106 protein-coding genes, 11 tRNA genes, 2 pseudogenes, 1 riboswitch and 1 other annotated feature (2 of these 121 running past the window's edge) are annotated in these 115,343 nt (G+C 49.2%); of the genes and pseudogenes, 21 read left to right on the plus strand and 98 right to left on the minus strand.

Annotated elements, in window-relative coordinates:
• The 16 genes from GCU39_RS19320 to GCU39_RS19390 form a co-directional block, all read right to left on the minus strand.
• Positions 1 to 40, minus strand: partial view of an FUSC family protein gene (locus tag GCU39_RS19320; RefSeq protein WP_193726553.1) — the start only. 1,091 nt of this gene lie to the left of the window's left edge; the window shows 40 of its 1,131 coding nt (coding positions 1-40); it begins with the start codon at positions 38 to 40; the stop codon falls past the left edge of the window.
• A 226-nt stretch (positions 41 to 266) separates the two neighbouring features.
• A tRNA-Leu gene (locus tag GCU39_RS19325) sits at positions 267 to 349 on the minus strand.
• 69 nt (positions 350 to 418) lie between these two features.
• Positions 419 to 494, minus strand: a tRNA-Lys gene (locus GCU39_RS19330).
• A gap of 19 nt (positions 495 to 513) precedes the next feature.
• A tRNA-Asp gene (locus GCU39_RS19335) sits at positions 514 to 590 on the minus strand.
• Between the two features lie 18 nt (positions 591 to 608).
• Positions 609 to 682: transfer RNA gene (locus GCU39_RS19340), tRNA-Met, on the minus strand.
• Positions 683 to 701: 19 nt separating this feature from the next.
• Positions 702 to 777: transfer RNA gene (locus GCU39_RS19345), tRNA-Val, on the minus strand.
• Between the two features lie 5 nt (positions 778 to 782).
• Positions 783 to 858, minus strand: a tRNA-Asn gene (locus GCU39_RS19350).
• Between the two features lie 119 nt (positions 859 to 977).
• On the minus strand, positions 978 to 1,142 hold the full coding sequence (locus tag GCU39_RS31595; RefSeq protein ID WP_193726554.1) for a hypothetical protein: 165 nt from the start codon (positions 1,140 to 1,142) through the stop codon (positions 978 to 980).
• 210 nt (positions 1,143 to 1,352) lie between these two features.
• Positions 1,353 to 2,054, minus strand: a complete 702-nt coding sequence (locus GCU39_RS19355; RefSeq protein ID WP_152395014.1) for an AIM24 family protein — start codon at positions 2,052 to 2,054, stop codon at positions 1,353 to 1,355.
• A 30-nt stretch (positions 2,055 to 2,084) separates the two neighbouring features.
• On the minus strand, positions 2,085 to 2,510 hold the full coding sequence (locus GCU39_RS19360) for a tropomyosin (RefSeq protein ID WP_152395015.1): 426 nt from the start codon (positions 2,508 to 2,510) through the stop codon (positions 2,085 to 2,087).
• A 167-nt stretch (positions 2,511 to 2,677) separates the two neighbouring features.
• A complete protein-coding gene (locus GCU39_RS19365; RefSeq protein ID WP_152395016.1) occupies positions 2,678 to 3,937 on the minus strand; it encodes a Gfo/Idh/MocA family protein in 1,260 nt (419 codons plus the stop codon).
• A 28-nt stretch (positions 3,938 to 3,965) separates the two neighbouring features.
• On the minus strand, positions 3,966 to 4,853 hold the full coding sequence (locus GCU39_RS19370) for a carbohydrate ABC transporter permease (RefSeq protein WP_152397335.1): 888 nt from the start codon (positions 4,851 to 4,853) through the stop codon (positions 3,966 to 3,968).
• A 16-nt stretch (positions 4,854 to 4,869) separates the two neighbouring features.
• Positions 4,870 to 5,760 (minus strand): ABC transporter permease, encoded by an 891-nt coding sequence (locus GCU39_RS19375; RefSeq protein ID WP_152395017.1) that lies wholly within the window; start codon positions 5,758 to 5,760, stop codon positions 4,870 to 4,872.
• Positions 5,761 to 5,844: 84 nt separating this feature from the next.
• Positions 5,845 to 7,572 (minus strand): extracellular solute-binding protein, encoded by a 1,728-nt coding sequence (locus GCU39_RS19380; RefSeq protein WP_152395018.1) that lies wholly within the window; start codon positions 7,570 to 7,572, stop codon positions 5,845 to 5,847.
• A 140-nt stretch (positions 7,573 to 7,712) separates the two neighbouring features.
• Positions 7,713 to 9,053 (minus strand): response regulator transcription factor, encoded by a 1,341-nt coding sequence (locus GCU39_RS19385; RefSeq protein WP_152395019.1) that lies wholly within the window; start codon positions 9,051 to 9,053, stop codon positions 7,713 to 7,715.
• The gene (locus GCU39_RS19390; RefSeq protein ID WP_152397336.1) at positions 9,054 to 10,802 is read right to left on the minus strand and encodes a sensor histidine kinase; all 1,749 of its coding nucleotides are present in this window, start codon (positions 10,800 to 10,802) and stop codon (positions 9,054 to 9,056) included.
• A gap of 255 nt (positions 10,803 to 11,057) precedes the next feature.
• Here GCU39_RS19390 and GCU39_RS19395 point away from each other — a divergent pair, with 255 nt between their 5' ends.
• Complete coding sequence (locus GCU39_RS19395) at positions 11,058 to 11,903, plus strand: alkaline phosphatase family protein (protein WP_152395020.1); 846 nt, start codon at positions 11,058 to 11,060, stop codon at positions 11,901 to 11,903.
• Positions 11,904 to 11,971: 68 nt separating this feature from the next.
• Here the strand turns inward: GCU39_RS19395 and GCU39_RS19400 are convergent, their stop codons facing one another.
• The 23 genes from GCU39_RS19400 to GCU39_RS19510 form a co-directional block, all read right to left on the minus strand.
• Positions 11,972 to 14,845 (minus strand): cohesin domain-containing protein, encoded by a 2,874-nt coding sequence (locus GCU39_RS19400; protein WP_152395021.1) that lies wholly within the window; start codon positions 14,843 to 14,845, stop codon positions 11,972 to 11,974.
• 102 nt (positions 14,846 to 14,947) lie between these two features.
• Entirely contained in the window at positions 14,948 to 16,039 is a 1,092-nt protein-coding gene (locus tag GCU39_RS19405) for a peptidylprolyl isomerase (RefSeq protein ID WP_152395022.1), read from the minus strand.
• A gap of 177 nt (positions 16,040 to 16,216) precedes the next feature.
• Positions 16,217 to 18,526, minus strand: coding sequence for a glycoside hydrolase family 65 protein (locus GCU39_RS19410; RefSeq protein ID WP_152395023.1), 2,310 nt, complete (start codon positions 18,524 to 18,526; stop codon positions 16,217 to 16,219).
• Between the two features lie 93 nt (positions 18,527 to 18,619).
• Positions 18,620 to 19,285 carry a beta-phosphoglucomutase gene (pgmB, locus tag GCU39_RS19415; RefSeq protein WP_152395024.1) on the minus strand — a complete coding sequence of 222 codons (666 nt, stop codon included), beginning with the start codon at positions 19,283 to 19,285 and terminating at the stop codon, positions 18,620 to 18,622.
• A gap of 62 nt (positions 19,286 to 19,347) precedes the next feature.
• Entirely contained in the window at positions 19,348 to 20,190 is an 843-nt protein-coding gene (locus GCU39_RS19420; protein ID WP_152395025.1) for a carbohydrate ABC transporter permease, read from the minus strand.
• A 12-nt stretch (positions 20,191 to 20,202) separates the two neighbouring features.
• Positions 20,203 to 21,102: a carbohydrate ABC transporter permease gene (locus GCU39_RS19425; protein ID WP_152395026.1), complete on the minus strand. Its 900-nt coding sequence runs from the start codon at positions 21,100 to 21,102 to the stop codon at positions 20,203 to 20,205.
• A 64-nt stretch (positions 21,103 to 21,166) separates the two neighbouring features.
• Entirely contained in the window at positions 21,167 to 22,474 is a 1,308-nt protein-coding gene (locus GCU39_RS19430) for an ABC transporter substrate-binding protein (protein WP_152395027.1), read from the minus strand.
• A gap of 21 nt (positions 22,475 to 22,495) precedes the next feature.
• A complete protein-coding gene (locus GCU39_RS19435; RefSeq protein ID WP_152395028.1) occupies positions 22,496 to 24,826 on the minus strand; it encodes a glycoside hydrolase family 65 protein in 2,331 nt (776 codons plus the stop codon).
• Between the two features lie 368 nt (positions 24,827 to 25,194).
• Positions 25,195 to 27,420 (minus strand): amylo-alpha-1,6-glucosidase, encoded by a 2,226-nt coding sequence (locus GCU39_RS19440; RefSeq protein WP_152395029.1) that lies wholly within the window; start codon positions 27,418 to 27,420, stop codon positions 25,195 to 25,197.
• A 160-nt stretch (positions 27,421 to 27,580) separates the two neighbouring features.
• The gene (locus tag GCU39_RS19445) at positions 27,581 to 28,591 is read right to left on the minus strand and encodes a LacI family DNA-binding transcriptional regulator (protein WP_152395030.1); all 1,011 of its coding nucleotides are present in this window, start codon (positions 28,589 to 28,591) and stop codon (positions 27,581 to 27,583) included.
• 116 nt (positions 28,592 to 28,707) lie between these two features.
• A complete protein-coding gene (locus tag GCU39_RS19450; RefSeq protein WP_152395031.1) occupies positions 28,708 to 29,793 on the minus strand; it encodes an LLM class flavin-dependent oxidoreductase in 1,086 nt (361 codons plus the stop codon).
• A gap of 35 nt (positions 29,794 to 29,828) precedes the next feature.
• Positions 29,829 to 30,404: an NADPH-dependent FMN reductase gene (gene ssuE / locus GCU39_RS19455; protein ID WP_152395032.1), complete on the minus strand. Its 576-nt coding sequence runs from the start codon at positions 30,402 to 30,404 to the stop codon at positions 29,829 to 29,831.
• Positions 30,405 to 30,415: 11 nt separating this feature from the next.
• A complete protein-coding gene (locus GCU39_RS19460) occupies positions 30,416 to 31,609 on the minus strand; it encodes a M20 metallopeptidase family protein (RefSeq protein ID WP_227793270.1) in 1,194 nt (397 codons plus the stop codon).
• Positions 31,610 to 31,650: 41 nt separating this feature from the next.
• Positions 31,651 to 33,000: an LLM class flavin-dependent oxidoreductase gene (locus GCU39_RS19465; RefSeq protein ID WP_152395034.1), complete on the minus strand. Its 1,350-nt coding sequence runs from the start codon at positions 32,998 to 33,000 to the stop codon at positions 31,651 to 31,653.
• Positions 33,001 to 33,032: 32 nt separating this feature from the next.
• Complete coding sequence (locus tag GCU39_RS19470; RefSeq protein WP_152395035.1) at positions 33,033 to 33,500, minus strand: DinB family protein; 468 nt, start codon at positions 33,498 to 33,500, stop codon at positions 33,033 to 33,035.
• 13 nt (positions 33,501 to 33,513) lie between these two features.
• Entirely contained in the window at positions 33,514 to 34,632 is a 1,119-nt protein-coding gene (gene solA / locus GCU39_RS19475) for an N-methyl-L-tryptophan oxidase (protein ID WP_152395036.1), read from the minus strand.
• Positions 34,633 to 34,679: 47 nt separating this feature from the next.
• Positions 34,680 to 35,861 (minus strand): amidohydrolase, encoded by a 1,182-nt coding sequence (locus tag GCU39_RS19480; protein ID WP_152395037.1) that lies wholly within the window; start codon positions 35,859 to 35,861, stop codon positions 34,680 to 34,682.
• A 39-nt stretch (positions 35,862 to 35,900) separates the two neighbouring features.
• A complete protein-coding gene (locus GCU39_RS19485; RefSeq protein ID WP_152395038.1) occupies positions 35,901 to 36,917 on the minus strand; it encodes an LLM class flavin-dependent oxidoreductase in 1,017 nt (338 codons plus the stop codon).
• Between the two features lie 12 nt (positions 36,918 to 36,929).
• Positions 36,930 to 37,682: an amino acid ABC transporter ATP-binding protein gene (locus GCU39_RS19490; RefSeq protein ID WP_152395039.1), complete on the minus strand. Its 753-nt coding sequence runs from the start codon at positions 37,680 to 37,682 to the stop codon at positions 36,930 to 36,932.
• A complete protein-coding gene (locus tag GCU39_RS19495) occupies positions 37,679 to 38,389 on the minus strand; it encodes an amino acid ABC transporter permease (protein ID WP_152395040.1) in 711 nt (236 codons plus the stop codon). Before GCU39_RS19495 ends, GCU39_RS19490 begins: the two co-directional genes overlap by 4 nt.
• Complete coding sequence (locus tag GCU39_RS19500) at positions 38,386 to 39,174, minus strand: amino acid ABC transporter permease (RefSeq protein WP_152395041.1); 789 nt, start codon at positions 39,172 to 39,174, stop codon at positions 38,386 to 38,388. The genes GCU39_RS19495 and GCU39_RS19500 overlap by 4 nt, the downstream gene beginning before the upstream one ends.
• Positions 39,175 to 39,213: 39 nt before the next feature.
• Positions 39,214 to 40,047 (minus strand): transporter substrate-binding domain-containing protein, encoded by an 834-nt coding sequence (locus tag GCU39_RS19505; RefSeq protein ID WP_152395042.1) that lies wholly within the window; start codon positions 40,045 to 40,047, stop codon positions 39,214 to 39,216.
• 127 nt (positions 40,048 to 40,174) lie between these two features.
• Positions 40,175 to 41,053, minus strand: coding sequence for a LysR family transcriptional regulator (locus GCU39_RS19510; protein ID WP_152395043.1), 879 nt, complete (start codon positions 41,051 to 41,053; stop codon positions 40,175 to 40,177).
• A gap of 252 nt (positions 41,054 to 41,305) precedes the next feature.
• Here GCU39_RS19510 and GCU39_RS19515 point away from each other — a divergent pair, with 252 nt between their 5' ends.
• The gene (locus GCU39_RS19515; RefSeq protein WP_152395044.1) at positions 41,306 to 41,848 is read left to right on the plus strand and encodes a GNAT family N-acetyltransferase; all 543 of its coding nucleotides are present in this window, start codon (positions 41,306 to 41,308) and stop codon (positions 41,846 to 41,848) included.
• 342 nt (positions 41,849 to 42,190) lie between these two features.
• Here GCU39_RS19515 and GCU39_RS19520 read toward each other — a convergent pair whose 3' ends face one another.
• From GCU39_RS19520 to GCU39_RS19575, 12 genes are all read right to left on the minus strand, one after another.
• Positions 42,191 to 42,730 (minus strand): DUF1697 domain-containing protein, encoded by a 540-nt coding sequence (locus GCU39_RS19520; protein ID WP_152395045.1) that lies wholly within the window; start codon positions 42,728 to 42,730, stop codon positions 42,191 to 42,193.
• Positions 42,731 to 42,757: 27 nt separating this feature from the next.
• Positions 42,758 to 43,732, minus strand: a complete 975-nt coding sequence (locus GCU39_RS19525) for a cysteine peptidase family C39 domain-containing protein (protein ID WP_152395046.1) — start codon at positions 43,730 to 43,732, stop codon at positions 42,758 to 42,760.
• Between the two features lie 18 nt (positions 43,733 to 43,750).
• Positions 43,751 to 44,749: a hypothetical protein gene (locus tag GCU39_RS19530; protein WP_152395047.1), complete on the minus strand. Its 999-nt coding sequence runs from the start codon at positions 44,747 to 44,749 to the stop codon at positions 43,751 to 43,753.
• A 14-nt stretch (positions 44,750 to 44,763) separates the two neighbouring features.
• Positions 44,764 to 45,699 (minus strand): helix-turn-helix transcriptional regulator, encoded by a 936-nt coding sequence (locus tag GCU39_RS19535; protein WP_227793271.1) that lies wholly within the window; start codon positions 45,697 to 45,699, stop codon positions 44,764 to 44,766.
• Between the two features lie 104 nt (positions 45,700 to 45,803).
• On the minus strand, positions 45,804 to 45,989 hold the full coding sequence (locus GCU39_RS19540; RefSeq protein ID WP_152395048.1) for a hypothetical protein: 186 nt from the start codon (positions 45,987 to 45,989) through the stop codon (positions 45,804 to 45,806).
• 155 nt (positions 45,990 to 46,144) lie between these two features.
• Positions 46,145 to 46,966, minus strand: coding sequence for a sugar phosphate isomerase/epimerase family protein (locus GCU39_RS19545; RefSeq protein ID WP_152395049.1), 822 nt, complete (start codon positions 46,964 to 46,966; stop codon positions 46,145 to 46,147).
• A gap of 12 nt (positions 46,967 to 46,978) precedes the next feature.
• On the minus strand, positions 46,979 to 50,158 hold the full coding sequence (locus GCU39_RS19550; RefSeq protein WP_152395050.1) for a DUF8487 domain-containing protein: 3,180 nt from the start codon (positions 50,156 to 50,158) through the stop codon (positions 46,979 to 46,981).
• Positions 50,159 to 50,404: 246 nt separating this feature from the next.
• Entirely contained in the window at positions 50,405 to 51,811 is a 1,407-nt protein-coding gene (locus tag GCU39_RS19555) for an alpha-L-fucosidase (protein WP_152395051.1), read from the minus strand.
• Between the two features lie 212 nt (positions 51,812 to 52,023).
• On the minus strand, positions 52,024 to 52,929 hold the full coding sequence (locus GCU39_RS19560; protein ID WP_152395052.1) for a methyl-accepting chemotaxis protein: 906 nt from the start codon (positions 52,927 to 52,929) through the stop codon (positions 52,024 to 52,026).
• A 99-nt stretch (positions 52,930 to 53,028) separates the two neighbouring features.
• Positions 53,029 to 53,110, minus strand: a tRNA-Leu gene (locus GCU39_RS19565).
• A gap of 21 nt (positions 53,111 to 53,131) precedes the next feature.
• Positions 53,132 to 53,207 (minus strand) — tRNA-Lys (locus tag GCU39_RS19570).
• 35 nt (positions 53,208 to 53,242) lie between these two features.
• A tRNA-Glu gene (locus tag GCU39_RS19575) sits at positions 53,243 to 53,317 on the minus strand.
• Between the two features lie 183 nt (positions 53,318 to 53,500).
• On the opposite strand from GCU39_RS19575, the gene corA reads away from it, so the two are divergent.
• Complete coding sequence (gene corA, locus GCU39_RS19580) at positions 53,501 to 54,430, plus strand: magnesium/cobalt transporter CorA (protein WP_152395053.1); 930 nt, start codon at positions 53,501 to 53,503, stop codon at positions 54,428 to 54,430.
• Here corA and GCU39_RS19585 read toward each other — a convergent pair.
• Entirely contained in the window at positions 54,427 to 55,356 is a 930-nt protein-coding gene (locus tag GCU39_RS19585; RefSeq protein ID WP_152395054.1) for a DNA-3-methyladenine glycosylase family protein, read from the minus strand. The genes corA and GCU39_RS19585 overlap by 4 nt on opposite strands.
• A 111-nt stretch (positions 55,357 to 55,467) precedes the next feature.
• On the opposite strand from GCU39_RS19585, the gene tlp reads away from it, so the two are divergent.
• A complete protein-coding gene (gene tlp / locus GCU39_RS19590; RefSeq protein ID WP_152395055.1) occupies positions 55,468 to 55,677 on the plus strand; it encodes a small acid-soluble spore protein Tlp in 210 nt (69 codons plus the stop codon).
• 129 nt (positions 55,678 to 55,806) lie between these two features.
• On the opposite strand, the gene GCU39_RS19595 is transcribed toward tlp, so the two are convergent.
• The 3 genes from GCU39_RS19595 to GCU39_RS19605 form a co-directional block, all read right to left on the minus strand.
• Positions 55,807 to 55,898: transfer RNA gene (locus GCU39_RS19595), tRNA-Ser, on the minus strand.
• A gap of 9 nt (positions 55,899 to 55,907) precedes the next feature.
• A tRNA-Asn gene (locus GCU39_RS19600) sits at positions 55,908 to 55,983 on the minus strand.
• Between the two features lie 47 nt (positions 55,984 to 56,030).
• Entirely contained in the window at positions 56,031 to 56,507 is a 477-nt protein-coding gene (locus GCU39_RS19605) for a SprT family protein (protein WP_152395056.1), read from the minus strand.
• A 104-nt stretch (positions 56,508 to 56,611) separates the two neighbouring features.
• On the opposite strand from GCU39_RS19605, the gene GCU39_RS19610 reads away from it, so the two are divergent.
• A complete protein-coding gene (locus GCU39_RS19610; protein ID WP_152395057.1) occupies positions 56,612 to 56,959 on the plus strand; it encodes a hydrolase/acyltransferase in 348 nt (115 codons plus the stop codon).
• Between the two features lie 178 nt (positions 56,960 to 57,137).
• Positions 57,138 to 57,275: a cortex morphogenetic protein CmpA gene (gene cmpA, locus GCU39_RS19615; protein WP_152395058.1), complete on the plus strand. Its 138-nt coding sequence runs from the start codon at positions 57,138 to 57,140 to the stop codon at positions 57,273 to 57,275.
• Between the two features lie 80 nt (positions 57,276 to 57,355).
• Here the strand turns inward: cmpA and GCU39_RS19620 are convergent, their stop codons facing one another.
• From GCU39_RS19620 to GCU39_RS19640, 5 genes are all read right to left on the minus strand, one after another.
• Positions 57,356 to 59,560: a Tex family protein gene (locus tag GCU39_RS19620; protein ID WP_152395059.1), complete on the minus strand. Its 2,205-nt coding sequence runs from the start codon at positions 59,558 to 59,560 to the stop codon at positions 57,356 to 57,358.
• A gap of 94 nt (positions 59,561 to 59,654) precedes the next feature.
• A complete protein-coding gene (locus tag GCU39_RS19625) occupies positions 59,655 to 60,005 on the minus strand; it encodes a type II toxin-antitoxin system PemK/MazF family toxin (protein WP_026263981.1) in 351 nt (116 codons plus the stop codon).
• 3 nt (positions 60,006 to 60,008) lie between these two features.
• Positions 60,009 to 60,290, minus strand: a complete 282-nt coding sequence (locus tag GCU39_RS19630; protein ID WP_018757642.1) for a CopG family ribbon-helix-helix protein — start codon at positions 60,288 to 60,290, stop codon at positions 60,009 to 60,011.
• A gap of 239 nt (positions 60,291 to 60,529) precedes the next feature.
• Complete coding sequence (alr, locus tag GCU39_RS19635) at positions 60,530 to 61,711, minus strand: alanine racemase (protein ID WP_152395060.1); 1,182 nt, start codon at positions 61,709 to 61,711, stop codon at positions 60,530 to 60,532.
• Between the two features lie 203 nt (positions 61,712 to 61,914).
• Complete coding sequence (locus GCU39_RS19640; RefSeq protein ID WP_152395061.1) at positions 61,915 to 63,018, minus strand: LolA family protein; 1,104 nt, start codon at positions 63,016 to 63,018, stop codon at positions 61,915 to 61,917.
• Positions 63,019 to 63,236: 218 nt separating this feature from the next.
• Between GCU39_RS19640 and GCU39_RS19645 the strand changes: the two genes are divergently transcribed.
• On the plus strand, positions 63,237 to 63,485 hold the full coding sequence (locus GCU39_RS19645) for a hypothetical protein (RefSeq protein ID WP_152395062.1): 249 nt from the start codon (positions 63,237 to 63,239) through the stop codon (positions 63,483 to 63,485).
• A 78-nt stretch (positions 63,486 to 63,563) separates the two neighbouring features.
• Here the strand turns inward: GCU39_RS19645 and GCU39_RS19650 are convergent, their stop codons facing one another.
• The 3 genes from GCU39_RS19650 to GCU39_RS19660 form a co-directional block, all read right to left on the minus strand.
• On the minus strand, positions 63,564 to 64,241 hold the full coding sequence (locus GCU39_RS19650; protein WP_407671568.1) for a DUF559 domain-containing protein: 678 nt from the start codon (positions 64,239 to 64,241) through the stop codon (positions 63,564 to 63,566).
• A 400-nt stretch (positions 64,242 to 64,641) separates the two neighbouring features.
• Positions 64,642 to 64,995, minus strand: a complete 354-nt coding sequence (locus tag GCU39_RS19655) for a hypothetical protein (protein WP_152395063.1) — start codon at positions 64,993 to 64,995, stop codon at positions 64,642 to 64,644.
• A gap of 80 nt (positions 64,996 to 65,075) precedes the next feature.
• The gene (locus GCU39_RS19660; RefSeq protein ID WP_152395064.1) at positions 65,076 to 65,627 is read right to left on the minus strand and encodes a GbsR/MarR family transcriptional regulator; all 552 of its coding nucleotides are present in this window, start codon (positions 65,625 to 65,627) and stop codon (positions 65,076 to 65,078) included.
• Positions 65,628 to 65,990: 363 nt separating this feature from the next.
• Here GCU39_RS19660 and GCU39_RS19665 point away from each other — a divergent pair, with 363 nt between their 5' ends.
• From GCU39_RS19665 to mgtA, 4 genes and pseudogenes are all read left to right on the plus strand, one after another.
• A complete protein-coding gene (locus GCU39_RS19665; RefSeq protein ID WP_152395065.1) occupies positions 65,991 to 67,193 on the plus strand; it encodes a quaternary amine ABC transporter ATP-binding protein in 1,203 nt (400 codons plus the stop codon).
• Positions 67,186 to 68,008: pseudogene (locus GCU39_RS19670) on the plus strand (ABC transporter permease); the annotation flags it as partial. The gene GCU39_RS19665 and the pseudogene GCU39_RS19670, both read left to right, overlap by 8 nt.
• Before the next feature lie 37 nt (positions 68,009 to 68,045).
• Positions 68,046 to 68,978, plus strand: coding sequence for a glycine betaine ABC transporter substrate-binding protein (locus GCU39_RS19675; RefSeq protein ID WP_152395067.1), 933 nt, complete (start codon positions 68,046 to 68,048; stop codon positions 68,976 to 68,978).
• A 184-nt stretch (positions 68,979 to 69,162) separates the two neighbouring features.
• Positions 69,163 to 69,338, plus strand: a riboswitch (M-box (ykoK) riboswitch).
• Positions 69,339 to 69,692: 354 nt separating this feature from the next.
• The gene (mgtA, locus tag GCU39_RS19685) at positions 69,693 to 72,326 is read left to right on the plus strand and encodes a magnesium-translocating P-type ATPase (protein ID WP_152395069.1); all 2,634 of its coding nucleotides are present in this window, start codon (positions 69,693 to 69,695) and stop codon (positions 72,324 to 72,326) included.
• 155 nt (positions 72,327 to 72,481) lie between these two features.
• Here mgtA and GCU39_RS19690 read toward each other — a convergent pair whose 3' ends face one another.
• Entirely contained in the window at positions 72,482 to 72,913 is a 432-nt protein-coding gene (locus GCU39_RS19690) for a CBS domain-containing protein (protein ID WP_152395070.1), read from the minus strand.
• Positions 72,914 to 73,091: 178 nt separating this feature from the next.
• On the opposite strand from GCU39_RS19690, the gene GCU39_RS19695 reads away from it, so the two are divergent.
• A complete protein-coding gene (locus GCU39_RS19695) occupies positions 73,092 to 74,114 on the plus strand; it encodes a glycosyl hydrolase family 18 protein (protein ID WP_193726555.1) in 1,023 nt (340 codons plus the stop codon).
• A gap of 39 nt (positions 74,115 to 74,153) precedes the next feature.
• Here the strand turns inward: GCU39_RS19695 and GCU39_RS19700 are convergent, their stop codons facing one another.
• The 10 genes from GCU39_RS19700 to GCU39_RS19740 all read right to left on the minus strand — a co-directional run bounded on the left by GCU39_RS19700 (position 74,154) and on the right by GCU39_RS19740 (position 84,463).
• Positions 74,154 to 74,861 (minus strand): DUF421 domain-containing protein, encoded by a 708-nt coding sequence (locus tag GCU39_RS19700; protein WP_152395072.1) that lies wholly within the window; start codon positions 74,859 to 74,861, stop codon positions 74,154 to 74,156.
• 102 nt (positions 74,862 to 74,963) lie between these two features.
• Positions 74,964 to 75,482 (minus strand): hypothetical protein, encoded by a 519-nt coding sequence (locus GCU39_RS19705; protein ID WP_152395073.1) that lies wholly within the window; start codon positions 75,480 to 75,482, stop codon positions 74,964 to 74,966.
• Positions 75,483 to 75,507: 25 nt separating this feature from the next.
• Positions 75,508 to 76,839, minus strand: coding sequence for an alpha/beta hydrolase (locus GCU39_RS19710; protein ID WP_152395074.1), 1,332 nt, complete (start codon positions 76,837 to 76,839; stop codon positions 75,508 to 75,510).
• A 5-nt stretch (positions 76,840 to 76,844) separates the two neighbouring features.
• Entirely contained in the window at positions 76,845 to 78,185 is a 1,341-nt protein-coding gene (locus GCU39_RS19715) for an alpha/beta hydrolase (RefSeq protein ID WP_152395075.1), read from the minus strand.
• A gap of 26 nt (positions 78,186 to 78,211) precedes the next feature.
• Complete coding sequence (locus GCU39_RS19720) at positions 78,212 to 79,126, minus strand: LacI family DNA-binding transcriptional regulator (RefSeq protein ID WP_152395076.1); 915 nt, start codon at positions 79,124 to 79,126, stop codon at positions 78,212 to 78,214.
• 93 nt (positions 79,127 to 79,219) lie between these two features.
• Positions 79,220 to 80,053: a sugar ABC transporter permease gene (locus tag GCU39_RS19725; RefSeq protein ID WP_152395077.1), complete on the minus strand. Its 834-nt coding sequence runs from the start codon at positions 80,051 to 80,053 to the stop codon at positions 79,220 to 79,222.
• The gene (locus GCU39_RS19730; protein WP_152395078.1) at positions 80,053 to 81,369 is read right to left on the minus strand and encodes a sugar ABC transporter permease; all 1,317 of its coding nucleotides are present in this window, start codon (positions 81,367 to 81,369) and stop codon (positions 80,053 to 80,055) included. Before GCU39_RS19730 ends, GCU39_RS19725 begins: the two co-directional genes overlap by 1 nt.
• A gap of 36 nt (positions 81,370 to 81,405) precedes the next feature.
• On the minus strand, positions 81,406 to 81,996 hold the full coding sequence (locus GCU39_RS32325; protein ID WP_265333408.1) for an extracellular solute-binding protein: 591 nt from the start codon (positions 81,994 to 81,996) through the stop codon (positions 81,406 to 81,408).
• Positions 81,993 to 82,688 (minus strand): extracellular solute-binding protein, encoded by a 696-nt coding sequence (locus tag GCU39_RS32330; RefSeq protein ID WP_265333409.1) that lies wholly within the window; start codon positions 82,686 to 82,688, stop codon positions 81,993 to 81,995. Before GCU39_RS32330 ends, GCU39_RS32325 begins: the two co-directional genes overlap by 4 nt.
• 173 nt (positions 82,689 to 82,861) lie before the next feature.
• Positions 82,862 to 84,463, minus strand: a complete 1,602-nt coding sequence (locus tag GCU39_RS19740; protein ID WP_227793272.1) for an S-layer homology domain-containing protein — start codon at positions 84,461 to 84,463, stop codon at positions 82,862 to 82,864.
• Between the two features lie 307 nt (positions 84,464 to 84,770).
• Between GCU39_RS19740 and cysK the strand changes: the two genes are divergently transcribed.
• The 5 genes from cysK to qoxD all read left to right on the plus strand — a co-directional run bounded on the left by cysK (position 84,771) and on the right by qoxD (position 90,127).
• The gene (gene cysK, locus GCU39_RS19745) at positions 84,771 to 85,706 is read left to right on the plus strand and encodes a cysteine synthase A (RefSeq protein ID WP_152395079.1); all 936 of its coding nucleotides are present in this window, start codon (positions 84,771 to 84,773) and stop codon (positions 85,704 to 85,706) included.
• Positions 85,707 to 86,318: 612 nt separating this feature from the next.
• On the plus strand, positions 86,319 to 87,266 hold the full coding sequence (gene qoxA / locus GCU39_RS19750) for a cytochrome aa3 quinol oxidase subunit II (RefSeq protein ID WP_152395080.1): 948 nt from the start codon (positions 86,319 to 86,321) through the stop codon (positions 87,264 to 87,266).
• A gap of 29 nt (positions 87,267 to 87,295) precedes the next feature.
• A complete protein-coding gene (gene qoxB, locus GCU39_RS19755; protein WP_152395081.1) occupies positions 87,296 to 89,242 on the plus strand; it encodes a cytochrome aa3 quinol oxidase subunit I in 1,947 nt (648 codons plus the stop codon).
• On the plus strand, positions 89,239 to 89,835 hold the full coding sequence (qoxC, locus tag GCU39_RS19760; RefSeq protein ID WP_152395082.1) for a cytochrome aa3 quinol oxidase subunit III: 597 nt from the start codon (positions 89,239 to 89,241) through the stop codon (positions 89,833 to 89,835). Before qoxB ends, qoxC begins: the two co-directional genes overlap by 4 nt.
• Positions 89,836 to 89,839: 4 nt before the next feature.
• Positions 89,840 to 90,127, plus strand: a complete 288-nt coding sequence (qoxD, locus tag GCU39_RS19765; protein ID WP_152397340.1) for a cytochrome aa3 quinol oxidase subunit IV — start codon at positions 89,840 to 89,842, stop codon at positions 90,125 to 90,127.
• A 354-nt stretch (positions 90,128 to 90,481) separates the two neighbouring features.
• Here the strand turns inward: qoxD and GCU39_RS19770 are convergent, their stop codons facing one another.
• From GCU39_RS19770 to tyrS, 10 genes and pseudogenes are all read right to left on the minus strand, one after another.
• Positions 90,482 to 91,186 (minus strand): hypothetical protein, encoded by a 705-nt coding sequence (locus GCU39_RS19770; protein ID WP_152395083.1) that lies wholly within the window; start codon positions 91,184 to 91,186, stop codon positions 90,482 to 90,484.
• Complete coding sequence (locus GCU39_RS19775; protein ID WP_227793273.1) at positions 91,119 to 91,799, minus strand: HD-GYP domain-containing protein; 681 nt, start codon at positions 91,797 to 91,799, stop codon at positions 91,119 to 91,121. Before GCU39_RS19775 ends, GCU39_RS19770 begins: the two co-directional genes overlap by 68 nt.
• Positions 91,800 to 92,055: 256 nt before the next feature.
• The gene (locus GCU39_RS19780) at positions 92,056 to 93,006 is read right to left on the minus strand and encodes a tyrosine-type recombinase/integrase (RefSeq protein ID WP_152395084.1); all 951 of its coding nucleotides are present in this window, start codon (positions 93,004 to 93,006) and stop codon (positions 92,056 to 92,058) included.
• A gap of 236 nt (positions 93,007 to 93,242) precedes the next feature.
• Positions 93,243 to 94,166, minus strand: a complete 924-nt coding sequence (locus GCU39_RS19785; RefSeq protein ID WP_152395085.1) for an LCP family glycopolymer transferase — start codon at positions 94,164 to 94,166, stop codon at positions 93,243 to 93,245.
• On the minus strand, positions 94,163 to 94,555 hold the full coding sequence (locus GCU39_RS19790; protein ID WP_193726556.1) for a cupin domain-containing protein: 393 nt from the start codon (positions 94,553 to 94,555) through the stop codon (positions 94,163 to 94,165). Before GCU39_RS19790 ends, GCU39_RS19785 begins: the two co-directional genes overlap by 4 nt.
• A gap of 54 nt (positions 94,556 to 94,609) precedes the next feature.
• Positions 94,610 to 94,906, minus strand: a complete 297-nt coding sequence (locus GCU39_RS19795) for a hypothetical protein (RefSeq protein ID WP_152395087.1) — start codon at positions 94,904 to 94,906, stop codon at positions 94,610 to 94,612.
• A 243-nt stretch (positions 94,907 to 95,149) separates the two neighbouring features.
• Positions 95,150 to 96,139, minus strand: a pseudogene (locus GCU39_RS19800) (NAD-dependent epimerase/dehydratase family protein).
• Between the two features lie 111 nt (positions 96,140 to 96,250).
• Positions 96,251 to 98,101 carry a bifunctional diguanylate cyclase/phosphohydrolase gene (locus tag GCU39_RS19805; RefSeq protein ID WP_227793274.1) on the minus strand — a complete coding sequence of 617 codons (1,851 nt, stop codon included), beginning with the start codon at positions 98,099 to 98,101 and terminating at the stop codon, positions 96,251 to 96,253.
• A 204-nt stretch (positions 98,102 to 98,305) separates the two neighbouring features.
• Positions 98,306 to 98,887 carry a DUF5317 domain-containing protein gene (locus tag GCU39_RS19810; RefSeq protein WP_152395088.1) on the minus strand — a complete coding sequence of 194 codons (582 nt, stop codon included), beginning with the start codon at positions 98,885 to 98,887 and terminating at the stop codon, positions 98,306 to 98,308.
• Between the two features lie 257 nt (positions 98,888 to 99,144).
• Positions 99,145 to 100,404: a tyrosine--tRNA ligase gene (gene tyrS / locus GCU39_RS19815; protein WP_152397343.1), complete on the minus strand. Its 1,260-nt coding sequence runs from the start codon at positions 100,402 to 100,404 to the stop codon at positions 99,145 to 99,147.
• A 79-nt stretch (positions 100,405 to 100,483) separates the two neighbouring features.
• Positions 100,484 to 100,707 (minus strand) — a binding site (T-box leader).
• A gap of 161 nt (positions 100,708 to 100,868) precedes the next feature.
• Here tyrS and GCU39_RS19820 point away from each other — a divergent pair.
• The gene (locus tag GCU39_RS19820; RefSeq protein WP_152395089.1) at positions 100,869 to 101,231 is read left to right on the plus strand and encodes an HsmA family protein; all 363 of its coding nucleotides are present in this window, start codon (positions 100,869 to 100,871) and stop codon (positions 101,229 to 101,231) included.
• A 3-nt stretch (positions 101,232 to 101,234) separates the two neighbouring features.
• Here the strand turns inward: GCU39_RS19820 and GCU39_RS19825 are convergent, their stop codons facing one another.
• The 3 genes from GCU39_RS19825 to groES form a co-directional block, all read right to left on the minus strand.
• A complete protein-coding gene (locus GCU39_RS19825) occupies positions 101,235 to 101,711 on the minus strand; it encodes a DinB family protein (protein ID WP_152397344.1) in 477 nt (158 codons plus the stop codon).
• Positions 101,712 to 101,826: 115 nt separating this feature from the next.
• Positions 101,827 to 103,455 (minus strand): chaperonin GroEL, encoded by a 1,629-nt coding sequence (gene groL / locus GCU39_RS19830; protein ID WP_152395090.1) that lies wholly within the window; start codon positions 103,453 to 103,455, stop codon positions 101,827 to 101,829.
• Between the two features lie 58 nt (positions 103,456 to 103,513).
• The gene (gene groES, locus GCU39_RS19835; RefSeq protein WP_152395091.1) at positions 103,514 to 103,795 is read right to left on the minus strand and encodes a co-chaperone GroES; all 282 of its coding nucleotides are present in this window, start codon (positions 103,793 to 103,795) and stop codon (positions 103,514 to 103,516) included.
• Between the two features lie 350 nt (positions 103,796 to 104,145).
• Here groES and GCU39_RS19840 point away from each other — a divergent pair, with 350 nt between their 5' ends.
• Positions 104,146 to 104,541, plus strand: a complete 396-nt coding sequence (locus GCU39_RS19840; protein WP_152395092.1) for a transporter — start codon at positions 104,146 to 104,148, stop codon at positions 104,539 to 104,541.
• Between the two features lie 57 nt (positions 104,542 to 104,598).
• Here the strand turns inward: GCU39_RS19840 and tatC are convergent, their stop codons facing one another.
• The 5 genes from tatC to GCU39_RS19865 form a co-directional block, all read right to left on the minus strand.
• Complete coding sequence (tatC, locus tag GCU39_RS19845; protein WP_152395093.1) at positions 104,599 to 105,372, minus strand: twin-arginine translocase subunit TatC; 774 nt, start codon at positions 105,370 to 105,372, stop codon at positions 104,599 to 104,601.
• An 18-nt stretch (positions 105,373 to 105,390) separates the two neighbouring features.
• Positions 105,391 to 105,648: a twin-arginine translocase TatA/TatE family subunit gene (gene tatA / locus GCU39_RS19850; protein WP_152395094.1), complete on the minus strand. Its 258-nt coding sequence runs from the start codon at positions 105,646 to 105,648 to the stop codon at positions 105,391 to 105,393.
• 50 nt (positions 105,649 to 105,698) lie between these two features.
• Positions 105,699 to 106,661: a molybdopterin-binding protein gene (locus GCU39_RS19855; protein ID WP_227793275.1), complete on the minus strand. Its 963-nt coding sequence runs from the start codon at positions 106,659 to 106,661 to the stop codon at positions 105,699 to 105,701.
• 52 nt (positions 106,662 to 106,713) lie between these two features.
• Complete coding sequence (gene mog, locus GCU39_RS19860) at positions 106,714 to 107,211, minus strand: molybdopterin adenylyltransferase (RefSeq protein WP_152395096.1); 498 nt, start codon at positions 107,209 to 107,211, stop codon at positions 106,714 to 106,716.
• An 82-nt stretch (positions 107,212 to 107,293) separates the two neighbouring features.
• Positions 107,294 to 107,947, minus strand: a complete 654-nt coding sequence (locus GCU39_RS19865) for a 5-formyltetrahydrofolate cyclo-ligase (RefSeq protein WP_152395097.1) — start codon at positions 107,945 to 107,947, stop codon at positions 107,294 to 107,296.
• Between the two features lie 147 nt (positions 107,948 to 108,094).
• On the opposite strand from GCU39_RS19865, the gene abc-f reads away from it, so the two are divergent.
• Together abc-f and GCU39_RS19875 are read left to right on the plus strand one after the other, a co-directional pair.
• A complete protein-coding gene (gene abc-f, locus GCU39_RS19870; RefSeq protein WP_152395098.1) occupies positions 108,095 to 110,038 on the plus strand; it encodes a ribosomal protection-like ABC-F family protein in 1,944 nt (647 codons plus the stop codon).
• A 399-nt stretch (positions 110,039 to 110,437) separates the two neighbouring features.
• Positions 110,438 to 110,926, plus strand: a complete 489-nt coding sequence (locus GCU39_RS19875) for a CcdC family protein (RefSeq protein ID WP_152395099.1) — start codon at positions 110,438 to 110,440, stop codon at positions 110,924 to 110,926.
• A 74-nt stretch (positions 110,927 to 111,000) separates the two neighbouring features.
• On the opposite strand, the gene tsaD is transcribed toward GCU39_RS19875, so the two are convergent.
• The 6 genes from tsaD to cls all read right to left on the minus strand — a co-directional run.
• The gene (tsaD, locus tag GCU39_RS19880) at positions 111,001 to 112,047 is read right to left on the minus strand and encodes a tRNA (adenosine(37)-N6)-threonylcarbamoyltransferase complex transferase subunit TsaD (RefSeq protein ID WP_152395100.1); all 1,047 of its coding nucleotides are present in this window, start codon (positions 112,045 to 112,047) and stop codon (positions 111,001 to 111,003) included.
• Positions 112,040 to 112,534, minus strand: a complete 495-nt coding sequence (gene rimI / locus GCU39_RS19885) for a ribosomal protein S18-alanine N-acetyltransferase (RefSeq protein ID WP_227793276.1) — start codon at positions 112,532 to 112,534, stop codon at positions 112,040 to 112,042. Before rimI ends, tsaD begins: the two co-directional genes overlap by 8 nt.
• 64 nt (positions 112,535 to 112,598) lie before the next feature.
• Positions 112,599 to 113,447, minus strand: coding sequence for a tRNA (adenosine(37)-N6)-threonylcarbamoyltransferase complex dimerization subunit type 1 TsaB (tsaB, locus tag GCU39_RS19890; protein ID WP_152395101.1), 849 nt, complete (start codon positions 113,445 to 113,447; stop codon positions 112,599 to 112,601).
• Entirely contained in the window at positions 113,444 to 113,962 is a 519-nt protein-coding gene (tsaE, locus tag GCU39_RS19895; RefSeq protein WP_193726996.1) for a tRNA (adenosine(37)-N6)-threonylcarbamoyltransferase complex ATPase subunit type 1 TsaE, read from the minus strand. Before tsaE ends, tsaB begins: the two co-directional genes overlap by 4 nt.
• Before the next feature lie 179 nt (positions 113,963 to 114,141).
• Complete coding sequence (locus GCU39_RS19900) at positions 114,142 to 114,324, minus strand: H-type small acid-soluble spore protein (RefSeq protein WP_152395102.1); 183 nt, start codon at positions 114,322 to 114,324, stop codon at positions 114,142 to 114,144.
• An 84-nt stretch (positions 114,325 to 114,408) separates the two neighbouring features.
• A protein-coding gene (gene cls / locus GCU39_RS19905) for a cardiolipin synthase (protein WP_152395103.1) crosses the window boundary here: on the minus strand, positions 114,409 to 115,343 show its 3' portion. 496 nt of this gene lie beyond the right edge of the window; 935 of the gene's 1,431 nt are visible here — the last part of the coding sequence; its start codon lies beyond the right edge, outside the window — the gene reads right to left on this strand; it ends in the stop codon at positions 114,409 to 114,411.

The raw sequence follows: 115,343 nt of genomic DNA on the forward strand, positions 1-115,343 counted from the left end.
GACCCAGGCGAGCGCACCATTTCATCATACGCGTCAACATGGAGCACACACCTCCCATTTATTTTCATACATAATGAACTTCATCTGTACAATGTTATTATATCGATTTCCATCGTCCTTAATTGTGATTATAATCACAAAGAATGACTTAGTAAATGAAATTTTCTGTAAACCCTAACCACATCATGTAAGTACCAAAAAATCCATTGATGAAAAATAAAAATCCCGCACCTCTTCGCAGAAGTCACGGGAATCATTGTTAAGTATGGTGCGCGTAGAGGGACTTGAACCCCCACGGTCGCCCGCTAGATCCTAAGTCTAGTGCGTCTGCCAATTCCGCCATACGCGCGCATGTGGTACTCAATTACTATACCATGGTTGGGACTTGCTTGTCAACCATGTTTTTTTGAAGTAAAACTGGTGAGCCATGAAGGACTCGAACCTTCGACACCCTGATTAAAAGTCAGGTGCTCTACCAACTGAGCTAATGGCTCTCATTCGAGAGGGTAATACTGGCGGAGCTGACGGGATTCGAACCCGCGGTCTCCTGCGTGACAGGCAGGCATGTTAGGCCTCTACACCACAGCTCCACATTAAAACTCGAAATATTGCGGGGGCAGGATTTGAACCTGCGGCCTTCGGGTTATGAGCCCGACGAGCTACCGGGCTGCTCCACCCCGCGTCATCTAACAAAATATTTATGGTGGAGGCTAACGGGATCGAACCGCTGACCCTCTGCTTGTAAGGCAGATGCTCTCCCAGCTGAGCTAAGCCTCCATAAATGGCTCCCCGAACAGGACTCGAACCTGTGACAACTCGATTAACAGTCGAGTGCTCTACCAACTGAGCTATCAGGGAATATCATGTGTATCTCGTGAACAGAATCTTAATTTACCACACCATTCGACAGAATACAAATGTAATTTTTGACAATTAACTAAAAATGATCGCCTGGAGGCTGCGACCAAGCAGCTCCATTACTCACGCAACGCTTCTCTAAGCGGGGTTGACATGCGGCCTTCCCCTTTGGAACGTTGATTTTTAAGCTTGATGATTAACTGCTTCAACCTTGCATTTTCCGCTTCAAGCTCCATTACTCGTTCTTTAAGTTTCTCCACCTGTGCTTGTTCTTGATTATCCAATATTAGTTCCTTCTTTCTCCGTATCCCACAAACGGCGACAACGTGCAATGACTGCTAGGATTTGATCCTGTATTCTCTATCCTACCTTCTCCTGACTTTCGTAGCAACTGCTCTGCCCATGAATCCCCAGCGATACTCTTCAATACAATTAGCCAGACTATATGAAAGACAAAAAGCGCAGAGCCGAAGCTCTACACTTTCAGAATAAGTTTATTTGATCAGTATCCCGCCAAATGGAATGACTTCCCGCAGAACGCGCCGAATGAACCCGTCTCCTTCAATTTCTTGCTCCAGCTGATGATCTGATTTACCCGTCTGAATGAGTGCGTAACCATGACCTGTGATTTCAAAGTGATAATTCATGTGTTGGCTCGCAAGTGCATTCCCATAGACACGAGGCGTCAGCGTAGCATTCTCCGGGTAAGCGACAAGACAACCCACGTCAATATACGTCGGCTGAACCGGGTCCAGCTTCATCCGATGAAGTGGTCCATGCGTCAAGATCCCTAATACACCACCGTCGCCTGAAAATTTCATCTTAATGATCTCACGGGTAATCAACGCATTCTTCAAGGTCTGGATTTTGCGCTCCACACGCATGCCATCTGTATAGAACAGAACATGCTTCCATTCAAATAGCAGATCTGCGCCCTCTGTGAGTGGAATCGTCTGTACAGTGTACCCTGCAGGCAACCCGATCATAAACTGAGCAGGACCGCTAATCGTCGATTGAATCAATTTTCGCTTGCGGTACATGCCAGCAATGTCCATAAGCCGATCTTCGCGTTGATTCGAATTGCCCTGAAAGGCAATGATCTGACTCGGATGGAGAACGGATACTTTCTCTCCCTGATCTAACTGAAGCGTGACCGCTTGCGATAGGGTTGATCCCTCTTCACATCTGACTTCCATCTTCAATTCGCCTCCTCTATCCTTATCCCGCTACCTATGACGCCGCCAGAACAAGACCCGTGTCACTCTCGTCATGATGAACAATAATGCAATCGCACTAGCCGCAATGACGATCCCCCGAATAATCCACTTCATCCGTTCCTTTTGCCGTAACTCCTGTTCCTCGAGCAGCTGCAGACGTGATGTCAGCACCTCATTCTGAACCCGAAGTTGCTCGTTCTCCTGCATCAATTGGTTCGAGACCGTCTCATACTGTTCTCGGCTCTTCTGGAAGCTCTCTTCCATTTGGGTATATTTCGATTTCAGCTCGTCCACTTCGGAGGGAATTTCCTTCACGCCGTTGACCCAATCCCAGAATCCTGCGTGTGCAGCAGGCGCCGGTCCGAGCAGCAATCCTATGCTTAATACGATTACGCCTATATAGACAATTATTTTATGATTACTAGAAAATATCATATTCTGCCCTTCTCCTCTCTTAAGAGTCATCGAACAATCGAACATATATACGAAAATTGTCGAAAGAAGTTGCAAGATTCATAGATGTCGCACGATCATTTTTTTGGCACAAAACACCAAAAAGGCCCTGCCTCCCTTGATGGGATAAGACAGAGCCCTAATTTACATTAAGCCTGATTCTTCACAAAATCTTTCAGGTCAATCACCTGATGCGTCTGTCTCGACGCTTCAGCTGCAAAAGCCATCATGTGGCTCTGCACGGATTGATTGGCTGACGTGAGCCCTTGGCTCTTGCCGCCTTCTCGCACAAGCTTTAAGAAATCGCGTACGAGGCCAAAATCGCCGCCACCGTGGCCGATATGTCCGCCAGCATCTGCGAACTCGATTTGCTGTGCCTCTTGCTTGCCAAAATGCAAAATCTCAATCTCGTTCTTCTCCATCGCGCCTCGAATCTCGCCCTTCGTTCCCATCAGCTTGATCGTGCGGCTCACATCCTTCGTGAACGCACTCATCGTAAATGCAGCGGTCACGCCATTCTCAAATGCAAGATTAACGACCTGATGATCAACGACATCATTATCACAGTGATAGACGCATCTGCCATATGGGCCTTCCTCCAGCGCCTTGAGGCGCCCTTCATAGCTCAAATCATCGCTAATCGCTGATGTCGGCCAATCCGTATTTTCCGTCAAATACTGCTTCGGCGCGAAATACAGACATTCATCTTCAACAGGGCATCCATCCGTGCATCGAAGCGGCGCACCGACGGGAGCCTGCGACGAGGTGAAATGCGATAATGAGCCAAACGATGAGACCTTCGTGCATGTGGAACCGGATAGCCACAAAAGAATATCGAGATCATGACAAGATTTCGCAAGAATCATAGGACTAGATTCATCTTGACGACGCCAATTGCCGCGCACAAAGCTATGTGCTTGATGCCAGTAGCCTACGTTCTCGTTATGTGTAATGGACATGAGATCGCCGATCGCCCCATCTTCGAGCAGACGCTTGATCGTACCGAAGAAGTTCGTATATCGCAGCACATGGCAGATGGAGAATACCCGATCGAATTTGAGCGCCATCTCCCCCATCTCGATGCATTCCTTCGGATCAGGCGACATCGGCTTCTCCAACAGCACATGATACCCTGCCTCAAGCGCCTTCATCGTTGGTTCGAAATGCTGTTTGTCTTGCGTGCAGATGAACACCGCATCCGCCAACTTCGGTGCCGCGAAGAATTCGTCCCAGTTCTCGAAACAGACCTCGTCTGCTAGACCATGCCTTGCTTGAAAGCCCGTTCTGCGCTCCGCGTTCGGCTCTGCCACCGCAACCACCTGCAACTCATCGGGATGCTGCTTCGCATATTCCAAATAGTTAATACCCCGGAGACCCGCTCCAATTAATGCAACCGTAACTTTATTCATATGATATCCTTCTCCCTGTCGTTCTGATCTACTCTTTCACGCTGCCAACGGTCATCCCTTTGACAAAATACTTCTGAAGGAACGGATAGACGAGCATAATCGGAAGCGCCCCCATGAAAATCTGCGCCGTACGCAGCGTCTTCTCGCTTAAGTTCTCCATCGCTCTCAGCTGCTCTGGCGACATGGAGGACATCTGTGAATTGATGGCTGTAATCAACGTAGATAGGTACGTCTGCAATGGATATTTGTCCGGTGAATTCATATAAAGTATCCCATCGAACCAAGCGTTCCAGTGTCCTACGATCGTGAACAATCCAATCGTCGCGATGGATGGCAAGGAGACGGGCAAATAAATCTGCCATAAGATCCGCCAATAGCCCGCACCATCAATGGTAGCTGCTTCATCCAGCTCCCTCGGAATCGTGCGGAAGAAATTCAGCATGAGCACCATATTCCACACATTAAGCGCTCCCGGCAATATCAGCGCCCAGATCGAATCCATGATCCCCGTATTCTTCACCACGATGTAAGTCGGAATCAACCCGCCGCCGAAGAACATTGTAATTGCAAAAAACCATACATACACCGTGCGATACTTAAATTGGCTGTTCGGACGGGCTAACGGGAATGCGGTAATAAAAACAAGGAACATATTGACGGCCGTTCCGAGCACGACACGTTCAATCGATACCCATAGCGAACGGAAGAACTCGACCTTCTCTCCTAGAAACATATAAGCGTCCATCGTGAATCCTACAGGCCACAACTTCACCTCGCCGGCCATCGCGGCCGTGTTCGAACTTAGCGAGATAGCTAGCAAATGAACGAACGGGACGATGCCCACTACGGTAACGAACGTGAGCAGCAGGGTATTCAAAATGATGAACATTCTTCTGCTAAGCGATGGTTTATGCAACACAAGGCTCTCCTCCTTAGAATATGCGATAGTTATTGTACTTGTAGGCTGCGTAATAGGTTATCGACACCAATCCTAAAGAGATCACGGATTTGAATAGACCAACCGCCGCTGCCGGACCGAATTGCTGACTGAACATCCCCAAGCGATAGACGAAGGTATCGATGACGTCTGCCCCTTCATAGACGGTCGGGTTGTACATGATCAGAATCTGTTCGAAGCCGGCATTGAGAACGTTCCCGAGACTTAATACACCGAGCAAAATAATGATCGGGGCAATACCTGGCAGCGTAATGTGGATCATCTGCTTCCATTTGCCCGCGCCGTCCACCTCGGCTGCTTCGTAGAGCGTCGCATTAATCCCGGTAATGGCAGCCAGCATGACAATCATGTTGTACCCCATGCCTTTCCAGACGTCCGAACCGATAATAATACCCCGGAACCAGTCATTGTTCAGCATGAACATGATCGGCTCCGATCCAAGCGACTTGACGATCCCGTTCACAGGACCATCCAAAGAGAACAATTCTATGATAACCCCGCCGAGAACTGTCCATGAGAGAAAGAACGGCAGGAAAATCGCCGACTGTATGAACCGCGAGAACCATCTGCGCGTCACTTCATTTAAGAGAAGCGCTAGAATGAGCGGAACGACCAAGAACAACACCATTTTGAATAATGAGATGACGATCGTATTCCATAAGACTTGGTTAAAATCCGGTAGATTGAACACATAAGTAAAATTATCGAACCCGACCCACTCGGACTTGAAAAATCCGGACAACGGCTCGAACTGCTGAAAGGCCATCACAAGCCCGGCCATCGGGCCATACGCGTAAATTAAGGTTAAGATAACTCCTGGCACTAACATCAAATGGAGCGGATACTCCTTGCGCAATAACTTCATCGATGAATTCCTCCTTCATAGGCGTTGACGACAAAGAGAGAGGACACGCAAGACCCTCTCTCCTCCCATAATCGAGCGTACCGATTATTTCACGGCCTGCTCGTTATACCAAGCGTTGACTTCTTCCGTAATTTTGTCGCCGCCAAGCGTCTTCCAGCTTGTCACGAATTTATCGAATTCGTCGATCGGAGCGCCCAGAATAATCTTCGTAAAGGTCTCCTGCATCAATTTATCCAGTTGTGAGCCCTTCTCCACCTGGGTTGACGTCGGGATGCCGTAGAATTCGTTGCTAACGAATGCCTGCTTCTCCTTGATCTGGCGCGTTAAGCCCCAGCCGCCATTTTCCGCGACACGGCTGAAGTATCCGCCCCAGTTCGTTCCTTTGGAAGCAATCTTCGTGCTGCCGGATTGATAATCTTTCACATAATTGAAGACGTCCTTCACAGCGATGTAATTCTCATCGTCCAGTGTGATCTCAGTCTGATTCGCGGCAAGCGCTTTATTCACTTCCGTGTATATCGTGTCAATCTGGGCTGGGTTATAAATCCGCGGATTGAACCAGTTGTAGACAAAGCCTTTCTCTGGTTTCAAAATCTCGGTATATTTTTTCTTGCCCATTTCAATATAGAAGTTCATCATTTTGATCGCCGCTTCAGGGTTCTTCATGTTCTTATTCACGGCATAGATCCGGCCGCTGCGCAGTTTAGGCACTAGGGATTTACCCGGTCCGCTAAGGGAAGGAATCTGTATTGCAATCCAGTTCGCTTTCGGATCTTTATCCACGTTCAAGTTGAGCGGCCATGCCGGATACCACCATTCGCCGTACGAAATCCCGACTTTGCCGGCCGTAATGTCTTCGACGACTTTGTTCTCGTCCTTCAGCGCGAATTCTTTATTCAGAATGCCGCGTTGGTACCATGACTGCAGCATGCTGAGGCCTTGCTTCATCTCCGGTTGAATCAGCCCTGGGACAAGCTTGCCGTCGTTGCCCTTGATCCATGCGGTCTGCGCATCCCCTACGGAAGGATAAGCATTGAATCCATTGAAGAAACCTCTGACGTCAAAGCCCCAGAAGAACAACGTCTTCTGCAATGCAACGCCATACGTGTCTGCTTTGCCGTTCTGATCCGGATCATTCTTCACGAACGCTTCCGCGACTTTATCGAGCTCTTCCATCGTAGTTGGCGGCTGCAGCTTCAAGTTGTCCAGCCAATCTTTACGAATCCATAGCAGTTGCGTCGACAAGAACGGATCCTCGAAGGATGGAATACCGTATTGCTTGCCGTCCTTGCTGAATACTTTCATCGAAAATCCGCCGTCTGACTCCATATATTTCTTCAGCTCAGGCGATGCATATTTCTCATAGGCCTCGGACAGATCCGCGAGCATATCCTGCTTACGCAGCTTCTCGAAATCCTTCTGACCAAGTTCTAGAATATCCGGCAAATCACCGGAAGCCATCGCGAGCGCGAACTTCTGTTCATACTGATCCGAAGGCACCGTCCATTTGTATTTCACGTCGATATTGAGCGTGTCTTTCAGCTGTTGCAAGTACGCGTTCTTGTCCGGCGTAAGCCCTTTGGGCGTTCTTGGATCTTCTGCCGGTCTGAAGCCCATCACTTCGGTTACTTCAACCGGCTCCGCGTATTTGGTAAGCGGTCCTTCCGGCGCAGCTGTCTCGGTCTTCGTCTCGCCTGACGGCGTCGTCGTCCCCGTACTTGCGCTGTCGCTGCCTTTGCTTGAGCATGCGGTGAATGCCGCCATGACCATGGAGAGCAGTAATATCGTTTTTAGTGTTTTGGATGATTTCATGATAACGCTTTCCCCCTTTGTGTGATGAGGCCCTAGAGTCCGATTGACTCCTTGCTTCTAATAGTAGAATCAAAGAGAAAAAGCTACAATTTCAAATCTTTTACTTTCGTTTCACTTTTTTTACTACCTTACATCGGCGCTTATAATGACTTCCGATATTCTTGGGGAGAGGTCCCTGTCATCTTCCGGAAGAAGGTTGTGAAATACGGCTGTGAATCAAACCCGACCTTCAAGGCGATCTCATGCAGCTTCATATGCGGATTCTCCATCATGCGAATCGCTGCCGCTAACTTCGTCTCTTGGATGTACTCCAGAAGATTTCGCCCCGTAATCTGCTTGTAGTACCTGGACAAATACGAGGGATTCAGATGCACCTGCTCTGCAATCGCCGTCAAAGATAAGTCACCATCCAAATAATCATGGATATATTGATGAATCTGATCGATCAATAATTGCTTGAATTCCTCCTGCTTCATGCCCGTTCCTCTGTCATAAGAGGCAAGCAGCGCCATCGAATATTCATAATCCACGATAACCATCTTCTGGCCCAATTGAATCCTCCTGCGAATTATAGCGCTAACCTCATCGACCTGAGGCTGCAGCTGATCCCAACGCTCCAACATATTGCCAGAGATTCCGAATGAAATGGACATCTCGAACAGCTGCTCATACTCGTTCTGAACGCGTTCAAGGTTACCTCGAATATAGGCGACAATGTTATTCGCTTGTAAGTGCTGGTCCGGTTCACGCTCTTTCATATGATCAGTCAGCAATGCATCGGGCTGCAGCAGCCATACCAATCGATTGCCATCTTGGATTACGTGCTCACATATCAACGAGATCGGCAGATGCTGATCGACGATACGTGCGGCCGACTCCAGAAGCTTGAGCTTCGCTCCCTCGGCTATGTCCACTTGTCCGACGAGGAAGTATGCAGGCCGATTCGGATGAATCCGGAAATCGACTTCCGCATAACGATCATTCGCGAGCAAGGATGGCAGCAATTCGCCTTGCAGGACTCGCTCGAACAATTCTTTTTTTAGCAGAGATTCGGCCATCTGGAAATGCATCTGCGCCTTCTCCTGCTGCAGCCGTTGACGCTTCTCTTCCTCCAGCTTCGCAATCGCCCCTTGCACTGCTTCGAAGATCGGTTCTACCCCCTCCGTCTTCAGAATATAGTTATCGACATTCTTCCGGATCGCTTCATAGACGTAATCAAATTCACTATACCCGGTTAAAAATATAATGCGGCAGGACGGCCAGTAATAGGCGATATCGTCCACCAGCTGCAATCCACTCTTCTGCGGCATGCGAATGTCACTGACGAGAATGTCTAGCTTCGTCCGCTTCGCAATATCTAGTGCTTCCATCGCCGAATATGCCTTGCAGATATCCAGCTCAACATCCTCACGCTCCTGAAATAATTGCACTAATCCATTCACAATGACAGGTTCATCATCCACGATTAAAAGTCTATACATCTACAAGTCCCCTCCCGATCCTTCTCGAATATTGATTCTAAGCTCTGCACGCAATCCGCCATGCTGACTTCGTGATACGAACAGCCCGCTGCCCACACCATACTTCAATTGAAGTCGGTTGTTCACGTTAATAAGTCCCGTCTTCTCCGGCTGTCTCGGCCCATCCCTTAATTGTATCTCTAACTGTTCAATCTGCTCATCCGTAACAAGACGTCCGTTATCCTCGACGGTCATTCGTACGATTCCATCTTCAATATTCGCAGCGATATAGAGGACACCGCTACCCATGCCGTCTTCAAATGCATGCTCGAAAATATTCTCGACAATCGGCTGAATGATCAAGCGCGGTACGGCAACGGTCTTCACATGGTCCGGGATGTCTTCATATTCGTAACGAATGCGATTCGAGAAGCGAATACATTGAATTTCACAATAATCAAGGGCATGCTGGTATTCCTTGTAGAGCGGCACTTCGTCCGATCCACTACGCGTAATGTACTGATAGTAGCTGCCTAGCTTCTGAGAGAGCTCTGCCGCACTATCGGCGTCACCAACTTTACACATCATGTAAATATTGAAAAAACTGTTGTAGAGGAAATGAGGATTAATCTGCGATTGCAGCTGCTTGAGCTCTGAATGCTGGATCGCAATTTTCTGCTCATAATTCTCCTCGATTGATCGCTTCAACCGAAGCGCCATCCGATTGAAGCTATGGAATAAATAGTGAAACTCATCTCTCGTCTTCGACTCGATGACGAGGTTGAGGTTGTCCGTCTCCATCATCTGGAATGCCTTCGTAAGCTTCGACAGCGGCCTGTGAATCATGAAATTGACGGAATACGCATAGAGCAGCAGTACGATGATCGCAACCACAAATAAGGCATAGAACCAGAAGCCGAATTGGCTCAGCGGTCGAGTAATCTCATCGTGGTTCACGTACATGATCAGCGATAGATTTAAGGAGCTCACCTGATTGGCCGTGATGAAATAGCTTATCCCTCCGATCGGAATCACCCGGGATGTATTCGTAGTCGCATGACTGTCTGCGTCCAATTGTTCAAGCAGCGGTGTGATGACACGTTGGTCTTCCACCGTCGACAGCACACTGCCGAGCGTCTTACTCCCAAGGAATACTTCGGATTCTTGATAAAGCGTCGTGATCTGATGAAGCGCTTCTTGTAGACGAGCAACAGAAATTTCAATATAGGAGATAATGCCAGAGTTATTCTCGCTCTCGATGAAGAAGAGACGCCCGTCTTTCTGATAGAAGGACGGTTTTGGGGTGTGCTGAATTAATGAAATGATGAACACGGACTCATCATTCGGCGCGTCCGTGACGCCATTCTGACTCGAGATCGTCTTGTTGATTTCTTTAATATAGACGCCGGCGTTCACGACGAATTCACTAGAATATTCGATCGCGGATAATCGATCCTTCGTCTGACTAATCAACTCGATCAGCGCGTATCCTTCCAACCGGCTCCCTTGGAAGCTCAGCTTCTGAAGATCCTTATCATTGAAAAATTGCAGCTGCTGATTGCGGACAAAATATAATTCCTTGTCCAATTGCTTCGCATAGAACGAAGCACCTGCTACCGCAGAGTCCGATATTGCGTTCTTCGTAAAGGACATGCCTTTATAATTCACCCACATGTTCATCGCAACGAGAGGGATAATAAAAGCTATGAAAACGATTACAATTTTCTGATAGACAAACCACCTCGTCGAACCTGCTGCTTGAATTTTCATCACACCTCAGCCCTGCTTTCCTACGATTTTCGAAATCAACTGTGAACTTAATTTACCACTGGAGCTTCGTTTTGAGCAATGGAGAGATGCAAAGAATGTACGCCTTTCCGCCATCACGTGAAAGAAATCAATTATTTATTGACACTTGCTGCTAGGCGATTTATAATTTCCACAACAAAACCCACATTAATACAATTAAATACACAGAAATAACTTGCATTACCTACTCATTCCTTGGAAAAGAGGGCGATTCGCATGGGAGCAATTTATAATCATGTATTTGTCATCGGGCTTGATGGCGCAGGAAATTTCATTAAAGATACACCGACACCGAACATCCATGGCCTGCTGCAGCAAGGGGCGCTAACCTATCAAGCACAAACGGTTTTTCCTTCGATCAGCGCGCAGTGCTGGGGCTCCATGTTCCACGGCGTTGATCCTGATCAGCACCAACTGAATAATGACAAGGCTTCGGATACGCGATTCCCGGAGGATAGTGCCTATCCTTCCTTCATGAAGCTGATTCGGGAGCAGTATCCGGATGCGAAGTTAGCGGCATTCTCGGAGTGGTCACCGATTAACTACGGGATCATTGAGCAATCCTGCCAGTTCGAGGATCTCTCCATTCGGTGCCCGGAATTAATTACTACAGCAGCGGATTATATCCGCAATAATCCCGATGTGAAGTGCCTCTATGTGCAGATCGATAATCCTGACGGCGCAGGCCACGAATTCGGGTATGGCAATCACGTGCCTGAATATTTAGCGAAGATTACGGAAGTCGATGCCTATGTCGGATTGCTGATCGATGCGATTCGCGATGCCGGCATCCTCGATGAGAGTCTCATTATCATCACAAGCGATCATGGTGGAGGCGGCGATCACCCGCGTAGTCATGGCAGCGATCATCCAATGGATATGACGGTCTTCTGGGGCTGTTACGGTAAGTCTGTTGCGCCTGGCACCTGGATCCAGGGTGACGACGTATCGATCAAGGATACGGCGCATGTCGTCGCTTACGCACTCGGCATCGAGCCTTGTCCGACGTGGAGCGGCAAAGTGCCTGAAGGGATTTTCACAACGAAGGTAGCTGCGGAATAATGACATAAGAAGAAGCCAACCATGGACATCATGATTGGCTTCTTCTTCATTCCATCATCAACGCTAGCCTAGATCATCTCTCTAGCGATAATACTCAGATCGAGAATATTAATAACGCCATCTCCATTCAGATCGATATGCTTCACAAGATGCCAGCCGGAATCCTCGCTTGTCTTCCCATAATGGACTGCAGCAATAGCGATATCCCCAATACTCACTTTACCGTCATGGTTCAGGTCCGCGGCGACGATGCCCGTTCCTGATTCGGTCTGAACATGTAGGGAAGATAAAGCTGCTTGCAGCTCTCTTCCTTGCGCATCACCGAGCAAAGCATTCGTAATCGAGAATTGGCTCGGCGTGTTCTGCTGCGATATGGCTGTGAAGGTAAGCTCGAGCACCTGGGCATTCCCTTGAATCGCATGCGCTCCGCCTTGACTTGCTATCAGAAATCGCACATGTCCTGGTGTAGGATGGACAGACTTTATAATCTCCACACCATCAGCTGCAGATTTAGCCGACACCAACTCAAATATTTGCGGGTCGTATGTCAGAGAGATATCTTGCGCATACACAGCATCCTTCACATTCTGCATCCCGACGCGGATTTGAAACGGCTGATTCACCTTTACGGACGCCGGCCCGCTCAATGCAGTTGATAAGCTGCGCTCCGGTTGTGGAAGCGCAGCTAGAGCGGCCTCCGCATCGGTCAATCTCGTAATATCCCCCACGAGCGCTCGCTGTACATCGGTCAATGCAAGGTAGGCCGCTCTCGCCGCTTGGATAGCCGATGCGTCATCGAGCGTGACCGCCGCTGGAGCCGGCAGCACCGCGATCGCGTCCCGGACTGCCTTCGCTGCTGCTTGATCGGCTGAGCCCTGATAGTAAAGCTCCAGTTCATTGATGGCAAAATTCCCCCATTTCAAATTCGAGCCGTTGATTTTCAGACGGAATTTCTTCGCGGAGGTCGAACTGAAATCCACGCTCTGGGTTTCATTCGTCACATCGCTATACTTCCACACCCACTGCACATTGCTCTTGATCGGCACCCATGCTGTTCCGTTATAAGCTTCCAGATCGAACTTCGTGACGCCCTGCCCCGTCCCGAAGCGTGTCACAATCTTCAAGTTGTTCGCGGTCACCGCCTTCGTGCCGAAATCTAGCGTAATATAGTTCGGGAAGGTCACACCCTCATCCACACTTGACCATGCATTCGAGTAATTACTGTCCGTCATACTTTGAGTCGAGCCATTGTTCAAGGTAGCAACCGTTGTGCTGACCGTTGCCAGCGGCGCTAAGTTCCCAGGCGCAGGCTTCGGCTGCTCCGGCATCGGTGTAATCGGCGCCGGAACGAATACGATCGGCGTCTTGCCTGTCGCCGGCGGCACCGAGCCTTGATATTCGTAAGCTCCTATGTCTGGATCACCGTTGTATAAGGTATTGCCGAAATAATCTCGCCCTCCATTATTGGCAATCGGAACACCTGCGCCGATCAGCGGCGAGTCTGGCTGTAGCTTATATCCGTCAAGCGTATTCATGCCGTTGCCGCCACTGCCCGGATTCACGAATTTCGGATTCGCCGTAATCTTGTGCGCATCCGAGGCGACTACCGTATTACCGCCAAAATACGCGTTGGAATCGAAGGTTTGCCCTGTTAAATTCCAACCCCGGTCTCCCACGCTGTAGTAGACGTTATTATAGTTCTTAATATTTTTGGGAGCGCCCGATGATTTCGTGAAATAATCGCTCATGACCGGATTCCCTGATGCCGCGCCAACATAGACCGTATTATTGTAATTGTAGACCGTGTCGATCGAACCGCTGTAGCGGAAAATATGATTCTTATCATTCTGACTGATATTATAGCGAACAATCGTATTCGTCGTGTAATACGTATCATTCACGAATAGCATGAAGCCGCCTGCGTTGTCATGACTATAATTATATTGAACGAGAGAGCCGATATTCCCTGCGTCCACGTCGAATCCCTCGCCATCCATTTCCCCATGATGGCTCCCGAAGGATTCATTGAATTGCACCACGTTATTGTCCGCATAGGCCCACCAGATGGACGCATTCGTCGCCAGATACGTCGCTTCTTGCACCGTATTCCGTTCAATAATCGCCCCATCCGTCACGTTCCATGCGATCCCTCCTGTCGCAGGACGAACGATTGTATTATTGGATATTTTCAAATTCGTGGTCGGCGTCCAAGGCCCGTACGGCTTCGGTACCCACTCCCAAAGGTCGCTCATGCCGTATCGAAGAATACAATTCGAGCCAACATAGATCCCGTAAGCATCAACATCGGTTAATGTATTGCCATCGATGAGTACGTCATTAAAAGCGCTCGGTACATAAGAACCAACCGAATCGAAAATAATCCCTCCTGCACGCGTTGTATATACCCCATCAACATCATGAATGTTAAGATTTCGAATGTAGATATGATTCAAGATGCCGCTCTCTTCATTCAAGATGTACACGCCGCGACGCTCGCCACGAGCCCCTTGCCAATCTCTAGTGAAAGGCTCTGATGATGGATTCGTAATTTCCAGATTGCTGATTTCCCAATACTCCTGATTCTTCAAGAAGACCGTCTGCAGTTCACTCGTCACCCCCGTGATCAGGGGCTTATTCCCCGTGCCGTATTGGTCAATCAGGATCGGGCTGCCATTCACGCCGGATCCTTTCGGCCAAAGTTGGCCTTGCCAGGAACCTCCTGCCTTGAACAATATTTTGTCCCCCGGCGCAAATGTTGTCGCATTCACCTTGGTGAGTGTCTTCCAAGGCGTCCCGGTACTTGTCCCGTTCGCACTGTCATTCCCATTCACGTTATCCACGAAATAGGTCGTCCCTGCAGCCGCCTTCGCATCTCGCGGGGCAATGGCAACGATACTGAAGAGCATGGTCATAACGGTGACCAGGCTCATCGTTCGTTGCATGGTACGTCTGAACATCAGTCATCTTCCTTCCACATTTTATGTATGCAGCACTTCAACAGCGAACGGTTGAAGTAGTTACACCCGAAAGGACTGCCACTTAGATCACTGGATTTGAACGGATTGCATTTGCTTGTCATTCACCTGTATGTCTGCCGTTGTCATCCTTTCATATATCATGGATTCGTACTCCTGCTGTATCAGGTCTTGCAGCACTTGTTCTTTCACTTGTTCATAAGGTAGATATTCCGCATTTGGCTCTACCCGCTCAATACATTTTAGGAGATGATAGCTGCCATTCTCTTCGATGATCTGGCTGATGGCATCTACAGGGAGCTTCACTGCAGCTTGCGCTATGGGGCTTCTAGCATTACGACGTTCATCGCCCAAGTGTATCGTCAGCTCTAACGCCGTGTCTTGTGGGTTATACACTGCGGCTATTTCTTCAAAATCGCCGCCAAATTGCAGCTTGGCCGCTGCCTCTTCAAGCTGTTGTTTGATTTCTTGTTGAAGTGATGGATCGGTATGATGGTTGGAATCTAGGAAGGAACGCGAGATGCGTTGGATCTTAACGAGGCCTGGGGTCAGATAGCGTTCGGCTTTATGCTGCTCATAAAATTGTTTTGGAAGAGATTCATTCTGCTGTAATACGGTCTGCAGCATCTGCCGCTTTGCCGCAAGCGTTACGTTCGATATCACATATTCAAAATAAGAGTCTTCATCGTATTGCGCGGGTCCGTATACCACTTGATTGTTGCTGATGGCTTGCGCTCTCCGCTGATTCTCTTGCTGTAACTGCTGCAGGAACCCTTGATAACTTACCTCTTGCAGAGCACCTCGTTCCTTCGCCAGCAGCTGTCTCACCTTGATACGCACACTCTCTTCGAGCGCTTTCTTCTTCAGCATCTCTGCCGGAATCTCGCCGTGGAAAGCGGTGGTCCAGAATTGTTTTGTCTGCTCTGCGTGATAGGTATTTTGAAAATAATGAATGACCTGAGATTTATTCAGTCGAATCGCTCGATTGAATTCCGCGATGCTGATTGGCACACCATTGACAGTCGCAATGGCATCCTCCGCTTGATCTGGCGCTGACCAGGCCCCGCGAGCGAAAGCCGCTGTAACTCCTGTCGTAAGTAATATCACGATGGCGAGCAGGAACCGTCTATACTTCGATCGTCTGGAACGGACTCTCTTCATCCTATCCTCCTTTGTGAAACGCTTACATAGATTTAATACAAATTGTAAGCCGATGCTGCTGACGAAACAATTTCGATTCCTTTACATTCTCTTTCATTTTTTTTACCTTGAACATTGAAGAAGCCCCGCGCTTCGAGGAAGAGCAGGGCTTGGCTTTTATTCCACTCACCTATTTCGTTATGACTTGCTTATCTCGCAAACCCGCTCCGACTCGAGCATGAACGATTGCTCCCCGTGCCGCAGCTCCACAGGACACCCTTCGATCAATCGATACGTCGTCTGCTCCTTCGTTACGGATACCTCGACAAGGCTGCCGTGGAAGAGAACGCGGAACGTATAGCTCGTCCAAGCGGACGGAATTGTCGGGTTGAACGTAATGACTTCCTCGTCATGTCGCATGCCAGCGAAGCCGTTCACGATCGTCAGCCAGCTGCCGGCCATCGATGCGGAGTGGATGCCGTCCTTCACGTTGTTATGATAGTCGTCGAGGTCCATCCGTGCCGATTGCATAAAGTATTGGTACGCTTTCTCGATCTCGCCCAGCTCCGCGCCGACAATCGCATAGATGCTCGCGGACAACGAAGAGTCATGCGTCGTTAGCGGTTCGTAATACTTGTAATTGACGACCTTCTCTTCGCGCGTGAAGCGATGGCCTTGAAGATACATCGCCAGGACGAGATCTGCCTGCTTCAATACTTGGTATTTGTAGATAACCATCGGGTGGAAGTGCAGCAGCAGCGGATACTTCTCGCGCGGCGTATTCGCGAAATCCCACGGCGCCTTCTCCAAGAAGCTGTCGTCTTGCCCGATCAGCTGGCCCACGCGGTGAATATACATTTGTTCCGCCATCGTGGTCCATGCCTCGAGTTCACGCTCCTCCAGCCCGTATCTCGCTTGCACGCCTTGCCAAGCCGCCGTCTGCTCCAGCTTGCGGAGCGACTTCACCGTGAACTCGAATTGGTCCTTCACCATCAGGTTCGTGTAGGCATTGTTGTTCACCATTGCCGTGTATTCGTCCGGTCCAGTTACGCCGTTGATGCAGAAGCCTTTGCCTTCGATCCAATCCCCGGCATCCGCGAAGAAGCGGCAGGTCTCGACGAGAATGTCCAAGCCTTCTTGAAGGAGGTAGTCTTCATCTCGTGTCACCTCCACATACTTCTTCACCGCATACGCGATGTCCGCATTAATATGCAGCTGTGCGGAGCCCGCCGGATAATACGGCGACGTCTCTTCGCCGTCAATCGTTCTCCATGCGTATAGCGCTCCTTCGTACCCCAGTTCGGCTGCTCTTGCTTTGGCTTTCGGCAAAATCGAATGGCGATACTTCAGCAGCTGACGTGAAATTTCGGGACGGTTATATAGGAAGAAAGGCAGGATATACGTCTCCGTATCCCAGAAATAATGGCCTTCATAGCCTTCGCCGGTAATCCCTTTCGCCCCAATGTTCGTCTTCCCGTCGCGTCCAACCGATTGGAACAAGTGATAAGCATTGAATCGGAGTCCTTGCTGCAGGAGTTCGTCGCCTTCCACCGATACGTCGGCCACTTGCCAGAAGTCGGCTAGAATCTCTTCTTGACGCTCACGGAACCAGTTATACCCCTTCGCCTTCGCATCCGTTAACGCTGTAACGGCCATCGGCCAGAGCTCGGCTTCCTCATAATCCTTCGAAGCGAAGTACGCGATGTACTTATCCAGCACAACCGCTTGATCCGGCGCTGCTTCGCAGCGATAGCGAAGTTCGATTAGCTGCCCTTGCTCGTGACATGCGGATTCGTGTTCTACGTTCAGCGCATGGTTCACCGCCGAGACTAAAACGAATTTCGTATTCTTCGTCCGCTGCGCCGTGCCGTGAATCGCGCCGTCTGCTCGCAGCCCCTCGGTCAGGAGCACTTGCCCCGCGAAGCCGGAGCCTGTACGCGGATCACCCATCGTCACTTGATTCGTCACTTCGCCATTCAGCGTCGAGACGAACTCCATTTGTGCTGCTGCACTCCGTACTTTCGCTTCATACCGGATCAATGCCATATGCTTATTCACAAATGATGCCATCCGCTCGATGCGCAGCTCGACCTGCTTCCCTTGCCGTGTCTCCCAGACGATCTCACGGGTCATCACGCCCTGCTTCATGTGCAATTGACGCTTGTAATCGATGATCTTCGATTGCAGCACATCGAACTTCTCACCGTCGACCCAGAGGCTAATGCCTTTCGCGTCTGCGACATTGAGCATCGTCTGACGGTTCTTCGCGTAACCGAATGCTTCTTCTCCATATTGGATCGGCGTTGAATCATAGAACCCGTTCAAGTACGTTCCATTCAAGGAGTAGCCCTCCGGACCACTATATCCTTCTTCGGTATTCCCCCGCATGCCGATATAGCCATTCGCCACCGCGAATACCGTCTCGCAGCGCTGATTATGCGCCAGATTTACTTCTGTCTCCGTAATCGTCCACGGTTCTTGTGGAAATATAACTTTCCCTTGATGCATGTTGTCGCCCACCTCTCCTAATTACCCCCACAAACTTATCCATTCTATTATTATCAGAAAAAAAGAGCCCGGATCGGCTCTTCCCTTTCTATTCTATTCGCCTAATGTCTGCAAGAAAGACCAAGTCAATGATCCCGTCGACGGCAGAACGACATCCGCGCCGGATGGCTTTAAGACGTGCTCCTCACCGATTCCGACAGCGACCATCTTCGCCGATTTAATCGCTTCGACACCCGCCTGTGCATCTTCGATGCCTACGCAGAAAGCCGGATCGACACCTACCGCTTCCGCACCGCGCAAGAAGATGTCCGGTGCAGGCTTGCCGTGCGGAACCTCATCCGGATTCACGATATAATCGAACAAATCCGTTAATGCCAGTGAATTCAGGATTTGCGGCGCATTTTTGCTCGCCGATGCAATGACTGTGCGAATGTCAGCAGCGCGCAATTCCAACAGGAGCTCGCGAATGCCGGGATAGACATCCTTCGGCGACACGTTCACGAGCAGCTTCACGTATTCGTCATTTTTTTGCGTTGCCAGTGCAAGCTTCTCTTCCGCCGACAAATCGTTCGCACGATTGCCATGACGCAGAATCCGCTCAAGCGACTCCATCCGGCTGACGCCTTTCAACTGTTCATTGAATGCTTCATCGATCTCGATGCCGAGTTGAGCCGCAAGCTGCTTCCATGCGACATAGTGATATTCCGCCGTATCCGTAATCACGCCATCCAAGTCGAACAATACAGCTCTAATCTCCATTGCTATTCCCTCTCCCCTGGGACCTAACCCATCTATATCTAATGTTATTGCACGCCAGCTGCTTATCCCTTCATCGCGGAAGAAATCGAAATTCCTTCAATGAAGTACTTCTGTGCCACGAAGAAGACGATCAAGACAGGAAGCATGATCAGAATCGTCGCCGCCATCAGCATGTTCCACTCGATGTTATACAAGCCTTTGAACATGGATAATCCGAGCGCAAGCGTATATTTCTCAGTCGAATTCAAGTAGATCAATGGACCTTGGAAATCGTTCCATACGCCCATAAATGTGAAGATTCCCACCGCGACAAGCGGCGGTTTCGATAAAGGCAGCATAATCTTGGAGAAGATCTGCCAACGGTTCGCACCGTCCATGAATGCCGCTTCATCCAAATCTCTCGGAATCCCGCGCATGAACTGGCGAATCAAGAAGATGTTGAAGGCACCACCGCCGAAGAAGGACGGAATGATCAATGGCCAGAACGTATCAACCCAGCCAACTTCTTTGAACATGATGAACATCGGGATCATTGTAACTTGTCCTGGCAGCATCATTGTCGCGAGCAACACGAGGAACAACCAACGTTTCCCTTTGAATTTAAAACGAGCGAACCCGTACGCACAGAGTGCAGATGAGAATACCGTACCGATCAAGACCGGAACGAGAACGATCAATGTATTCTTTAGGAACGTGAAGAACGGAATGGCATTCACCGCATCGTTGTAGTTGCTCCATTTCCATACTTCAGGAAAGAAATTGTCACCGAATACTTCCCCAGGTGTCTTCAGTGAAGTCGACACGGTCCAGAGTAGAGGGACAAGTACAATCAATGAACCGCCGATTAAGATGAGAAGCGCGATCAGCTTCGCGAAATTTTTTCTAAATGATGTCTGTATATTCATGGCTATACCTCCTCAATCCTTATCATCATCGCCATTGTAATAGACCCAAGCCGACGAGGTGCGAATTACAATGAGGGTGAAGATCAAAATAATGGCGAACAGAATCCACGACAAGGCTGAAGCGTATCCCATTTCATAAGTTTTAAAGGCCTTGTTATACAAGAACAAGTTATAGAATAACGTCGAGTTGAGCGGCCCGCCGTTCGTCATAACGAAGGCTTGCGTGAAATATTGAAAACCACCGATGATCCCCATAATGAGGTTGAAGAAGATCGTGGGAGATATCATAGGAATCGTAACGCTAAAGAAACGGCGGACAATGCCTGCGCCATCCAATTGCGCTGCTTCGTACAGTTCTTCGGGAACACCCTGCAAACCAGACAAATAGATAATAATCGTATTACCAATACCCCATATACCCATCACAATCAATGCGCTTAGCGCGTATTTCGGATCTTGCAGCCAAGCAGGACCTTCAATGCCTACCAAGCTTAAGGCTTTGTTCAATATCCCGTACTCGGGATTCAGAATCATGATCCACATCATGGATACCGCAACCGCTGGAATAACCGACGGCATAAAGAAGATCAAACGGAAAAAATTCATCCCTTTTGTGCGCATATTCAGCATCATCGCGACAAGGAGGGAAATAATCTGATACAAAGGAACCGATACAAGTGCAAAGATGAATGTTACTTTCAATGATGTATAGAACAGTTCGTCGTGGAAGATATTCACGAAATTGTCCAGTCCAACAAACTCGATCGAGCCAATACCCGTAATGATGTCCCACTTGCTAAACGACAAGATGAGGGAGAAAATCATCGGTCCGATCGTAAATAGCAACAGTCCTAGAAACCATGGAAGGATAAATAAATATCCGGCTTTTTCTGAATGGGATTTGCGTTTCATAGAGACCTCCTTGAATCTATAGAGAGTGAAGCTGAACGATCTAGCTTCACTCTCATACATTGCCTTACTTCGTAATCTTGCTGTCTACGGTTTTCGCTGCTTCATTCAATGCATCTTTGACGGAGGACTGGTCAAGCAAAATTTTCTCCATCGCTTTGTTGAACTCTTCTACGAATACGGAACCATTGGAAGATACCATTGTTACTGGTTTTTTCGCGAAAGCCATCATGTCGATGATCGGCTTATCTTTAACTTCGGTTTTCTTCACTTCTTCAAGCTCGTTCACCGTTGCTGGAAGGACAAGACCTTTCTCAGAACGCAATACTTGTGCTTCTTTACCGGACAACCATTTTACGAGCTCATAAGCTTCTTGTTTGTGCTTGCTGTTCGCGTTAATGGCCCAGCCAGCTGCTGCAATGATACCGCCGCGCTCACCGTCAGCGCCTTTAGGAATCAAGCTTGTGCCGTAGTCTACTTTGGAACGATCCAAGTCATATTTCACCCAGCGTCCTGTTACCATCATTGCCAATTTATCTGTCATGAACATCGATCCGTCACCGCCGAGCGTCTCCGCATCTTGAGGTGTTGGCGATACTTTATCTGCACCTTTGGACATCGCTACGTATTTTTCCATCGCCGCGATCGTCTTGTCGCTGTTCATGAAGCCTTCAGCCTTCGTTCCATCTTCATTCGAGATGGCTGTGCCATTCGACCACAAGTAAGTGAAGATTGGATACTCCCACTTCGTTGCGTTGAATCCGAATTGTGTGATTTTACCTTTGTCGTCTTTCAGCGTTAGCTTTTTCGCTGCCGCATTCAAGTCGTCCCAAGTCCAGTTCTCGTTCGGATATTCCATGCCCGCTGCATCGAACAATTTCTTGTTGTACCAGAGGGACAATGGGTTGAAGTCTTTCGGCAAGTAATACGTTTTGCCATTGATATGTCCCATATCGAGTAGATCTTTTTGGAACATCGCTGTATCGAAGGATTTATCTGCTTCAAGATAGGAATCAAGCGGCTCAACAACGCCTTTATCGACATATTTGTAGTAGTCGCCTTCACCAATCAGGAATACGTCCGGCGCTTGGCCCGCAGCAAGAGATGTCGTTAACTTCGTGCCATAACCATCACCTGGAACCGGCTCGAACTTCACTTCAATGTTCGGATGGGACTTATTAAATTCTTCCGTTAGCTTCACTTCTGGGCCAGCTGATGCGACATCGCCCCATACAGTGAATTTCAATTGCACTTTTTCTTGGTCAGCAGTACCGGATTGGCTCTCATTTTTAGTATCACTGCTGCCGCCCGAGCAAGCGGATAATACGAGTGTTGCCATCATCGTTACGACCAGTAGAATTGCCCATTTTTTCATTGTAAAGACCTCCCTGATTTTTTAGAATTGCACGTTAAGCTCTTTATGAAATTTGATTGTACTACCATGAATGATGAGTTCCAACTCTTGCTCGCTTACTGTGACAATGTTCAATGTATCGCGTGTCACATGCACTTCCAAACGTGCACCTTGCCAGTATAACGGGAATTTGAATCCTGTCCATGACTTCGGCAATTTCGGATTCAGATGCAAATGGCCATCGAGCATGCGAACGCCTGCAAATCCCATCACGATACATTCCCAAATGCCGCCGATGGATGCGGAGTGAATCCCTGCGTCCGATGAGTGCATGTTCGGACCAAGATCAATCTCCGTCGCACGACGGAATAGATCGTAAGCTAAATCGATATCTCCAAAGTCGCCAGCTAGAATGCTGTGTGTCGACAAAGATAACGAAGAATCGTGTAATGTCTTTGGCTCATAATAGTTATAATTCGCTCGCTTCACTTCCGGTGAGAATTTATTCTCGAGCAGGAAGAATAGCATCATAATATCCGCTTGCTTGGACACTTGCAACTTACAAACCTGATCCAAGCTGTAGTCCAGGAATAAGCTTCCAACTTTTTTCTGCTTTTTATACTTCGTCAAATCAATAGTTTCGAGCGTTAGATACGTATCATCCTGCGGTACGATATTGTTCTCGTTCGGCGCCGGCAGATAAATCTGACCGATTTTGTCCGTCCACACACCATACGCTGCTGCGAGTCCGAGCTTCTCTTCCAACGAAGTGAGTAATTCAGGCCGTGTTGCCTTCAGCTCCTCATAATATTGAATCGCAAGCTCCATATTGAAATGCGCCATATAGTTCGTGAACGCATTGTTGTCGATATGCTCTTTGTACTCGTCCGGACCAATCACTTCATTAATATGGTATCTAGATGCCGATTCATCCCACTCTAGGCGGCTCGCCCAGAACGTTGCTGTATCGAATAACATCTCATATCCGTAACGGTCCATGAAGTCTTGATCGCCTGTTGCCTTATAGTAGTGCCATACCGCATAAGCGATATCTGACGTAATGTGCTGCTCAATAAATCCGGACCAAATCTTCGTCTGCAAGCCTGTTACGATATCCACAGCTCCCCAGACCGGTGTCACTTCGCCGTCTGTCGGCCAAGCTGCTTCCCACGGGTACATCGCGCCTTCGTAGCCGTTTTCTTTGGCCTTGCGTCTAGCGCCTTCAAGACCCAAGTAGCGGAATTCGAGCAAGGAGCGTGCAATTTCAGGACGCGTATAGATATAGAATGGAAGGATGAAGATTTCGGTGTCCCAGAACGAATGGCCTTTGTATCCTTCGCCGCTAAGTCCCTTCGCTCCAATTCCCATCCGATTGTCATGGGCTGGCGTCATCACAACAAGGTGATAAATGGCGAAGCGAATGGCGAGCAGATCAAATGGCTGTTCCGTTTCCACATCAATCGCATACTGTTCCCAGACTTTGCTCCAAGCTTGTTTATGTTGTTCGAATAATGCATCGTAACCCTGCGCATCCGCTTGCTTCAATTGTTCGAGCGCTGCTTCGCGCATCACTGCGAGCCCTTGACCTTCGAACGCTTTATCCCGGCTCGTATGCACGGTACTGATTTTCTCCATCACCAATGTTTCGCCGCTAGCAATCTTGCACGAATATTCCATCGCAATTTTGCGACGATCGATGTCCATCTTCGGCATCAATTCCACCGCTTGGCCTTGAAGCTTGAATTGATGGCTTGCATGCATGACGAAATCAACCTTCGATTCCGTTGTTGTCTGTAACAGCTGTAAGTATTTCTTGTCAAAAATCCGTTTCTCGCCCTCATGGAAATGCTGGCTTCCCGTGTTCGATAATTGAGCGTTGATGCCGGAACGAACCGTAAAGTCAATCTCACCATTCAGCGGCGTCACTTCCAATTTCATTCCGATCACATGCACTTGATCGAGCGATACGAACCGGCGGAACGTATAGCGAATTTGCTTGCCTTCCGGGCTCTCCCAGACGAAGGATCTAACGAGTTCCGCATGTCGCAGATCGAGGACACGGGAATAGTCTTGCGTACTGCCTTGTTCGAGGGAGAACCGCTTGCCATCGACGAACAGATCCAATCTTGTCACATCTGCCGCATTCGGAAGCTCGGTGACTTCGTTCTCATCGAACTTATTGAACGTGCCGTTCACGAATAGATTGCGTGTCTCACCGATGTAAGGTTCATCTGTCGCCGAGCGAAGTCCCATATAACCATTACCGAGTGACATGATCGACTCGCATTTTCCTAGAAGCAACGGGTCAAATTTTTCTTCGCTGAAAGTCCAGTTTTTCAAGGATTCTGTTAAAGTCTTGTTGTAATTAAGCATATAAACCTCCTGCCCCGAAAACGATTTCGAAATGATCCTTAAAAAACGAAAACGATTTCGGTGTGGTCAAAAAAATAATTGATGTTTGTCGAAAACGTTTTCATACGGATTATAGCATTCAAAAGTTTTGGGTGTCAATGTTTTATTTAAAATTCATTTTTCTTAGGTTATTCATATTGTTGGTCTTACTGGCCGCTGCTCGTGTGCTGATATAAGGGTTACGAATAACGGCTATCCGATCGCGAGCGTCGAGAACCCCGCCTGGCTCGAATACAGCATAATAAAAACACTATATACGCCCAGCACGAAGTTCACCGAAGCATAATAGAAGGAATAATGCGATGCTCTCACGATCTACTCACCCTGCATTACGCCATGGACACTTCGACGACGGACTCGCTCGACATATAGGTCTTCCCTTGCCATCCTACTCGAATGTTCCATTGCGATTCATTCGTCACCTGCAGCTTCAACTGCCCTTGTTCCACACGAAGCTGGATATCAATCCACGCATCTCCGATACGAACGCGATTCAATTGAATATCTTTGCCCTGCCAAGCAGTCGGAATCTTCGGTGCGATCGTTACGCTGCGGCGGTGTGCTTCCGGTTGTACCCCGATCATATGTCCGATCGTCGGCACCATCAAGGCATAGACCGTCCAAGCCTGTACGGCGCAGCCATAATCCGGCGACATCTCATTCATCGAGCCCGGCAATACGCGAGAAAAGGAACCATTCATCCGTTGTAACAAATCAAGCGCTGCATCAATGTCACCATACATCGCTTCGGCAACAGCATGGACACCTGTGCTAATGGTCATCGTACCCTGCTGGAATGTACCCGACAGATATGAGCCGTAAGGTCCGATAAAGTCTGCGTTGCGCATATGGCGAATGGCACTCTCACCTTTGGCGCGATCCGCAATGCCGGATTCCATCGGCGTGGAGATCACCCAGTTCTTATTGATTAACCAGCCTTGATCGACGGTCTCATCCTGGACGTGGGTAAGCTGATGCTCCAGATATTCACGATAGCCTTGAATACCGTTCTGCTCCGCCATGCTGATCAAGAATTCGACCTTCGGAAGGACATCCTGCTTCGATGCTACCGCATCGGCATACAGCTGCTGTTCTTCGTTCCAGAACGTTGTATTGATTGCCTGGATTGCGCGATCAGCCAACGCTTCATATTGCGAAGCACGCTCTGCTTCCCCTAGCTCAAGGCTCATCTGGACGAGAGATTGCATCGCTTTGGCCGTATACACGGCAGAATCGATCAACTCCATATTGAGACCTGCGATCTCAATGATGCCATAGCCTGACGGGAAGAGATCACCGTCCGGATCCATCTCATGCAAGAGCCAGTCCATTCCTTGCACGCAATACGTATAATGTTCTTCGAGGAATGCACGGTCGCCAGTCCAACGATACATATCCCATACCATGCTGATATAGTGCGCGGTTTCTTGCGTGTTCCCCGGGTTCGAGACCGCACCCATCGTCGTTATCTCGTGCACGACCCGGCCATTGCCATTCTGTTTCTTCGAGTTGTCGAGCAGAATTCGCATCGTATCCTTCGCTAGCTCATGATCACCAATGGCGAGCACGCCTTGCAGGGAATACGAATTATCGCAGCCGAACCACCATGGATAATGCGGGCTGCCTGCCGTTAATCCGCGTCCGATGCCATCAACTTGTTGAACCAGCCACTGATTATTCCATTTCACCCATGAGAAAATATCGCTGAATAATGACTCGCCTTCGATCTTCAGCTCCGCTCGCTCGCGGATCGCTTCATAAGTCGCTTTCTTCTCCACAAGCAGACGCGCATGTTCACGCACGAGCGTCTCATACGTCGCTTCGCATTCCTGCTTCGAAGCATACGATCCAGCCACGAAGAGATGAAAGGATAAACGTGCGTCCGCTTCAAGTGTAACCGTCGTCTCGAATTTCACGCCGCAGCCTTGGCCACTCGTGAATTCCGGCCCGAATAGCGCTTCACCGATCTCATATTGCTCACCCGGCAAGCTCGTACCGATCATCGCATGCCATTCATGATCGCAATCCTTCGCATGCATCACACGATTCGTACTCGCTTCCACGATGTCCTTCGCGCCGTCCAGAATGCCGATTTCATCAGAGAACCAGACCGGACGCAAGTCCGTGCGAGCTAAGAGCTCTAACTTCAATCGTGTGGGACGATCTGCGTAATTATGCAGGTCATAACGAACAACCAAGCCCTTCTCGTGTTCCGGTGCAAATTGCTCGCGTTCGATGGCAACCGGGATATGTCCCAGGCCATGATCGTAGTGGAATGCGTTCCCCCATGGGTATGTGATGTATTCATCCGATTTCGACCAGACGGAAATGCCGCGGTCCAAATCGGTTACCCGAAGCCAAAATCCATCTAATAACTTAATCGGATGCAGCCATACGCCACCCATTTCATTCGCAACATGGTGCCCGAAATCCGGGAAATAGCCATCCTGTGTTCCAATCGCTTTGACATATTCTCCTGCCGTTAAGTACACATTAAAGGGATGCTTGCTATTGACGGCCTGCGTCGATGACAATTGACTATCGCTGTTATACATAGCTCGACCAACTCTCCTTATAACTTCAAGGTACATACGCTTCATTGTGTTTCTACCGTGCTGCCACCATGATATCGAAAACGTTTTCGATCGTTGCCAAAAAAAGAAATGATTTCGAGATTCAATAAAAAATGAATACATGAAAGCATTTGCACATTGATTATAGTTCTTTGATTGTCTCTCTGTCAACTATTTTGAACGGCATCATAATGTGCCGGCCTTTCTCTTCTTTCTCCAAAATATGAATGACTTGTTCGCAGGCTTGATAGGCAAGCTTATGGAAGTTCTGCCGCACAGTCGACAGCTTCGGTGTCGTATAACTCGATAACACAATATCATCAAAGCCAAGAATGGAGATATCCTCAGGAATTCGCACACCGATCTCGCGGCAGCGATTCATGAACCCGATTGCCATCAGATCACTCGCGAAAAAAATTGCCGTAACATCACGATGCTGCTCCAAATATGAATCAGCAAGTTCATAAGCGGATTCTTCCGAATAATCGGAATTCACGACGATCGCTGGATCATATGTAATCCCTTGCGCCGCTAGTGCGGCCTGATACCCCTCAAGACGCTGACGGCTGACTACCGCGAATTCATGCCCGTTAATCATACCGATTCTCCGGTGCCCCTTCGAGATTAGGTACTCCACACCCATCTTAGCCGCACTCACGTTGTCCGTCGACACCGAGCCGGTATGCTCGCTCGCGAGATCTGTATCCAGTACAACACAAGGGAAGTCGCTATTCACGATTTCTTGAAAGTAAGGGTCAGTCGTCTTAAGTCCCGTGACGACGGCGCCGGCGATTTTATGATCTTTGCAGAATTTCCAGTACGACTTATTCTGCTGCTCGGACAAGCTGCGCGTATAGATAACGACCTCATATTTATAATCGACTGCGGCCGCATAAATACCGCTCATGATCTGGAATAGGACGCCGTCCTTGCCGTTCGCCCGCTCGAAGTTCGAGAAGATCAACGCAATGGACTTCGTCACCTTCTGCTTCAAGTTCTTCGCAAGCATATTCGGCGTATATTTGAGCTCTTCTGCGACTTTCAACACTTTGCGTCGGGTGTCCTCATTGACATCCGCGTACCCGTTCAACGCTTTCGATACCACGGTAACGGATACTTTAGCCGCTTTCGCTACATCTTTAATTGTTGTCATCCAATTCCCACCACCGTATCCATACTCTCACAAAACAATAGCAAGTCCTTCTGGACGTGTCAAGCAGGTTACGGGATTCCGGCGGTGGATCGGAATACGATTCCCCCCTATTGCATCTACGAAGCTTCCGTCGGGACCGCGGCTTCACGATCCTCTTTCACAGCGGGGTCTTGCCATACGGTGCTCTTGATTTCACGCTGCAGCACGGGAAGCACCTCTTCAGCGAAACGCTGCAGCTGCTCTTCCTGTTCGGATTCGGTCAATCCATCAACGCTAATGCTCAGTACTTGATGTCCAAAAGCTTCTTGGTAATCCAGAATTTTCTCGATGACTTGATCTGGACTGCCGATCAGTGCCGGCCCGTTCGCAATCACATCTTCAAGACTGACGAACGGCGATTGATTGTGCTTCGACGATTCCGTTACGCTGAACGCATTGTAATATGGCCGATAACGCCGGATCGCCTCCTCGCCTGTCGTTCCGAGATATAGACTGCCCGATCCAGCGCCGACGACGGCTCGGGCTGGGTCATGCCCGTAATAGGCGAGCCGCTCCCGATAATGATCGATTAGCGCCTTGTACTTCGCCTGCGGATGGAAGGAGTTCGACGAGAAGATCGGTTCGCCGTACTTCGCCGCGAGCTCCGTCGAGAGTGTACTGGACGCGCTGCCGTGCCATACGGGAATCGGCTTCTGGTATGGCCGTGGATACGTCGTCACCCCTTCGATCGGCGGACGGTATCGGCCCGACCAAGTGACATCCTCTTCCGACCATAACCGGCGGAGCAGCCCATACCGTTCAGCCAAGGACTCCCACTGCTCCTCCTCGGTAATGCCGAAGAGCGGATAGTGGCGTGGGTCATTTCCTTTGCCGATAATCATCTCCAAGCGGCCGCCCGATAGGTGATCCAGCGTCGCATAATCTTCCGCGACGCGCACCGGGTCCAGCACGCTTAACACCGTCACGGTCGTAAGCAAGCGAATCCGGGAAGTCTGCGCCGCAATCGCGGTGAGCACGACCGGCGGCGAGGAGGAGAGGAACGGCGCCCCATGCCGTTCGCCGACGCCATACGCATCGAACCCCAGCTTCTCAGCCAGCACGGCTTGGCGGATGACATTCCTGAATTTCTGCTGCGCCGTCCAGGATTCCCCAGTCACGGCATTCGGGATATTCATCATTAGACTAAATAATGCAACCTTCATGATCCTGAGCCCCCTCTCAACCTGTACGCTAAAAATTAATTCACGAGCGGCTCTGGCTTATCTTGGTCGCGGAACGCAGCATTCCGTTCCAACTCCACAATTAGCTCGCTGACGGATGCGTCAATACGATCCTTCAGTTCTTGGGTCAGCTCGAATCCGCCATGCTCGGTCCGGCTGACCCACTGATCGACGGCGTATACACCGCTTAGAATATTCGTGCCGCCTAGCGCCGCGACGACCGGTTTCAACGCATAATCAATCGCGAGCAAATGAGCGATCGACCCGCCGATGAAGAGCGGCAGCACCACCTTGCCTTGGAATCCCTTCTGCGGGATAAGGTCCAGGATGGTCTTCAGCGCACCTGAATATGATGCTTTGTAGACCGGACTTGCCAGAATGACGGCGTCCGCCCGCGCGATCGTCGCCAGCGCCTGCTGAATCGCCGGGCTGTTGAAGTTCGCGCGAAGCAGATCCTCCGCCGGAAGCTCTGCTGCCGACACGACTTCGACATCATAACCGGACAGCGCCAGATGGTCCGTCGCATACTGCGTCAGTCCGAATAATCTCGATCCTTGTGTTGGATTACCTGCTATTAATACCACGCTGCTCATTGTCATCCTCCTTAAGTGCGTACGGCGAGCCGTACGAGAATACGCGTCCCCAGCACCAGCATGCGCTCATCGAGGTCAAAGTGCGGCTGATGGATCGCATGGGTCATGCCTTGCTCCGGATTGCCGCAGCCGATGAAGGCGAATGCGCCGGGCACTCGGTCCAGGTACCAGCCGAAGTCTTCGCCAGCAAGACTCGGCGGCGACAGGCTGTGAACCTGCTGCTCCCCGAGCACCGCTGCCGCGGCTTCCTTCACGCGCGACACGGCTTCGGCATCGTTCACCACGGCGATGCCTTCGCGCAGCTCAAGCTCGAAGCTCCCGCCGGCAGCTTCTGCAATCGTCGTTCCGATTCGCCGCAATCCTTCCGTTATGGCCGCAACCGTCGGCTTGGTGAATGCGCGGAAGGTGCCGGCCAGTTCGCTGTGCGCCGCGATGACATTGATGGCTGTTCCCGCCTGCAAGGTGCCAAAAGCCAGCACGGCAGCTTCCCTCGGATCCACCTTGTGCGCCATCAAGCCATTCGCTTCCGTCACGAACCGGGCGGCCATCTGCAGGGCATCCACGGCCAAGTGCGGCGCGCTGTGATGCCCCGATGTGCCCTGGAAACGAACCCGGAAATGGCTGGACGCCGCCATCGCCTCCCGATCATGGATGCCCAGCGTGCCAATCGGCAGCTCGGGCATGACATGAAGTGCATAACACAGTGTCACGCCCTCCAGGATGCCGGCCTCGATCATGTCGCGTCCGCCGGACAGCAGCCGCCCGTCCAGCGGACTCTTCGCCGCGCCTTCTTCGGCGGGTTGGAAGACGAAGCGGACGGTGCCTCGAAGGCTGCCACGGAACTGTGCGAGCGTCTTAGCGGCCCCGAGCAGCATCGCGGTATGCGCATCATGGCCGCAGGCATGCATCAGACCGTCCCGCCGCGAACGATAAGGCACATCGTTCGCTTCCAGGATCGGCAGCGCATCCATGTCCGCGCGGAGCAGCACGATCGGCCCGTCGCCCGCTTCACCGCGAAGCGTCCCGACCACGCCGCTCCCGAAGTGTGGACCGACCTGTCGCTGCACGTCGATGCCCCAGCGCTCGAGCAGGTCTGCCACGATGCCAGCCGTCCGGCTCACATCATAGAGCAGCTCCGGATGCTGGTGAAGATCGCGGCGGATCGCCACCAGTTCCTCGTGCAGCGTGCCGGCATAAGCCATCATGTCATGTATATGTTCCATGGTCAGCTGTTCGCGCCTGCGATTTAAGAGCGAACGCCTTCCGCTTCCGCGGCGGCTCTTGCCCTCGTATATTGGTTCTCCGGAATCGGCAGCCCAAGATTGCCCCGCAGTGTATCGCTCTCGTACTCCGTCCGGAAGATGCCCCGTTCTTGCAGAATCGGAACGACCAGTTCGACGAAATCCTCCAGTCCGCGCGGCACGGCAGCTGCTAACATGAATCCATCGGCTGCGCCTGCCTCGAACCACTCTTGCACGCGATCCGCTACCTGTTCGGCGGTGCCGATGAAGCTGGTGCGCGGCGTCGCCGATTGAAGCGCCACTTGCCGTAGGGTGAGCCCTTTCTCCTTCGCATCCTTCTTGATCATGTCCGTACCGCTCTGGAAGCTGTTCTTGCCTAGATCGCCGAGCTCAGGGAACGGCTCATCCAGCGGATACTGCGAGAAGTCATGATGCTCGAAGAACCGGCCCAGGTAATTGAGCGCATTCTCGATCGTTACGAGGCTCGCCACCTCTTGATATTTGCGCTCCGCTTCCTCTTCTGTGCTGCCGATAATAGGACCGATCCCCGGGAAGATCAGCACATCATCCGGGTTGCGGCCGAAGCTCGCGGCACGCGCCTTCACGTCCTGCGCGAACTGGATCGCCTCCTCGAGATTCTCGGCTCCGGTGAAGATCGCGTCCGCTTCCTTTGCGGCATAGTTCTTGCCGACTTCCGATGCGCCGGCTTGGAAGATCACCGGTCCGCCTTGCTTCGACCGCGCGATGTTGAGCGGTCCTTTGACCGAGAAAAATTCGCCTTCATGGTTGAGCGTATGCACTTTGTCCGGATCGAAGAAGATTCCTTTCTCCTTATCGCGAATGAAGGCGTCATCTTCCCAAGAATCCCAGAGCCCGCGCGTGACTTCCAAATATTCCGTCGCAATCTTGTAACGCTTATCGTGTTCCGGATGCTCCTTCTTACTGTAATTGAGCGCCGAGCCCTCCAGCGGGGACGTCACCACATTCCATCCGGCGCGGCCGCCGCTAAGCACATCGAGCGAGCCGAATTGGCGCGCCACCGTGAACGGTTCGCTGTACGATGTGGACAAGGTGCCGACGAGACCGATATTCGAGCTGATGGAAGCAAGCGCGCTTAATAACGTCAGCGGTTCGAAGCGGTTCAGAAAGTGGGGAATGGACTTCTCGTTAATGTACAGTCCGTCCGCGATGAAGATCAGATCCAGCTTGCCTTGCTCCGCTTTGTGTACCCAGCTCTTGTAGAGCTCGAAATTCACGCTTGCGCCTGGATCCACGTCCGGGTGCCTCCATAGGGACGTCCCTCCGCCAACGCCATGCAAAAGAGCTCCGAGCTTTAACTGTTTTTTCTTAGTCATGATTTCCATCCTCCTTATCGTCTCTTATCCTCTTATACCGCGACTGCCGCCTGCTTCGTCCGTTTAATCTGCCCAAGATGGCCTTGGACATGCCGCGTGAAACCTTGAACGATCGTCTTAATGCTCACCGTCTCGCCCTTGAAGTTCACGCCTGTCTTTGCAAGCTCCTCTTCGCTGAGCCGCTCAATGAGCAGACTGTTGTACTCCAGAATCGCGTGGAACGCATCCAAAATATCCGATAATTGGCCGCGATTCGCATGCTGGCCGCTCACCCAAGCATCTTGGTTGAAAGCGGGAAGCTGCGCCGTTGTGCCGGCGAGAATGTCTCGGATCCGGAACGAGATGACGAAGCTGTGATCCACCAAATGGGAGACGACCTCCTGTACGCTCCACGCCTCCGGAGAAGGTTTCCACTTCTGCTGCTCCTCGCTTAGTCCTTGCACGGCATTCACCAACTGCCCATGGGTATTCAAAAATGCTTCCAAATCGATATCACTCATTTCGATCTCCTCCTCATGACTTGCTTGATACAGATGCCGTCTGCTGCGTGAACCTTGAGAGCGCGAACGGCCGAAGGTCCAGCTGCACCTGCTCTTCCACTGCGAGCTGGGAGAGTATCTCACCGACGACGCTTGCGAATTTGAACCCGTGGCCCGAGAACCCTCCAGCCACCAAAATATGTGAATAAAGCGGATGCCGATCGATCATGAAATCTTCATCCGGCGTTAACTCGTATTTGCATACTGCACCTTGGATCAGCCGCCCCGCAGCGCCGGGCATATAGCGATGAAGCACGGACCGAAGATCCTCCTCATCCTCCGCCAGGCTGCCGAATGGCTGAATCGGATCGCCAGGCTGCCACTCAAGCCCGGTATCGTGACGGCCGATCTTGAGTCCCCCACCACCGATATCCGGGAAGCCATAATAGGTACCCTCTCCCGTATGCAGCGTAAATCCGGGGAACCGACCGGCTTGATAATCGATACCGGTTGTCTCGAACCATCCCACGACTTTGCGGACAGCTCGGATCGGAAGCGTGACGAAAGGTGCCAGCGTGCGGAACCATGCGCCTGCCGTAAGAATGACCTTTGCTCCGGCGAAATCGCCCTCCCGGGTATGAACCACGACGCCGTCCTGCAGCGGAGTAATCCCATGAACCGGGGTATGCGTGCGAAGCTCCGCCCCATGGGCCAGCGCCAGCGTGCGATAAGCATCGACGCAGGCTTCGCTCCGCAGGTATCCAGCCGCCGGCTCATACATCGCTTCGAAATGCTCAGGCAGCCGAATCCCCGGCCAACGATGCTGGATCTCTAGCGCCTTCAGCCATTCCGTCCGAACCCCGCGCTTCGCCGCCTTCGGAATTCGATCCTTCAAGGAATAGAGTGCAGGATCCGTTATATTCAGGACGCCGGACGGAACGAGCAGTTGCTTCTCCGCGAGCAGCTCCAGGTCGTTCCAGAGCTGATGGGCGCGTATCGCCATGTCGGTATAGACGGCATGACCGCCGTAGGCGTGGCGGATCAGCCGCGTCTCGCCGTGATGGCTGCCTTCGCGGTGCGGCGGATCATCGGCGTCCAGGAGCAGTGTGCGTACGCCCCGCTTCGCCAGATAATAACCGGCGCTCATGCCCATCGAGCCGGCACCGACGATGATGACATCATAGCTCTTCTGCGTAGACGCTATAACTGTTCACCTCCACCATGCCCGAGCTGCTTCAAAGCGTGTACCGCGAGCTCCGTGAAGAAGCGGATACTGACCGGAATCGCGGCTTCATCCAGCGTAAAGGCCGGGTGATGCCACTCCTGCGTGCCGGCCGTGCCCATGAAGACGAACAGTCCCGGTACCTCCTGCTGATAGACGGCGAAATCTTCGCCCGCCGGTGAAGGCACCGGCACGACCGTCTGCAGACCGGCAGCCGCAGCCGCGTCTTGCGCAAGCTGCGCCAACGCCTCGTCATTATGAACCGGCGGCGGCCCGCCGATCCAATCGACCTTGGCGCTCGTGCCAAGCGCGGCCGCAACGCCTTCAACCACTTGGGTGAACCGCTCCAGCACCTGCTTGCGCACCTGCTCGTCGAAGGTGCGAATCGTGCCGTCGAGCACCGCCTTGTCGGGAATGACGTTCCAAGCCGTGCCGCTGTGCAGCTTCGTCACGCTGATGACTGCGCTCTGCAAAGCGTTCACGTTCCGGCTGACGATCGATTGCAGCGCCGTGATGACATGCGCGGCGGCGACGATCGGATCGAGTCCGGCGTCCGGAACGGCGGCATGCGAACCTTTGCCCTCGATCTCGACGGTGAAGCCGTCAGCCGCCGCCATCAGCGGGCCGCCCTTAATGCCGACCGTGCCGACAGGAAGATCCGGCTTGTTGTGCATCGCGAAGATCGCTCGGACACCTGTCAAGGCGCCGCTATCGATCACTTGCCTTGCGCCTTTGGCCCGCTCCTCCGCGGGCTGGAAGATGAAGCGCACGGTACCCTCCAGCTCCTCTTCGATGGCTTTGAGGGCATACGCCGTTCCGATTAGCGCCGCGGTGTGGAAATCATGCCCGCAGGCATGCATTTTGCCAGGGATCTTGGACGCATAGGGGAGTCCGGTCTCTTCTTGGACCGGCAGCGCGTCGATATCCGCGCGCAGCGCAATGATCGGTCCTTCGCGCCGGCCTCCGACTTCGGCAATAATGCCCGTCGCCAAGGGGTAATCGACAATGCGGATGCCGGCTTCCGCCAGCCAACTGCGGATCGCTTGGGTCGTCTCGAATTCTTCGTTCGACAGCTCCGGATATTGATGCAGATGCCGGCGGATCTGAATGAATTTGGCGTCATCTGTCTCTTGAATCGATGCGAGTTGCTCTGAAGACACCTCATCACCCTCCTTCGTGTATTTGTTCCAAGTGTATGTCTAGACTTCCGCTACAGTACTACTCAGTGCCTCGCTCAACAGCTCGAAGGAACGGAGGCGCTTCTCGAATGGCGCGATGTTGCTCGTCACGACAAATTCGTCTACGCCGGACGCCTGATGGAGCGCTTCGAATTTCGCACGGACCGTCGCCTTCGTTCCTTTCGTGATAAGCGGCTCATGCTCTTCGATCGTATAGGCTTCATTCGATTGCCGGCCGAACTCTTCTGCCTGCTCGCGCGTTCCGAGCGTTAGCGTCTTGCCGCTGGCGAGATGAATCTTCACCAGCTTCTGCGGGCCGACCAAGCTCTCTGCTTCTTCCTCCGTGTCAGCGACGGCGACGGCCAGCGCGATAATCACCTGCGGCTCCGTCCCACGTTTGCGATCGAATCGTTCGCGGTAGCTGCGAATCGCCTCCAACGCAATGCTCTCATCCCCGTTGATGAACAAGGAGAAGACGTAAGGCAAGCCGAGCTCTGCCGCGATCTCCGCGCTGCCTACGCTGGCACCGAGCACGTACAGCTCAGGCGGTGCTTCCGGCGAAGGTGATGCCTTCAATCCGAACAACGGATGCTCCGCCGGCAGGCGGTGATGCACATATTGATCCAGCTCCACGATTTTGTCAGTGAGCGAAGCCGGATCCGCCGCGCCACGCTGCAGTGCCTGCGTGCTGCGCGGTAATCCGCCGGGCGCACGCCCAACGCCTAAATCGACGCGGCCCGGCGCGAGGGAAGCGAGCACGTTAAAGTTCTCCGCTACTTTATAAGGACTGTAATGCTGCAGCATGATGCCGCCAGATCCAATGCGAATCTTCTCCGTGCGCGCCAGCAAATATGATATGAGGACCTCCGGCGAAGAACCGGCGAGCTGCTCCGAATCGTGATGTTCGGATACCCAGAAGCGCCGGAATCCGAGCTGTTCGGACTTCTGCGCCAGCTGAACCGTGCGCGCGAGCGCCTCTTCGGCCGTATCCCCGGGATAGATTGGGCTTTGATCAAGAACACTGATTGTAATGGCCATACCGTGTGCCTCCTAAATGCTATAGTTAAGCTCTGGGGTAATGCGCTTCAAGAACTGCTTTGTGCGTTCTTCCTGCGGGTTATTGAATAGCTCTGCCGGCGTCCCCTCTTCGACGATGACGCCACCGTCCATGAACACCACGTGATTCGCCACATCCCTGGCAAAGCCCATTTCATGCGTGACCACGATCATCGTGATCCCTTCTTTGGCAATCTTCCGAATCACTGCGAGCACTTCGCCAACCAATTCCGGATCGAGCGCCGACGTCGGTTCGTCGAAGAGAATAACCTCCGGCTCGAGCGCCAGCGCCCGGGCGATCCCCACCCGCTGCTGCTGTCCGCCGGAGAGCTGGCTTGGATAGGCATCCAATTTGCCTCCTAGCCCGACCTTCTCGAGCAGCGCGATGCTCCGTGTCTTCGCTTCTTCCTTCGATAGCTTCTTCACGATCAAAAGTCCTTCCATGACGTTCTCGAGCGCCGTCTTATGCTTGAACAAATTGTATTGCTGGAACACCATCGCGGATTTCTGCCGCAACTGGTAGATATCTTTTTTGCTCGCATGCTTGACGTTTAGATGGTAATCGCCGATGACGATCTCGCCGTCATTCGGCTTCTCTAGGTAGTTCACGCAGCGCAGCAGTGTCGTTTTGCCGGAACCGCTCGGTCCTAGAATAACGACGACCTCCCCTTTCTGCACGGTCAAATCAATCTTGTTCAGCACCTGGTGGCGTCCGAATGATTTCGTTATATTTTTGAGTTCGATCATGCTACCCCACCTCGATTGTATAGATTGATTCGCTTCTCGATCACAGCGGTAATCCGCTCGATGATCAGCGTGAGCCCCCAGAAGATGACAGCGGCTGCCAGATAAGCCTCGAAAAACTTCCAGTTGGTCGACGCCACGATCTGCGCCTTCGCATTAATGTCCACGACCGATACGGTGAACACGAGCGTCGATCCGTGTAGCATGCCGATCACCGAGTTGGACAAGTTCGGCAGGCTCACCGCCAAGGCTTGCGGGAAGACAACGCGGCGCAGCGCCTGCGGCGTCGTCATCCCGACGGAATAGGCGGCCTCCAGCTGACCACGGTTCACCGCCAGCAAGCCGGAGCGAATGACCTCGGACATGTAGGCGCCGGCCGTAATCGAGAACGAGATGAACGCGAAGCCGATCATCGGAATTGAAGAGGACTTGAAGCCCCAGCCGAACTGTTCGGACAAGGCGTCCAGCAGCACCGGCAAGCCGAAATAGATTAATAGAAGATGCGTCAGCATCGGCGTTCCACGGATAAAGGTGACGTAGCCCGATGCGATCTGCCCGAGGACGGGTACTTTAAATATGCGCAATAGCGCCACGATGAGTCCGATGATAAAGCCTGCAGTAACCGAGACGAACGTGATCACCAAGGTTGTCGGAATGGCAGACAACAACTGGATGAATGCCGTCCCGATGAACGATATATCAAGTTTCATAAGTCCGCTCCTCCTTTGCCGGAATCTACGCTCGCGACCATGCTTCGGTACGAGCCTTTGCGTTCAAGACGAAATCGACTGCGACGCTCCGGCCCGTCTGTCTGTTCATGCTGCAAGAGACGGCGCTCCGCTAAGAGCAGGAGCTTCTCGAGCGTCAGGCTCACGACGAGGTAGATCAAAGCGAGCGAGATGTAAGCTTCGATGAAATGCTGCGTGAGCGAGCCGAGCGTCTGCGCCTTGCCCGTCATTTCCATGACACCGAGCGTGAAGGCGAGCGACGTATCCTTCAGCAGCGCAATGACGAGGTTCGAGAACACCGGGACCGCAATCGCCATTGCCTGCGGCAGCACGATCCGGGTAAATGCTTGATAGCCCGTCATCCCTACCGCATAAGCCGCTTCGACCTGCCCGCGATCGACCGCCGTCACCGAAGCCCGTATCGTCTCCGACATGAAAGCGCCGGTATGCAGACCATACGTAATAATGACGAACATGAGTACCGGCGCTTTGGAGATATCGAGATGCGCCAACTTCAGGATTTCAGGCAGCCCATAGTAGAACAAGAACAGTTGAATCAAGATCGGCGTTCCTCGGAAAAAAGAGACATACACTCTCGCCAGCGTGTTCAACACCGGAATCCGATACAGCCGGGGAAGGGCGATGAGAAATCCCACGACAATCCCCACGAGAAGCGAACCTCCCACAATCAGCAGCGTCATGCCGAGCGTCGACAGCAGCTTCGGCAAGTAGCTTAATACATACGTGATATCAAACGGGGCTCCCATGAGCTTCCTCCTCCCCTTCTAGACCATGTGCATCGCGAATTATTTCTTATCAGCTGTAAAATCCGATCCGAGCCATGTTTTGCTGAGCTCGCCTAGCGTACCGTCCGACTTCAGTTCTTTGATGGCTCCATCGATGTCATCCGCCAGCTTCTGCGATTCCGGATCATCCTTGCGGAAGACGAAGAGGATATCGGCTTCCGAAAGATCGTCGCCCGTTGCCTTCAACTTGCCTTGCGGATCGATGAGCGGCAGTGAGAAGTCCGCGCCGATTGTCGCTTCCACGCGCCCTGTCGTAATCTGGTTCACGGCATCCCTTGCCGCTCCGCTCTGATAGACGATATTAATGGCATTGTTATTCGCCTTGTTATAATTTTCTAAGATCTGTGCTTCAGCACTGGTAGCGCCGGTCAGCACCTTTTTGCCCTTCAAATCATCCAGCGATTGAATCGAATTGTTGTCCTTCGCGACGATGATTTTATTTCTCCAATGGGCATATGGCTCTTTATTGAACAGGTACTTCTGCTCGCGTTCCGGATTCTTCTCCATCTCATGCGCAACAAAATCGATTTTCTTCGTCTCTAGGCTGAGTAGGAGATTCGCGAATTCCTGGGTTTGCAGCTCAAATTCGTATTGCGGAAGACGCTTATCGATTTCACGAACCAATTCCACGTCGAAGCCCGTCAGCTTCCCATTCTCGTCGATGAAGCAAATTTTCGGAAAATTCGTCCCTGTGCCGACAACGATCTTCTTGACCCCCGCCGTGGCATTGACGGTTCCCTCTTTGTCTTGATCCGCTGACTTCGCGCCTGTGCCGCAGCCTGCGATCACCCCCGTGAGCAGTAACGTTGCAACGAATAGCCATGATTTACGCATGATCTCATCCCCTTTTTCACTAAATTAAGATAATTCCTATCTGTTTAGTATGAATTTGTTGACACTAACTTTACCGCGATTTACCGCTCGCGTCTAATAGAGTTTTTCTATTCGGTTATGCAAAACCTTAATGCAACACATCCGCGCCCCATTCTAGCAGCGCTTCCGCAAATCCGGTATGGGCATCATGCAGCGTGATCAGGTTAGTCTGCAGCGCGATTCCGGCCGTTTCCGTAATCTCGATCGGGACGAGCAGCCCCGCTCCGACCTCCTCTTGCACACACAGCCCCGGCAGGAAGCAGATGCCCGCACGGCGCAGCACAAGCTTCTTCGCGGTCTCCGAATTATCGACCTGGAACGCGATGTTCGGCGGCTGCTCCAGACTCTCGAATACCCGATGGATCCGCAGCCAATCGAGCGAACCGCATTCGAAGAAGATTAGCTTCTCATGGCGTATCTCCCGAATGTCCGCTCTGCCCACGGCAGCCAAAGGATGATCCTGATAGACATAGAGCCGGATCGGATCCTCGAAGAACGCATACGACTGAAAAGCGGGGTTCACTAACTTGCGTACGATGGCAAGATCCAGCTCTTTGGAAGTCAGCTTCGCGGCCAGTTCATCCGTGGTCGCGGTCGTTATTTTGAAGCGCATATCGGTATATTGCTGTTGGAGCCGCATCAATAGATGGGGCATCAAATAATTCGACACCGACACGGTGCACCCGATCCGCAGCTCGTTCGGCGTTGCGCTTTTGGCGTGCAGGTGATGTTTGCCCTTCTGGTAAGTCTGAACGATTTGCTGGGCGAAAGGGAGAAACTGCTTGCCCTTCTCCGTGAGATGGATTTGCTTTCCAAAGCGATCGAATAATCGGCAGTCGAGCTCCCGCTCCAGCGACTGAATTCGTGCCGTTACGGTCGGTTGGGACAGGAACAACACATCCGCCACCTTATTGAAGCTCCCATAGTGGTTGATATAGACAAAGGCTTCGATGTTCTCAATATTCAATGAACCCACCTCCATATTCTTATTATTCAGATAAAAATAGACGGTTTTATTACAATCGAAAGGCATGTAAATTATTTTTATCTTATGGAGTAAGATTTTTATTGTCAATCCAAATTTCGGTGGGGTACGGATTATTTTCATTGAAATTTTCAATAACGTTATTAATATTTGTAATTTCCTATATGTTTACTTGGAATATGAGGTTATACTGAAATACAAAAATGATGATATCGATGAGAGGGAGTGACCGAAATGTCGGCACCACAAGACATTCATATCCGTGATGCAGAGGAATTCGAACAGGAAGCGATCGCGCAAGTCATGATCGAAGCCTATCAGCAATATGCGCAAGATTTGCCACAGCCGCGTTGGGAAGAATACCGGAATTCCATTCGGAACTCCGTCTACGGCCATGCGCCACATGCCCGAATTGTCGCAGCATTGGATGGGGAGATTATCGGCAGCGTTCAAATGTTCCTCTCCTCCGAAGCCGCGTACGGCAAACCCGAACTGGGCATCCAATCGCCTATCATTCGACTGCTGGCCGTATCGCCTAGCTATCGCGGACGCGGCATCGCTACCCTGCTCATTCAAGAAGCCGCTCGCCGATCGGTGCTGCTGGGTTACTCCACGCTCCATCTGCATACGTCGGACATGATGGCCTCCGCTGTGCAGCTGTACGAACGCCTGGGCTTTGAGCGCGCGTATGAAGCGGATACCCGGAACGGCGAGACGCTCGTGAAGAGCTATTGGCTGGATCTGCGCAAGTCATCCTTGCTGGAACGCGTGGTGTAGCGAGCGCGCCATTCACTGCTTCTTGCGGCATCATTGTCTACTGGCGAGCAAGGATTGCGCACCGGCCAGCAACCCATCTTACAACCACTTGCTGATGATGTGATATACCTATCATGGATTCCATCCAACATGACGGAGCTGTAGGTGTGCTGCGTCGTGCCTATGCTGGATTCCTGCACCATAGATCGCACAGATGCGCTATAACTCATCCAAACCATCGGAAGTTACTGCAAATATCCACTGTAACAGCCCAACCGTCGTTTTTTATACCAATGTTACTGCCATAATCCACTATAGCTGTGAAAATGTTAAAAAGAGGGGGCCGTTGGGGTACCCTCTTCTTTATAGCATAGCACTCGCTAGCTCCGACAGCTTCTGCATCGTGTTCCAATTGCGCGTAGTCACACGACCGCCAAGCTTCTGCAGATTCGCAGCGAGCTTGGAATCCAGCACGCTCTGGCGGAATAAGAAATAAATCTCGCAGCCTTGCAGCTGAAATTCATCGCGTTCAGAGATATCCTTCGATAAAATGTCCGCCATCTTCTGATCCGGTGCCTCCGTTAATACCGAGATCTGAATCGTCTGTCCCTCCGTCAGCTTCTCCACCTCATAAGGGCATACTGCCAAGACCTTCTTCATTTGCTCTGCTGTACGGAGTACAACGGTCAGGGACATACCGAACTGCTCGTGGATTGCCTGCTCGATTTGCTCACGCAGGGCCTCTGCCGATTGATCCGATTGGAACAGAATGTTTCCGGTCTGCAAGTACGTTTGGACCTGCGCCAGCCCCGTCGATTCTAGCATCTTTTTGAGCTCCGCCATCTTGATCTTATTTTTGCCGCCGACATTAATGCCGCGTAGGAAGCCTACAAAGACTGTCATCGTTATCATCCTCCGATTTATTATCATCTACCGCAACCCGATATCATCAAACCGATTGTGAATCGTCTCTCGCATGAGATGCTTAAGCGATTGAACTGCTTTCCCTTCTGACACGTTGGCGTCTTGGAAAAGCTCGGTCATGACAATCCTTACCGAGTGATCTTCGTTTGATTCAGTGGTTGCGATAAACCGAACCGCCTCATCCCACAACTGAGCCACGGTACGATACGATGTCGTTGCCGCATGAAGCTCAGGCCAATACCGTTCCAGAGCAGTAACATACTCGAGAATGTCTCTCTTCGAATCCGCATAATAAGCAAGCACTTCACTAGCACCTATAGGATCATAGTCCCCTATGCGAAACGCATGGATCACGGCATCATGAGCTGCCTTCCCACATGCATAGTCCGCTTCAGGGAGCATCAAGTCATGCGTCTCCCATTTGAAAATCGCTTGCACCAACGATTCCCGATACACCTCGATTTCGTCAAGCGCAATGCGATCCTCGAGAATCTGGTAATACCAATAGGGGCTCTGCCCTCTGCCGAATTGGTCAAACGGTAGCGGAATATCACCCGCCGTCTGCCCATCGGAGAGGAAGAGAATCTCGCTCGTATCGTCATAGCCCGTCGCGACGACGAATTGATCATGCCACAGGATGCAGGGCATGCCGCGATCCAGCGATCGCCGAATGTCCCGCAAGGCTTGTTTCCGATAGATCGGGAACGTCGACGTGAAACAAAACCCCGCATCCTGCGACGTCGTCAACCCGAGCAAATCTGCAGAGACGAAATGTTCCGCCATCCAGTTATAAGCGGAGGTCGACTCAGCAGTGAGCCGCCGATCGACGGTGAAGCGGAACGAGGCTGCAGTCATGCCGGCGAGCATGGACTTCGGGCATGTCATCCACCCTTGACCCGCAAGGATCTGATGCAATGCATCAATGTATCGATGTCCATACTTCCGCTTGCTCTCTATCGGTTCTGCCTGAATGTTCCCCATTTGTTCTCCCTCCTCGAATTATCTCGGGGAATGCGTCCCCCATCTCGGGACCGTGCTCCTCGCGCGATCAGGATAACGCGCGCTTAATCGCTCGAATCGGGAGATCGCCTGATCCTCGAGCCGCTCCGCTGTGGCCAGCCGATCGACGAGTTCTCCGATCTGCTCCGGTTCTAGCCGGCAGCCCCCCTGCAACGTCTGCACGCAGCTCTGAATGTATGGCAACCCGCTCACGATTTCGTCATAATCCTCCGATGCTTCCCGCAGTTCAGGCCAACATGCCTCTACGTCACGTAAATAATCCCGAATCTCCGTCCGTGAGAACGCGTACGCGTCCAAGATGTAACCTGCCCCCCATGCGTCGTATGCGCCGCCAAGCAGCCCGCTCCGCAGGAAGGCATACGCCAGCTTGCCTGACGCGATCGCGGTATCCGGCAACGTTTTGTAAGGCGTATACCAATCGCCGATTGCAAGCCGCACCGACTCGAGAACTTGCTCTTCGAGCGCAATCTCGATCCAATCGGCGTAGGTCTCCACATACCAGAACGGCGTGACATTCAACCCGAAATTGTCATACAAGACGATCTGATGCTCGCCGCTCCAGCCATCCTGGACATAAAATACGCGATCGTCGTCGTCATAGCCGGAGATGACCGCGAACTCCGGTAGCCAATAGATGGCGCCGAGGCCTCGGTCCAGACTCCGCTTCACCATTAGCACCGCCTGTTCCTGATACCAGCGAAACGATGGATGCCTCGTTCGCCCGCCATCGATTTCGGGCAAGAGCCCGACATTGTTCGCGGCAGGCTTGTGCTCGCTAACCCATTGTCCGTAAGCGGACACGGAGAACGAGAGGAGCTGCTCGTGGACCGACATTTTGAAGGCCATTCCGCTAAGCCCCGAGAGCATATGCTTCGGCCCTCGGAACCAACCTGCCGCTGTCAATATGGCATGTTGACTGTCTATATAGGATTTCGACTCCCGCTTCATATGAATATCATGCAATAATACGCTCGTCATTCCTCCCCCTCCTCTCATGAATGCAACCGATCCAGCACATTTCGGCAGCGCACGAGCAGCTTCTGCTTCAGCCATTTCGGCGATTCCAGCGACTCCCACGGCGTAGTCAGTAGATGCTGCAGAAAAGCATCCACGTCATGAAATTCCACATCGAATGCCGTCCCCGCCCGCGTGACGATCCGATAACCATGCCAAGAATCTTCTTGCCAGGGAGCTGACAGTACGACATGAGCGACAAAGGGCTTCAAGCGCGGCACCGGATTAGCCCCCGAGGGATTGCCAGCCTGCATGATGCTTGGCTCGAATCGCTCGCCTAGCACCTGTACTTGGAGCAATTGGTCGATCCGCAGCGTCCGCTGCCTGCCCTCCGATTCGCAATAGATCACGACATAATCCACGTTATACCGGGAAGTCAACTGTATAGGGCATACGCGAACATAAGCGGCACCATCTTCCTCCCTCGTCGTGATATCCACCCTCCAGCTTGCTTCCATGGCCAGAGACAACTTCTCGAAATGCTGCAAAATACGTGGATCTACCGAAAACTGCGGCAAGCGGCTGTGCATGGTGGGTTCATCCGTATTCGTAAATCGTTCAAGCACATGGGCGATCCGCTGAACAGCCTCCCCATTGTCATAATCATATTGCCGATAACGATGGGCGAGATATTTAAGCACCTGCTGTTCTTCCTCCGTCATATAGAGATGCGGCAGCACGTAAGTCTTATCTTCATAGCTGTAACCACGGTGCCGTGCGATATAGAGCAACGGAGCGCGAAGCGACGAAGCCATATACTCAATATCCCGCTGCGCCTGCCGCCGGGATATCTCGAAATGTTCCGCAAGCTGCCCGCTATTCGGATACAACCCTTCGCGAATCCGCTGATCGAACCAGTGAATGCGGTGCAAATGACTCAAATCATCTCCCTGCCTTCCTTTTGTTTCCAACAACTCATAACTCTATTACACCATTCACCGAACAACCTTGGCAAGTCAGCGAAATGGAAAAGCCCGTCCCCATCGGGGCGGGCTTCATGAACCGGCACGCATTTCATTTATACGGCGGAATCCACTCTCTGCTGTACGGCTTTGGAGCATTTCTTGCAGACGGTCACTGTCGTACCGTCCGTTTTCGTACGCGGATATAACAGTTTAATTCTTGTGCTGCTGCAGATCGGGCAAGTGCCTCGACCGCGGGAAGGGAGTCTCCAAAGGGAGCGCCCTCTTTTTGGTTTGGACATGGCTTTTGAACCCCTTTGCTATCTTTTTCACCCCCATTATAAAATAGCTGGTGCGACATAAAATGTCGTATCAATTGCCTAGTTACTAAAAGAATAAAAAAGGACAGTGCCCCAGAGTCATACGCTGAATGCCCCATCCTTATCTTGATTCTGATTTATGTCGCAGCGGATTCATACGCCGCGATCATCGCCTGGAAGCTTGCCGTCACATCCTTCGGATCTAGATAATCCGCTTCGAACATAAAAGGACCGTCATAACCGATATCCACGAGCGCTCGCAGAACCTCCACCCAATTCACAATCCCTCGCCCAGGAATCCAGTGTTTCTCATCGATCCCATCATAATCAGAAACATGAAGCGTCTGAATGCGAGCACCGACGGTACGAATGAAGTACTCCGGGCGTTCACCGAGCAAATGATTCGTATCGCAACAGACGACGGCGTCCGGCGCATCTGCGATCAGCGCTATAATTTCTTCTGCATTCTTCCCTAAGCAGGAACGCGGAAGATCCTCAATTGCAAGTCGCAGACCACGCTCTGCGGCCTTCGAGCTCAAGATACATATGGCATCACGAGCCGCTGCAAGACGTTCCGCACGCTCTTCATTGGTGACTGGCTCGAAGCTGGGATGAATGACAACACAGCTCGCGCCCCAGCCTTGCGCCCAGTCCATTACTTTGACATGCCCTTCGATAATCGCTGCGCGCACGGCTTCATCGGTCAGCGAGATATCCCATGGGTCACCGAATGGAAGATGCACCGACCAGACATCGAGCCCAAGTGCCTTCGCCTCCAAGACGGATTGATGATAGCGATCATATTGCTCAGGTCCGAGCGTTTCAGCAATCAGCTTATAATTATCCAAATTCAGTTCAATGCAAGCGAATCCCGCTTCCTTCAAGTCTGCTAACGCATGGGACTCCCTGTCTGACCAATAGGTGCCAAGCCGCCATGCAGCAGGTTGTATCGTTGTCATATGATTGCCTCCTTAGACCGTATAAATATCCATCTCGCACGCTGAAGCCCGATCGTCCCCATCGAATCCTGAACGAGCGACGAATCGAATGTATTGTCCTGCGACCGTACGTGTTACATTGAACCCGTCATGATGCCAACCGAGCGGAATACATTGCTCGATCGCACACCGTTCGAATGAACCCTCTGCAACGGGATCGCCCCAGTGCACCCCATCCATGCTGACATACCATTCGTAGTCCTGGACCCAGCCCGTCTCGTTCCCATCCTGCCGTGGGTTATAGCGGAAGCCCGTGATCGGAACGGGTTCCTCAAGGCGGATAACTACTTCATGCGGATAGGCATTTCCTTCGTCACTCAACCAGAACTGGTCATTGTTCCCATTCAATATATGATAGACGCCACCGGTCCAATGCTGACTAGACGCGGTTAACGTCGCCCCTTGCGAAGCGAGTCGATTTGGCAATTTCGAAAGCAGTGCATCTCGCAACACATCCACCGAGAGCTCTGCTGCAGGCTCGAATGCATCGCTCTGCATATAACACAAAAGGCTGTAACGCAATTGTTGCGTGACCGGACACGCAATATCCTTCGTAAGGTCAAAGCCGCTAACAATTAACTTACCGGCACCGACGCGCGCTTCGAAGAGCATCCCTAACTTATGATTGCGTACCGGGTGGTCGATCGCCTGCACGATCGGGCGCAGGTCTTGCGGCGTGCCATTCATCTCGATGGCAGTCGCGTGCACGAACAATCCCCACCACTGCCAGTTCGTGTGGCTCTCCGTCGGGAAGAACGCGAGCGCCGGGTGATCCGCCTGGCAGAGAAGTCCCATCGATTTCGGTTGATAAGGGAATAGCTGCGTGTTCCAGAAAGGCGGCGTGAATCGGACAGACTCTGACTTACGGACGTTGTTGCCAGACATCATCAACACCTTGCCCCCTGCATGAAGATGCTGTTCCACGGCGTCATCCCATTCATCCGCGATGACAATATCATCCGGGATGCCTTCAACACTCAGACTCGCAGGCTCAGGATAAACCCAGAAATCCCAATCGTTCACGATATCCATGCCTTTCAGACTGACTTCTACGTTCATCTTCTGTGCGTGCTCAAGGGGATCGAGCGCGATCGAAATTCCCCCTACTCGTGCAAGCTCGCCTTGTAGAACGTTCTTCTGTTCGAACTCGCCCGTGGCGAGGATGTCGCCCGACATTGCGTGCTTGACCGTCCATATGACCGTGATATCATGCAGCGTATTCAGGCTGTAGTTCGACACATCTACATCCGCTGTGAACCACTCATTCGTCGTAAAGACTCTTGTTGGCATCCGCAGCAGGAGGATAACCGGCGCACAGAACCGGCGGAATTGCTCCGGATCGATGAGACCCTTGGAATCCCAGAATGCATCTAGCCAACCGACCAAGGCCGTCCCTTGCCCCGGATAATCATGAATATCCAGCAGCTGGAACCCGCCGTAACCCGGCGTTCGAAGCGATTTTTCGATCTCCTCCCGATAGAGCAATACGGACAATGCACCGCTCGCTTTCATGAAGTCCTCCGCTTGATCGAGCATGCCCTTCGATTCGAGCGATTGCCGGAAGGCTTCCAGATTACGCGCTTGAAGCGTTCCGGTATACTTCGCTACCTCACGATAGTCCGGATATACCATCCATTGACCGACTTCATGCGACACCGTCGGGATGTCAATCCCATCCAACGTAAAGCCATAATCACTTGTCGTCTCCGGTCGCGCCTCGTTGAACGTCAACTCGCAGCGACGCACAATTCGTTCGCCGTTCACTCGCGCTTCATGCGCCACATAGAACTCGTCGCCTTCATACGGGCGAATGCCGATGCTCGGCTCAGCCGCGTTATTTGCCGATGAGGTGTAGAGATGCCTCGGATCGAGAGCACGCCCTTCCATCACTAGCTCCTTCAGAACACGGTAATCGCCGCTTAATTCATTTCCCATGCACATGAGGCAGAAAGAAGGATGGTTTCCGTAGGCTGTAAGGATTCTCACGAGCTCTCGCCGCAGGAACGCATCCCGCGGTGAATCTGACCCGACGAGCGGTGCCGAATTGCTGAACAACGGCAGCTCGGCCTGTAGAATGATCCCTTCTTCATCCGCAGCCTCGAATGCCGCTTCCGGCGGACACCAGGAATGAAAACGGAAATGATTCAGGCCATAGGACTTCCCTATCCGATAGATTCGCAGCCATTCCGCTTTATCCGTGGAGGGATAGCCGGTTAACGGGAAATTGCCAGCTTCATGCGTCCCTCGCAGCAGTACTTTCGCCCCGTTCCACTCGAATTGCGGACCTCGTGCCGAGAAATCTCTTAAACCAAAATCTACAGTGGATTCATGCGCATAAGCATCCTTCACAACATTTGCCGTCATCTCCACTGTAAGCGTATACAACCATGGTGAGAATTCATCCCAGAACTTCGCTTGTTCTCCTAATAGATATTCTACTTCCACTCGCGTCTCGCCTTCGGCTAGACTCGTGAAATCCACCGCAACAGGAGCAAGAGCACTCTGCTCATCGTCTTCAACTTTTAGCTTGGCTTGGAATGATAATCGACCTCGCGCCACTTGGCCCGTATGATTCCACATGATCACCCGTACCAAGGCGTGCCGCTTATGAATATCGGGATAGACCTGCACAGAATCGATATAGACAGGATCCGTCGCCCGCAGCTCGATCCGCCCAATGATGCCGTTCCAGATGGTCTGCACCTCTTCCGACCAACCGTGACTCCATGTCCCGAGATTAACCTGCGGACGATTGTCGACCTTGATCGTCAACCGATGAACACCGGGCGTGAGCAAACTCCTCAGATCATGCACATGAGGCGTACTCAGACTATCCTCCTTACCAACATAGCAGTCATCGATCCAGACGTCCGTTGCCCATAGGCAGCGTTCGAGGAATAACGTAACTCGCTTCCCACGCCATGCTTCAGGAATGATTACATCCCGCTGGTACCAGGCTTCGCCGATATATTTGAATTTGCGATTTAATCGGAAGGTATCGACATCCTCCGACTTCTCCCCATATCCATGCTCATCCGTACTACCAGGCAGCGATATCGATGCTCTTAAATCGCGCGCGAACCACCGTTCCTTTACGCCTTCACCATGCGAATCCAAGTCGAACCGCCATTGCCCATGTAAATCCAGCTTCATTCGATTGAACCTCCGATTCAAAGTTTACGATTCATCTAAGAACTAGAGTAATGAAATAAAATAACGATAATATGATTATGATTTTCCATTATAAACATTTTAGGTAATGATGAATATATAACAATACACCACAAAAATATAACTAAATTACGATTTTCGCTTTATTTTTCCCATTTTGATCAAATAAAAAAAGCCGACCCCTTCACCATCGCAAAGGACATCGACTTTTCCCATTCCATTATTCTTCTACGCCGTCACCAATCGGATCACATGCGCGATCGGGGCTGCGCCTTGCAGCGCTTGTTCCGGCAGGACCACCTTCACACCCGCATCCATACGGGAGTATTCCAATGCCGAACCATCATCGTACCATTGCACGCCCTTAATGGGTCCCTGGTACGGAATATGTAGTTCCTGTTTCATCGCGGAATCAGCCGTCTTATACAGCTTGAAACAGAATACATTATCGCCTTTACGCGTGAACGCATACCCGTCTTGGAAATACGGATCCACAATGCGTGTGCCGTAGACCGCTTCGCCGTACTGCGCCAGCCATGCGCCCAGTTCCTTCATCCCTCGGATGGCGCCTTCCGGCAGCCTTCCATCCGGCTGTGGACCGACGTTCAAGGCTAAATTGCCACCTTTGGCCACAATCTCAAGCAACATATGCACGATTTCGCGCCCAGACTTGTAGGTATCTTCATACTTGAAGGAGAAGGATGTTCCCATCGTAATGCAGCTTTCCCAAGGGATATGCATAGCCCGCTTCGGAATCGTCTGCTCCGGTGTGACGACATTCTCATACGGTCCACCGACGGTGCGATCTACCGCAAGAAGCCACGGCTGATGTTCACGCATCCGGTCCACGATTTCGCCAAGTCGAATGTCCTGCTTCCGTTCACCGCCGCGAACCCATCCTGCATCGAGCCACAACATATCAATCCGACCATAACGCGTCAGTAATTCTTCAATCTGGTCATGCGTGAATTTAATGAACTTCTCCCATAACCAAGGATACTTCGTCGGGTCATAGGAAGGCCCGCGCCACATATGCTGTCCGCGTTCCATGCCTGGCGCCCAATAGTACGGCGTATTCCAGTCCGCTTTGGAGAAGTAAGCCGATATCGCCAGGCCTCTGCTCCGGAAGGCGTCGAAGATGTGCTTGCATAGGTCTGCATAACGGTGCATGTGAAAAGGCGTCTCTGACCCTGTAATCCGATAATCTGTCGTCCGTGTATCCCACATGCAGAATCCGTCATGATGCTTCGTCGTGAAGGTCAAATATTTGAACCCGCCTTCTGCCGCAAGATCGGCCCATAGCTCGGGTTGAACGCGAATTGGGTTGAACGTTTTGTTCAAATCGACATATTCCCGCTTGAAATGTTCCATATCTTCGGTCCAGTCCACGCCGCCGCGAGACCAATCCCCATCTGCATCGCTTAAGGCCCATGATTCGACTAATCCAAGCTGAGAATACGGCCCCCAGTGCATCATTAAGCCGATTTTCTGATCCTTGAACCATTCAATCCTCTCGAGAATGAGTGGATCGGTCGGCTTCACCCATTCCGACTCCGCACTATAGTTGTGGACTCCTTCTTCAACCTCTGGTTCATTCGTAACGACAACGTTTTGATCTGTTTCTAATGCATCCATGTAATACCCTCCCATGACCATCGCGACTTCCGATGAATTGAATTGTTCATGGCCCCATTGTAGATGCACACAATATCGCTAACAACAAACAAGAATATCCCGGTTTAACCTTTTTCACTACGCGCTGCAGCATGACAAAAGCAGCGATCGCAATCGCTGCTTTCACCATTTTCTACGACTAAACTATTTTCAACCGCAATCGATTCATAGCATTAGACCAACTGACTTAGTACCTTCGCTTGCACTTCCAGCTTACCTGTCGCTTCACCAATGCCCGCGAACACATCCACGGCATGCTGAATTTGATCCTGGCTATCGTGAATCGCAGCTTGAGCGCTCTTCGTACCGACATCGATCAACTCAACCTGCTGGGCAATACCTTCCACCGTATTTTGGATCTCTTTGGCCGCCTCTTGAACTTGCTGCGCGAGCTTCCGCACTTCCGTTGCAACAACATTGAAGCCGCGTCCATGTTCGCCGGCATGCGCAGCTTCGATCGCTGCATTCAACGCAAGCAAGTTCGTACGTGAAGCAAAATCGCGGATCATACGGACAATATCACCAACGGCCTCCGTTTGCCGCTCCAAATCCTGCAAGAAGTTCAGATTGCTCTCATTCTCACGAACGACACGCGTAATAGCCGAAGCCACGAGTTGACTGCGCTCAATCCCTTCTTCCGTGCGCTTCAGAAGCTCTTCCGCCATTTGGTGTAATTCACTTGTCACCCGAGCCGCAGCGGCTTCGCGCGCTGTAATGTCGGTAGCGACCTTCAGCACCGCTACGACCTCTGCTTCATCATTATGGATGGGCATATAGGTCGCTTCAAGACAAAGAATCCGACCGTTCTTCGCGACACGAATAATCTTCTCTTGAAATTTCTTGCCGTGCCGAAGATCATCCCATAACATCGTATATTCAGGGCTCTTCGCGAAGCTTGCTGTACAGAATTGACGATGATGAACGCCGATTAACTCCGAGACTTGGTAACCCATCGCCTCGGCAAACAACGGATTCGCCCAGAGCACCACGCCCTGCACATTAAATTCGATCATCGCCAACGATTGCTCGAATGCTGACAATACCGCTTCACCCTCTAACACCTGCGTACTTCGTTGCATCACACGTGTGTTCAAGCCTCATCTTCCTCTCCGATTCCAGTTGATCTGTTTATACGAAAAAACCTGGAATCCTCTAGGAATCCAGGTTGCTTCTTGTAATGCGGTCGGCGGGATTTGAACCCGCACACCCTATGGGCGCCACCCCCTCAAGATGGTGTGTCTGCCGTTCCACCACGACCGCATAATACGAGGGATATAAAACTGGTGAGCCATGAAGGACTCGAACCTTCGACACCCTGATTAAAAGTCAGGTGCTCTACCAACTGAGCTAATGGCTCTTACTGACTGAACATGATGAGCTCAGTATAAGAAATGGTGACCCGTAGGGGATTCGAACCCCTGTTACCTCCGTGAAAGGGAGGTGTCTTAACCCCTTGACCAACGGGCCTTGCTTTTTAATTTCGATCACGTTCTTCCGTGACAACAGAATTTATAATATCAGATATCCTGGGACATGGCAAGTGTTTTTTTAAACTTTTTTATCATTCGATAAAAGGTCGGTTATTTAACTTTTTAGCAGAAACATTCCTTATGGTATAATGTTGCCAATTGCAGGAGGTGTACAAGCATCATGCTGATCTATAATCAAGCAACACACCAAGTCTCCAAAGCGCCTATGCGTAAGCCGGAGGAGCATGAAATCGTCTGGATCAATATGATTCAGCCTACGAGCGAGGAGATTCACCATGTCCTTCATGATATGTTCGATTGCCATCCCCTATTGATCGAGGATTGTATTAAACAGAACCAACGACCGAAGCTCGATCAATATCGCGATAACGTCCTCATCACTTTCTATACGCTCGTCCATCCGCTTAAGCTCGTTGAACTCGATATTGTCATCGGCTCAAATTACATTATTACGATGTGCCAATCTACGTTGCCTCTACTGCATGAGCTGTACGAGAAGCTGCAGCAAATCGAGGGGCGTATTGACCATACCGGCCGAATCCTCTACTTCATTCTGGATCGTTGTGTAGACCAATTCGTCGATAACATCAGCGAGATCGAGAATAAGCTTGAGAAATACGAAGAAGCCGTGTACCGGGACCCTTATGTCCGGATATCACAGCAAGTATTTAAGCAGAAGCGCGCATTGCATCATATTCGTCAGGTCCTCTCGGATCAGAAGACCTTGATCAGTTCCATCAGCCATCGGCAGTTCCCTTATACGAAGGAAGAATCGAATGTCTATTATATGGACATCTACGATCATATTTCGCGCGCGATTGATTCAATTGATATTTTCCGTGAGTCGCTGAACAGCCTTGTCGAGATGCAGATGAGTATGAAATCGGACCGCATGAATGAGATTATGAAGACATTGACGATCTTCAGTGCCATTTTCCTGCCTCTTATGTTCATATGCAGCCTATACGGTATGAATTTCGAATTCATGCCTGAGTTGAAGTTCAAGCTTAGCTATCCGATTATTCTCATCATCATGGCGATCATCGCGGGCAGTCTCTATATTTATTTCAAAAGAAAGAAGTGGCTCTAGCTGCCCGCACGTTCCTTCAGCTTATCATTCAGCGTCTCCCACAGGTAGAACGTCACATAACTGGACCAAGGAGCCCAAGCGGCTCCAATCTGCCTCACTTCGGATTCCGAAGGCTTATCTTCCATCCCATATAGCTTCTTCACCCCATTGCGAAGTCCAATGTCGGCTGCAGGCAGCAAATCTGTGCGTCCCATGCCGAACATCAGGAAGCATTCCACCGTCCATCGTCCAATCCCCCGTAACCGACTTAGTTCTGCCACAATCGCTTCATTCGTCTGCGAGAAGAGTCCATTCAGTTCAAGTTGTCCCGATGCGACCAATCGTGCGAAATCGATGACATACTCTGCTTTGCGCTGACTATACTGCAATTCGCGAAGCTGCTCATATTCGAGACGCGCCACGTCCTCAGCTGATGGGAAGACCGGGAGCTCTATCCCTTCCCAGTGAATTGGCTTCGCAGTCAACTCCATTAACCGGCGATTCAGCGTGGATGCAAAGGCTAGATTCAGCTGTTGGCCGATGATCGTCTTCGTCATACACTCGAACAGATCCGCTTCCAGAATGAAACGCAAGCCATAAAAGCGTTCCACCAAGGGCTGATACAACGCATCCGCAGACATCTGATCATAAAAAGACTGGATATCTAAATCCGCCGATAACACGACGCGAATATATTGCTTAAGTCCTTCTAGATCCATAATCTGTCCGAGCCCTTCGCCATACAATGTAATTTGCAGCTTCGGCTGCTCCACCTGTCCGATGGAATCGACTTCAAGCACAAGAACTTGGTTCTCGAACCGGATCGTACGCAGCAAACGCTCTGCTTGAAATCGGAACATTTCGTGATTCACGCCCTGCAGGCGACGTATCATTTTAACGAAATCATATGGCGCTCGCGGCTCCATTTCGTATACCAATCGATCCATCGATCAACGACTCCTTTCCAATTTGCAGCAATAGGGTTCCATGCATGATATACCGCTATCCAAGGCATCTTAAATGGTGGATTCCAAAGACAACGAGGAGGCATTACACACATGGCTAAACCAGATGATCGTTCCGATAACGCGGAGAAAATTTCAAACGCAATCCAGAACACGAAGCAGAATATCGCTGAGACAAATGACTATCTTGATGAGCATGCCGATGAAATCTCAGCAACAGAAACACGTCAGTTAAAACATAAAAACCAAAAACGCGAAGCCGCAATAAGCGGAATGGCCGATGAACTGCAAGACGAACAATGATCCGCAAGCAACATACCCCACAAATTGAAACTCCTGGTTTCAACGGAAGGCAGACATTCGTGGGGACTCAAAACTTTATAAAATGAATGAAAAAAAGAGCCTTCACAGGCTCTTTCTAGTTGTTATGTATGGCGGAGAGAGAGGGATTCGAACCCTCGCACCGCTTACGCAGTCTAACCCCTTAGCAGAGGGTCCCCTTATAGCCACTTGGGTATCTCTCCAGATAAGAATGGCTCCCCGAACAGGACTCGAACCTGTGACAACTCGATTAACAGTCGAGTGCTCTACCAACTGAGCTATCAGGGAATATTCAAAAGTGACAAGTATTAATTTATCATGAAATGTAAGCGAAGTCAAGTTGTTTTAAGTAAAAAAAGTTCAAGCCTTCCTCTGCACTTCCCACAAGCGTATTTTCGAGGATCCATTCGCCGTTTGCGCTTATACGACGTCCCGCAGCGTTCGCAACGCAGCTCGTATCGATACGGTTCCACACGCCGCTTCGGCTTCACGGTTGTCGGTAAATGACTGCAGAATCGACTGCCTCCAACCTTCGCGAGCAATGCCTTAAATTCAGGGTCTCGATGCTGATAGCCGCGCTTCTGCAAATGTAGATGGTAGTGGCATAATTCATGCTTGATGATTTTCTCCACCTCGTCCAAACCGTTGGCTTCGAGTTGATGAGGATTGATCTCAATATCGTGACTCTTCAGGAAATAACGCCCGCCTGTAGATCGCAACCTGGGATTGAACCTCGCGCGATGACGAAATGGAATCCCAAAACTCTCCTGCGATATCCGTTCAATCCAAGCTTGCAACTCCGCATCATTCACCGTTCATCATCCCTTCCCTGCTCGTCTACTAACTCTTGAATTGTAACGCCATCTTGGGCTACACTGTCAAGTAGAATCGTTAACTGAGGGGAGATTTACCACCAATGCCGAAGATGCGTTATATTATTCTACAACACGAGAGAAGCCTTGAGTTTATCGAAATGCCAAGCGACTATGCTTATCAATTAAGTGCGTTGAACCTGCGCCTGAACAAAGAAGTGAGCAAACTTACTGCAGAGCGCGTTCCGGTGCTTCCATTAGCGATCGCAGAATGCGATACGCTGGAATTGCTGCAAGAGACGTCATCGATCGAGAGCGGACTTGATTATTTGAATCGTCTAGAGCAATCCTTCGCGTCCATTCAAGAGAAGAGCTACCCGCTTATCTCGCTGCTCACGGAAATCCGCGCGCTGCAAGCCCAGTTAGAGCAGTGGTACGAAGAAGAAGCATAAAATGCCCCACAAAGTGAGGCTATGACTTCGTAGTCGAATCAGGTACTTTGCGGCACCTATGAAGACATCTAAGCAATCAGCCGTCATTTAATTGCTTGTTAACTGCAAGAGGACGTGCACAGGATCGCACTTCCGCCCATATGGTAATATTACACCAGGTTTGGGAGGAGGAAGGGCGATGCCGCAATGGCTGTGCAATCAACTCATGAAAGCCTTCCACAAGAAAGACCGTCGACAGATTAAATTGTTAAACGATTGTTGGTTCTTCTATTCAAGAAGATCCGTATCTTCACACGAAGAGACATCGAAAATGTAACAGGGTAGCGCCCAGGACATCGTTCTATTGAAGTCCCACGGGCCGCTACCCTGTTTTATGTTATCGTATTAGCTTTAGACTTACGAAGGCTTGCGCATCGTTAACCCAACGCGGCCTTTCTTCTCATCCACATTCAACACCCATACCGTAACATTATCCCCGACGGAGACGACATCCATCGGATGCTTCACGAACTTATCGCTCAGCTGCGAAATATGGACAAGTCCATCATTCTTAATCCCGATATCTACGAATGCACCAAAATCGATCACATTGCGCACCGTACCGTGCAGTTCCATCCCTGGCTTGAGATCCTCCAGCTTCAGCACATCTGTACGGAAAATCGGCGGTGGCAGCTCCTCACGCGGATCTCGGCCCGGACGCTGCAAGCTGTCCAATATATCACGAAGAGTCGGTACGCCAACACCGAGCCTAGCTGATACATCCGCTGGATCTACGATCGCGAGCCCCGCTGCAAGCTCCTTCGAGCCGACTTGCTTCAGCTCGTAACGCAGATCCTTGAACAATTGATCTACGACATTATACGATTCCGGATGAATCGGCGTCTTATCGAGCGGGTTCTCGCCATCCGTAATCCGCATGAAGCCGATACATTGCTCATACGTCTTCGCCCCGAGACGTGGTACCTTCTGCAACTGCTTCCGTGATGTAAATTTGCCGTTCTCCTCACGGAATTTCACGATATTCTTCGCAATCGTGCTGTTCACGCCTGCCACATAGGACAAGAGCGACGGCGATGCCGTATTCACATCGACACCGACATGGTTCACGGCCGATTCGACGACAGCGCCTAAGCTCTCTTCCAAGCGCTTCTGCGTTACATCATGCTGATATTGCCCGACCCCAATCGCTTTCGGATCAATCTTCACGAGCTCCGCGAGCGGATCCTGCATCCGGCGCGCAATCGATACCGCGCTGCGTTCGGCCACGTCTAGATCCGGGAATTCCTCCTGCGCGATCTTCGATGCGGAATACACACTAGCGCCCGCTTCACTAACGATCAGGTACTGCAAGCCGCGTCCCTTGTTCTTGCTCATGACATCCACGACGAACTGTTCCGTCTCCCGCGATGCCGTACCATTACCGATGACGATCAGTTCAATGTCGTATTTGCTAATCAATCGATTGAAAACCGCTTCTGCTTCCGCCACTTTGTTGTTCGGCGGTGTTGGATAGGTCACGGCTACTTCAAGCAGCTTGCCCGTCTCATCGACGACAGCCAGCTTACAGCCCGTCCGATAAGCCGGGTCGACGCCAAGCACGCATTTCCCTTTTACCGGTGGCTGTAACAGCAAGTTGCGCAGATTGCCTGCGAAGATCTGAATCGCTTGCTCTTCGGCTTTCTCCGTTAATTCATTTCGAACCTCACGTTCAATCGAAGGCGCGATTAAACGTTTATACGCATCCTCAATGACGGTCGTCAACACGTCTTGAACGACAGAGGCGCCTTGGATGACTTGCTTGCCTATGTATTGATGAATCCGGTCTGTCTGCACTTCGACCGATACCTTCAAGATATCTTCACGTTCTCCACGATTAATCGCGAGGGTACGATGCGGCGGCAGCTTCTTAATCGGTTCCTGATACGCATAATACATTTCGTAGACAGATTCCTGCTCCGCGTCCTTTGCTTCCGTACGCAGCAAGCCTTGATCGACGGTGTGCTGACGCACCCAGGCACGGATCTTCGCGTCATCCGCAATGACCTCTGCCAGAATATCCATTGCGCCTTGCAATGCTTCCTCTGCGGTCGCTACGCCCTTCTCTTCGCTGATGTACGCCGCAGCCTCCTGCATGACATTCCCTTGCTTCGGCTGTGCCCAGATCCAAACCGAGAGAGGCTCTAGTCCTTTTTCCTTCGCCACACTCGCTCTTGTCTTCCGTTTCTGACGGTAAGGACGATAGAGGTCCTCAACCTCCTGCAGCTTCTCAGCACTGACAATCGCCTGTTGGAGCTCTGGAGTCAGCTTCCCTTGTTCTTCAATGATGCGGATCACTTCACGCTTCCGCTCTTCTAAGTTACGCAAATAATTCAATCGTTCTTCAATGGAGCGAAGCTGATTCTCATCCAGCTCCCCCGTCATTTCTTTCCGGTAACGTGCGATGAACGGGATGGTATTCCCTTCATCCAGCAACTGGACAGTCGTTCGCACCTGTTTCAGCGCAAGCCCGATCTCCTTCGCCATCTGCTTCATAATACGTTCGAGTTCCGCAGCTTTCATTGCTTCTGCTGCTGTTCCAGCTTCCGCTGTCTGATCCGTCATTCACAATCCCTCACTTTGTTAACATCCTTCTTCTATTTTCTCAAAATGACAAAAAAAAACAAGGGCTCGAAGAACCCTCGCGTCATGGTACATCTCAAAATTCGATTAATCCGATGCTGATCTGGAGACCATCGTCTACCTTGCGCATCGTTTCCTCATCTAGATGAGTGATTTTATCGGTAAGCCGCTGCTTATCGATCGTTCGAATCTGTTCGAGCAAAATAACAGAGTCCCTGTCAAATCCATGGGTCTCTGCATCAATTTCCACATGCGTCGGCAGCTTTGCTTTCTGAATTTGCGCTGTAATAGCCGCGACGATGACGGTTGGGCTGAAGCGATTGCCGATGTCATTCTGGATAATCAATACAGGTCTTACCCCACCTTGCTCCGAACCGACGACAGGCGAGAGATCCGCAAAAAATACGTCGCCACGCTTCACTATCAATGGTTACACCCCACTAACTAGACGACCAAGAGTGCCCTCCGCATCTTCCTCCGCGTAAAATGCTTCCGATGCCATGGTCAAATTAATTTTGGCCATCTCCATATAGCCACGTTGCATCGATTCCCGAATATACCGTTTCTTCCGATCCATTAAATACAACTTCATTGCTTGCCGAATAAATTCACTTCGGTTGGAATTTTCCTTAGCCACGATCCCATCCACTTCTTGCAGCAGATTGTCCGGCAGACTGATCATGATTCTTTTCGTGTTCTGAACATTGGACACTTTTACTCGCACCCCCACAAACTTTCAACAACAATTAATACCAGTATGTCGATAACCGAGGAAATTTATACAAAAGAATATATATGCTTGATATATACCAAGTATGATCACTGGATTAGCATATGCCCGCGAATCGGGTGTTATCGACTACTATACTCATGTACTTATTCGAGAATAGGATGCGAAAACCCTTTTAATACGACAAAGAAATTATTGGTAAATATTGCTGTAGCTCACTTTTATAACAATCGATTGTCAATCTCAACAGGCACGCCGTCCCGTATATAAATACGTGGTATACGATCTGTCAGCATACAGACGGTCTCATAATTAATGGTACCTGTATGATCTGCGATTTCTTCTACGCTAATCCGTTCTCCGCCTTGCGAGCCGATCAGGACAACCTCTTCTCCCGCTTGAAGGGATTCACCTTGCTCTTCTAGTCCGCTCAGCTTCACCATGCATTGATCCATACAGATCGTACCTACGACCGGTACACGCTGTCCACGAATCAACACTTCGACTTTACCGCTCATCATGCGCGAAAATCCATCTGCATACCCGACAGGCAGCGTTCCAATACACTCTTCTTCCTGCTGCGTCATATATCGTTTGCCATAGCTGATCCCCGTATCCTTAGGAAGGCGTTTCACACGTGTGAGTCTCGTTCGCAGCGTCAAGATTGGCTTCAGCGCTACGCGTTCCTTCATCACTTCTTTGGATGGATACAGTCCGTACAGACTGATCCCCAGGCGTAACATATTGCCCGTCAATTCGGGCAGATCGATCCCTGTCGCGCTATTTCCTGTATGAATGATCGGAAGTGTAATACCGCGCGTCTGCAATTCGTCAATCGTTGCTTGAAAACCCCTGTATTGCCCCATGGTATATTCCTTATTCGTCTCGTCCGCGCAAGAGAAATGCGTGAAGATACCTTCCACATCTACTTGCGGAAGAGTGAGCATACGCTCTACAAAGTCTACCGCTTCTTGCCCTGCGAGCAGGCCCAATCTCCCCATGCCAGAGTCCACTTTTACATGAACTTTGAGTGGTTGCTCTGGATCTTCAGGCAAAGCTGCTGCGGCTTCGGCCACGTCTTCGCTGAACACCATTAATGTAATCTGGTGCTGTCTTGCAAGTGCCAGCCCTTCAGGCCCTGTGTATCCTAGGACGAGAATCGGTGTCTGTATACCTGCATATCGCAATTGCAATGCTTCATCTAGAAAAGCAACGCTCAAATAATCAATCCCGAGTCGCTCCGCCTCGCGTGCAATGCCAACCGCGCCATGTCCATAGGCATTAGCTTTGACACATGCTAGGAGTTTCGTGTCTGCTGGGATCAAGCTGCGAAATGCTTCGATGTTATGTCGTAATGCATTTAATGAAATCTCAGCCCTTGTCGGGCGATAGTATGAATCCAATTCATCCACCTTCTCTTCAACAGTCCACGATCTCTATATTTATCCGATTCTAATACACATTATTTAATCCTAACGCCCTGGAACTGTCAATGCAATGCACATAATCATGGAATGAAATACATTATTTCACAGTTAATGTTGTGGAAAAGAAAAAAGCTGTGCATACGGCCATTAATTAGCCGTTGCACAGCTTCGATGCATGATTATTTGCCGGACTGATCGATGAGAGAAGTAGCAATGCTGACCATCTCAGACTGCGGAAGATCCGCGCTGGAGAGACGGTATTCAATCCCTTCATCCGTCATCCAAGTTAATGTACGTTGTTCTGTACCTGTCAGATGACCAATGGTGAAGCCAAGGTCAACACTCTCGCCTTCCATAATAGCTACTTTGCGATCTTGTGGTCTTGATTCGCGCAGCGTAAAGTTATAATCCCCTGAGTATCTGAGAAGCACCGCATAATCTGGCGCATCGGAGATTTCCTTTGCATCTTGCAGCGTGACGTTCGCAGGAATATAGCCAGGTTCGATCATACCGAATGGTCCCAAATCTTTCGTTGGCTCAGCTGTTGTCTCCTTGCTCGGATCCGTGGCTGGTTCTCCTTCCTGCGTAGCGGATCCAGTATCACCATTCTCCGTTACTTGGCCTGTCGTAGGCAGGACTTCGATATTCATGCCTGTAGTCATATTACGCTGCATCTCAAAGGAATCCTTCTCGAATTTCGCATTGAAATCGAACTGATCGAATTTCACCTCGACAACGACGTTCGAATTCGCATCGGTCACTTGGACTTGTTTTGGCGCATAGGTCTCTTTATTTAACCAAATCTTCTGGCGAACCAACGCACTCGTCTGGTAATTCGCTAGCACATCGAACACGTAAGATTCCTTCTCGGAAGCGAATTGGCGCGCATTGTCTTGGAGTATGCTATGAACCAAGGTTTGGTAAAGATAGACCTGACCTTGCTTCTCCGGCCAATCGCTCTGGAAGCGGAAGCTCTTGTTCAAGCTAGGCGTTAAGACGAACACGCCTTCATCGTTGCGCAGGACGATTTGGGTAATATCTTTCTTGGCATTTTTGAGCGCAATGCGGTAGTACGATGGGTTCTGATACCAGACTTCAACCTGATATTCTTGCGGCTGCTGTCCCGTATGCAGTGTCATCGTACCTGATCCTTGATAACTCGATAGTTTGCTGACCACATGATCCAAATCCTTGACAATCGCTGCTGCATCTTTTGTCCCACACCCTGATAGCAACAATGTTACGCACATCACTATGGCCGTTATCCATGTGATCCGACGCATGAAATCATCCCCTCTGCAAAATTGTTAATTCATTGATACATGTCTATGAGGGATCTTGGCCAATTATGCAGACTAGCATGACAAGCGTGACAACCTCTTTCGTCAGCTTGTCCGAGGTGGAGGTGGGGCGATGAGGAGCGCACTGGCGGGCTGAATAACTGCATATTTGCAGTTATTTTCGGGCTTGGCAACGCCTCGCGGGCCGATTAACTGCTTTTTTGCAGCTAATTTCGAGCTTAGAGGCGCCTAGCGAGCTGATTAACTGCTTTTTTGCAGTTATTTCGGGCTTAGCGGCGCCTGACGGGCCGATTAACTGCTTTTTTGCAGTTATTTCGGACTTAGCAACGCCTGGCGGGCCGATTAACTGCTTTTTGCAGTTAATTTCGAGCTTAGCGGCGCCTAGCGGGCTGATTAACTGCTTTTTTGCAGTTATTTTCGGGCTTGGCAACGCCTGGCGGGCCGATTAACTGCTTTTTTGCAGTTATTTTCGAGCTTAGCGGCGCCTAGCAAGCTGATTAACTGCTTTTTTGCAGTTATTTTCCCCCTCACCAAATGATCTCGCCCATCGGCTTTCCAGTCAGGGTATATTTCGTTACTCGAATTCCACTTTCACTCCGAATCGGATTCAGATAACCTTTTGCAGACAACGCTAGCAGCACACGAACCGAAGTACGATGACACACATCCAAATGCGATTCAACATCCTTTGGTCGTAGGGGCCGCGCCAATTGATGCGCAAGGCGGATGACTTCACGTTCATTTCGTGTTGCCACAACATTTGATCTTTCGACGTGATACCGACTCAAAATCATTTTTAGCAGCGTAATGCATAACTCTGGCCGATCCGCCACATCATCATAAGCAAATGAAATAACGCGATACCCCATCGCTTGCAGGAATGTCTCGCGATTGAGCTCCTGACAATAGCGCGTGCGATCCATATCACGAACATGTGGGCCAAATCCCTTGATCTCGATGATCACTTTGAGCTCACCCGTAATCCATGCAAAGTCTGCGAAATACGACCGGCCTCTCCAATCCATTACTTCATATTCCGGATGAAGCTGCTCTAGATTCCCTACTACAGGCCACCATACTTGACGCAGAAAAAGCTCCTCACCGTGCTGATGTCCGCGTTCTAAGCGCACTTTTCGCTCACCAGATCTACTTTTCACATGGGAAGCAAGCCACATCTCATGTGCTTTTTCATATTCCAATGCCATGCCACCATCTCCATTCGTTACACAACAAAAAAACGCCCCTGTCCTTATCCAACGATAAGCAGAGACGTTCTTCGTCATGTGAAATATTCCATTTCTCCCATCATACCCGCTTGAGTGCACAATTTCAACGCTTACCGTGCTGATGTCTCGGATATTCATATGGTTGGCGGACATTAACTGCCTTTTTGCAGTTATTTCGGCTGGTACGCAGTCTATCGAGCCAATTAACTGCTTTTTTGCAGTTATTTCAGCTGATACGCAACCTTTCGTGCCATTTAACTGCTTTTTTGCAGTTATTTCGGCGATAACGCAACCTTTCGTGCCATTTAACTGCTTTTTTGCAGTTATTTCGGCCGATACGCAGCCTTTCGTGCCAATTAACTGCTTTTTTGCAGTTATTTCAGCTGATACGCAACCTTTCGTGCCATTTAACTGCTTTTTTGCAGTTATTTCGGCCGATAACGCAATCTAGCGAGTCAATTAACTGCTTTTTTGCAGTTATTTCGGCGATAACGCAACCTTTCGTGCCAATTAACTGCTTTTTTGCAGTTATTTCGGCTGATACGCAGTCTATCGAGCCATTTAACTGCCTTTTTGCAGTTATTTCGGCTGATACGCAGCCTTTTGAGCCATTTAACTGCCTTTTTGCAGTTAGTTCGGCCGGTACGCTGTCTATCGAGCCAAATAACTGCTTTTTTGCAGTTATTTCGGGCTTAGCGGCGCCTGACGGGCCGATTATCGACAGCCAATCCAAAGCAAAACGCCCCTGCCCTTATCGAGCAGAGACGTTCCTCAGCAGTCGCTATTCCTTTTTCCAATCAGTGGTCCCACCCGCTACTCCTTCGGCACCAACTTATAGATATCGCCATTCTCCAAGCAGTCAATCAATCGATTGAGCCAGGAATAGTACCGGACCGCCTCTTCCATCTTGCGCTTGTCCACTTCAAGTACGCCGTGAATGGCCGTATCCTCGGGAATCTCCCGCATCATCCGGCTGATCTCTTCAATCGAACGCCGAATGATCTGGATATTCGTCTCCACCGCTTTTCGCCACTCGATGGCAAAATAGTCGGTAAACGTCTGATACCAATCATACTCCACCTCATAGAGGTCTTTGCGGGAGCCCTTCTCCCATACTTTGTTCACCATATTCAAATCAAGCAGCGTACGCATGCTGGTACTCATGCTTGTTTTACTCATACTCATTTCTCGGCCCATCTCATCGAGGGTCATCGGCTTGTCCGCGAAAAAAAGCAGCCCGTACAAATGCCCGGTAGATAACGTAACCCCGTATAAATCCATATTGCGCCCGATCGCCTCAATGACACGCTTGCGTACCCGAAGCACCGCGTTCTGTTCCTCTTGACTTAACTGGTCCAAGCTCATTGCTTGTAACCTCCTATTCTCAATCCATCATAAAGCAGGCGCTGCACGCCCTCCTGCAATGACCTTGCTACATTATTATGAATGATATTGGTAATTATAGTTATACCGTACCGTTTGGGATTTATGCCAAGCGGCGGATCATTGTCTATTTTAAGGAATGGGAAATTAAATGTAAAGGACTGCAATAACGCGTGAGATCCAGAAAAATCAGGGAAAATTGAGCGAATTTACTTTGTACAGTTTTTTCTGTACATACCAAACATACAGAATTAATGGTTGAAAAAATGTGACTTTCTCTGTTACAATGGGTAGCACATTCAGCACGCAACCGAAACAACCTATCAACTTAAAGGGGTGAATCGTATGGCTATATTGGAAATAAAAGATGTGATTAAACTGTTCGGACCCAATCAAGAGCAAGGCGTTGCTCTTCTGAAGCAAGGCTATTCCAAGCAGCAGCTTGCCAAAGAAAAACAGATTACCGTCGGTGTCAATCGCGTCAATCTCGATATTCAGCAAGGTGAAATTTTCGTTATCATGGGGCTCTCCGGCAGCGGGAAATCAACACTCGTACGAATGTTCAATCGTCTCATTGAGCCGACATCCGGTCAGATTCTCGTGCATGGGCAAGACATCATGAAAATGAATAAAGAACAACTCCGTCATGTTCGCCGGAAAACGATCAGTATGGTGTTCCAGAAATTCGCGCTCTTCCCGCATCGCTCGGTCATCGAGAATGTGGAATACGGTCTCGAAATTCAGAAGGTCGACAAAAAGACGCGCCGAGAAAAAGCTCTGCAATCTCTAGAGCTCGTCGGTCTAAAAGGCTGGGGCGATAAAAAGCCAGATGAACTCAGCGGCGGGATGCAGCAACGTGTCGGGCTCGCTCGAGCGCTCGCCAATGATCCTGAAGTTCTACTCATGGACGAAGCCTTCAGTGCGCTGGATCCGCTCATTCGGCGCGATATGCAGGATGAACTGCTGGAGCTGCAGCTTCGCATGAAGAAGACAATCATCTTCATTACCCATGACCTCGATGAGGCACTACGTATCGGGGATCGCATTGCGCTCATGAGGGAAGGTTCGGTCGTTCAGGTCGGCACGCCAGAGGAAATTCTGATGCAGCCGGCAAACCAGTTCGTTGAACGCTTCGTGGAAGACGTCGACTTATCCAAAGTCTTAACGGCATCCCACGTCATGCGTCGTCCGGAGACGATTACGCTTGATCGCGGTCCAAGGACTGCACTGCAACTCATGCGCGAACGCGGTATTTCGAACCTCTTCGTCATCGACCGTTCGAAGCATTTACTTGGCGTCATTACGGCCGAAGATGCATCCAATGCATACAAAAACAATCACTCGCTGCAAGATATCCTGATCACCGACGGGCCAAAGGTTACACCTGAACGCCTTATTGGTGAACTATTCGAAATTACCAGCTCCGCAAAGGTGCCGCTAGCCGTCGTAGACAACGATAACCGACTGCTCGGCGTCATTGTCCGTGGAGCGCTCCTCGGGGCGTTAGCCGGCGAGATCGACTTCAAGGAGGTGACCGATCATGCCTAGAATTCCCGTGGCCGAGTGGGTTCAGAGCCTTGTGGAGTGGATGAGCGACCATCTCTCCGTTCTATTCGATGCGATCTCGCTCATTATCGCGACGGTCGTCGATTTTATCGCCTGGTTGTTCCTACTTCCGCATCCGATTATCTTCATTATTATTCTCGGCGTCATCGCCTATTGGGCTGGCCGCATTCCGCTTGCACTATTCTCCATGATCGGGTTCTTGTTGATCTACAACCTCGACTATTGGACACAGACGATGGACAGTCTCGCTCTTGTTATTACTTCCGGGCTCATCTCCATTGTGCTTGGAGTACCGATTGGCATTCTAACCGCCTATAATCGGACGGCATCCCGCATTATCATACCGATTCTGGATTTCATGCAGACGATGCCTGCCTTTGTATATTTGCTGCCCGCGGTTACCTTCTTCAGCTTAGGCGTCGTGCCTGGGGTTATTGCGTCTGTGATTTTCTCGATCCCGCCGACGATTCGGTTAACCCAGCTAGGCATCAAACAAGTGCCGGAGGAATTGGTCGAAGCTTCGAATGCATTCGGATCGACGGCCTTCCAGAAGTTATTCAAGGTGCAATTGCCTCTTGCGATGCCAACGCTGATGGCCGGTGTGAACCAGACCATCATGCTCTCGCTGTCCATGGTCGTTATCGCTTCTATGATCGGGGCGCAAGGCATCGGAGCCGAAGTCTACCGCGCTGTGACGCAGCTCCAGATTGGTAAAGGCTTCGAGGCGGGTCTTGTCGTTGTTATTCTAGCGATTGTGCTCGACCGTCTGAGTCAAAATATATTCAAGACGAAGAAGAGATAACAGCTTCCTATTCGTGAAAGGAGTGAACAGACATGCGCAATGTAAAAACGATCCAGGTTGTTCTGGTTAGTCTCCTCATGATCTCGCTGCTATCGGGTTGTCTTAATCCGGATCGCCGAACATTAGGGGAGACCATTCCCAAAAGCAATAAAACAACTTCAGATGAATCTGTAGGCGCACAGACCAACTACCAGATTATCGGGATTGATCCGGGTGCCGGGATTATGAAGGCAGCACATAAAGCCTTGCAGGACTACCAATTGTCGGATTGGACCCTCGTAGAAGGTTCCGGTGCAGCCATGACAGCTACACTCGATAAAGCGATTAAACAGCAGAGCCCGATTATTATTACGGGGTGGACACCCCACTGGATGTTCTCGAAATACGAGCTCAAGTATTTAGAAGATCCGAAAAAATCGTTCGGCGACGCGGAAGAGATCCATACGATTGCCCGCAAAGGACTGAAGAAGGATCATCCGGTCGCCTATACCTTCCTGGATCGGTTCGAGTGGACACCGGAAGAGATGGGTCAGATCATGACGTCGATTCAAGAAGGCATCTCCCCAGCGGAGGCGGCGAAGACATGGGCTGAAGCCAATCCAGAGCGCATTAAGCCATGGATCGAAGGCCTGACGCCAGTCAAAGGCGACACGATTAAGATCGGATACGTTGCTTGGGATTCGGAAATCGCCAGCACGAATCTGCTCAAATATGTACTTGAATCCAAGCTTGGATACAAGGTCAACGCGCTGCAAGTCGAAGCTGGGCCGATGTTCACAGGGGTTGCGAACGGCGATGTCGATGTCTCGGCTGCGGCATGGCTGCCGCTAACCCATGCGGATTATTGGGCGAAGTATAAAGACAAACTAGATGATCTTGGGCCGAATATGTCCGGCGTGAAAACGGGATTAGTCGTGCCGGCGTATATGAACGTTAATTCTATTGAAGATCTGCGTGCTTCGTAAAATCTTAATAAGATAGGCCTTTCACATGTGCCAAGATCAGTCAAGCAACATAAGATAATCTTAGCCGATCGGTATGGACGTAAGAACTTCTATTCATGTACATCCAAAGATGATCAACCCCGTATTGTGGAAAAAATATGGTTGACACATCATCCAGTAAAGAGTATCATTCGGTTGTAAATTCAAATGTCCTCGTTAGGTGAGGCTCCTATACAAATACAGGCCACTGCCCGGAAACATCGAAAGATGCCAATGGGTAGAACAGGGATTGCCGGATTAAGGCTTTTCATAAGGTGGCTAAGAGAACTTTCCGTTTTCTTTACGTTGTATAGTGCCAAAACTCGACTAGGGGGAACGGATGTTTATTTGTGCGTCCTTAAACCCTCTAGTCATACTAGAGGGTTATTTTATGTTCATTCGAAACTAGGGGGGAACTTTCACATGGACGGTAGTCCGAGTAGTAGTCATTACACGAATCAAAATCCTCGTACTTTGAGGGAGAACGATGTTCTCTTCACTCACAACTGCACACCATGCGCTATTCGTTCCCGGCGTTGCCTATTATTCAGGCAGGTCTATTTCGTTATGTGTATGCAAGCAGTGAGCGAATAAACGTCACGCTTATTAGGCGGCTCTCCCTCATCCCGGGGAGAGCTTTTTTAATGCCGATGTATCGCCATCAATGCGGCGGTGCAACTTTTGGAGGGATGAACCATGAAACAACAAAAACTCAACCATGAAACCTATAACAAGAAAATCGCTTCGCAGCTCATCGAGGCATCGACTTGCCATATCGATGATCTGATGGAAGATCTGAATGCTAACCCAAACGGTCTGACAACCGCTGAAGCCACCAGCAAATTAGAACAATTCGGAACCAATGTGATCGCACACGATAAACCGCCCGCTTGGTACATTCAGCTGCTGTCCTGTTTCAAGAATCCATTCATTCTCATTCTGCTCGGACTTGATCTATTCTCTTATATCACAACCGATCTGGAAGCCGTCATCATTATCAGCACGATGGTATCCATTAGCGTATTGATCACTTTCACCCAAGAATTCCGTTCGATGAAAACGGTGGAGAAGCTCAAAGCGATGGTCAAGACAACCGTTACAGTCACCCGCGGCGACACCCGACAAGAAATCGATATGGAGCAGCTCGTTCCTGGCGATATCATTCATTTCTCGGCCGGCGACTTAATCCCAGCCGACGTCAGATTCATTGCATCCAAGGATCTATTCGTAGCCGAATCTGCATTGACAGGGGAAGCCTTGCCTGTGGAGAAGCAAGATTCATTGCCACGAGACATCATCGTCAAAAAACGCACCCAGCGAACCATCAATGCATTGGAACTGCCTAACATGGGTTATATGGGAACCAACATCATTAGTGGCACGGCTACAGCTGTCGTCGTATCGACTGGTACGTCCACTTATTTTGGCTCCATGGCCAGAACGCTCGTGGGCAAACGTCCCATGACCAGCTTCGATAAAGGGGTTAACAGCGTTACGTTCGTCATCATTCGCTTCATGCTTATCATGGTTCCGATCATATTCTTCATCAACGGATTTACGAAAGGGGACTGGGTGGAAGCCTTGTTCTTCGGTCTTTCGGTCGCAGTTGGACTGACGCCTGAGATGCTGCCGATGATCGTAACGGCCAATTTAGCGAAAGGCGCTGCCTCTATGGCTCGCAATCAGGTTGTCGTTAAGAAGCTCAACGCGATTCAGAACTTTGGCGCCATGAACATTCTCTGTACAGACAAAACCGGTACCCTAACCAAAGACAAAATCATTCTCAAGCGGCATCTTGATATTCATGGGAATGAGGATAATCATGTGCTGAAGTATGCTTATTTGAACAGCTATCATCAGACCGGCCTCAAAAACCTGCTCGATGTTGCCGTTCTAGAGCATGCTGAACTCACCGATGCGCTTGGTGTCACGAAGAACTATACCAAAATCGATGAAATCCCATTCGATTTCAATCGTCGCCGGATGTCTGTCGTTCTCGAGAAAAGTGACAATGACCATATCTTGATCTGTAAAGGAGCCATGGAAGAAATTCTTACGCATTGTACACATGCGATGGATCATAATCAAATCGTGCCGCTAACCGCAGACATGACAAATAACATGAAGAAGCTGGTTGACCAGCTTAATATGGATGGGCTACGAGTGATCGCTGTCGCCATAAAGACTACGGCACCAAAGCAAGACCCATATGGAGTTCAAGATGAGAGCGATATGATTCTCGTCGGCTACATCGGATTCCTCGATCCGCCGAAGGAGAGTGCTGTGACCGCAATCCGTGCGTTAAAAGAAAATGGCGTTGCCGTCAAAGTGCTCACGGGCGATAATGCAGCCGTCACGCGCCGTGTCTGCCAGGAAGTCGGGCTTGAAGCCGGCTACATCGTCCTCGGCAGCGATATCGAGCATCTGTCCGAAAGCCAGCTCGCTGACCTCGCAGAGCATACAACGGTATTCGCTAAGCTTAATCCGATGCAGAAATCTCGCATTGTAAGAGCCTTGCAGAGCAAAGGCCATACTGTTGGCTTCATGGGAGACGGCATTAATGACGCTGCTTCCCTCAAGGATGCCGACGTAGGCATATCTGTCGATACCGCTGTTGATATTGCGAAAGAATCGGCCGATATTATCTTGCTCGAGAAAAGCCTAATGGTACTTGAGCAAGGAATTATTGAAGGACGCAAAACATTTGGCAACATTATTAAATATATTAAAATGACGGCCAGCTCCAACTTCGGCAATATGTTCAGCGTGCTCGGCGCTAGTATCTTCCTGCCGTTCCTGCCGATGCTTCCGATTCACCTGTTGATCCAGAACCTATTCTACGATATCTCTCAGCTGTCCCTCCCGTGGGATAACATGGACAAAGAATTTCTAGCGAAACCGAAGAAATGGGATGCCAAATCTGTCGGCCGATTCATGATCTTCATCGGTCCGATCAGTTCGATCTTTGATTACATCACTTATTTCGTCATGTTCCATGTATTCGCAGCCAATACCGTGGGAGCGCAATCCTTGTTCCAGTCGGGTTGGTTCATTGAAGGGCTCTTGTCCCAAACGTTAATCGTGCACATGATACGCACCGAAAAGGTACCCTTCATCCAGAGCAAGGCTAGCTTGCCTGTCATTCTACTCACTGGCGCGATCATGATGGTCGGTATTTATATTCCATTCTCCGCATTTGGCGACAGCATTGGGTTACAGCCGTTGCCTCTAAGCTACTTCCCTTGGCTCGTCGGGATTCTGCTCAGCTATTGTGTCCTCACCCAGTGGGTGAAGAAATGGTATATCCGCAGATTTAACGAATGGCTATAAAACCTTTACCGGGGACACTCAAGATAAGCGACCGCGTTTAAAGGTTGGTTTTTATGCCAAATTAACTTTGGTGCTTTGCTTGTCGCAAAACTTATAAGTCTATTGTGGAAGAAAAGAAGCCCGGCACCTATCGGTGCTGGGCTTCTTCATGCTCATTAATGATGCGGCACATCCGTGTGTTCGGATATATCCCGAAGCGCACTGCTGGCCATATGTTGGAATTGATCCTGCATAGCGAGATCACCTATCGCTACCACGCCAACAAGGCGGCCATCCTCTACGACCGCTAGCCGACGAATCATCTCCCTCGACATCAGCTCTGCTGCTTCATCCACAGACATATCCGGTGATGCCGTAACAATGTCTTTCGTCATTACTTCTTCGGCAGGCGTAGAGCCCGGCCGCTTGGTCGCATATCCACGAACCGCCAGATCACGGTCTGTGACAACACCAATCAATCTGTCGCCTCTCACAACCGGCACGAAGCCGATATCATTCTGCTCCATCATCACAGCAATTTGGTAGATATTCTCATCTGGTGTAACGGTCTCGCAATTGGTTGTCATAATTTCACGTAAAGTTTTCATTGTAACACCCTCCTTATTCAGGGATTAGAATAGCCCGTTTGGGCTCATCCTATTCCATCGCTTTGTTAGAGTACATTCACACCCTGGAGGGAAGGATACAATACGAAGACAGTCATCATTTCATGAAGGGATTGTATGATAGATGCGACGTTCAACCCTGCCTCTTCTGATGTGCACGATGATCCTACTCACATCATGCCGTACAGCAGCCCCTACTCCTCCACCAAAAGAATCCGCGCAGCCGCCAGAACAAGAGACCGCCCACTGCAGCAATCGCATCATTTTAGGATGGAACGCTTTTGGCACAACAGAGAAATATGTCGCGCAGAATAACAAAGCCCCGCTTGTGAATGTCGTATCGCCTAGCTGGTTCCGATTGCATGAGAAGGATTTGTTGCATTCTTCACTGGACCCGAGTTACATCCACTGGGCGCATCAATCCGGCCGACATGTCTGGCCTCTATTCGGGAATCGATTCGATTCCAGTCTCACGCACAAGATCCTAAGCAATAAAAAGAAACGGGAACAATTGATTCAACAGCTGCGCAACTTGCTCGTGAAGAATGATATCGATGGAATCAATGTTGATTTTGAAAATATCGATATTCAAGATAAAGAAGTGTATGTATCCTTCATTCGTGAACTTCATGCAGCACTACATCCTCATGGCATCCTCGTCTCTGTGGATGTCAGCCGTGAAAACCCGGATCCTTTCTGGTCTGGCAGTTTTGATCGGCGAGAGCTCGGTAAGGCTGCCGACTATATCATTATGATGGGGTATGACGAGGATTTAAGCGAAGGCGGAAAAATCGGCTCTGTCGCCTCCTTACCATGGGTCGAGCAAGGGGTTCAATTGTTATTAAAAGAGGTGCCCGCACGCAAGGTCATTCTTGCGGTTCCTTTCTACACAAGAGATTGGGTGACCAACCTCCACACGAAAAAATCAGAGCAAATGGAGCTTACGCTCGTAGAGGCCAAAAAAATAATAGAAGGTAAAGGGTTAAAGAAAGCGTGGGATACGAATTCAAAACAATATCGGGTGGAATATACCGAGGATGAGAAGAAGCATCAAATCTGGGTGGAAGATGAGAAATCCATGAAAGAGCGCTTAGAACTCGTTGACCGCTACAAACTAAGAGGGGCGGCTGTCTGGTTTATGGGCCAGGAGCCGCCTGAAATATGGGATGCGTTTCGCAAATAGCTGATACGTGCTGCAACAACTGCAGCACGTGACGTCGGACTATTCTTTGTCCACGGGATGTTTGACCCGATCTTTGAACGGGTCCAAGAACAAGTGGCCATTGGAGCTCTTGACGGCATAGCTTACATCTTCAACCGCAAGCCCTCTCTTCTTTACTTGCTGCAATAGCCATGTCTTGTTGACCCCATTCTGATTCAGATTATCGTCGATAATCTCGCCGTCCATGATCAGCTCGATCGGAAAAAGTTGCTTCGTGCTTTTCATCTTAAAATCTTTGCGTGTAACGGGCAGATACTCTTCTTTGCGCAGTACGGACAATTTGCCGTTCAGCTCCAGCACCGCATATTCGACTTCTTCAATATTAAATATATTTTTCTCCCGCAGCTCCTGATTTAAGGTGTCGAGGGTAAACTTCAACTTCCGCATATTATTCTCTAGAATTTGTCCTTCTTGAATAATAACCGTCGGCTGACCGGATATCCATTTGCGGATCATACGGCTGTTCATCGCAAGCACCAAGAACAAGTAGGCAATACCGCCGAAAATAATTAGAGCAACGAGCAGCTGCCAACCACTCATTTTCACATTAAATGCGAGGTTGGCTGTGATTGCCCCGAGCGTGATAGCCGCTACAAAATCGTGATAGGTCATTTGGGAGATCGTCGCTTTGCCTAGTATCCGTGCAATGACCATCATGAGCCCAAACGACGCGATAGATCGGATCACGATCTCGAACATCTCATTCATCTCAATTTCTCCTTATCCGTTCATTTATCGTATAAGCATGCTGCTAATATGCCCATAACACGAATGAAATAAACAGATATTACCAGAGATGCGCACCGCTTATTACAGCTTGCGGAATTGGAGATCCTTGCAATCGATAGCGAAGGAGAAGTTTCTCTGGTTGTCCTTCCCTTTCACGGAGAAGTTTAACGTCAAATTTTGAACCTCTTGACCGGATAGACCTGTATAGCTTAACCATCCATATTTCTCTTTGCTCGGTTTGATCGTACGATCGCGAAAATCCGGGTTATCCTGTGCGATGTCCACCGTTTCAGACACTTTGCCTTTTACTTGAACATTCGCGACTGCCTTGCTGTGAACCAATACAGGCATGATCGACTCATCTGTCTTGTTGTTCTTGATCGTAATTTCGAAGTCCGTCTTCTCTGGCATCAGTCTCACGGCATGTACCGTAACCTCGATATCGTCAATTGTCTGTGTGATGGGTAACTTCTGTACCTGGGTTTTCTGCTGATTGATGGATTGCGGCTGTTCACTCTTCGTTGTTAAGCTGGATGCCGCGTATGCTGCTCCTGAGAACAGAACGACGCCGCAAATACATCCCAGGATTATTTTTCTCATCTTTGATCTATCCTTTTCCTGCTATCTACGAAGACCAACGCACCACATGGATGTCGACGGTCCCGTCAGCTGATGCTTTATAGTTGTGTTCTATCGTATTTCCATTGCAATCGACCTCGATGCGGCCATCCGTTCTTGTCACTTGGAACACAAGCTCTGTGTGCAGCGGAAGACGCAAGCGCGTCTTATAAGTCCCCTGACCCGCATCCGTAAGAGGGAACCATGCATACATCCGAACATTCTCCGGCAGACCCGTCGGTACATACACATTCAAATCCAGAATCACATGCTCAGGCGTTTCCGGAATCACTCGAATGGTTCTACTAGCACGAACTCCTCGATATTGCACCGTAATCGTCGTCTCCCCCACGCATTTCGGAACAAGGGTACCATCTGCTTTTATATCGAGGATCTCTGGATTCGCCACCTGATAGTCCGCACGCAGCAATGTCATCTGAAGTCCATTCTCCATCTCGACGATAGGATTCAATCGACTCTTCGCTCCTACCAGCCCCACTTCATCATCGCCTTGTAAAGTCACGGCACGTGCCGCGCTCTGGTGTCCATAGAAATGAATCAACGGCGAAGCCAGCCTTGCTGCCCAATCTTTCTCCACATGAGCTGCGCCTGGGGCATATAGATAGCACAATTCATTGTCGGCCTCGTACCCGAGCGCTGCCAGCTTCTCCGCTGCTTCGCGCACATGCTTCTCCATGATCAATAAGCCTTCACTGCTGCCCAGGTCAATCCATATCCGGGATATCGGCTGTTTCGATTCAAATGTGTGATATTGTGGGAATTCTTCCAGTGTCACCGGATCTACATAGTACAAGTAAGGTGAGATGATCCCAAGTTTGCTGAATACATCCGGCCGTCGGAGACCGATATGGTACGTAACTTGACCCCCGCGGGAAGAACCCATCAATGCCGTGTGCTCTGCCTCTGGCTTCGTCCGAAATATCCGATCCATATAGGGTTTAACCTCTTCAATGAGGAATTTCTCATAGATGTGCCCTAGCGGCCGAATATCCACCTTGTCATCCTGATAACGCACACCCTCCAAGTCATGGGTAAATTCATTAGACCGCTCCATCCCCATGTTCGCGATGCCGACAACGATGATTTCTTCGATGACGCCGCCCTCCACCAACCGATCGATGGTCGTATGAACATGCCATGAATACCCGTTGAATGCCGGATGGAAAATGTTCTGCCCATCATGCATATACAACACCGGATATCTTCGGCCCTGATCAAGATCATAGCTCGGCGGCAAATAGACGAATAGATCTCTTCGATTCTCCAGATAGGATGAATAGAAGCTCTCAATTCTAAGAATACTTGAACGATGCTCCATGCACGTTACACTCCCCTCGCGGGCACACAATCTACCCAATTCTCCACGACATAATTCAGAATTAGTCCATCCGTAACGGTAAATTTGCGGTAAGGGACCTCATGACCGTAACGATCCGTCTCATGCTTGCCCAGTCCTCTAGAAATACGAAATTCGAATGACATATCTCGCGGCACTTCGAACGTTCCGCCGTAGAGTCGATTATGGATCATAGGCAGCTCAATGCCTGCATAGAGTGTGTCCGTCTGTGGCGTAGCCGTCGGCACCTTCACGAAGACGTTCACGGTTGCTGTCGGGGACAGATACGGGATAATCTTCATCTCCATAGAAGCGGCTAGATGCCCATACCGATAAGTCACCTTCGTCTTGCCGGGTCTCTTCGCGCGGAGTCTTCCGTCTGCCGTGACATGAAGCAGTTCAGGATCAGCGACTTCAAAGGTTCCTTGTAAATCGGTCATTATAAACCCGCTATCGAAGTGGACAATCGCATTGACATTGCACTTCGCTCCCTGTACACCAATGGTCTCTGGTCCATGTAATTCCACGCGAACCGGCTTACCAATCTCCCCGAAGAAGTATAGGAGCGGTGCGTGCACTCTAGCAGCCCAGTCCTTCTGCGAATGACCGGAATCGACGGCATAATAATACATCAGATCCTTACCAGGCTGGAATCCCGATCGGATCAGGACATCCGCCACCTGACGCACATGCTTCTCCATCACGGTGAAGCCTTCGGCATCGCCGACATCCATCCATATTTTCAGATCCTTCTTCTCCGTGTACACATGGCTTAGCCAACGGTCTTCCATCGTATTCGGATCAACGCTGACGAAGAAAGGACATAACGCGCCGATCATGCCGAACGTCTCCGAATGCCTGAATCCAATATTGTAGGAGACGAGACCGCCGGCCGATGAACCCATTAATGCCGTATGCTCTCGGCCCGGCAGCGTCCGATAGGTTGCATCGACATATGGCTTAACTTCTTGAATGAGAAATTGTTCGTACATTTCGCCTTGATTCGTTGTGCCGAAAATATTGTGTCCTTGCGGATTCTCATGCATATATTCAGCAATTCTAGCATCTTCAATATGCGAGATAGCGATCACGATGATCTCCTTCATCTTCCCCTCGGCAACAAGCCGATCGACGACCTGATGCACATCCCAAGATTCACCCTTCTGATCTGCGAAAAAAACATGCTGCCCATCCTGCATATATAAGACAGGATACCGCACTTGATCATTCAGGTTATAGCTTGGGGGCAAATAGATAAACATATCTCTTCTATTATTTAGTATTTTTGATTCGAAATTTTCTAGTCTAATGAACCGCGAAATATCCACTTCGCATTCTCCTCACCACGTCAGAATCATGATGTGGCGGTCAATAAGAAAAACTTCTCCGCTTTGACATACGCCGCATCATTAATATAACTGTCCATCATATTAACAACCTCCGTGTAGTCATTGAGATGATAAGAAATCTTCATCATTTCGTCCGGGAGAATCTCCTCACAATGGGACGTGCAGCATGCCACCAGATGTTGATGGGTTTTCCATGCCACATTCGCCAGAAATTCGTTCATGACGATCCCGGCTTTCCCTGCAAATTGCGATAAAAATGCATGCATCCCATCGCGATTCTCATAGACGTAGATGTGATCCTCATCCAATCCCGATTGCTGCTTCACGACTTCTCTTAATTCCAAATTGTTATACGCATCCATCACAAGAAACGCCGGCGCCTGCCCTAGCAACTTCCCTGCCGCAGCAAAACTTTGCTCGAAATTCGGCATAATTTTATGAAATAACGAATCCTCGATATAACTGTCGATGACGAATACCGGAATCCCGAACCCAAATTGATTCGAGATCGCATAGAATTTCTCCCGATCGGCATTAATCAAGAACACGCCGTCCAAATTGCGCTCCATAATAACCTTATAAGAGGAGGAGGCGCTGTCTAATTGCATAAAAATTACATGATAGCCAAGCTGACTGCACAGCTCCTCCAGCTTGTAGATCGTCTTAGCATATTTCAAGGCCGACCCAGGGGTCTGTACATCATCTCGGAACACCAATATCCCCATCAATCCTGTTTTCTTGATTTTTAACGATTGGGCAGAACGATTCGCGACATACTTGAGCTGCTGTGCGACTTTCAGCACCTTCACGCGCGTTTCATCCGAGATGGACTGCGTTTTCACATCATTCAGAATGTAAGACACGGTTGCTATTGATACATCTGCTGCTTTCGCAATATCTTTAATTGTTGTTTTTTTCAAAAGAATCCGACCTCTCACATAGGCTTAAACGTTTAAGTTAATTTAAGCATAACGCCTAGGCAAAAGTCAATTTAGCCTATGTGAGCGGTTCGATTAACCTTTGTCCGCACCGGCTGTCATGCCGTGAATCAAATACTTCTGGAAATACATGTACAAAAGCGTGATCGGCAGCGCCACCAGAACCGCGCCCGCGGCGAATACCGTAAAGCTGGAATTCGTCTCATTCGCAACCATGCTGTATAGCCCCTGCGCTAATGTCATTTTCTCTGATGAGCGCAAGACGATTTGCGGCAGGATAAAATCCATGAACGGTGTAATGAAGCTATTCAGCGCAACAAAGGTGATCGACGGTAAGGACAACGGTAAAATAATTCGGAAAAATGCATCCTTATTACTCGCACCGTCGATAAAAGCAGCCTCCTCTAAGCTCCGAGGAATCGTGTCAAAATGACCTTTCATCACCCAAGTTCCCATCGAAATCGAGCCACCGACATAGATGAGGATCAGCCCCAAATGCGTGTCGAGCAGCTTCGTCTGCAGTAACAGCACGAAGATCGCCATGATCGACAAGAAGCCTGGGAACATCTGCAATACGAGCAGCGTCATGAGCCCTTGCTGCCGGCCCTTGAAGCGAAATCTAGAGAAGGCATACGCCGTCATCGCGACAAGGATGGTCGACAAAAATGCATTCGCAACAGCGATCTTCACCGTGTTGCCGAACCATAACATAAAATCGGTATTCCGTAATAACTCGACATAATGCACGAGCGATGGATTGTCCGGGAACATCTTGCTAACCAATAAGGTATTGCCAGGATTCAGCGAGGTGCCGACAACCCAGATCATCGGATACAGGGTCGTGATCAACAGCACGATAAATACGATATAAATCCCAATAACGACTAAATTGCTTCTTAATTTAGACATTAGACCCAATCCTCTTCTTGATTTGACTTCATTCGCTTGTAGTTCCATAAAGAGAACCCTGCTATGAGTATAAACATGATGATGGATACAGCGGAAGCCATATTGAACTGACTCTGATTGAGCGTCATTTTGAATATCCACGAGATGAGAATATCCGTACTTCCGGCGTAGAAGTAATCCGGTTGATTCGGGTTACCATCCGTTAGCAAATAAATTAAATTGAAATTGTTGAAGTTAAATGCAAATTGCATAATCAAAATCGGCGCCGTCGCTAAGAGAACAAGCGGTAGTGTAATTCTAGTAAACTTCTGCCTCCAGGAAGCACCATCCACTTCTGCAGCCTCATACAAATCTCGCGGCATGGTTGTAAGAACGCCAGACATCAGAGCCATCAGGAATGGCGTCGAGAACCACAGATTCACGAGAATAATCGATACTTTGGCCATCGTCGGATCTGACAGCCAAGGTACGGGCGAGAACCCAAGCTTCACAATGAGATCATTGACCGGTCCGAATGATCCGTTGAGCAACACCCGAAATACGAGGATCGAAATGAATTGCGGAACCGCCCAAGGCAGGATGAATGCCGTGCGCCAGAACTTCTTGAATCTCACTCTCGGATGATTTACCATCAGCGCTAGAATCAGACCGCCAAAGAACACTGTGACGGTTGATACCGTTGCCCAAATGATATTCCATACGGCAATTCCTACAAAGGTAGATCGCCATGCCTCTTGGGTAAATAAATCGTAGAACGATGCGAACCCGATCCAATCCACCAAGGAACGGTCCGGAATATGATCCGGGGCCGAATAGTTCGTAAATGCAATCAGTACATTGAATACCAGCGGCATGACCGTCACGAACAACACGAAGAAGGTAGCAGGCAGCAAGAGTAGATAGGGAAAGTTCCGAAATTTCGCCTTTTTCAGCGAAGCAAGGAATCCAAGTACCTGACCCCCTTCATCCCGAATCGCACCATTTCTCTTCGCATCCACAATGTTGAGGATGTACATGCCTAAGAACACGAGAATAATAACAAGCGTAATCAGTCCGTTGATCAACAAAAAGATGGAGTGATCCCCTTGAACCACTTTCCCCTTAATAATGCGAGTAGGGACATCACCTAACGTAATCAGACCAGCAATCCCTTTGATCGCGATGGGATAATAGGTCCAGAAAAACAATTGTGCGATGACCATCCAGAAGAAGCCCTTCCAATATTGCCGATTATACAGCTGTCCAAGTCCAATACATAACGCAGACAACAGTGCAGCTTTGGTCCGATAGCGTCGATCATCTAAGTTAACATGCATTCTGCAGACCGCCTTACTCGTAAATTGAAATTATCTTTAATGCTTCGTTTTAATGGCTGTCTTGATCTGGTCTACCGCCTTATTCAGTGCAGCAGTTGGGTCTTGATTGTCGTTCCAGATCGCAGCGATTGCAGCGCTTGCCGGCTGCCACACGTTCCCCATCTCTGGAATGGAAGGCATGGGGGTCGAGTACTTCGCTTGCTCCAGAAACGCGAGGGCATTCGGATTGCTCGTCAGAATCGGATCGTTCGATAGATCGTTCCGCGGCGGAAGCTGTGTCGTCATTTCAAACCGTAATTTCAGGTTCTCCTTGTTGGTCGCAAAGCTGGCGAATAGCTTCGCAGCATTCGGATACTTCGTATAGGAGTTGACGTATAACGCGCGAATCCCAGAGAAGCTCTTCGGATGTTCTCCATTCGGCAGCAGTGGCAGCGGCGCGACGCCATAATCCAGACTGTCCTTAGATAGATTGGATATCAACCATGGCCCGTTAATGATCGCTGCTGTTTTGCCCTCTTGGAAGAAGCCCGTAATGATATTATCATTCAAATCATTGACGTTAATCGGAAGAATTTGCTTCAGCGACTGGAGGAATTTCGCTCCTTCGATTGCCTTCACATGATTCAAGCCGATATCGCTTGGATCTGTGCCTTCCTTGCCAAAGATATACCCGCCGTACCCCCGAGGAACGAATAGGATTGATACAATTGTGCGACATCCCACATAAATGCATACTTCTTATTGGGTGGATCGTTATAGGTTACCGCAAACTGCATGATATCGTCATAGGTTTGAGGCGGCTTCGTCATCAGCTTCTTATTGTAAAATAATGCATAGGTGTCGATAGCCGTTGGATATCCGTAGAGAACATCTTGATACTTCACGCCGCTGATGGCACTAGACATAAATTCATTTGTCATCTTCTCGTCAAACACATCGTTCTCCAGCATCAGTCCTGCTGTCACCGCATTCCCTAACTGATCATGCGGCGCCGAGAAGACATCAGCTCCGATGCCAGCCGGTCCGTCTGTCGTCAGCTTCTTCACACTGTCGATCGCCGGTACGGCTTCTACTTTCACTTTCACGCCGTATTGCTGCTCGAATTTCACTGATATCGCTTTCAAAAATTCAAGTTCAGGACCTTTCGATTCCCAGACTAACAATTCAGCTCCTGGTTCCGGCTGCAGCCCTTCAGTATGTGTTGCCTCATGACCTTGTGCATCCTTGCCAGATGTGTCTTGCGCCTTGTCACATGCAGTTAGAAATGAAGAACTGAAAAGAACAGCAAAAACTGCAGTCATCATCAACCGTCTTGACATGTATTCGCCCCCTTCATTGTATCTTAAACGTTTAAGTACTGAAACGTTTAAGTAACTTTCAATATTATGATAAACTCCATTTCCTCGTTATGTCAATACCAATTCAATCAGATAAGACGACTCCATTATTCTAAAAAAAGAGGGCCTTGATCGGCCCCCTATTCAACACATCGTTAGGATGGAATAGTCGTTGCGGCTTGCAGCATGACAGCAAGCTCCGCACGCGTTACCGCGCGCGTCGGACGGAAGGTACCGTCTTGATAACCGCTGATGACACCGCGCTGGGATAAACTCGTAATCGCAGAAGCAGACCAACGATTACTGTCTACATCGGTAAACACGGCAGAGGCGCGTAACGCTGGCTTCTGCTGCAGCGCCTTCGCCAGCATCGCTGCAAGCTCCTCACGAGTTACGGTCTGATTCGGTGCGAAGCGTCCATCTTCGTAACCGTTAATCAGCCCGCGCTGCTTCGCGATCTGAATGTCAGCGGCTGCCCAGTGATTTGATGGAACATCCTTGAACAAAGCCGTCTGACTTCCTGGCTGCAGCTTCTCCCCCGACATCCGCACCAATACGGACGCAGCCTGCGCACGCGTTAGCGGTGCCTTCGGCTCGAACAGACGATTCCCCGTTCCAGCCATCCATCCTTTATCAGATACGAACTGGATCGCTTCATCCGCCCAATGTGAGACCGTATCGAGATACGCCGCATCGTTCAACCACTTGGAGTAGTAATCCCAGGTGTTGCCGGATTCTTCGTTTAGACTCCAGTTCCCTGCGCCTTTCAGGTTATACTTCTGAACGAGGCCGAGTTTCGCTTTGATCGATTGTTCATTCTCATACCATACCGTATATGTTCCTGCGGTTATCCGTTTCCCGTGGACCGACGCCCCTGGATCGCTAGCCGGAATCGTGAAGGTCGCTTTCGGGGATTGGCTCGCCGCATCGAAGACAACTTTTCCGTTGTATTTCTCAATCAGGCTGTTCACAACAGTGTTCTGGATGCCAAGCCCTTGGATACTGCCGTCCGACTTCCAATAACGGCCATAGAACGGAATGCCCATCACGATTTTGTCGCTCGGCACATGCTTCAGGGCATATTCAATCGATTTCTTCACGAACGGCAAGCTTGCGACCGGACCTGGTTCGCCGCCTTCATAGCTCTCATCATACGTCATGAGCATCAGGTAATCACTCACCTTACCAAGCGCTGCATAATCATAAGACCCATGCCACCCTGTATTCCATCCGTCGGGGTTCGCCGCGACAGCCACCGAGACTTCTTTGTTCGCTGGAATCGCTGCACGCAGCATCTTCACCAGCGCCGTGTAATCGTCACGCTGTTTCTCGGTCACATTCTCGATATCGACATTGACGCCGTCGAGATTGTATTTCTCAATCGCTGCCGCAATCTGTTTCGTTAATGCTTCCCTGTTATTGAGCGCAGCGATGCCCAACTTCCGATCCCAATGGTTACTAAGGAATGGAACCACCTTCATGCCTTGCTTATGCATCTCTTCGACGAATTTCGGGTCAACCGCATCCGTCAGCTGCAAGGAACCGTTATCATTTAGATCAAAGTAACTAGGTGACACCATATCCAGACTGCCCTTTGTCTGATTCACGGCTTGAAGATATTGATCCGGCTTCCCAAAATATATATAGGACATGGCGAATCGATGATTATTTGCCTCCGTCTTCGGCATACTCGCGAGCGAGATTGCAGCGATGGACAGCCCAATCACCGCACCTTTTATGTATTTTGTAACACTCATCCACACATCATCTCCTTCACTAGCAAAATTTGATAGATTCGCATAATTATCATGACATCCGGTAATGATATGGGACAATATATAAATAATGGTAATGACGTTCAAATCCAGTCTCCGCACCGTTAAAATTGTGTTTTGCACGTATTCATGATACGGTTATATAACCGATTAATCTTATAGGAACAAGCATAAGCGACTTCGTCGTCCTCTATAGGACAATAAGCGTTTAAGCGAGAAATATAAGAACAGTTTTATTCGCGAAACTTATTAATTCTTATATTTGAACATATCTTTGGAGGGAATTGCGTTGCCGAATATCTACAAAAATTTAACCGATTTGATTGGCAATACACCGCTGTTGGAATTATCCAACTACAATAAAATGCATCAATTGGAAGCGCAGATTATTGCAAAGCTCGAATACTTCAATCCTGCGGGCAGTGTCAAAGACCGCATCGGATTCGCGATGATCAAGGATGCCGAAGAACGCGGCGTCTTGAAACCGGATTCGGTCATTATTGAATCTACGAGCGGAAATACAGGGATCGGTCTTGCCTTCGCAGCCGCTGCACTCGGGTACAGACTCATCATTACATTGCCGGAAACATTCAGTATTGAACGGAGAAAATTGCTCAAAGCGCTCGGCGCTGAGCTGGTTCTTACACCGGCTACCGAAGGCATGACTGGAGCGATTCGGAGAGCGGACGAGCTTGCTAAGGAAATTCCGGGCGCGTTCATTCCAGAGCAATTCGATAACCCGGCCAACCCTGCCATTCATCGCAAGACGACAGCAGAGGAAATCTGGCGGGATACGGACGGTCAAGTGGATATCTTCATTGGAGGCGTTGGTACGGGAGGTACGGTTAGCGGTGTAGGCGAAGCGCTCAAAGCCAAGAATCCTGCGATTCAAGTCATCGCCGTAGAGCCATTCGATTCCGCGGTACTGTCTGGCGGTAAACGCGGCCTTCACGCCATTCAAGGCCTTGGTGCCGGATTTGTTCCAGGTAACTTCAAGGCGGAAGTGGTCGATGAGATCATCACCGTCAAAAATCACGAAGCGATCAATACCGCGCGAATTCTAGCGAAGCGCGAAGGATTGCTCGTCGGCATCTCTTCCGGGGCTGCTGCTTATGCGGCAACACTCGTCGCTAAACGTCCTGAGAACAAGGGCAAGAACATTGTTGTCGTCCTGCCGGATACAGGGGAACGTTATCTATCGACGCCGCTATTTGATGAAGAATAACGGATCATCCACCAATGATGAATGAAAAAAGACCATGCCGGATATATGCCCGGGCATGGTCTTTATTGCCTTCATTTGTTCACATATTGTGAATTGTGTCACGAAAAGTTCAAAAATGAAAATCAAAGAAAATAAGAGATTTTCGGCGATATTTTAAATTTCCTTTTATTAGCAAACACCATCCAATGCAAAATGATATCGCCATCCGCCTTACTTTGATCACAGTTCAGACACGGAATAGTCAAAATTTTAACTTCTTTTTACTCTTATTTTCGCTCATTTCCTCATAAATACCTCGAATTTTCTGGTTATTACTTCCATAAAACTGCAATTTACCGCTTTCAAATGTGACGAAACTTTGATATTTGTGCTTTTGATCACATTTATGAATAAAAATCAAAATCGGCGAATTTGGCGCTTTTCAGTGATATTTAACACATTTTCGGGTTTTATTACGAAATCGTCATCTTTTTTTGTTAGAAATTTATCCATTTAATTCCATTATTGGTTCTCAATAGGGTTTGTTATTACCTGAATATCTTAATAAGATAAAAGAAATTAAGTTCTCTTTGGAATACATCAACATGTGCATTGTTAAGGAAGGGGTTACTTATGAAAAAGAGAGGACCGCTATTATTATTCTTCATCTCACTCATTATGCTATTAAGTGGATGTAGCTCGAAACTGCTGGTACTGGATCCAAAAGGTCCGGTAGCGAAGACGCAGTCGAGTACGATTATCTTCTCCATGATCGTCATGGCTGTCGTACTGTTAGTCGTCTACGTCATGTACATTTACATGCTGACAAAATATCGTGCGACCAAAGCCAATGAAGGTTATGAACCGCCTCATATCGAGGGAAGCAAGTGGTTGGAGCTGATCTGGACGATTATCCCGATCATCATCGTTGTGATTCTATCCGTTGTTACGGTTCGTACGACCAATGCGGTGGAAAAAGTACCTGCCGGATACGAGGACCAGAAGCCGCTCGTGATCTATGCATCATCTTCCGATTGGAAATGGCACTTCAGCTATCCGGAAGAAAATATTGAGACTGTTAACTATGTCAATATCCCTACGAACCGCCCGGTTGAATTCCGTCTATATGCATTCGGACCAATCACAAGCTTCTGGGTTCCACAGCTTGGCGGTCAGAAATATGCGATGAGCGATATGGTGAATAAACTCAATCTTGTCGCTGAACATGAAGGATCATTCTTTGGTAGGAACTCGAACTTCTCGGGTAAAGGATTCGCACATATGGAATTCGAAGTATTGGCTCAATCCCCTGCGGATTATACCAAATGGGTTGACGATGTGAAGAAAACTGCTTCGAAATTAACGGAAGACGAGTTCAATAAACTATTGGATACGCCAGTCGTCGGACGTAAGACGTATTCGTCCACTCACCTTGAATTCCGTCCAGCACCTGAAGGTGCAAATGGTGGACATCATCATGGTGGCGGCGACGCAGATGCCAAGGACAACACAGGATCGATGGATCATTCGAACATGAACATGGACGATATGGAATCGATGGATCATTCGCAGCACGAATAAGCGATGGGACAGGAAGGAGTATTAATCGTATGAAACTCGATGAATTTTTCGTTACGGGAGAACCGATGATCTACGCCGCAATGGTCAGTATCGTCGTTGCCTCTCTAGCAATCCTCATCGGTCTGACCTATTTCAAGAAATGGGGCTACCTTTGGAGAGAGTGGTTAACAACCGTCGATCATAAACGTATCGGCGTCATGTATATTATCGCAGCACTCCTCATGTTATTCCGTGGGGGCGTGGATGCACTACTCATGCGTGCTCAGCTCGCAGTTCCAGAGAATGGGCTGCTCGACGCGCAGCATTATAATGAAATTTTCACAACGCATGGTGTTATCATGATCCTATTCATGGCGATGCCATTCATTATCGGACTTATGAACATCGTCGTTCCATTGCAAATTGGCGCGCGTGACGTTGCATTCCCAAGGCTGAATGCCGTCAGCTTCTGGCTCTTCTTCGCTGGAGCGATGTTATTTAACCTATCCTTCGTCATCGGGGGCTCCCCAGATGCAGGATGGACAGCGTACTTCCCGCTCGCGAGTCTGGAACTCAGTCCGACCGTCGGGAATAACTTCTATTCGATTGCGTTACAGATTGCCGGTATCGGTACCCTGCTAACAGGGGTTAACTTTATCGTTACGATTCTTAAAATGCGTGCGCCTGGCATGAAGCTTATGCAGATGCCAATGTTCACATGGTCTATCTTGATCACTAGTGTTATCATTTTGTTCGCATTCCCGGTTCTAACCGTAGCTCTTGCACTAATGATGTTCGACCGGATGTTCGGAGGCCAATTCTTTACGATGGCCAACGGCGGGATGGATATGCTCTGGGCGAACTTATTCTGGGTATGGGGTCATCCAGAGGTTTATATCGTTATTTTGCCGGCCTTCGGTATTTATAGTGAAATTATCTCAACATTCTCCAAAAAGAATTTGTATGGTTATAAATCAATGGTTGCCAGTATGGTTGTCATTTCGTTACTTTCCTTCGTCGTATGGGCGCATCACTTCTATACGATGGGTCATGGTGCGATGGTCAATGGCGTCTTCTCGATTACAACGATGGCCATTGCAGTTCCTACCGGAGTCAAGATATTCAACTGGTTATTCACCTTACAGAAAGGCCGAATATCCTTCACGACGCCTATGCTATACACATTAGCGTTCATTCCGATCTTTACAATCGGTGGGGTTACTGGTGTTATGCTAGCCATGGCTTCCGCGGACTATCAGTATCATAATACGATGTTCCTGGTTGCGCATTTCCACTACGTATTGATTCCAGGTACCGTATTTGCAGTTATCGCCGGGTTCCATTACTGGTTCCCAAAAATGTTCGGATTCCGTCTGAACGAACGTCTTGGTAAACTTGCATTCTGGTTAATTGCAATTTTCTTCAACGTAACATTCCTGCCGCTCTTCTTCTTGGGATTGAACGGAATGTCGCGTCGGATGTACACCTATTCCGCAGGTTCAGGATTCGGGCCGCTAAATATGATCGCATCGATCGGTGCTGTCGGACTTGCACTTGGCTTTGTTGTTCTATGCTACAACATCTATTGGAGCTTCCGTTATGCACCACGCGAAAATGCAAGCGATCCATGGGGTGGCGGTCGTACGCTTGAATGGGCTACTCATAGTCCAGTTCCAGAATACAACTTTGCACGTACACCGAATGTCAAAGGTATGGATGCTTACTGGCATTCGAAGAAAGAGAACCAACCATTATTTGAAGGTAAAATTGAACCGATTCATATGCCGAATAACAGCGGCCAACCGTTTATTCTCGGCGTAATCTTCTTCTTCCTAGGTTTCTTCTTGATCTTCAGCTGGTGGATTCCATCGATCATCGCGGGTATCGCGGTTATCATTATGCTTGCAGCTCGTACATTCGAGCGCGATCATGGTAGACACATCCCTGTCAAAGAGATCATCGAGACCGAAAAGAAACTTGGGGGTGAACTCGTATGAAAATAAATCCGAATGTGCCGCTCGAATATGGCACTGAAGAGAACAGCAACCGCATCTTCGGGTTCTGGTTGTTCCTAGGCGCAGAGATCGCCCTCTTCTCTACGTTGTTCGCTGTTTATTTCACACTCTGGAATCGTGCGGGCAGCGGCCCGACAGCCAGTGAGATTTTCGAATTAAACGGTGTTCTGGTTGAGACATTCCTACTCTTAACGAGTAGTTTCACTTGTGGACTCGCGATTCATGCGATGCGTCAGGGATTCAAAAAAGCAACACTCGTGTTCTTCGGCATCACCCTCTTAATGGGTCTAGGATTCTTGGGCGTCGAAATCACAGAGTTCGTTACGTATGTACATGATGGTGCTACACTTTCTACTAGCGCATTTTTATCCAGCTTGTTCGTCCTGCTAGGAACGCACGGTCTCCACGTTACGATGGGCTTCCTGTGGGGAGCTGCTATCATGATTCAGATCAAACGTGAAGGCTTCACGCCAGATACAACGAATAAATCGTTTATCTTCTCCTTGTACTGGCATTTCCTTGATGTCGTATGGATCTTCATCTTCAGCTTTGTCTACTTGAAAGGAATGATGTGATATGATGAAGCAACTATTCCCAGTCAAGCATGTCATGGGGTATATCTTCTCACTTGTCCTTTCGGTCGTCGCGCTGGCGGTGCTGATGGATGGCATCTCCTACACGGTGGGACTTGCAATTCTACTGATCTGTGCAATTTTGCAAGCCGGAACGCAATTGTTCCTCTTCATGCACATTGGCGAATCGAAAGATACGAAGTCGAGCCTCTACCTCAACATTGCTTATGCCCTCTTCGTGGGTCTCGTAACGATCTTCGGTACATTGTTCACGATGATTTGGGGTTACAACTAGGATTAGAAACCGTCAGAGAGAGATCTCTGGCGGTTTTTTTGTTTGTGGGGAGGGGGAGTTCGATCGATAAAACAGACTAGGTCAAAGGGAGAACTCGCTCCAACCGCTTCTTGTCCGCCCATTTCCTTTGATTAGATGAGTTGGATGAAATGGGCTTCCAAAGAGCGGACGTAGACTTTTCCGCGAGTTCTTCCCTCCTCCGAATAGTTTTATCGTTCGAACCATTCTAACCCCCAAAACCTGAACCGCCAACGATTCTCTATGCGGTTTCAGAGGGGTAGGAGGAAGACCAAAAGCGCCGCATCTTGGCAGATAGCGGCGCTTTTTCCTACGCTAAGCCTAAATACAATTTCGCTAGACCTTAAAATGAACATCGACGTAGGTCACATCCCGCATCGATTGCAGCCACCCTTGGATGTCATCCACGCGTACTGGGTCAACCACGATATACCGAACTTGGCTGTAAGAGTCGTCTCCGATCTCGTCGCAAGACGGCTCCATATACAACACCTCGCCGACTAATGAGCCGATCTGGTCTAGAATGACCATCGCACAGGCCATCTTCATCATACACCGGGAAGCGAATCCCACTTGGATCTGAAGCACTCGAATCCCCTCATGCTGAATCCGATGGATGATGTTCTCCACATTAAACGCTTGGCTAGCCTCTGCCGATATCGCGCTCATAATGTCTTGCTGCATGCTTGTATTCTTCTCACTCGCCAGCGCATATCCTCTTAATTCGCATAGCAACGGCGCCACATCTGCAGTGACTTTACTCCCGAGCAGAATAGCATCCTTCAACATCCGCATTTGATCCATACAGCGGAAGATCAGATTCACAATATCGCGAGTCATGTTCAGCTTCCAATGCCTCACAAGGTCCAATAACCGCTCCATTTCGAATCGAAGTTGTTTCATTTGCTCAATTTCTAATATCCAATAGGCCTTTCGCGACATATCGATCTGATTCATTTCCTGACCTACATCATTAATTTGTGCTGTAGCTTCGTCTAGAAATTCGCTTTGCATCACCGGAAATAAAGTTGAAATTGTCATGTTGTTCCTCCTTCACTCCCATATCCCTCAGCAGCTCTAGCATATCGATCTCCTTCCTCGCTAACTCTTCATCCGGGATTCGTAAACATGCAGTCACGTATTTTTTATCAAATTGCGTATTGGTGCAGCGAATTAATTCGGCCTTAGCTTCTTCAAGCGTCATTGCTGGTCGATACGGCTGATCTGAGATCATCTTGTCCCAAGCGTCAATGACGGTGCAGATCCTCGCAAACGGGGGGATATTATCCCACATTAAGCCAGACGGATACCCTTCACCATTCCACCGTTCATGATGATATTTGACGATATCTATGACGATGCGGCTTCCGATCTGCTCCCCTGTTAAGCGTTCTGCTCCAAGAACCGGGTGCTGCCTCATAACATCCCACTCATATGTCGTCAGTTGCGTAGTCTTCGTCAAGATCTCCGTAGGAATCAACAGTTTCCCGATGTCATGCAGACAACAGCCTAAGATCAACTGACTAGTCTGGGTCTTGGTTAGCTGCAATTGCTTCGCCATACACCGCGCGAGATGCCCGACTCGCATACTATGTTCAAATGTGATCTGATCTTTTCCCCATAAGTCATGCAGCAATTCTGTGATGTGTTCCATTCGCATAACCTCACCTACTTTGCCATGATATGCAAAAGAAATTGAAGACCACCCGTATATCAGAGGATCTTCAACATTTTTTAGCAATCCATCCCATATTCCAGTCCGTATCCATCCCGTTTACCTTCATTACATGGTAAAATAGTTAGTACGTACAATTTGTGTTGTTCGACATCTTTATACAAATATCGTATTAATTATAGTAAACTTTTCCTAGTAATTCAAGTAAATTGAACGATATCATAGTCTTATTTACCTATAGTATATCTTTTAAGCATTCTTCAACATAATCGGGAGCTGCTTTTTGAATTTGCTGAACCGTATGTAAATATCTTTGCGTCGTATTGATATGCGTATGCCCGAGGGACTCTTGCACCTGCTGGAGGGTCGCACCGCGTAGAAGGGCTAATGTCGCGTTCGTATGCCTGAGCCAGTGAGGCGTTACCACTTTGGTAAGGCCGCATTCGATTCGTGCATTTTGAATGATTTTCTCGATATAACGGACAGAAATAGGGAAAATGCGAGAGTCTTTTGAAGGGGATTGTTGTTCCATCATCATGAAGTATTGCGACAGCAATGTCCACAATCGCTTCGGCACTTTGACTTCACGTTCTTTGCCGCCTTTGCCGAATACGGTCAGCCACATGGTGGTTCCGCCCGGATCGGTATGGAAATCCTCCTTCGTAATGGAGATAAGCTCTGATACCCGCAGCCCTAGTAAGACTAAGGTTAAACCGATCAAGTAATTCCTTAGACTCTGTTTTTTAAGTTGATTGATCAAACGAACTAGTTCCGTCTCGGTGAGATAGTGGTTCTTGCTCGTAATGGTTATTTTCGGAATCCGAAGACTTGTCGTCGGATTGTGAGCGAAAATGCCAATATTCGGATCATTCCCCCATTTATACAGTGAACGTAGAGGGGCAATTCGAGCTGCTACCGATGCCGGTGCTTGCGGCTTATTCCCTTTACTTAAATACCCCTGGACTAACCCGAGTTTGTACATCTCAAGTTCCTTCCACGTCGCTTCCTTCAGTGTTTTATTTCCGAGGAAATCTCTAAATTTATTAATGGCGTTCCGATAATTGCGTATCGTATAAGCCGAATGGTGAAACGAAGCCAGAAATATATTAACGATTTGATCATCCGAATAAGCGTTATTGTGATCCATTTGTATAATGCTTTGAGATAAGATGGGTTGTGTTTTCAATCTTATGGTCTCCTTTATTATGCGAACAACACAAATTGTGCGTACTACAATAGAACTATACGACACGATGTCTGATAGGTTCGCAAAATTTTCGTCTCTTGATGTTAATCTATATCTAAAATATGGACACGAACGCATCGATTTATTCCGCCACATACTACTGTGGGCAGAATAAGATACTGTTAAAATAACATAATTTATCCCGCCAAGATAGACTTGGCGGGTTTGCTGTATTGTCACTGATTTGATTTTAACAGATCATGCAGCCGTTTACGTTCTTTATCATTCACAAGATAATAATAAATATTATTAATACGTGTTCCTGTCCCCTGAACCTCTGTTGTATCGATAGAATTAAACGCTGGCAGGTAGTTCTTATACATGTATTTCATCTCGTCGAATGTGATGTTCGTCTTCACATTTCGGCCAAGCGCCTTTAAAATACCAGGAATCCGGTCGATGCTGCCCCACTGCATCGCGGTATTCATCAGCTTCAACAACACCTGACGCTGCCGATCATTCCGCCCCTTATCTCCGCGAGGATCATCGTACCGCATCCTAGTATAGAGCAGTGCATGCTCACCGTCCAGTTTCAACGTTCCTTTATTGAAATGAACCCCTTCCTGATTGAAGGCAAACGGGTTCTCGACTTCCACGCCACCCACCAAATCAACAAGCTGCACGAAGCCCTCCATGTTAATTTTGACGACATAATCGATCGGCATATCAAGGAACTTCTCCACGGTAGCAAGCGCCATCTCAACGCCTCCAAAGGCATACGCATGATTCATTTTATCGACCGTATGATGCCCTACGATTTCTGTTCTTGTATCGCGAGGTAAATTGAACATCACCATGGATGGCTTATTCGGATTCACCGACACCACGATAATCGTGTCAGATCGTCCTCTGTCATGTTCGCGCTCATCTACACCCATCACAAGCACGCTGAAAGGTTCGAGCTTCTCGACGGCTACAGGTTCCGTTTTCGGCTTCACGGTCGTATCCTGGCTCACGTATACGGGCTTATTGGCTTTTACAGGGATGTACATCTGCTCCGCCGTCTCTTTGACCGTGCTATAGACATAATAGGCAACACCACCAGCACCACAGATCAGCACGAAAATTGTTATTGATACAATCCATACCCAACGTTTCATTGTGCGAAGACTCCTTCGTCTGTCAGCTCCATTTGGCCCCATCGCACCTGAAGCTGCTCCTCCACTTCATCTAAGTCACCAAGACCAACTTGAACTTCTGCCCACTTCATCACGGTCATGGCATGAATGCGATGAGGTATACCTGCCTTAATCTGCAGGACATCCCCTGTACGTATGTGACAGCCTTCCCCATTGTGGATGAACTCGCCTTCTCCATGCGTCACAATCCATACTTTGGATCGCATCGTATGATTCGCATAAGCCAGATGATAACCCGGCTCAAGCACAAATTTACTCGTCATCACGATATGTCCTGAAGGCTCCTGCCTACAGTCCAAAATCCAATATCGCCCATCATCAAAACCATATTCACCAGATCCACGATTCATGCATACCATCCCGTCCACGTCAGCCCCATTCTAACCGAATGTCTTCGACATACCTCAAGCAGATACCACCGATACGATCACTTGCGCCAAAATCACCATCACACCCGCAACCTTGAGCAGCATATATCCTTCTCGCAATACGACCATCGCGATAAGCGCCATCATCCCCCATCCCACTGCCGTACGTAACGAATTGGAATGCGTTCTACCTTGCCTGCGCTGTACGATACGAAATAATCCATAGCTAAACATACCTATCAACAGAATCCCTAATAGAATTGGATCTACCACATCCTCTACCACCGATCCGGATTGCCAGACCTTGCTGTACAACCATTCGAAGTTCAACATGACTTGATCCTCCTCTACTCTCTCATCTGTGAATTTTTGTATATTAAATTTATGATACAATATGTATCCTTGTCAATCACAAATCTACCAAAAAGATACATTTTGTTCTCTATCATTTTATTCCGTAAAAACCTTGCTGTACCTGCATTTCTCGACATCGGTCCGATCAACAAATTGAGACAGAACATGCTGATCTTCGCCTAGTTCTACCAAAAAGAAAAGCCTCCTTTTGGAGGCCTTACGCTACTGTTTATGACGATATAGTTGTAGAAGTTCCTTCTCCCGGTCCAAGGTTAATCCCGCCTTAAGCGGCTTGTCGTTTTCTTCCTTGCGCTGCTGATCCCAACGCCATATGTCCTCGATTGTCGCTTCCAGCGGTCTGCAGGTGAGCCCGGCTTCGATCGCCCGTGAAATATCCACTGAACCTGCACCACGCCAAGGCTCTCCCCCTTCTTCGAGCGGGAAGTTATGTGGGATCCATAACGGCAAATCTCGCCATGGCTGAACCTGATGGTCTAGTAGGAATTGTTCCTTCGCTCATACCCATGCCGCATCACTATTCGTGACGCTTCGGCACGTGTTCAGGAATTGTTCCATCGTCAGTGGTTTCGCCGGTCGGTCGCGACCATCAATGAATTGAATCTGCTGCGTCGGAAACTCAGGCGCAAGCACGGTACCACCCTCACTCACACGTCTTACCCAATAGGTCAGACGGTCTGACTCATCATGCGGGCCAACAATCAACCCTGGCCGGACATTCAATACGCGCCCAGGCATGAGACGCTCCGCCTCGATCTCACACATTCGCTTGAGATGACCATAATAGGGTCCTGGCAATGAAACAGATGGATCCTGGAGCAACTCTTGTAATTTTTCATTGGATAGGGTAGGCGTAATATACTGCTCGTTAATCCCTTCAGGGGCCCAGTCCTGATAGACCGAAATGCTGGAGATCATCGTGTAATGCTTCAGCTTCCCGTCCAGTACGTCGAGCAGACTTGTCACATCGTGCGGGAGATAAGCACACGTATCAACAACGGCATCCCAAGATCGATTCTGCAGCAGCGAAAGATCCTGTTTACGATCCCCAATAAGCTGTTCAACAGGCTGATCTTCAAAAATTCCATTGTGCTGCCCTCGATTAAATACTGTGACCTGATAGCCTTTACGCAGCGCTTCTTCGACGACAAATCTGCCAAGAAACCGTGATCCACCGATGACAAGAATCTTCATTTCCTGTCCCTCCCTTAATTCTCACGATATCGTCATTGACTTCCATTCCCTCTGATTATACGAAGAAGACCATACGTCATACAAATAAAAAATGCCAACTCCTAAATGGGATTAGGAAGTCAGCACGTGAGACGTATCGATTGTATATTTCTTTTCAATATAGGTGATAAAATACCCCGCCAACTCAGAGTCGAATTGACTACCCGAACAACGTCTGATCTCATTGAGTGCTTCTTCATACGATTTCGTTACCTGATAAGGGCGTTCTGTTGTCATCGCATCAAAAGAATCAATTATACAGAGCATTCGCGCCAACTTTGGAATTTCATTTCCCTTCAACCCGTGCGGATAGCCTTTACCATCGTAACGTTCATGATGCAGCTCAATCAATGGAATAAGCTCTTTGTATTTCCCTGTTGCAAGCACGATCTCCTTACCCCAGAGGACATGCTTCTTGACCATTTCCCACTCATCCGGTGTGAGCTTCGTCTTCTTATTCAGCACATCTCGTGGAATCTCGAGCTTACCGATATCATGGATCAGCGCTCCTAGAATGAGTGTTCGACGATCTTCTTCATGGAGCTGTAGAACTTCCGCCATATCGACCGCATAGGAATAGACACGTTTCGAATGTTTGTAAGTATAGATGTCCTTGGATAGGAAGATCTTAACCTGCTGTTCGAGCTCGTGGATATCATGCTCCAAACGTTGAGGCGGCTCGTCCTGTTCTCCATAAATCGACACCATATTTTTTCCCTTTGATTTCGCTAAATACAAGGCACGGTCCGCTGCATCGACCAATTGCGACTTGTCATACGTTTCTTTATTAATCTCAAGCAATCCTGCCGAGAATGAGATACAGCCATGCGGGAAGACGTCTACCCCATCATAAGGCGTGTGGTTGACTTTTTTTCGCAACCCATTCATGAATTCACTCGCTTGTTCTAAAGTATATCCTGGCATAATAATCGAGAATTCTTCTCCACCATAACGTGCAGCGAGAAAATCACGAGATTCACATTCAGACTTAACTAGATTCCCAAAAAAACTGAGCAGTTTATCACCCTCAGGATGCCCATAAGCATCATTATATTTCTTGAAATCATCTAGATCGAGCATTGCAAGCGAAAATGTTCTATCTTGTGTGCGATACATGCAAATATATTCATCGAGCTTCTCTTCAAAGTAACTATGACTATATAAACCCGTTCTCTGATCCATATTCGCTTTATTACTAATCGTATTATAAATCACAAACAGCTTGCTAAAAGCAACAGATAATAACATGGCAATACTTAAAAACAACAAAATACCAAAAATACCGCTTCGATCGACCAAAATAAGGACAACGAGAGAAAGCAACATCGTGCTCGTATAAGCAAATACACTATTCCTGAAGTAGGTTAGCAATGTATCCTTAATACTACCACCATTATAAATCACTGTCAGGAAGCTGATTAGCAGAATGTTAACCGTCGAATAAACAACTATGGCAATCAAGTAAGAGTAAATATTATCGAAATCAAAAGGGCCTGTCACTCCTCCTGATAAATGATATGTTATATCCGCAGAGATGATCATGAATATGTAGAGCGCCAAGTTAATTCCATTTTTAGAGAAAGAAGTTTTTAGCGCCAACCCTCTTAAAGCCATAAATGAGAAGCTAATCATGGCAATAAACAACGTAAAACTTCCGCCGAACATAAATATCGCCGCAAGATAGACGGAGGAATCCATCGATTCACTATTACCTTCCGGTGGAATTTGGAACATATACACATCAAGTAGTACCACCGCAACAACCATTATATAAATAATGATCCAGTCAGACATTTGTAATGGACTATAGAAATAAGAAGAATAATAAATACCTGCTGATAGACCAATGAGAATAAAGAAAATTTCAAATAGGCGGGTATAACGCCGCAATTGAAGAATTGTATTTTCTAGCAATTCTGTCACTACTTTCTTTTATCTAATAAAATAAGAAAGAAACAGGGTTCTCCCTGTTTCTTTCTTATTTTATTATGGAGTAATTTTGATTCCGGATGTAAGTGCAATAACAACAGAAGCAACGATAACCGTATTAAGAAGAATACGAGAAACAACGGCTTTCTTCATTATGATATCCTCCCTTTCATTTCATTGTCGTGCTATTATGTAAAGTTATTGTGCCTCAAGGGTAGATGTTCTATATTTTTCTACTAACATAATCTTCTGAAGATAAATGAATATACCAATATTCATTACAATATCTCCAATACTAATCACTTGCGTTCGAGGATAAGGTGGTGCAATCGGAATAATATCACCCAAGAAGGCAAGATGCGTTGATTCGCTCAGCATCACATGCTTCGTCACGGTGACTCCATTCTTCAACATTTCAATGTACACGGGATCAAGTACCTTCGCAGCTTCTAGTGAAACTGGCATTCTCCCGCCATTCAGAACCATGACAAGGAAATTCAAACCAACACCGATAAAAATATACCAAAATCCAGGTTCATTGCGGTTAAGCCACAATACATACAGGCCAACGACGTAAATCACCATAAAGTAAGAACCGCTAATTTGGTTCAAGATATCCCATCGATCTTGATAATAGAACATCACAAATTGCAATAATAGCAATATGGGAAAGATCAGTCCGCCTTTAATACGAACATTCGAAAGAGCCATGAACCCATTCTTAAATCCTGCACGGATTAATCCGACTATAATCCCAATTACGATTCCATCGATAACCATTCATACGTTCCCCTCTGAACTAGATAGAAACTAAAGTCGATCATACTATACAAAATATAAAACAAATAGACAAATTTCTCCATATGGCTGTAACGAGATTATAAGTGATCTACCCCTGAAAGTCAATCAATGAAGGCGATTACACGGTTGTGGGACAAGCGTTTTAGTATAAAATGAAAAACAAAAGAAAGCTTCTTATGGAAGTTCGATGAACTTCATAAGAAGCTTTCTTAATATCACAATATTACATCAGAATGCTAAGTTAAACGTACTAAACTATAATTCTTCTTCCCTTTGCGGATAATGATGAATCGGCCGTCGAAGGAGTTCTCGACCGTTACTTCCATCTCTAGATCCGTTACGCGCTCGCCATTCATGGAAATCGCACCTTTCGTGATATCCTCGCGCGCTTGGCGTTTAGATGGCTCGATACCTAGATCGACCAACCATTCTACGATGTTTTTGGATTCCTTGGTTGCATGGAAGGTCGGCATTTCTTTGAACCCTTGCTCAATCTCATCCGCAGTCAACGATTTGATATCGCCACTGAACAAAGCAGCGGTGATTTTCTTCGCTTGCTCTAACATTTCCTCACCGTGCACGAACTTCGTCATTTCTTCCGCCAATGTTTTCTGTGCTTCGCGTTTGTGTGGTTCTGTCTGGACCTTCTCCGCTAATGCATCGATCGCTTCTTTATCGAGGAACGTGAAGAATTTCAAGTATTTAATCACATCACGATCATCCGTGTTCGCCCAGAATTGGTAGAACTCGAATGGCGTTGTTTTGTTCGGATCAAGCCATACGGCACCGCCCGCTGTCTTCCCGAATTTCGTACCATCGGATTTCAACATCAGCGGGATGGTCAATCCAAACGCCTTGGATTCAGATCCTTCTTTCTTGCGAATCAAGTCTAATCCGCTCGTAATGTTGCCCCATTGATCGGAACCGCCAATCTGAAGCTGAACATCTTCTTCCTTGAACAAATGAAGGAAGTCAAGGGATTGGAGGATCTGGTAGGAAAACTCCGTGAAGGAAATCCCGCTCTCCAGACGGCTAGCCACGACATCTTTGGCAAGCATCGCATTGATGCTGAAGTTCTTCCCATAATCGCGCAAGAAGTCGATCACGTTAATCTTATGCGTCCAGTCGTAGTTATTCACCATACGCACCTGATTATCACCATCGGTGATGAATAGCTTCTTCATCTGTGCCGTAAGCGCTTCGACGTTCGCTTGGACTTGCTCCATCGTCTGCAGCGAGCGCTCCGATTGGCGACCGCTTGGATCCCCAATGGTGCCTGTCGCGCCTCCAATGAGAATGACAGGACGGTGTCCAGCAAGCTGGAAGCGTCTTAGCATCATAAATGGAATCAAATGCCCAATATGCATACTGTCGCCCGTAGGGTCAACACCGCAATACAACGAGATAGATTTCTCATTCGTTAGTTGACGCAATCCTTCGGCATCCGTCTGTTGGTTAATGGCGTCGCGCCATTCTAGTTCGTCGATAATGTTCATCGTCATCGTCTTCAGCTCCTCGATTCATTTCAAATTTAGCCCTATAAACAACAAAAAATCGTCCCCGTCTATTGCTAGACATCGGGACGATTGAATAACCGTGTTACCACCCAAATTGCATCCACAGCGCGTACGTCGCCATGAATACCACTCTTAGCGATAATATCGATCGCTACTCCGCTTAGGGACTGCCTAAGATACTCCAGAGTGTAATTCGCAGGATTTGTATGTACTGGGTCTCATCAACCCCCAGCTTTCTGAGAACAGGGACAAACTGCTACTTCGCTCTTTCAACGTATAGGACATATCAGATTACAGCCATTATAGAGAATTCAGATTGCAATGTCAACATGATCAGCAGCGTCGGGACGGGAAGCGTAATACTCCGTTCACACTGCATTCATACAGGCATGATAGGATACATGTACGAAGAAACAACAACGCACAAAAAGAGGTGAACCTACATGCTAGCAGCTGCCATTATTTTCATTAACTGTGCCCTTATTTTCTACACCATCGGTGTCTGGGGTGAAAAACGTTCCGGCACACTTCAAACCAAACATTTGATTTATTTCCTACTGGGTCTCGTCTGCGATACGACAGGTACAACCCTCATGAGTACACTCGCCTCGAATGGCGGGAATGTCATTCATGCGCTAACCGGCGGCGCCGCGCTTATCCTGATGCTAATCCATGCAGTCTGGGCTGCACTCGTCAAATGGAAAGGATCCGCGAATGCGCAGCACACCTTCCATCGCTTCAGCTTGATCGTCTGGATTCTATGGCTGTTTCCATATTTCATCGGTGTTGGCATGAGCATGTTATAAGCACTACGTTAATCTTTCGCTTTGCCGATACGCTTCTCTGACCCGTCCGATTTGTTCGATGTGTCCTTGAATATGCTGAACCCGGTATTCCAGCAATTGCTCGAAGGTAAATCGCCCTGCGTCTTCGTAGACGCCTACACGCTTGATCTGCTCCTCTGTAAGATGCTCGAGAATCGGCTGCATACTGGAACGCAGCATTTGGAACAGAAGCAGATAATGTTCACGGTCTGACAAATCGTAGCTCAGATGGTTCGCGAATGCGTTCTGATCGAAGGAAACAAGAACCGGCTCATCTTCAGCCAATACTCTTCGTATTCGATGCGTAGATGAGATCTCGGAATCCGTAACATGAATGATAATCTGATGAATACTCCATTGTTCTGGGGAAGGCTTGAATCGAAGTTCTTCCTCCGTCAATCCTTCAATGGCTTCCCGAAGCATCGCATGACCACGACCATACTCTTCTATTAATGATCTCATCATTGCCCTCCTTGGATTTGTTGTAACTTATTGCGATATAAATGTGATAATTATTAAAAAAGAGGACCCTTTCGGGTCCTCTTTTATTGATAAATCAAGGTTTTCTGGGGGATGATTACATCATGCCGCCCATTCCACCCATGCCGCCCATATCAGGCATAGCTGGTTTGTTTGGTTCTGGCTTGTCAGCGATAACCGCTTCGGTAGTCAAGAACATAGCTGCAACAGATGCTGCGTTTTGCAATGCGGAACGAGTCACTTTCGCTGGGTCAACGATACCAGTCTCAATCATGTTCACCCATTCGCCAGTTGCTGCGTTGTAACCGATGCCTACGGATTCTTTTTTCAGACGCTCAACGATAACAGATCCTTCTTGACCTGCGTTCGCTGCGATTGTACGAACTGGCTCTTCTAGAGCACGCAAAATGATGTTCACACCTGTCTGCTCATCACCGCTCGCTTGAACTGCTGCTACAGCGTTGAAGATACTTACAAGCGCTGTACCACCACCTGCAACGATACCTTCTTCAACCGCTGCACGTGTAGCATTCAATGCGTCTTCAATACGCAATTTGCGCTCTTTCAATTCTGTCTCAGTAGCTGCACCAACTTTGATAACCGCTACGCCGCCAGCCAATTTAGCCAGACGCTCTTGCAATTTTTCTTTATCGAATTCGGAAGTTGTTTCTTCCAATTGAGCACGGATTTGGTTCACGCGCGCTTCGATATCTTCTTTTGCACCGTTGCCATCAACGATGATTGTATTGTCTTTTGTTACACGGATTTGGCGAGCAGTACCCAATTGCCCAACTGTCGTCGATTTCAGATCAAGACCCAACTCTTCTGTGATCACTTGACCGCCAGTGAGTGCAGCGATGTCAGCTAGCATTGCTTTGCGGCGATCGCCGAAGCCTGGAGCTTTAACGGATACGCAAGTGAATGTACCGCGAAGTTTATTCATGATCAGTGTCGCTTGCGCTTCACCTTCAACATCCTCAGCGATGATTAGAAGCTGCTTACCAGCTTGAACCACTTTCTCAAGCACTGGCAAGATTTCTTGGATGTTCGAGATCTTCTTATCTGTGATCAAAATGTAAGGATTGTCAAGAACCGCTTCCATTTTGTCTGTATCTGTAATCATGTACGGAGAAGTATATCCACGGTCGAATTGCATCCCTTCAACCACTTCAAGCTCCGTGTAGAAGCCTTTCGACTCTTCCACTGTAATTACGCCGTCTTTGCCGACTTTCTCCATCGCTTCAGCGATCAATTGACCAACTTCATCGTCAGCAGCCGAGATTGCAGCAACTTGTGCAATCGATTGTTTGCCTTCGATTGGTTTTGCAATTTTTTGCAATTCTTCAACCGCTGCACGAACCGCTTTGTCGATCCCTTTGCGGATCACCATTGGGTTAGCGCCTGCAGTTACGTTTTTCAAACCTTCACGGATCATTGCTTGTGCAAGAACCGTAGCTGTTGTTGTACCGTCACCGGCAACATCATTCGTTTTGGTAGCTACTTCTTTAACAAGCTGTGCACCCATGTTCTCGAATGCATCTTCAAGCTCGATTTCTTTAGCGATTGTAACACCGTCATTGGTGATCAATGGGCTGCCGAATTTCTTCTCAAGAACAACGTTGCGTCCTTTAGGACCAAGCGTAACTTTTACTGCGTTTGCTAATGTATCTACACCACGAAGCATCGCACGGCGTGCGTCTTCGCTGAATTTAATTTCCTTTGCCATCGTGAAAAACCTCCTAAATAATTGTAATTGTTATTATGGATTCACTGATTGGAATGAATTAGCCGATAATCGCGTGGATATCGCTTTCTTTCATAATCAAATATTCTTTACCTTCGAATTTCACTTCAGTGCCAGCGTATTTCGAGAAGATTACGCGGTCGCCTTCTTTCACTTCAAGCGGAACACGAACGCCATCTTTCACCGCGCCGCTTCCTACCGCAATAACTTTACCCTCTTGTGGTTTGTCTTTCGCGGAGTCTGGCAATACGATACCGAATGCTGTTGTCTCTTCTTTCTCTACTGCTTCAACTAATACGCGTTCACCTAAAGGTCTGATCATGAAAAAATAGCCTCCTTTAAATATGTTGTTAAGCATTAACCATTATGTGTAATGTATTAGCACTCGTTCATCGTTAGTGCTAATAACAATTTTTATGATACCTATTTTGGAAGAACATTTCAAGCCCTTTTCTTCAAATTTACATGAACTTTTCAACATTCTATCGCCTCGACACACCTACCCATTCTATCCATCGCCGACCAATTTATGCCACACGAGTGAAAACAATTTCTTACTCCCCTACCCGCAGGAAAAAATAATTATATCCGTACCAAGACACTTGCCCAAGCCGATAGTTATCCGCCTCCATACGCTAGGATAAGATTTCACATCGATAAGGAGTGAATTTCATGGCATATATGCCTCCAAGACGTCCACGAGGCGGTCGTTCTTTCTTTCCCTTCGGAGGACCTCCCGGACAGCCACCGTTTTCGCCTGGTCCGCCCGGGCAGCCGCCAGGAACATCTGGACCCTCCGGAGCTCAGGCACCATCCTCGCCCCCACCACAATTCGTCCCTGCTAAGCCTCTATCGCAAGCCCAAGCAGGCGCATTTGCGGTAGACCCAGGCGCCATTCGCCGCTGCATGTTCCGCTATACGTATGTCTGGCTAACGAACGGCGACCAATTCTGGTTCTACCCTATTTTCGTCGGACGCGACTCCGTAGCAGGTTTCCGCTGGAATGGCTTCTTCTGGATGTATTTCGGCATCGACTTGCGACGAATTGATTCCTTCACTTGCTTCTAGCCCAGCTTTGCAAAAAGACGCTTATCGATATCATCGACAAGCGTCTTCTATGTGTTCCTATCTTTCGTATTCAAGCTCATCTTCCCAAGCCTGCTCACGTGCAAGCTGTTTCCGATAGACGATCGACGACAACCATACGCTGAATTCATATAGCAGTATGAGTGGAACGGCAACGAGCAAGTCCGAGATCAAATCCGGCGGCGTGATGGTTACGCCGATGAAAATCAACACGAAGTAAGCTAGCTTCCGCATTTTACGCAATCGTTTCGGATTCACGATTCGAATCTTGGTCAAGAACATGATAATGATTGGCAATTCGAACAACAGTGATACTGGAATTAAAATATTGAATAAGAATGAGAAGTATTGTGTAACACCATAGGTCTCCAAGAGCCCCATATGTTTCGTCATATCCGTCGTGAACGAAAATGCGAGTGGAAATACAACATAATAGGAGAAAGCAAGACCCGCTAGAAATAAAAGCAGAACAAACGGGATATACTGCACAGCACCCTTCCGTTCAACTTCACGTAGCCCTGGTCGGACGAACAGCCAGATTTGGTAGACCGTGAATGGCAACCCTACGATTAATCCAATTACAAAAGCAAACTTCATATAGATACCGATGGCATCCCACATCGAAAACGCATGAAAGCTCATGTCTTTCACTGGCGCAATGGCAATTAAATAATTATAGATGGGGTCCGTAACGACAAACCCGAGAATCATCCCTAGAACCAATACAATCAGAATATAGAAGATCCGTCTTCGCAGCTCGCCAATATGTTCCCATACTGTCATGTCCTCTGCATCGAAATGCTGCTCTGTCATTCTACCACCACGCTAATCTTAATCAGGTAAACGTCTGTCATTCGCGTGCTTCTGATCCTGTACAGGCTGCGATGTGCTATCCGTACTGCGGACTTCTTGCTTCGCGGGCTTGCGATCGTCGTCATCATCGTCTGAGATGATATCACGCGCTCCCTCTTTGAATTCACGCAATGTCCGACCAAAAGCGCGACCCAATTGAGGCAGCTTATTCGGACCGAACAATAATAACGCAACGATAATCAGCAAAATAAAGCCTGTTACGCCTATGCCTCCCACCTTGCATATCCCCCTTCATTCACTTCTTCAGCGAAAATATCAATTCTGTTCTAGCATCCGATCAGTCCGCCATATCCCATCTCCACGATATCGCGTTCTTCGATACGATCTCCCGCCAAAATCCGCGGCAGAAGCACATCAAAAGAAGTGAATGGGTCGTGCATGACACAGCCTGGTAAACCTAGAATCGGTATATCTTCCAAATAGCCCATTAATAACATGGAACCTGGCAGCATCGGCGTACCGTAACGAACGATTTCCGCACCTGCTTGCCTGATTGCTCCGGGTGTCCGATCATCGGGATCTACAGACATCCCGCCTGACAGCAGTATCATATCACACATTTGTTCCTTCAATTGGGAAATTTCCGTGACAATTATCGCTATATCGTCAGGCGCAAAGCGTTGTTCGACAATTTCCGAACCGAAGGCTTCAACTTTCGCTCTAACAACGGGACCAAACCGATCTTGGATGCGTCCATGATAGACTTCACTGCCCGTCGTAATCAATCCAATACGATGCGGAATGAACGGCTTCACCTGTACGACCGATTGATGCGTATTCTTGCGAAGCTCTTCGCTATACCGTTCAACCTCTTCTATCTTCGCGGTTTGCGTAATCAGTGGAATTACGCGTGTGCCCGCAAGCGCTTGGCCCGGATGCACAACCGTATTCGATTTGACCGTCGCGAGCGCAATATCACCGAGACCGTTCACACGATCAACGGTTGGCTTATGAATATGGGCCAACCCGTGAATACTCGATCGAATCATAACCTTCCCTTCGGAAGGGTCAGTTAACGTCGTATTCGAGCCTTGAAGCGCCATCGCCATGCGCTGCGCAGCATCATCCTCATGGATCTCATCCTCTGCTAGTGAAATTGCATAAATATGCGCTTTACCGATATCGAGCAGCTTCGGGATATCGGATTCCGTAATCCGATGTCCCTTCCGAAAAAGTCTCCCCTTGAACTCGCCCGGAATAATCTGCGTCAAATCGTGTGCCAGTACCATGCCTATGGCCTCTTCTACAGGAACTTCCTGAAGCGATGAAGAAATTGAGCCACTATTCATCTTGGTGATCCTTGTACCGGCCAGTAATGATATCAAGCGCGTGCGGAAGCTGATCCATGACGGCATTCAGATTCTCATGCACACCTTTCGGACTTCCTGGCAAGTTCAGAATTAACGTCTTCCCGCGAATTCCGCATACCCCGCGTGATAACATCGCCCGTCTTGTCTTGAGCATAGAAGCGGCGCGCATCGCCTCCGCCATTCCCGGCACTTCCCGATTAATTACCTTAAGTGTAGCCTCTGGCGTGACATCCCGCTCGGCTAGGCCTGTCCCGCCTGTCGTTAAGATCAAGTGGGTCTGGAAGTAATCGACCATCTCGATCAGTGCGGCCATAATCTCATCCTTCTCATCCGGTACAATGCGATACTCGACAATTTCACCGCCAAGCTCTTCTTCGATCAATTCTCGAATGACTTGCGCACTCGTATCCTCGCGTTCACCTCTAGAGCCCTTATCGCTAGCGGTTAGGATTCCTACTCTCCAGATCATTTCGCACCCCTCCCTCGAATGTCGAACTTCAATATATGATATTTATTCCTTGTAGCTTATCTATTGTATGTATATGAACTATTCATGTATTATCTATGATCCTGTGATCGCCTGCATCCATCGTGATGGTCATGTCTTCCGTCATGAGGCAATCTATGCGAAGGTCATGCGCCTCCATCGGTACATGTTCGATCACCTGTAGACTGAATGCCAATGCAATACATAACGGCCTGCCCTCAGAACCTTCTGGGCGCGCCTCAGCAAGTCTGGCCATAAACCGGTCATAATATCCGCCGCCGTATCCCATACGCCCTCCATGCCGATCATAGGCGATCCCTGGAACGACAACCCAATCTAATGTTGCCCATTCCCTCTCGGATAGCTGCGGAAGCGACAATTTCGGTTCTCGAATCCCATAGCTGCCAACTTCAACATCGGATAACGATCGGATCCTATACAACTGCATCTGCCCTGTATCCTGATTCACACGAGGGGCATGTACCCTAAATCCCCGATCCCAGCAATGCTGAATAAATGGCATGATATCGAGCTCGTGATCATAGGGAAGATAGACGAAAATGCTACGATTCGCGGATGATTGTCCCGACTGGGCCTGTCCATCAATCCATTTCGCAGCTTCTCTGCATATTCGTTCGGAGTTCACCTGATGCTCATTCGGTGATAAGGCCTTCCGCAAGGCTTTGATCCGCTTGCGAATCTCTTGTTTCTCGCTCATTTAACGAAATCACACCCTTAGTTTACCATTGTTCATTTACTTTCGCTAGTTTTCAGCGTTATCCTTCCATTTCTTCGCACTTTCCTCAAAATTCATGTACAATATGTACTATTGAAACCGTGATCATGTGTTGGAGGTATCGACGAAATGCTGCTTCAAGCTTCAGGAATAACGAAAAATTATGGTGTAACCAATATTCTGTCAAATATTAACCTAATGGTCAACGAACGAGAACGGATCGGTCTAGTAGGTGTGAACGGTGCGGGCAAGTCAACATTGCTAAAGATTATCGCCGGAGAAATCCGCCCGGATCAAGGGCAGATTTTCAAAGCCAAAGAAACACGCCTCGGGTATCTTGCCCAGAACAGCGGTCTGCAATCCGATCGATCGATCTGGGATGAGATGCTGCAGGTCTTCGCGCATTTGATCGAAGCGGAGAAGGAATTACGCGAGCTCGAACAACAAATCGCTGATCCTGCGCTCATGGAAGATGAGAAGAAATACGCGGATACGCTGAACCGCTATGCCACGCGTTCGGATTGGTTCCGAGAGCAAGGCGGCTACGAGGTCGAGACGAAGATCAAGTCCATTCTGCATGGCATGGGATTCGGCAGCTTCTCCTTCGATACGCCTATTCATACGCTAAGCGGCGGCCAACGGACTCGGCTTGCCCTCGCTCGCATGCTGCTGCAAGCTCCAGATGTACTCATGCTGGATGAGCCGACGAACCATCTGGACATTGAGACGTTAACATGGCTCGAAGATTATCTCCGCGGGTACGCGGGCGCCATCGTCGTCGTATCACATGACCGCTATTTCCTCGATGCGCTCGTCACGAATATCGTCGAAATTGAGCGTCATCAATCCAAACGGTATACGGGCAACTATAGCAAATATATCGAGCTCAAAGCGGCGGACTACGAAATCGAGAGTAAACATTATGAACGCCAACAGACAGAGATTGCGAAAATGGAAGATTTCATTCGTAAAAATATCGTTCGCGCAACAACGACCAAACGAGCGCAAAGCCGTCGCAAAGCGCTTGAGAAGATGGATCGTCTGGAGAAACCACTCGGTGATTTGAAGAAAGCATCCTTTTCATTCGAAGTCGAACTCACTTCTGGTAAGGAAGTTCTGCAGATTAGCGACCTTGCGATGGGATTCCCGAATAAAGGAACCTTATTCAAGCATGTCTCACTCGATCTGCGCCGCGGCGAGACGGTCGCCCTCATTGGCCCGAACGGAATCGGTAAATCTACTTTATTAAAAGCGCTAGTCGGGCAGATGGAACCATTAGGCGGCGTGTTCAACTGGGGAACGAATGTCAAGCTGGGTTACTACGATCAGGAGCAGACAGGCCTGACCCCGAGTAACACCGTCTTGGAAGAGCTCTGGTCTGCCTATCCTCACCTCGAGGAAGCACGGATTCGCACCGTGCTCGGCAATTTCTTATTTAGCGGAGAAGATGTGCTCAAGAGGGTATCGTCTCTGAGCGGCGGAGAGAAAGCACGCGTCTCATTAGCGAAGCTGATGCTCCTCAAAGCCAATATGCTCATTCTCGATGAGCCGACGAACCATCTGGATCTCTTCAGCAAAGAAGTGCTGGAATCCGCACTCATGGACTATGAAGGCACGCTGCTCTTCATCTCCCATGACCGTTACTTCTTGAACAAAATGGCGGAACGGATCGTTGAGCTCAGTCCGACAGGGACGCAACATTTCCTAGGAAATTACGACGATTATGTCGAAAAGAAACAAGAACTGGCCGAAATGCTAGCCGAAGCTGCCGCTGCGCCCAGCAAAGAATCTGCAGCAAATACGACAGTGGGCGACAAACCATCGAGTGGCGCCGCTACCTTCGAAGACAACAAACAAGCGAAACGCGAGGAACGGAACAGACAGCGCAAACAAGAACAACTCGAAGCTGATATCGCACAGCTCGAGACGGAGATCGCGGAATTGGAGCACAAGCTTACACTTCCTGAGGTCTATCAGGACTATGTCGCCGTACAGGAGACACAGAGCCAAATTGATGAGAAAAAATCCCGTCTAGCCGTGACGTACGAACAATGGGAAGAGACCATGGCTTAAGCAATTGTCTTACCATATGAATATACACAGCCTTATCCACAGAACAAGTGAATAACTTTATCCTCCTAGCGGCCTATACGGCCGCTTTTTTTATTGATGCACGAGGGGATGCGAAGCAATTTCCATAATTATTCACTTTTTTATCCACATTATCCACAGAAATAGGCCATTCGACATGAAAAAGCTATCCCCCATTTCCATAAAACCCGCATCACTGCGCACCATAGTGTTATAACAGTTATGCACAGATCTCGTGGGATATGTGCATAACTTTGTCCACATGGCTTTCTTACTACCACTTTCCCATCGATGAGGAACAGAAGATTTCTCCAGACGCTTTGTGCTATAATACGACTTAATGTAACGAACCACTTTATATTCAACAATGAGGTGATTGTCTTGGCTGGCTCTTTGTTCTCTATGCACGGCCTTTCCATTCTTGCAACGATATTAGGCGGGTCGGCTGTGATCTTCCTGCGGCTGCGCGCTGCGAACAAACCAACGAATATGAAGAAGATTATTATGCCGCCCGTCGGTATGGTATCCGGGTTCCTCATGTTCGTCGTGCCGGAGTTTCGCGTCCCGCTTACGTGGGCACTGGCCTCATTTCTTGTCGGAGCGATTCTCTTCTCCTATCCCTTGATCCTGACATCACGATTCGAGCAGAAGAATGATCAGATCTATCTGAAACGCTCCAATATGTTCATCTTCGTCATTGTCGGACTTCTCGTCCTTCGTGTCATTCTGCATGATGTGCTTGAACAATACATCACGGTTCCTCAGAGCGCAGGCCTCTTCTTCATCCTTGCCTTCGGCATGTTGCTCCCATGGCGTGTCGCAATGCTGATGCAGTTCCGTAAGCTGCAGCATGCGAGTGTTCGAGTATAATAAAAAGGCTGTATCCGAGGCTCTCCATTCGAAAGGAGAGATTCGATACAGCCTTTTATTTTTTCATATCGATGCTAGCTCTGAACCGACCAAGCTTCGAGCGATAATGTTGGCTCGCCTTTCAGGTCCAGCGCTGTAAATTCGCCGCGCTTCCACTTCAAGTAAGCAGCCGCGCCAATCATCGCTGCATTATCGCTGCATAAGGCGAACGGCGGGATTAACAGCGGCAAGCCTTCAGCTCCACAGCGCGCTGTCAAGGCTTCACGCAACCCCTTATTAGCTGCTACACCACCGCATAAGAGCAGCTGCTTCACGTTGAATTCCTTCGCGGCGCGAATCGCCTTCTCCGTCAGCACCTCAATTACCGACTCTTGGAATCCGCGAGCGACATTGGCCAAGTTCAATTCTTCATTTCGCATCTTCGTCTGATTAATCACATTCAGTACCGCCGATTTCAAGCCGCTAAAGCTGAAATCATAGGAATCCGGCTCGAGCCATGAACGCGGCAATGGCACCGCAGCTTCCGCTTCATGCGCCAGACGGTCCACATGCGGGCCGCCAGGGTATGGGAATTGCAGCGCACGCGCGACTTTATCATACGCTTCACCTACCGCGTCATCCCGCGTCCGACCGATCATACGAAATACGCCTTCGCTCTCCAGCAAGACGAGTTCGGTATGCCCGCCGGATACGACGAGCGCCATACACGGGTATTCTATTTCATGTACCAACTGATTAGCGTAAATATGACCTGCAATATGATGCGTTCCGATCAACGGCAGGTCAAGCGCCATTGCGAGCGCCTTGGCTGCCACAATACCCACGAGCAGCGCACCGACAAGACCAGGTCCCATCGTCACAGCAATCGCAGACAAATCGGTTAGCGCAATGCCAGCCTTTTCTACGGCTTCCTCCGTCGTAATCGTAATCGTCTCCACATGCTTGCGTGAAGCCACTTCCGGCACGACACCACCGAAGCGTTTGTGCGTCTCAATCTGACTCGCTACAATATTCGATAATATTTCTTTGCCGTCCTTAATGACCGCGACGCTAGTCTCATCACAACTTGTCTCGATCGCTAATATATAATTGGGCTTCCCTTCGCCATAAACGTTACTCATGTCTGTCACCTGCCTCTTTCGATCCAGGGATTGTTCCCCCAGATTCGATGGTTTCCCATTCTACCGGAATATCCGCCCACATAATAAGTGCATCTTCATTATTGTCGGAATAATAACGAGGACGAACACCCGCTTGCGAGAAACCAAATTTTTGATATAAATTTTGTGCAACATGATTCGACACCCTGACTTCAAGCGTCATCTTCTTCATTCCGACAAAACTTGCTGTCTTCATCATTTCTTTAAGGAGTCTAGCACCCAGCTTCCGACCACGATACTCTGGACGAACGGCAATATTCGTAATATGCGCTTCATCCACGATGAACCACATCCCGCCATAGCCAATAATCTGGCCATTCCATTCCATCACCATATATTTAGCAAAATGATTCTGCGTTAACTCATTCCGGAACGCTTTGGCTGTCCAAGGCAGCGTAAACGCCTGTCTTTCTAGTTCTACGATAGATGGAATATCATTCAACTGCATTAGCCGAAAGCAAAGCCCGTCTGTTGCATTGTCCCTATAATCATCCACGATTCGCATTCTCCCTTCACGACTTCGCAAGCAGTTTCGCTTCTGCCTCTGCAAGCTGCGTATAATTCGGCTCAAATCGATGCGCATCGTCGAAGTCCCCTCGCATCAGTCTATTGCCACCTGTCAGCCCGAGCCAGCGCGCTTCCATCGTGTACGACACCATATGCACAGGAGCGCTAATCAGCGACTGCAATCGCTCCACTTCCGCCAAGTGAAGTTCGACGTCGCCAATAACCCAAATATGTGCCGGTGTTCCATGTTCAATCGTGCTTTCAACAATTTGATCCACCCAATCCCTCATGAGACGTACCCGATCTTCCTGTACGCCTTCCCATTGAATGGAATCGACAGTGGCTTGTCCGAACCATAGCGAGGTATAAACTTGTCCGCGCCGCGCATCAATCAGAGGCACGATCCAGTTCATACTTTGCATCGTATCCTCCTGTTGATCCCTGAAATTCACAGCCGTTATCGGTAGCATCGTATCCATGTTCCCCGAAGTCTCCATCAATGATTGTGTCGCATGATGCCATCCGGCTAGCGCCAATCCTTCCAGGCTCGAGACGCCTACAATCGGCTTCTTCCAGACCCATGCGAGTGTCTTTCCAACCGTCACGCCAATGCGTACACCTGTGTATGAGCCAGGACCGCGGCCTACAATAATACCGTCCAGATCCTGCTCGTGCATATTTAGTGATTGAAGGACTTCTTTCACCGTTGGTATTAAATATAAGGAATGATTGCGCTCTGCCGATGAAGAAATCTCCTTTAGGACGCGCGTTCCTTCCACAACAGCAACGGTAAGCATGGCCGTCGATGTATCAATTGCTAAATACCGCTTGTTCGGTGTTTCCTTGCTTATCATGATGACGCCCCCTCCTTGTTCAGTTCCTCACACCATGCCTCATAAGGAGAACCGTACGCCTGCACGTGGAATACGCGCTCAGTCATGCCGGCATATTCGATATAAATGTGCAAATATGCTGCAGGCAGCAGATCCGTAATCAGACTCGACCATTCGACAACCGTCAATCCTTGTCCAAAGAAATACTCATCAAGCCCCAGCTCGTCCGCTTCTTCCATCGAGAGACGATAGACATCCATATGATAGAAAGGAAGTGTTGTTCCTTCATATTCTTTGATAATCGTAAACGTGGGACTATTCACCACATCTTGTACACCTATCGCACGAGCCAGCGCCTGCGAAAATCGAGTCTTTCCCGCTCCCAAATCACCATCGAGCGCGATAACAGCCCCCGGCTGAATCCAACCCGCGAGCCGTGCAGCGAACCGCTCGGTGTCTGCCTCTTGCATGGAACGGAATGTATACGTATTAAGCACCACTTTCAACTCCAGTTCTACTCCGCATGATTCAAACATGTCTGCTTGATCCATATTGCATAATGCTCTTATTATATCGACCCTCTCCCCTGCCTGCAATAAGCGCCCCTCATACCCAAGCTTTGAAAAAAGCCCGAACCATCTGTCTGCGCATACGTTCGCAGCTTCGGTCCGGGCTGGGTTCAGCTTATATGATCTGGATAACTTGAAAATTCAGCTCAATGCTCACTCAACCGTTCCACGGACACAGTCTGTGTGTTGGTCGGACGAGAACCGATCTGAACCGTCGCCATGTTATTTGCTTCATCTACATTCTCAATCCAGACCGAATCACCTGTATCGAGTTTTACCGCAATTGTATCTTGGCTCTTATAAATTTCTAGGGCACGACGCGCATCCATTCTTCCTTACTCCTCCTTGATGGTTCTTCGTAGTCCTCTACAATATACCCGAACGGCTCTGTTCCCATTCAAGCTGAGTAAGACCTACAACAACGGTGACAGCATACGCGCCAGCACTTCTTTCCCTTTCTGAATCCGGGAACGCTGCTCAAATTCTTTCAAGATCAGTTCTGTACTATCCTTTAGATCCTGATCGAAATCAGCATAGAGCCGCTCAATCGTACCAAGGTCGAATAGCACCGCATTTAATTCAAAGTTCATAAATAAACTGCGCATATCCATATTGGCTGTCCCCACGGAGGCCAGCATCCGATCGATCAGGACGACTTTGGCATGCATGAATCCTTTCTGATACTGATAGAACCGCACCCCAGCCTGCATCAGCTCTTCCACATAAGATAAAGACGCTAGATTGACTAGCTTTGAATCGTTCACCCCTGGAATGATGACCCGCACATCCACTTTACTCACCGCAGCGGTCTTTAGCGCCGTAAATATACTCAGATCGGGAATAAAATAAGGCGTCTGTAGATAGATCCGATGCTTCGCTACCGATATCGCCCCGAAGAACATCTCTTGAATGGCATCCCAATGGGAGTCTGGCCCGCTCGCGATCATCTGCACTTGTTCAGAGCCTTGACATTCATGCTGCGGGTACAAGTCCAGGTCGCTGAGCTCTCGATTCGATACGACAAACCAGTCGTTGATGAACGTATTTTGCAGAAAATAAACGGCATCCCCGCGCACTTGAATCTGCGTATCCCGCCAAAATCCGAGCTTCTTATCGTTACCTAAATATTCATCGCCGATATTGATGCCGCCGACGAACCCGATTTTCCCGTCAACGACGACGATTTTGCGATGGTTCCGGAAGTTCAGCTTCCGATGATAGAGGGCAAAAAGCGGCGGCAAAAAGCTATAGAATTCAATACCGCTATCCTTCAGCGGCTTCACGAACCGGTCATTGAGCCCGTAACTGCCCAGACCGTCCACGATAATCCGTACCTTCACGCCCTGCT

Source organism: Paenibacillus guangzhouensis, assembly GCF_009363075.1.
In the GTDB taxonomy this organism is placed as follows: Bacteria; Bacillota; Bacilli; order Paenibacillales; family Paenibacillaceae; genus Paenibacillus_K; species Paenibacillus_K guangzhouensis.

What these genes read in the sequence shown, in the direction of transcription:
- tatC (WP_152395093.1), bottom strand. Translation starts at nt 105,372, where the DNA reads ATGACAGAGCAGCATTTCGATGCAGAGGACATGACAGTATGGGAACAT.
- GCU39_RS19520 (WP_152395045.1), bottom strand. Translation starts at nt 42,730, where the DNA reads ATGACAGTCTTTGTAGGCTTCCTACGCGGCATTAATGTCGGCGGCAAA.
- GCU39_RS19690 (WP_152395070.1), bottom strand. Translation starts at nt 72,913, where the DNA reads ATGAAAACTTTACGTGAAATTATGACAACCAATTGCGAGACCGTTACA.
- GCU39_RS19825 (WP_152397344.1), bottom strand. Translation starts at nt 101,711, where the DNA reads ATGAGATCATTAATAGAAGAGTATGGTCGTGGTCATGCGATGCTTCGG.
- GCU39_RS19585 (WP_152395054.1), bottom strand. Translation starts at nt 55,356, where the DNA reads ATGGATCGATTGGTATACGAAATGGAGCCGCGAGCGCCATATGATTTC.
- GCU39_RS19495 (WP_152395040.1), bottom strand. Translation starts at nt 38,389, where the DNA reads ATGAAACTTGATATATCGTTCATCGGGACGGCATTCATCCAGTTGTTG.
- GCU39_RS19400 (WP_152395021.1), bottom strand. Translation starts at nt 14,845, where the DNA reads ATGCAACGAACGATGAGCCTGGTCACCGTTATGACCATGCTCTTCAGT.
- GCU39_RS19410 (WP_152395023.1), bottom strand. Translation starts at nt 18,526, where the DNA reads ATGCATCAAGGGAAAGTTATATTTCCACAAGAACCGTGGACGATTACG.
- GCU39_RS19865 (WP_152395097.1), bottom strand. Translation starts at nt 107,947, where the DNA reads ATGAGCGAGAAACAAGAGATTCGCAAGCGGATCAAAGCCTTGCGGAAG.
- tlp (WP_152395055.1), top strand. Translation starts at nt 55,468, where the DNA reads ATGGCTAAACCAGATGATCGTTCCGATAACGCGGAGAAAATTTCAAAC.
- GCU39_RS19530 (WP_152395047.1), bottom strand. Translation starts at nt 44,749, where the DNA reads ATGACGAGCGTATTATTGCATGATATTCATATGAAGCGGGAGTCGAAA.
- GCU39_RS19640 (WP_152395061.1), bottom strand. Translation starts at nt 63,018, where the DNA reads ATGCGTCGGATCACATGGATAACGGCCATAGTGATGTGCGTAACATTG.
- GCU39_RS19650 (WP_407671568.1), bottom strand. Translation starts at nt 64,241, where the DNA reads ATGGCATTGGAATATGAAAAAGCACATGAGATGTGGCTTGCTTCCCAT.
- qoxD (WP_152397340.1), top strand. Translation starts at nt 89,840, where the DNA reads ATGAAGCAACTATTCCCAGTCAAGCATGTCATGGGGTATATCTTCTCA.
- solA (WP_152395036.1), bottom strand. Translation starts at nt 34,632, where the DNA reads ATGGGCATGAGCGCCGGTTATTATCTGGCGAAGCGGGGCGTACGCACA.
- tsaB (WP_152395101.1), bottom strand. Translation starts at nt 113,447, where the DNA reads ATGATAAGCAAGGAAACACCGAACAAGCGGTATTTAGCAATTGATACA.
- GCU39_RS19515 (WP_152395044.1), top strand. Translation starts at nt 41,306, where the DNA reads ATGTCGGCACCACAAGACATTCATATCCGTGATGCAGAGGAATTCGAA.
- GCU39_RS19820 (WP_152395089.1), top strand. Translation starts at nt 100,869, where the DNA reads ATGCTAGCAGCTGCCATTATTTTCATTAACTGTGCCCTTATTTTCTAC.
- cmpA (WP_152395058.1), top strand. Translation starts at nt 57,138, where the DNA reads ATGCCGCAATGGCTGTGCAATCAACTCATGAAAGCCTTCCACAAGAAA.
- GCU39_RS19445 (WP_152395030.1), bottom strand. Translation starts at nt 28,591, where the DNA reads ATGACAACAATTAAAGATGTAGCGAAAGCGGCTAAAGTATCCGTTACC.
- GCU39_RS19450 (WP_152395031.1), bottom strand. Translation starts at nt 29,793, where the DNA reads ATGAAGGTTGCATTATTTAGTCTAATGATGAATATCCCGAATGCCGTG.
- GCU39_RS19620 (WP_152395059.1), bottom strand. Translation starts at nt 59,560, where the DNA reads ATGACGGATCAGACAGCGGAAGCTGGAACAGCAGCAGAAGCAATGAAA.
- pgmB (WP_152395024.1), bottom strand. Translation starts at nt 19,285, where the DNA reads ATGGAGATTAGAGCTGTATTGTTCGACTTGGATGGCGTGATTACGGAT.
- GCU39_RS19665 (WP_152395065.1), top strand. Translation starts at nt 65,991, where the DNA reads ATGGCTATATTGGAAATAAAAGATGTGATTAAACTGTTCGGACCCAAT.
- GCU39_RS19560 (WP_152395052.1), bottom strand. Translation starts at nt 52,929, where the DNA reads ATGCAACGAAGTACGCAGGTGTTAGAGGGTGAAGCGGTATTGTCAGCA.
- corA (WP_152395053.1), top strand. Translation starts at nt 53,501, where the DNA reads ATGCTGATCTATAATCAAGCAACACACCAAGTCTCCAAAGCGCCTATG.
- GCU39_RS19675 (WP_152395067.1), top strand. Translation starts at nt 68,046, where the DNA reads ATGCGCAATGTAAAAACGATCCAGGTTGTTCTGGTTAGTCTCCTCATG.
- GCU39_RS19485 (WP_152395038.1), bottom strand. Translation starts at nt 36,917, where the DNA reads ATGGCCATTACAATCAGTGTTCTTGATCAAAGCCCAATCTATCCCGGG.
- GCU39_RS19695 (WP_193726555.1), top strand. Translation starts at nt 73,092, where the DNA reads ATGATCCTACTCACATCATGCCGTACAGCAGCCCCTACTCCTCCACCA.
- GCU39_RS19775 (WP_227793273.1), bottom strand. Translation starts at nt 91,799, where the DNA reads ATGGAACACATCACAGAATTGCTGCATGACTTATGGGGAAAAGATCAG.
- GCU39_RS19785 (WP_152395085.1), bottom strand. Translation starts at nt 94,166, where the DNA reads ATGAAACGTTGGGTATGGATTGTATCAATAACAATTTTCGTGCTGATC.
- GCU39_RS19710 (WP_152395074.1), bottom strand. Translation starts at nt 76,839, where the DNA reads ATGGAGCATCGTTCAAGTATTCTTAGAATTGAGAGCTTCTATTCATCC.
- GCU39_RS19380 (WP_152395018.1), bottom strand. Translation starts at nt 7,572, where the DNA reads ATGAAATCATCCAAAACACTAAAAACGATATTACTGCTCTCCATGGTC.
- GCU39_RS19395 (WP_152395020.1), top strand. Translation starts at nt 11,058, where the DNA reads ATGGGAGCAATTTATAATCATGTATTTGTCATCGGGCTTGATGGCGCA.
- GCU39_RS19435 (WP_152395028.1), bottom strand. Translation starts at nt 24,826, where the DNA reads ATGCTTAATTACAACAAGACTTTAACAGAATCCTTGAAAAACTGGACT.
- GCU39_RS19490 (WP_152395039.1), bottom strand. Translation starts at nt 37,682, where the DNA reads ATGATCGAACTCAAAAATATAACGAAATCATTCGGACGCCACCAGGTG.
- tyrS (WP_152397343.1), bottom strand. Translation starts at nt 100,404, where the DNA reads ATGAACATTATCGACGAACTAGAATGGCGCGACGCCATTAACCAACAG.
- GCU39_RS32330 (WP_265333409.1), bottom strand. Translation starts at nt 82,688, where the DNA reads ATGTCAAGACGGTTGATGATGACTGCAGTTTTTGCTGTTCTTTTCAGT.
- GCU39_RS19730 (WP_152395078.1), bottom strand. Translation starts at nt 81,369, where the DNA reads ATGCATGTTAACTTAGATGATCGACGCTATCGGACCAAAGCTGCACTG.
- GCU39_RS19500 (WP_152395041.1), bottom strand. Translation starts at nt 39,174, where the DNA reads ATGGGAGCCCCGTTTGATATCACGTATGTATTAAGCTACTTGCCGAAG.
- GCU39_RS19795 (WP_152395087.1), bottom strand. Translation starts at nt 94,906, where the DNA reads ATGTTGAACTTCGAATGGTTGTACAGCAAGGTCTGGCAATCCGGATCG.
- GCU39_RS19840 (WP_152395092.1), top strand. Translation starts at nt 104,146, where the DNA reads ATGGCATATATGCCTCCAAGACGTCCACGAGGCGGTCGTTCTTTCTTT.
- abc-f (WP_152395098.1), top strand. Translation starts at nt 108,095, where the DNA reads ATGCTGCTTCAAGCTTCAGGAATAACGAAAAATTATGGTGTAACCAAT.
- GCU39_RS19460 (WP_227793270.1), bottom strand. Translation starts at nt 31,609, where the DNA reads ATGATGGCTTATGCCGGCACGCTGCACGAGGAACTGGTGGCGATCCGC.
- GCU39_RS19525 (WP_152395046.1), bottom strand. Translation starts at nt 43,732, where the DNA reads ATGGGGAACATTCAGGCAGAACCGATAGAGAGCAAGCGGAAGTATGGA.
- GCU39_RS19740 (WP_227793272.1), bottom strand. Translation starts at nt 84,463, where the DNA reads ATGAGTGTTACAAAATACATAAAAGGTGCGGTGATTGGGCTGTCCATC.
- GCU39_RS19725 (WP_152395077.1), bottom strand. Translation starts at nt 80,053, where the DNA reads ATGTCTAAATTAAGAAGCAATTTAGTCGTTATTGGGATTTATATCGTA.
- mog (WP_152395096.1), bottom strand. Translation starts at nt 107,211, where the DNA reads ATGATCTGGAGAGTAGGAATCCTAACCGCTAGCGATAAGGGCTCTAGA.
- GCU39_RS19660 (WP_152395064.1), bottom strand. Translation starts at nt 65,627, where the DNA reads ATGAGCTTGGACCAGTTAAGTCAAGAGGAACAGAACGCGGTGCTTCGG.
- groES (WP_152395091.1), bottom strand. Translation starts at nt 103,795, where the DNA reads ATGATCAGACCTTTAGGTGAACGCGTATTAGTTGAAGCAGTAGAGAAA.
- tsaD (WP_152395100.1), bottom strand. Translation starts at nt 112,047, where the DNA reads ATGAGTAACGTTTATGGCGAAGGGAAGCCCAATTATATATTAGCGATC.
- GCU39_RS19420 (WP_152395025.1), bottom strand. Translation starts at nt 20,190, where the DNA reads ATGAATATACAGACATCATTTAGAAAAAATTTCGCGAAGCTGATCGCG.
- GCU39_RS19430 (WP_152395027.1), bottom strand. Translation starts at nt 22,474, where the DNA reads ATGAAAAAATGGGCAATTCTACTGGTCGTAACGATGATGGCAACACTC.
- GCU39_RS19610 (WP_152395057.1), top strand. Translation starts at nt 56,612, where the DNA reads ATGCCGAAGATGCGTTATATTATTCTACAACACGAGAGAAGCCTTGAG.
- GCU39_RS19390 (WP_152397336.1), bottom strand. Translation starts at nt 10,802, where the DNA reads ATGAAAATTCAAGCAGCAGGTTCGACGAGGTGGTTTGTCTATCAGAAA.
- GCU39_RS19470 (WP_152395035.1), bottom strand. Translation starts at nt 33,500, where the DNA reads ATGAGTGATATCGATTTGGAAGCATTTTTGAATACCCATGGGCAGTTG.
- GCU39_RS19540 (WP_152395048.1), bottom strand. Translation starts at nt 45,989, where the DNA reads ATGTCCAAACCAAAAAGAGGGCGCTCCCTTTGGAGACTCCCTTCCCGC.
- GCU39_RS19900 (WP_152395102.1), bottom strand. Translation starts at nt 114,324, where the DNA reads ATGGATGCGCGTCGTGCCCTAGAAATTTATAAGAGCCAAGATACAATT.
- GCU39_RS19360 (WP_152395015.1), bottom strand. Translation starts at nt 2,510, where the DNA reads ATGATATTTTCTAGTAATCATAAAATAATTGTCTATATAGGCGTAATC.
- qoxB (WP_152395081.1), top strand. Translation starts at nt 87,296, where the DNA reads ATGAAACTCGATGAATTTTTCGTTACGGGAGAACCGATGATCTACGCC.
- qoxC (WP_152395082.1), top strand. Translation starts at nt 89,239, where the DNA reads ATGAAAATAAATCCGAATGTGCCGCTCGAATATGGCACTGAAGAGAAC.
- groL (WP_152395090.1), bottom strand. Translation starts at nt 103,455, where the DNA reads ATGGCAAAGGAAATTAAATTCAGCGAAGACGCACGCCGTGCGATGCTT.
- GCU39_RS19355 (WP_152395014.1), bottom strand. Translation starts at nt 2,054, where the DNA reads ATGGAAGTCAGATGTGAAGAGGGATCAACCCTATCGCAAGCGGTCACG.
- rimI (WP_227793276.1), bottom strand. Translation starts at nt 112,534, where the DNA reads ATGCAGTTGAATGATATTCCATCTATCGTAGAACTAGAAAGACAGGCG.
- GCU39_RS19855 (WP_227793275.1), bottom strand. Translation starts at nt 106,661, where the DNA reads ATGGTACTGGCACACGATTTGACGCAGATTATTCCGGGCGAGTTCAAG.
- GCU39_RS19790 (WP_193726556.1), bottom strand. Translation starts at nt 94,555, where the DNA reads ATGAATCGTGGATCTGGTGAATATGGTTTTGATGATGGGCGATATTGG.
- GCU39_RS19810 (WP_152395088.1), bottom strand. Translation starts at nt 98,887, where the DNA reads ATGGTTATCGATGGAATCGTAATTGGGATTATAGTCGGATTAATCCGT.
- GCU39_RS19505 (WP_152395042.1), bottom strand. Translation starts at nt 40,047, where the DNA reads ATGCGTAAATCATGGCTATTCGTTGCAACGTTACTGCTCACGGGGGTG.
- GCU39_RS19425 (WP_152395026.1), bottom strand. Translation starts at nt 21,102, where the DNA reads ATGAAACGCAAATCCCATTCAGAAAAAGCCGGATATTTATTTATCCTT.
- GCU39_RS19545 (WP_152395049.1), bottom strand. Translation starts at nt 46,966, where the DNA reads ATGACAACGATACAACCTGCTGCATGGCGGCTTGGCACCTATTGGTCA.
- GCU39_RS19555 (WP_152395051.1), bottom strand. Translation starts at nt 51,811, where the DNA reads ATGGATGCATTAGAAACAGATCAAAACGTTGTCGTTACGAATGAACCA.
- ssuE (WP_152395032.1), bottom strand. Translation starts at nt 30,404, where the DNA reads ATGAGCAGCGTGGTATTAATAGCAGGTAATCCAACACAAGGATCGAGA.
- GCU39_RS19465 (WP_152395034.1), bottom strand. Translation starts at nt 33,000, where the DNA reads ATGACTAAGAAAAAACAGTTAAAGCTCGGAGCTCTTTTGCATGGCGTT.
- GCU39_RS19705 (WP_152395073.1), bottom strand. Translation starts at nt 75,482, where the DNA reads ATGAGAAAAATAATCCTGGGATGTATTTGCGGCGTCGTTCTGTTCTCA.
- GCU39_RS19375 (WP_152395017.1), bottom strand. Translation starts at nt 5,760, where the DNA reads ATGAAGTTATTGCGCAAGGAGTATCCGCTCCATTTGATGTTAGTGCCA.
- GCU39_RS19440 (WP_152395029.1), bottom strand. Translation starts at nt 27,420, where the DNA reads ATGTATAACAGCGATAGTCAATTGTCATCGACGCAGGCCGTCAATAGC.
- GCU39_RS19405 (WP_152395022.1), bottom strand. Translation starts at nt 16,039, where the DNA reads ATGAAGAGAGTCCGTTCCAGACGATCGAAGTATAGACGGTTCCTGCTC.
- GCU39_RS19385 (WP_152395019.1), bottom strand. Translation starts at nt 9,053, where the DNA reads ATGTATAGACTTTTAATCGTGGATGATGAACCTGTCATTGTGAATGGA.
- GCU39_RS19770 (WP_152395083.1), bottom strand. Translation starts at nt 91,186, where the DNA reads ATGACAATTTCAACTTTATTTCCGGTGATGCAAAGCGAATTTCTAGAC.
- qoxA (WP_152395080.1), top strand. Translation starts at nt 86,319, where the DNA reads ATGAAAAAGAGAGGACCGCTATTATTATTCTTCATCTCACTCATTATG.
- mgtA (WP_152395069.1), top strand. Translation starts at nt 69,693, where the DNA reads ATGAAACAACAAAAACTCAACCATGAAACCTATAACAAGAAAATCGCT.
- GCU39_RS19550 (WP_152395050.1), bottom strand. Translation starts at nt 50,158, where the DNA reads ATGAAGCTGGATTTACATGGGCAATGGCGGTTCGACTTGGATTCGCAT.
- GCU39_RS19700 (WP_152395072.1), bottom strand. Translation starts at nt 74,861, where the DNA reads ATGAATGAGATGTTCGAGATCGTGATCCGATCTATCGCGTCGTTTGGG.
- tsaE (WP_193726996.1), bottom strand. Translation starts at nt 113,962, where the DNA reads ATGTTTGAATCATGCGGAGTAGAACTGGAGTTGAAAGTGGTGCTTAAT.
- GCU39_RS19365 (WP_152395016.1), bottom strand. Translation starts at nt 3,937, where the DNA reads ATGAATAAAGTTACGGTTGCATTAATTGGAGCGGGTCTCCGGGGTATT.